Genomic DNA, 115343 nt, shown 5'->3' on the forward strand with positions numbered 1-115343 from the left:
GCCGCGACACGCTCGGCATTCCCGACGAGCGGCTGAACGTCGACGGCGGCGCGATCGCGCTCGGCCATCCGTTCGGGATGTCGGGCACGCGGATGACGATGCACGCGCTGCTCGAAGGCGCGCGCCGCGGCGTGCGGCACGCGGTCGTGACGATGTGCATCGGCGGCGGGATGGGCGCCGCCGCGCTGTTCGAAGTCGGCGCCTGACGACAGGCGCCAAGGCGGCGGGACCGGGTACCCGGATCGGCTGCCCCCGATTCGGGACCATTCGAGGCCGCGGCAACGACCGCCGGCCCGGAGACTTGCAGCGGCAGGGCGAGCGCGTCGGCGCGAGCCCCGCCGCCGCAAAGACAGGAGACAACCGATGAAACGTACTTTGCCAGGACTCGCGATGTCGGCACTCGTGCTCGGCACCGCGCTGTTCGCGTTCTCGCCGCGTCCGCTGCCGGCGTTCCCGGTCACCGCGATCCATGCGGACCGCCTGCAGATCAACGGGCTCGCCCGCGCCGGCACGCGCATCGTCGCGGTCGGCGAGCGCGGCGTGATCCTGTTGAGCGACGATGCGGGCGGCCGGTGGCGGCCGGCGTCGGTCACGCCCGACCAGGGTTCGACGCTCACGCAGGTGAGTTTCGTCACGCCGACGCTCGGCATCGCGGTCGGCCACGACGGCCGGATCCTGCGCAGCGACGACGCGGGCGCGCACTGGCGCGAGGTGCACATCGATCACGCGCATTCCGATCCGCTGTTGTCCGTATGGGGGACCGCGAACGGCCCGCTGTTCGCGGCCGGCAGTTTCGGCCAGCTGTTGCGCTCGGACGATGCGGGGCTCACGTGGCAGCCGCTGAAGACGCCGGCGGGCGATCGCCACATGAACGCGATCGTCGGCGACGGCCGCGGCAGCCTGCTGATCGCGGGCGAGAGCGGCACGCTGCTGCGCTCGACCGACAACGGCGCGACCTGGGACAAGCTGCCGTCGCCGTACCAAGGCTCGCTGTTCGGCGCGCTGATGCTCGCGAACGGCGACTGGATCGCTTACGGGATGCGCGGCAACGTGCTGCGCAGCACCGATCGCGGTGCGACCTGGACGCACGTCGACAGCCACGTGCCGGTGTCGTACTTCGGCGCGACCCAGCTCGCCGACGGCGAGCTCGTGCTGGTCGGACAGGGCGGCGCGATCGTCGCGTCGCGCGACGGCGGCCTGACCTTCGGCGTGCGCAAGCTCGGCGGCGTGCAGAGCCTCGCGGCCGTGCTCGACATGGGCAGCGGCGGGTTGCTGCTCGGCGGCGAGGCTGGTGTCGCGCCGCTTGCCGTGTCGCCGTCGTGATGCATGGCGGCGCTCTGCCGCCGCCAGCATCGTCCGCATCGCCCGTTCCGTCCGTTCCGACCCGAGAAATCCATGAACGACCTGTCACGCCCCACTGAAGCCGCTTCCGCGTCGCGCCTCGCCGCGTTCGTCGAGCGCTGCGCCGACACGATCATCCGGCAGCGCCGGCTGCTGATGCTGCTGTGCGTTGCGGTGACGCTCGCACTCGGCCTGTCCGCGACGCGCCTGAAGCTCGATCCGGGCTTCAACAAGATGATCCCGATGCAGCATCCGTACATGCAGGTGTTCGAGCGCTACGCGGGCGCGTTCCCCGGCGCGAACACGATCCTCGTCAGCCTGCGCTGGAAGGGCGACGGCGACATCTACAACCAGCGGTTCATGGACGCGCTGCGCCATGCGACCGACGACGTGTTCTTCATCCCCGGCGTGAACCGCTCGCGCGTGTTCTCGCTGTTCACGCCGAACGTCCACTACACCGAGGTGACCGAAGCCGGCTTTCGCGGCGACGTGGTCGTGCCCGGCCAGTTCTCGAGCGCGAACCCCGACGATCTCGCGAAGGTGCGCCGCAACGTCGCGCGCTCCGGGCAGATCGGCCGGCTGGTCGGCAACGATCTGAAGTCGGCGCTGATCCGCGCGGAGCTGCGCGAGACCGATCCGGCCACCGGCAAGCGGCTCGACTACAGCGCGGTCGCGCGCCAGCTCGAGGAAATCCGCGCGCGCTACGCGAAGCAGGGCATCGACGTGAACATCATCGGCTTCGCGAAGCTGGTGGGCGACGTCGAGGCGGGCATCGCCGGCGTGATGGCGTTCTTCGCGCTCGCGTTCCTCGTGACGGCAGCGCTGCTGTTCGCCTATACGCGCTCGCTGAAGACCACCGTGCTCGCGCTCGTCGTCGCGCTGCTGCCGGTCGTGTGGCTGCTCGGCGCGCTGCCGCTGCTCGGGCTCGGCATCGACCCGATGTCGATCCTCGTGCCCTTCCTGATCTTCTCGATCGGCGTGTCGCACGCGGTGCAGATGACCAATGCGTGGAAGCAGGCGCTGGTGCGCGGCGCGTCGTCGGTCGAGGCTGCGCGCGATGCGTTCCGCAAGCTGTTCGTGCCGGGCACGGTCGCGCTGCTGACCAACGCGCTCGGCTTCATGGTGATCATGCGGATCCAGATCGACATCGTGCGCGAACTCGGCATCACCGCGTGCCTCGGCGTGCTGCTGATGATCGTCACCAACAAGGTGTTCCTGCCGATCCTGCTGTCGTACACGCGCCTCGAACGCGGCACGCTCGCGCGCGCACAGCGCACCGCGGCGGCCGGCGGCAGCCCGATGTGGTCGCGCTTCGCGCTGTTCGCGCGGCCGGCACCGGCGCTCGGCGTGTTCGCGGTGGCGCTCGCGCTGCTCGCGTACGGCGTGCTCGAATCGCGCAAGCTGGAGATCGGCGACATCGGCACCGGTGCGCCGGAGTTGCGCACGAACTCGCGCTACAACCTCGACAACGCGGCGATCACGCACCAGTACAACATCGGCGTCGACGTGCTGTCGGTGATCGTCGAGACGACCGGCTTCGACGACGCGTGCCTGCATTACCCGGTAATGAGCGCGATCGAGAAGTTCGAGATGAACATGCGCGGCGTGGCCGGCGTGCAGTCGGTGACGAGCGTCGCGTCGCAGGGCAAGGTGTTCATCGCCGCGTTCAACGAAGGCAACCCGCGCTGGGCCGCGCTGCCGCGCTCCAGCGACGGGCTCACGCAGGGTTCCAACGCGTTCGACCCGGACAACGGGATGAACACCGCGAACTGCAAGGCGATCCAGGTGCTGATCTACACCAGGAACCACGAAGGCACGACCATCGCGCACATCGTCGACGAGATCAAGCGCTACGCGGCGCAGAACCCGACGCCGAATGTCGCGTTCCGGCTCGCGGGCGGCAACGTCGGCGTGATGGCGGCGACCAACGAGGCGGTCGGCGACGCGGAGATCGCGATGCTGCTGTCGATCTTCGGTGCGATCGCGCTGCTCTGCGCGGTCACGTTCAGGTCGTGGCGCGCGGTGCTGTGCATCATCGTGCCGCTCACGCTGGTGTCGATCCTGTGCAACGCGGTGATGGCGCGGCTCGGCATCGGGCTGAAGGTCGCGACGCTGCCGGTGATCACGCTCGGCGTCGGGGTCGGCGTTGACTACGGGATCTACCTGTATGAACGGCTGCAGCACGACCTCCGCCACGGCGCGACGCTGCCCGACGCGTTCGCCGACGCGATGCGCCAGCGCGGCACCGCGGCACTGTTCACGGCCGTCACGATGTTCATCGGCGTCGGCACATGGGCGTTCTCCGCGCTGAAGTTCCAGGTCGACATGGGCGTGCTGCTCGCGTTCATGTTCCTCGTGAACCTGTTCGGCGCGGTGTTCCTGCTGCCCGCGCTGGCCGCCTGGCTCGGCGTCGAGCGTGCCGAGCGTGGCGTGGCGCAGCTGCAGCCGCGGTCGCAGTCGGGACCGCAGCAGGCCGCGCCGACGTCCGCGCTCGAGCCGACGCGCGCGCTCGAATCCGGCAATCCGGTGCGCTGAGCGACGCAATCCCGAAAGCCCCAATTACCCCGGTGCGCGGCGGGCCGCCGCGCATTTCCCCAAGAGGAGTCAACCCCCATGTCCGCACGCCCCTACAAGATCGAAGCCCAGCCGCTCGCGCAGCGCTATGCACGCGGCTGGCACTGCCTCGGGCTCGCCCGCGACTACCAGGACGGCAAGCCGCACACGCTGAACATCTTCGGCCGCAAGCTCGCCGCATTCGCCGATTCGACCGGCAAGGTCAACATCGTCGACGCGTACTGCCCGCACATGGGCGCCGACCTGAGCCTCGGCACGGTCGAAGGCGACAACCTCGTGTGCCCGTTCCACGGCTGGGCGTGGAGCGGCGAAGGGCAGTGCGCGTCGATTCCGTACTGCAAGCGGATCCCGCCGAAGGCACGCATCGGCGCGTGGCCGACCTGCGAAGAGAACAACCTGCTGTTCGTGTGGAATGACCCGGAAGGCAATGCGCCGCCGCCGGAGGTCGCGATTCCGCGCCTCGACGTGTGCTTCTCCGACGAATGGTCGGACTGGGTCGTCGACAAGATGGTGATTCACGCGAACTGCCGCGAACTGGTCGACAACATCTCGGATGTCGCGCACTTCGCGACGGTCCATCACGCGCCGATCGACTATTTCGCGAACCTGTTCGAGGACCACAAGGCGACGCAGCTGATGGTCGGCCGCAGCGAGAAGCTCGGCGGCGACAGCCTGACCGCGCTGTCGACGTATTTCGGGCCGGCGGTGCACATCACGCAGATGACGGGGCAGAGCAACGGCCAGCCGATCCATTCGGTGCTGCTGAACTGCCACGTGCCGATCGACATGAACAGCTTCGAGCTGCGCTACGGCGTGATCGTGAAGAAGGTGGCCGGCCTCAGCGACGCGCAGAACCTGGAGATCGCGAACGCTTACGTGAAGGAAGCGCAGCGCGCGTTCTACGAGGATGTCGACATCTGGCACAGCAAGACGCGGATCGACAACCCGCTGCTGTGCGAAGGCGACGGCCCGCTGTACCAGATGCGCGACTGGTATTCGCAGTTCTATCTGGACGCGGCCGACGTGCGGCCGTCGAGCGTCGCGCGCAAGGCGTTCGAGATGAAGATCCGCGACGGCGCGGCGCCGCCGCCGCTGCATCACGTGTTCGAACCGCAGTAACGGCGGCGCACGGGGAGAAAAAGGGGGCGCATCGTTGCGTCCCCCGATTGCCGGGAAATCCCCGCCGGACAAGGCATTGCGCGATGCCCGGCGAATCCGTCGTCCTGAAAGGACTTGACGGATCGGCCGGCGTCGCGTAGTGTCCTAGACCGAAGTCTTCAAGAAGCTCGATTGCTCATCATTAGCCGCACGATGTGCGGCAGTCGTTGGTCTCTCCCTCTTTGATTCTTTCTGTGCCCGTCAGGGCGCATGTTCATTCATTCGTATTAAGGAAGTATTTGTGGATACCGGTACCGTCAAGTGGTTCAACGAAACCAAGGGCTTTGGTTTCATCTCCCCGGACAACGGCGGCGACGATCTGTTCGCCCATTTCTCGGAAATCCGTGGCACGGGTTTCAAGACCCTGGCTGAAGGCCAGAAGGTCAGCTACGAAGTGAAGCGTGGCCCGAAGGGCCTGCAAGCGTCGAACATCACGCCGCAGTAAGCCGTATCGGCATCGGCCGCTGAATGGCGGCCGCTGCCGGCCGGATGTCGCGCGGAGGTCGGCCCAGGCCGGCGTCCTGCGCGCTTCGACGCACACGACCGATGCATCGCGGTATTTGCGATGCATCCCACGATGCATCGGTCGTGTGCTTCCCTCATCCATCGCAGGTCCGTACGACGTGCGATTCACCGCCCTTGCGATGCGTTTGTCGTATCCCGTATCGCCAGCGGCCCATGCTGCAAGACCGTCGCCATGCCGCACGCGGCGCGGTCCCGACTTCGCGCGATGCCGATCGCATCGCCGCCACTGACCGCCCGACCGCCGCAATGCGCCGGGCTCCGATTGCAAGGCGGGCCTGTCGCCCGTCTGAACGAATTGATACCCGGCATTCCGCCGGCCGCCGTCCCGTTGCGGGACACGGCGCCGGTGAGTTCGCCGCGGCCGCGGTCATTCACCTTGTCTGGAGAAAATACTTTGGCAAAAGAAGAACTGTTGGAACTGGACGGAATCGTCGACGAAGTGCTGCCGGACAGCAAATACCGTGTCACGCTGGAAAACGGCGTCGTGGTCGGCGCGTATGCGTCGGGCCGCATGCGCAAGAACCACATCCGCATTCTCGCGGGTGACCGTGTGACGCTCGAGCTGTCGATGTACGACCTGACGAAGGGCCGCATCAACTTCCGTCACAAGGACGCGAACTCGCCGCGTCCGCAGCGCACCGGGCAACCGCGTCGCTAAGCTGTAGACGATCGGGCGCGCATCGCGGTTCCGATCGACACCGTCCCGGCCCGTCATGCGGCTGGGCACACCGGATGGACGGCGCGGTGCGCGCCGTTCGTCGGTCGCCGGCGGCTGTGCAATGCCGCGGCGGCCAGCATCATCTTCTCCGGTCGCTTTGCGCGTGAACGCTCAGGCGGCCGCGTCCCGCAGGAAACCTTCCACGATCGTCGCGACGCACACGCCGTGCGTCGCACACGGCTTTACGCACCGACCGGGGTAGCCGTACACTCGTCGGCAATTCGCGCCCCGCGCACGCGGCAGTGCTTTCCTTTCAGTCGCTTTCAGTTGCGTTTGCCGCCGCCGCGATCTTGCCAGCCGGACATTCGTCGCGCGACGCCAGGAGGCGCCATGAGTGCAGACGCAGCCCCCGCATCTTCTTCGGTTCCCGCAGCGCCGTCGGTTCAGGACCGCATCAAGCACGTGTTCGTGCTGATGCTCGAGAACCGTTCGTTCGATCATCTGTTCGCGCTGTCGGGCATCGCGAACATCACGGCAGCGTCGCCCGGCGACAGCAACGCGTACGGCGGCACCGTCTATCCGTTCGGCGGTGGCGCGCCCGACCGGATGCCGACCGATCCGTGCCACGAATTCACCGACGTGCTCGAACAGCTGTGCGGCGCCGGTGTGCCGTTCGTGAAAGGGCGGCCCTATCCGAGCGTCGACAACTCGGGATTCGTGTCGAACTACGCGACGTCGCATTGCGAAGGCACGCCGCCGCAGCCGGGTGCAGTCGGCACGATCATGCAGGGCGTCGATATCCGCACGCAGGCGCCGTCGCTGTATGCGCTCGCGAACGCGTTCGTGCTGTGCGACCGCTGGCATGCATCGATGCCGGGGCCGACCTGGCCGAACCGCTTCTTCCTGCACGGTGCGTCGTCGGCCGGGCTCGACCATTCGCCGACCAAGGAGGAAATGGCCGGATGGGATGCGTTCGATGGCTTCCGCTATCCGAACGGCTCGATCTTCGCGGCGCTCGGCGACGACAACTGGCGCATCTACCAGGACCAGTCGGGCGACCCGCTCGGGCACGTGCCGCAGGTCGCGTCGCTGAAGGGCGTGAGCTTCTTCGACGTGGACGATCTCGCGCACTTCGAAGCCGATCTGGCGGCCGGCTATACGGCGCGCTACACGTTCATCGAACCCGGTTACGGCGACATCGTGCACGGCACCTACCGGAACGGCAGCTCGCAGCATCCGATGGACGGCCTCGCCGGCGGCGACCAGCTCGTCGCACGCGTGTACGACGCGATCCGCAATTCGCCGGTGTGGGACAGCAGCCTGCTCGTGATCATCTACGACGAGCACGGCGGCTTCTACGATTCGGTCCGGCCTGGGGCGGCGCCGCCGCCGAACGATGGCGCAGCCGCGACACTGAATGCGAGCGGCTTCGGGTTCGACGTGTACGGCGTGCGCGTGCCGGCGATCGTCGTGTCGCCGTGGGTTGCCGCGGCGCACGTCGATCACACGCCGTACGATCACAGCTCGGTGGTCGCGACGCTCGGGCGGCTGTTCGGTTTCGCGCCGCTGACGGATCGCGATCGCGCGGCGCACGACCTGCTGTCGCTCGTCACCGCCACCTGCCGCACCGACTGTCCCGCGAGGATCGGATCATGACGACGCCCCCGGTTATGGACCCACGCGATGCGCTGCCCGTGCACGACGGTACGAGCCTGATCGCGTATCTGCACATTCTGAAGAAGGCGCATGCGGCGCTGGTGGGCCACGACAAGGCCCATCAGCGCTTCAGCGAGATCGTCACGCGCGGACAAGCGCGGCAGTACATCGAGGAACTGATGCCGGCGCTGCAGCAGGCACGCGACGCGCATCGGCGGCGCAGGCATGGCGGGAAGCATCGGTGAAGCGGTGCGCGGGTGATTGGTGGTGCTGATCGTTGCACCGCTCATCCAAGACGCGCCGACGGCGACGGTGATCAGCAGTGCGCCCGCGCCCGAGCCATCGTCAGCGCCGCATCCTCGATCATGTCCTCCTGCCCGCCGACGAGCCGCTGCCGGCCCAGTTCGACGAGGATGTCGCGCGCCGGAATCCCGTACTTCGCTTCCGCGCGCTTCGCGAACAGCAGGAACGACGAGTAGACGCCCGCATAGCCGAGCGTCAGCGCGTCGCGATCGAGGCGGATCGGCGCGTCCATGATCGGCACGACGAGATCCTCGGCCACGTCGGAAATCGCGAACACGTCCACGCCGGTCTCGATGCCCATTCGGTCGCACACCGCGACGAACACCTCCATCGGCGTATTGCCCGCGCCCGCGCCGAGGCCGGCGGCGGCCGCGTCGATCCGGTTCGCGCCGGCGGCGACGGCCGCGACCGAGTTCGCGACGCCCATCGCGAGGTTGTGGTGGCCGTGGAAGCCGAGCTCCGTCTCCGGCTTCAGCGCGGCGCGCACCTGAGCGATCCGCGCGGTCACGTCGTCAGGCAGCATATGGCCGGCCGAATCGGTGATGTAGATGCAGTTCGCGCCGTACGACTCCATCAGCTTCGCCTGCACGACGAGCTGCTCGGGCGACGACATGTGCGCCATCATCAGGAACCCGACCGTATCGAGCCCGAGCGTGCGCGCGAGGCCGATATGCTGTTCCGACACGTCGGCTTCGGTGCAGTGCGTCGCGACGCGGATCGTGCCGACGCCGAGTTCATGCGCCATGCGCAGATGCTCGACGGTGCCGATGCCGGGCAGCAGCAGCGCGGACACCTTCGCGTGCTTCAGTTCCGGGATCACGGCGCTCAGGTACGCCTCGTCCGTATGCGCGGGGAAACCGTAGTTGACCGAAGCGCCGCCGAGCCCGTCGCCGTGCGTGACCTCGATCAGCGGCACGCCGGCCGCATCGAGCCCGCGCGCGATGTCGCGCATCTGGTCGAGCGTGATCTGGTGACGCTTCGGGTGCATGCCGTCGCGCAACGACATGTCGTGGACGGTGATCTTCTTGCCTGCAAGTGACATCGTGTGACTCCTCGACTCAAGCGGTGGCGGCCGTCGCGGCCAGCATCTGTTCGGCGAAACGCTCGGCCGTGGCGGCCGCGGCGGCGGTCATGATGTCGAGGTTGCCTGCGTATTTCGGCAGGTAGTCGCCGAGCCCTTCGACCTCCATGAACACCGACACGCGGTTGCCGTCGAACACCGGGCCGTTCTTCAGCGTGTAGCCGGGCACGTAGCGCTGCACTTCCTTGACCATCGCATGCACCGACGCCGTGATCGCGTCGACGTCGGGCGGGCCGTCGGTCAGGCAGTGGATCGTGTCGCGCATGATCAGCGGCGGCTCGGCCGGGTTGATCACGATGATCGCCTTGCCCTTGCGCGCGCCGCCGACTTGCTCGATCGCACCGGACGTCGTGCGCGTGAATTCGTCGATGTTCTTGCGCGTGCCGGGGCCGACCGAGCGTGACGATACCGTCGCGACGATCTCGCCGTATGCAACCGGCTGCACGCGCGACACCGCATACACCATCGGGATCGTCGCCTGGCCGCCGCAGGTCACCATGTTCACGTTCATCTGCGCGCTGCCGAGGTGCGCGTCGAGGTTCACCGGCGGCACGCAGTACGGCCCGATCGCGGCCGGCGTCAGGTCGATCATCTTCACGCCGAGCGCGGTGAGCTTGTCGGAGTTGTCGCGATGCACGTAGGCCGACGTCGCGTCGAACGCGATGCGGATGTCGTCGTCGGCAACGTGCGGCAGCAGCCCGTCGACACCCTTGTCGGTGGTCTTCAGGCCGAATTCGCGCGCGCGCGCGAGGCCGTCGGACGCCGGATCGACGCCGACCATCCACACGGGTTCGAGCACCGGCGAGCGGCGCAGCTTGTACAACAGGTCGGTGCCGATGTTGCCCGGCCCGATCAGTGCGCATTTGATTTTCTTCATCAGCGTGGTTCCTTTAGATAAAGCGGACGTCGCAACTGCCGATGCCGGAGATGTGCATCGACAGCGCGTCGCCGGCCGTGACCGGAATCAGTTTCGCGAGCGACCCCGACAGCACGATCTCGCCGGCGAGCAGCGGCACGTCGTATTCGGCGAGCGTGTTCGCGAGCCATGCGACGGCGTCGGCGGGGTGGCCGAGCGCCGCATCGCCGCGGCCTTGGGCGACGGGTTCGCCGTTCTTCTCGATCGTCATCTCGCACGCGGCGAGATCGAGCGTGCGCGGATCGATGCGCGCGTCACCCAGCACGTAGACGCCGCACGACGCGTTGTCGGCGACGGTGTCCTCGATGCGGATCGCCCAGTCGCGAATGCGCGAATCGACGATCTCGAAGCAGGGCGCGACGGCGGCCGTCGCGGCGATCACGTCGGTGCGGTCGATGCCGGGGCCGCGCAGGTCGCGCGACAGGATGAACGCGATCTCGCCTTCGGCGCGCGGCGCGATCAGCGACTCGGAGGCGATCGCCTCGCCGGCCGCATAGTGCATGCCGGACAGCAGGATGCCGAAGTCGGGCTGGCGCACGTTCAGCATGTCCTGCACGGCCTGGCTCGTCACGCCGATCTTCTTGCCGACCACCGACTCGCCTCGCTCGATGCGGCGTTCGATGAAGCGTTGCTGGATCCGGTACGCATCGTCGACGGACAGCCGGCGCGGCCGCCCCGACAGCGGCGCGATCGGCGCGCGGGAGTGCCACGCGGCGTACAGCTCGTCGCCGAGTGTCGCGTGCAAGCGGTTGGACATGGTAGGGCCCTCGAATGGAACAGGCCGCCGTCTCGGGGCGGTGCGGCGTCGTGCACCGGAGCGACGCTCCGGCGCACGGGTCGCGGCTTTCCGCTTCGGTCGGCCGTCTGGAAAGTTAGTTACCCGAACTGCGGATCGCATCCGGCGAGAAATACGCTTCGCTGAACTGCGGGCTGCTGTCGAGCTTCGGCATCGGCCCTTCGTTGGTCAGGCGGTCGGCCATGTACGCGCCGGAGATCAAATCGTGGAAGAACACGACTCCCGGGTAGAACGTCTTCGCGTCATACGCGTACAGCGTCGTCGCGACGTTGGTGCGCCACAGCTGGCCGCGCGCATCGTAGTTGTCGGCGAGCAGCGTCATCCACGAATCCTCGTCGATGTACAGCACGCGCTTCGCGTACTGATGGCGATAGCCGCTCTTCAGCGTCGCCTGCAGCACCCACACGCGATGCAGCTCGTAGCGGATGTACGACGGGTTTTCATGACCCTTGGTCAGCAGGTCCGCATACTTGACCGAGCTGTCCATCGCCTTGTAGTTGTCGTACGGCACGTACACTTCGCGCTTGCCGACGATCTTCCAGTCGTAGCGGTCGCCGGGGCCGTTGTACAGGCGGTCGTCGTCGACGGTGCGGAAGCCGCCCGGGCCCTGCGGCTGGTCATAGCCGTATTCCGGCGCCTGGCGCACGCGCCGCGTGCCGGGGTTGTACATCCACGTGCGCGACGAGTTGTCCGCGCCGGCCTTGTCCCAGTTCGTGAAGCCGACGATCAGCGAGCCGCGTTCCGACAGCGGCAGCTCCGTCGCGTTGCGATAGAACGTGCGGTTGTTCAGGTCGCTCTTCACGTCGTACTTGCCGACGTTGCGCGGCGAGTAGATGTCGTAGCGCACCTTGCCCCACGCGATGTTGCCGTCGGAGTACACGACCGCCTGGTCGTAGGTCGCCTGCTCGGTGCCGATCGCCGACGAGAAGCGCTGGTTCCACAGCAGCTCGGCGGCCGTCTTCGGAATCGGGTAGGGCACCTGCGGCGGCGCGTTGGTCAGCCCGTTCGCGTCGGACGTCATCGTCGAATCGGGTGCGTACGTGCGGATGTCCTTGTAGACCGAATCCGCGTAGCGGAAGTCGCGATGGGTCGGGTAGACGTTGATCTTGAACGTGGCCGGGTAGCGCTTGAACATCGCTTTCTGGCCGTCGGTCAGGTGCTCCGCATACTGCGCCATGTTCTCGGCGGTGATCGTCGCGACCGGCTTCTCGTTCGCGAACGGATCGGGGTAGCGTCCGCCGCGCTTGTACTGCACGTCGGGCGGCGTGCCGAGCCACTTGCCCGACCACTCCGGCACGGCGTTGTCCTTGCTCGCGGCACGCACCGCGCCCATCGGCGTGAGCGGGCCGTCGAGCGCCTTCAGGTCGTCCGGCGTGACCTTCGCGAACGACGCCGTCGCGACGAGCGCGCACGCGGCCATCACCGACGCGCGCGGGAGGGGGAGACGAGTTCGTTTCATGACAAATCCTCTTCTTGCTGAGTGACGAGCGGCTGGGCCGCTCAGAAGTGGTAGGTCGCCGTGGCGAGCACGTAGTCGCGATCCGACAGCGGACGCGTGACCGGGTTGGGCGAACCGAGGAACTTGGCGTAGACGAGCGACAGCTGCAGGTTGCTCAGGCGCGTGAACGTCACGCCGGCCGTCACGCGGTGATCGCCCTGGCCCGTCAGCGAGCCGAGCGCGCCCGCGAGCGGCGACGTGCCGGTCAGGTCGTGCGTGTAGGTCAGCGGCACGTCGAGATCCCAGCCGTTGAACACGTTCTTGTAGCTGAGCGTCCACGCGATCTCCATCGCGAGCGCGTTGCGCGAGTTGGCGAGCGTCGTCGAGCCGTCGAGCTCGGAGATGCTGCCCGCATGCACGTACGTCAGTTCCCCGATCAGCGACTGCGAGTTCGCGAGGAAGCTCGGCCCGATCGAGTAGATGCCCGACAGGTTGGTCTGCAGCACGTTCGCGCGCGTCGATTGCGGGCCGGTCGGCGTGTTGACGAGCACGGCCGCGCCCTGGCGGTACGACACTTCGCCCGCGACGTTCACCGGGCCGACCTGCGTCGAGAAGCTCGCGCCGGTCAGCTTGATGTTGCTGAAATACTTTTGCTGGTACTGGAGCGTCGGAAAGAACGTCGTGACGACGCTCGGGTTCATGTCGTTGTAGTGCAGGTGGTACAGGCCGATCTCGGTGTCCCCCAGCACGCGCAAGCGTGCGCCGACGCCCCACTGGTTGCGGGCGCTCGGCTTGTCGTCGGCGCCGCGCGGAATGATCATCCCGCCCGGGCCGACGATGAACTGCGCGCCCGGGCCGACCACGTCCGAATAGCTCCAGTACGTGCCGGGCGCGGTCAGGCGGTTCTGCTGGAACGAGAATTGGTAGTAGCCGAGCAGGCTGAAGTTCGGCGTGATCTGCCATTGCGTCGAGATCTGCGGCACCGGCAGCAGGATGTCCTTCACCTGAGCGCCGGCGACATAGGACTTGGTGGCATCGGCCGGGCCTTGCGCGCCCGCGATGTTCGGGAAGAACAGGCTTTCGCCCCAGGCGACCACCTGGTCGCCGACCTTCACGTTCAGGCTCGTCGCGCCGAGCTTGAAGGTGTTGTAGGCATAGGCGGCGAGCAGCGTCGTGTGGCCGCCCGACCAGTAGCGTGCGTCGCTCGTGAAATTGTTGTACTGGCCCGACTGGTTCACGGTGCCCGGCGCGTCGTTGTAGTTCGGGCGGTGATAGGCCTGATCGTAGAACGTGCTCGCGCGGACGAACACGCCCCAGTCGTCGTGCTTCAGGTTCACTTCGCCGAGCAGGCTGACCTGGTTCTCGATCAGCTTGTTCTTCGCGAAGTTGCGATCGCCGTCGTCGCCGTTGATGTTCGCGGGCGTCAGCAGATTGCCGCTCGGCGCACGCGTGCGCATGCCGAGCCCGTAACTGAGCGTGAACGTGTAGTCCAGCGTCGTGTCGGCGCCAAGCTCGATCGTGCTGCCGGCGTGCGCGTTCGGAACGGCGCACGTCAGCAGCGCGGCGGCCAGCGTCGACAGCGTGGCGGTGGCCCGCTTGTCGGTACGGCGCGAAATCCGTTGATGCATGGTGTCTCCTCTGGGGTATCGACGACGGTCGACTGTGGTTGTCGTGAGAGGCAGAGTAGGGAGATCGCGGTAGCAGGGAATCGTCAAAATGAACTAGATGACTTCCCTAGGACTGGAAACTATCGATCGACGCAGCACGTGCCACGTATGTCATCGCGCGTCCACCTGTGCCGCCGACAGGAACGCCGGTCGTTCGCCACCGCCGTCGAGCCGCAGGTTCGCGCCGGACGTGTACGACGCATCGGGCGACGCGAGGAACAGGCACGCCGACGCGACGTCGTCGGGCGTCGCGAGCCGGCCGGCAGGAATCGTCGCGCGGATCGCGTCGAGCGCGGCATCGTCGCCGTAGTGGCCGTCGGTGGCGGATTCCGTCTGCACGAGGCTCGGGCTGATCGCGCACACGCGCACGCGCGGCGCCCACTCGACGGCCAGCGACGTGACTGCGTTGACGAGGCCCGCCTTCGCGGCCCCATACGCGGCGGTGCCGGGCGACGGCCGCGATGCGCTGACGCTCGCGATGAACAGCATCACACCGCCGTGCGGCTGCGGCTGCATGATCGCGTTCACGCGCTGCGCGAGTTGCAGCGGCGCGATCAGGTTCAGCCGCACGATCGATTCGGTGAAGCGCGGCGACGCGTCGGCCGCGAGCACGAACGGCGAGCCGCCCGCGTTGTTGACGAGCACGTCCAGCACACCCGTCGCCGCGCGGATCGTCGCGAGCATCGCGTCGACCTGCTCGACGTCGCGCAGGTCGGCCGCGATGAAGGTGGCCGTGCGGCCGCCGGCCGAAGGCGGCGTGTCGGGCGCGCTGCGCCCGCACACGAACACGCGCGCGCCCGCCGCGAGAAACCGCTCGGCGATGCGCCGCCCGATGCCCTTGGTGCCGCCCGTCACGAGCACCGTCTTGCCGCTGTAGTCGAATCCGTTCATCGTCTGCCTCCGTTTCGGTGGCCCGATGATAGAAACAAGCGCGCGCGGCTTCGTAGTCTGAAAGGATGATGCCGGCCGGCGCCGGCGGCGCAATCATCGTGGCAGGCATCCAGCGACCGACGAAGGAGACAACCCGCGATGACGACCCCCACGACGCCGCCGGCCGGCATCTTCACCGACGTACCGGGCGGCCTGCGCCTGCATCATTTCGAGGCGGGCGAAGGCCGGCCGGTGGTGTTCATCCACGGCAGCGGCCCGGGCGCCAGCGGTTTCAGCAACTTCAAGCACAACTACCCGGCGTTCGCCGCTGCAGGCCATCGCGCGATCGTCGTCGACCTGCCGGGCTACGGGCAATCGTCGAAGCCGTCCGACGTCGCCTACACGCTCGATTTCTTCGTCGGCGCGCTGCACGGGCAGTTGTCCGCGCTCGGCATCGGGCCGGCCGTGCTGCTCGGCAACTCGCTCGGCGGCGCGATCGCGCTGAAATACGCGCTCGATTACCCCGACGAAGTCGGCGGGCTGATCATGATGGCGCCGGGCGGCGTCGAGGATCGCGATACCTATTTCCGGATGGAAGGCATCCAGCGGATGGTGAAGCTGTTCACCAATCGCCAGATGAATGACGACACCATGCGCGAGCTGCTGACGCTGCTGGTGCATGATTCTTCGATCGTCACCGACGCGCTCGTCGCCGAGCGGATGAAGGTGTGCGTCGAGCAGCCGACTGAAGTGCTGTCGACGATGAGCGTGCCGAACCTCACGGGCGCGCTCGGCGACCTGCGCTGCCCGGTGCTCGGCTTCTGGGGCACGGACGACCGCTTCAATCCGGTCGGCGGCGCGCTGACGTTCCTCGAACGCTGCCGCGACGCGCGCTTCGTGCTGCTGAACCGCTGCGGCCACTGGGTGATGGTGGAGCACGCGGCGTATTTCAATCGGGAATGCCTCGATTTCCTCGCCGCGCCGGATGCGCGATAACGCTGGATGTTCTTGATGGCCGGCCGCGTTCGCGGCCGGTCCGCCTGATTACATGGAGACGTGATGAAACTCATCGAAGACCTGTTCGACCTGCGCGGCAAGGTGGCCGCGATCACCGGCGGCGCGCGCGGCATCGGCGCGGAAACGGCCCGCACGCTGGCCGCGGCCGGCGCGAGCGTCGCGATCCTCGACGTGCTGTCGCAACCGGCGCAAGCGCTCGTCGAAGAGATTCGCACGCAGGGCGGCCAGGCCGCGTTCTGGTCGCTCGATGTCACGCACGAGGACGACGTCGCGCGCGTGTTCGCCGAGATCGTCGCGCGCTTCGGGCGGCTCGACGTGCTTGTGAACAACGCGGGCATCGAAGGGCACAACGTGCCGACGCACGAGCTCACGCTCGCGCAGTGGCAGCGCGTGCAGGACGTGAACGTCAACGGCGTGTTCCTGTGCACGCGCGCCGCGATTCCGCACATCGAAGCGGCCGGCGGCGGCTCGATCGTGAACCTGTCGTCGATGTACGGGATCGTCGGCGGCCCGGACGTGCCCGCGTATCACGCGTCGAAGGCGGCGGTGCGGATGATGGCGAAGGTCGACGCGATGCTGTATGCGACGAAGAACATTCGCGCGAACTCGGTGCATCCGGGCTATATCCGCACGCCGATGCTCGAGGACGCGTTCCGCCAGATGGGCCAGGATCCGGACCGCGTGTTCGAATACATGCAGGCGAACGTGCCGATGGCGAAAATCGGCAGCCCGCGCGACATCGCCGCGGGCATCCTGTATCTCGTGTCGCCGGCCGGACGCTACGTGACGGGCGCGGAGCTCGTGATCGACGGCGGATACACCGCGCGTTGACGCGTGGCGACGGTCGTAACGAAACAGGAGACAGGCAGTTGAAAGTGCTCGTGGCAGTGAAGCGCGTGGTCGACGCGAACGTGAAGGTCGGCGTGAAGTCCGACCGCACCGGCGTCGACATCGCGAACGTGAAGATGTCGATGAACCCGTTCGACGAAATCGCGGTGGAAGAGGCCGTGCGGCTGAAGGAAGCGGGCGTCGTGACGGAGGTGGTGGCCGTGTCGGTCGGCGTTGCGCAGGCGCAGGAAACGCTGCGCACGGCGCTCGCGATCGGCGCGGATCGCGCGATCCTCGTCGAAACGAACGACGCTGTCGAGCCGCTCGGTGTCGCGAAGGTGCTGAAAGCGCTGTTCGACAACGAGCAGCCGCAGCTCGTGATCCTCGGCAAGCAGGCGATCGACGACGACTCGAACCAGACGGGGCAGATGCTGGCTGCGCTGGCTGGCCTGCCGCAAGCGACGTTCGCGTCGAAGGTGATGGTAGCCGATGGCCGCGTGACGGTCGCCCGTGAAGTCGACGGCGGCGCGGAAACGCTGTCGCTTCAACTGCCCGCAGTTGTGACGACCGACCTGCGCTTGAACGAGCCGCGCTACGTGACGCTGCCGAACATCATGAAAGCGAAGAAGAAGCCGCTGGAAACCGTCAGGCCCGCTGAACTCGGCGTGGACGTGGCACCGCGCCTGAAGGTGCTCAAGGTGAACGAGCCGCCGAAGCGCGCAGCCGGCGTGAAGGTGCCGGACGTGAAGACGCTGGTCGAGAAGCTGAAGACCGAAGCCAAGGTGCTCTAACAGGGAGCTGACGGACATGACGATTCTGGTAATTGCAGAACACGACAACGCGTCGATCAAGGCCGCGACGCTGAATGCGGCGGCGGCGGCGGCCGAAGTCGGCAAATTCGTCGGCGGTGACATCCACGTGCTGGTCGCAGGGCACAACGCGCAGCGCGCGGCCGATGCGGCAGCGAAGATCGCAGGTGTTTCGAAGGTGCTGCTGGCCGACGCGCCGCAGCTTGCCGACGGTCTCGCCGAAAACGTCGAGGCGACCGTGTTGGCCCTCGCGTCGAACTACTCGCACATCCTCGCGCCGGCCACGGCGTACGGAAAGAACGTTGCACCGCGTATCGCCGCGAAGCTGGACGTCGCGCAGATTTCGGAGATCACGGCGGTGGTATCGGCCGATACGTTCGAGCGGCCGATCTACGCAGGCAACGCGATCGCGACGGTGCAGTCGAGCGATCCGATCAAGGTGGTCACGGTGCGTGCAACGGGTTTCGATCCGGTTGCAGCGGAAGGCGGTAGCGCATCGGTCGACAAGATCGATGCCGCGGCGGACGCGGGTGTCTCGCGGTTCATCAGCCGCGAGGTGACGAAACTCGATCGCCCCGAACTCACCAGCGCCAACATCATCGTGTCGGGCGGCCGCGGTCTGGGCAGCGGCGAGAACTACACGAAGGTGCTGGAGCCGCTGGCCGACAAGCTGTCGGCAGCACTGGGCGCGTCACGCGCTGCAGTGGACGCAGGCTACGTGCCGAACGACTACCAGGTCGGCCAGACCGGCAAGATCGTCGCGCCGCAGCTGTACATCGCGGTGGGCATCTCGGGTGCGATCCAGCATCTGGCCGGCATGAAGGATTCGAAGGTGATCGTCGCGATCAACAAGGATCCGGAAGCGCCGATCTTCAGCGTGGCCGACTACGGTGTGGTCGGCGACCTGTTCACGCTCGTGCCCGAAGCGGCCGCGGCGCTCTGAGCGATGCCGCTGTTCGAATTCAACGGCATGCGCCCGCGCGTCGACCCGTCCGCGTACGTGCATCCGAGCGCGGTCGTGATCGGCGATGTGACGATCGGCGCGGGCTGCTATATCGGCCCGCATGCGAGCTTGCGCGGTGACTTCGGTGCGATCGTCGTCGAACAGGGCAGCAACGTGCAGGACGGCTGCGTGCTGCATGTCGGGATTGGAGAAACGTGCAGGCTCGGCGTGAACAGCCACGTCGGACACGGCGCGATCGTGCATGGCGCGACGCTCGAACCGGACACGATGATCGGGATGAATGCGGTCGTGATGGACGGCGCGACGATCGGCGCGACTACCATCGTCGCCGCGTGCGCGTTCGTGAAGGCCGGCTACGACGTGCCGCGCGGCGTGCTGCTCGCGGGCGTGCCGGGGCGCGTGGTGAGGCGCCTGAGCGACGCGGAGATCGCCGCGAAGGCGAACGGCACGCGGATCTATCAGCAGCTCGCGGTCGATTGCCTGAAGACGCTGAGGCTGATCGACGACGCGTAAGCGGCACGCGTCATCGGTCAGTCGATGGAGGCATGCAGGCGAGGAAGCCGTCGTTCGTCGGCGTGAATGCCGCAAACCCGCGCGCGACGAGCGCTGAACGAAGCCGGGCCGAAAGCGCGACGCCATGTACGTCGAGCGCCGTGTAACCGTGACGATGCGCAGGCCTGCCGTGATGATCGTCTATTCCATCGAGGATTCGTTCGCACACGCTTTCCCGGTCGTCGCCGCTGCGATCGAACTTCGTGACGCTGCGGTCATCGCCGGACGTGCGCTCGGTGCGTGCTTGGCGCCAAATCCGCTCGACGACCGCATCGTTCGCATCGCTCGCCACGACCCAGGTGTGCCGAACGCCGGCGGCGACGTCGCGAATCCGCTCGCCGTATTCAGGGTCGACAATCAGCGCGATGGTGTGAGGGGTGGTCATGGCTGTTTCTCCGGGTTTATGCGGATGGCGATTCGCGGGTGCGCATGCCGGCGATGCCGTTCGCGCGGGATCGATTGCCTGATGCGGCGTCGTTGTCTTAAGATCGGCGTCAGATCAGCCTACCGCCTCAGGCGCCGAATGAAACCGACTACACGCCTGCGCGTCGCCATCATCGCTTCGGCTTTTGCCGTCTATCACGTATTCATGCACATCCAGTGGGTCGCCAGCGGTTGCATCGAATTCCTCGGTGGCCGGCATTGCAGTTTCGAAAACAGCGCGAATTTCGAAGGGATGATGGACGTGGACCTGCTGCTGACCTGCGCGTGGGTCGCCGGCGCGATGATGGCATGGTTCTCCGTCGCCCGCGCGCCAAAAAAGGCCGGCTGACCGCGCAGACGTCGCGCGGCACGCTCACTGCGTGCGCGCCGGCGCCGGCCGGTCGTGCAGGATCGCGAGCGACAGCGCCGCGAGCCCGCAACTGGCGATCAACATCAGCAACGCGCCCTTGCCGGCGTGCACCATCACCCAGCCGCCGACCGACGGAAAGCCGAACGTGCCGATGAAATACGACGCGACGAACCAGGTCAGCACGCCGTGCTGTTGCGTATCCGCGCAATTGTTCAGCGCTTGTGCCTGGATGACCGGGTACATGAGCCCGTAGCCGGCGCCGAGCAGCACGGCAGCGATCGACTGGAACGACACGTTCACGGACGCGCCGAACATCGCGAGCGCGCCGAGCAGCATCATCACGAGCAGACCCTTCGTCGCGGTTTCGGGGCGCGCCATCCGGACCCATCGCCCGAGCAGCCAGCGCGCGCTGACCACCGTCACCGTGTAAAGACTGAAGAATGTGCCGGCACGCGCTTGCGTGCCTTGCACGAACGACATCTGGAACGTCATCAACCCGGAAAACACGCAGGTGCCGAGCGCAATCATCGCGATCGGCACAGCCGCGCGCGTGCGCGAGATGGCGGGGAGCTCGCGTACCCAGCGGCCGCCGGCGGGGGCGGCGGGCGGCCGCGGATACTGGCGGCCGAACGCTTCCAGCATCAGCGACGCGAGCACGCACAGCGCGCCGACCGCGTAAAGCGTGTCGTCGATCGACCAGTGGAGCAGCCGCATCGCATACGCGGCAAACGCGGGGGATGCGCCGATCCCGGTCATCTGAAAGGTCGCCGACCGGAAGAACCACACGTTGCGCGCGGCGCCGCTGATGCGCTCGGCGAGCGACATCGGCGCAGCCAGGTGAAACGCGCCCCAGCCGAAGCCGACGAGGAAGCCCGACGGCAAGTCGGCGGACGGCGCGCGCCCGACAAGGGCGAAACCGGCGATGCCGGCGCCGATGCACAGCGACGACAGCGCGGCGATGCGCGCGGCGCCGATCTGCTGCGAGAACCAGCCGACCACCGACAGGCCGACGAAGGTACCGGCCGTCGCCGCGGCCAGTGCCGCACTGGTATCGAGATCGCTGCCGCCGATCATGCGAAACCGCATCGACAGCAGGAAGGTCGCACCGTAGCCGCCCGCGGTGAGCAGGGTGCCGACGAGAAAGAGCAACGCACTTTGAACGCGCATGACGGCCATCCGGGGCGGCGGCGATGTTCCGGAGTCTTCGATTGCGTGACAGTATGTACCAGGACCGATGCGGGATGCCCGCATTTGACGTGACGCGCCAGTCACTGCGACCTCTCGCTCGCCGGGTCTGAATGCGATCGATCGACCGCTCCGTTTCCTGCCGTTCGACTCGCATCGATACGGCTGCGCGACGACGCCAGCCATTCGTCGGTGCACGGCCGTTGCATGCGACGCGGGCGAGGTCGTGGTGCATGCCGACGCGCATCCCGCGTACTTTGCTTTCCCCTGTACGGTGCACTAGATTCCAAGCGTTACGTGTCACCGACCGCGCGAGGTGAAGCCATGACGCCGTGGGAGATTCAGGGAACCGAGCTGATGAACTGCAATTGTTCATACGGTTGTCCCTGCCAGTTCAATTCACTGCCGACGCATGGCAGTTGCGAAGCGATGGGTGCGATTTCGATCGACAGCGGCCACTACGGCGACGTGGTGCTCGACGGCGTGCGGATCGCGGTCGTGTTCCAGTGGCCTGGGCCGATTCACGAAGGGCATGGACGGTGCCAGCCGATCGTCGACGAGCGCGCGAGCCCCGCGCAGTGCGAGGCCGTGCTGAAGATCATGACCGGTCAGGATACCGATCCATTCGCGACGATGTTCGCCGTGTTCGCATCGACGCTCGAACAGGCCTACGAACCCATCTTCGCGAAGATCGAGTTCGACGTCGATGTCGACGCGCGGCGCGGCCGGATCAGCGTCGATGGCGTGTTCGACGTCGTCGGCGAACCGATCGTCAATCCGGTGTCAGGCGCAGAACATCGCGTGCGGATCGACCTGCCGCACGGCTTCGAATACGAGCTCGCCGAGATCGGTTCCGGCACCGGCCGTTCGCGTGGGCACATCGAGCTGAACCTCGAGCGGACCTATGCGCAGTTCGCACGGCTGCATCTGAACAATCACGGGCTGATCCGGCATCGCGTCGCCGCATGATCCGGGTCGACGAGTTTCTCGGGCGCGAGCGCGTCGTCACGCTGCTCGGCATGGCCGTGCTCGTCGGCGCGTGCTGGGCCTACCTGTGGGCGGGGGCAGGAACCGGCATGTCGGCGCTGGACATGACGGCGCTCGCGTTGTTCCCGCATCGGCTCGCCGACGACATGGGTGCGATGGACCCGTCGCTGGCCACCGTGATCCTGATGTGGTGGGTGATGATGATCGCGATGATGACGCCGGGTGCGGCACCGCTCGTGCTGCTGTACCGGCGCGTGCTGCGGCATCACGATCCGGACGGTGCGGCCGCGGCATTCACGTCGGCGTGCCTGCTGGCCGGCTATCTGGCTGCCTGGTTCGCGTTCTCGGTCGCCGCCGCCGTTCTGCAGATGCTGCTGCAGCCTGTCGGCCTGATCTCCGGGATGATGCTGTGGTCGAAGAGCGCCGTGCTCTCCGCAATCGTCCTCGCGCTGGCAGGCCTCTATCAGTTCTCGCCGCTTAAGCAGGCGTGTCTGCGGCAATGCCGGTCGCCGGTACGGTTTCTCACGACGTACTGGCGTCCGGGCGTGACGGGCAGTTTCCTGCTCGGCGTGCGTCACGGCGCGTATTGCGTCGGCTGTTGCTGGCTGCTGATGGCGCTGCTGTTCGTCGGCGGCGTGATGAACGTCGTGTGGATCGTCGCGTTGTCGTTGTTCGTGCTGGTCGAGAAGGTGTTGCCCGGCGGCGAGCGGGTCGGCCGCGCGCTGGGTGCCGTGCTGATCGTGTGGGCGGTCGCGACGTTGCTGGTTTGACGCGCGCGTCAGTCATCCTCCCGCGGGGAGTGTCTCCATGAAGATTCGATGCATTGCCGTCGCCGCGTTCGGCGTGATGGCCGTCGCCCTGGCAATGCCGGTGCGCGCGGCCGGAAGCATGTCAGACATGAATATGGGCGGCGACATGAAGATGTCGAAGCCGGATGCCGCGCTGACCGGTGCCGAAGTGAAACGGATCGATGCCGAGCATGGCATGGTGACGCTAAAGCACGGCGCGCTTGAGAACGTCGGGATGGGGGCGATGACGATGGCGTTCAAGGCCGGCGATCCGGCGATGCTCGAGTCGCTGCACGTGGATGACAAGGTCAAGGTCCGGGTTGAACGCGTGAACGGTGTGCTGACGATCGTGAAGCTCCAGAAGCAGAGGTAAGGCCCGTCGCGCGTGATGGCGGGCATGACTCGCCGATGCCAAACGTTTAGGTCCGCATGCGGCACATCGTGCCCGGGAACGATCGCAGGCACTGTGCGGGAGGCGAGGGATTGCGCGTCCGGCGAGTATTCCGGGGAACGGTGACTTTGTCACGCTCTGTGGTGCCCTTCATTCGACCGTATCGCCTTGGTGTCCGCCACGGCATACCCGTCCGGAATGAATTCCCGGCCTTGTAGCGCCGCACTCTTTTGCGGGTTCGGGGGCGGTGTCACGGCCTTTGCGCCGTCGATCAGCGTCTGTGCTTTACCATCCCATTTCGGCAACGGGGCGGGTGGCAGGGGGAGTACCTTGTCAAGATTCGGCAGCTTCAAGCGACCCTGATAGAACTCGAGCGCATCCCCTAGCTTGCTGTAGCGTTCAGCACGTGCTTTGTCGATATGCCCGACCAGGTTGGTTCCATCAGTAAGGTCCATCCCATCGAACTCAGTAAACAGCTTATTGGCACATTCAGCGGAGCCTAGCTTGACCCCCTGATGAAGAACATGAAGCGCGCGCAGCTTCGCTTCAGCGGTTTGCGGTCTGGTGTAGACGTGTCCTAACTCTTTCGCAGCAGATCCATATCCTTGTGCGAAGGCACATTCCAGCATTTGTGTCGCGATGGGCAAATTCCCCCAAAATTCACCACCCGGATCGTCGTATGCAGCATCCGTCTTTGTTCCGATGAATGTTTGTGCGGACGGGCTGCCCATATCAGCCGCACGCTGGAAGAATGCATAGGCACTGGTGGCATCGCCACCCTTAACCAGCCCATTCTGATGGTAGATTCCCATCATGTCGTAGGCGTCAGGCACACCCAGTTTCATCGCTTTTTCTACCCAGCGAATAGCGGTTTCGGGATCGTGGGTTGGTACGCCGTGACGATCGCTCAATATCAGCGAGGCGATATTGAGCATGGCCTTCCAGTGATTGCGCTCGGCGGCCTGCGAGTAGAGTTGGTAAATCTTCGCGTAATCGCGCTTCTCGTAGTCAATGTTCGGGTTATCAAGCGCAAGTGCCTGCTGAAACCACAATTCAGCCTGGGGATCGACAGGCGGGACGTGCTGGTCCTGATACACGCACGCGAAGGATTTACGATGCGGGCTGAATAACGGCAGTTTTTCGTAACGTGGCAGATCAGACATGGACGCATTCAGCTTGCTGGTCTGAGCTGTAAAAGGGCTGGCTGGCGAACTGGTGGCCAGCCAGCAAAGGCTGGCGAATAGAAGTCGCAGAACGAGGGTGATCAGTTTCGCGTTGGATCGATTCATCTTAGGCAATGGCCGAAGTGTCTGGCGGCGATGGAACGGTTACTTGAGCGTGCATTGATCGATGTGCCGTACGCTAATTCCGTTCGTCGCCGCAATTTCTGTCGCTTTCAGCGAAATTCAACTCGACACCATTCCCGGCCGGATCGGTAAAAAAGATCTGAAGCTGCCGCGTGAGCGGCACGTAGGTGCGCGAGTACCGGACCTGCGCTTCGGCCAGGCGCCGTTCCATTTCCGAGGCGTTCTCGCATGCAAACGCCATATGGTCGAACGTATTGACGACGTGCGACGGCCGCACCTCGCCCGGCCGCGCTTCCGACAGGTGGAGAATCGCTCGCGCCCCCGCGTACAGCCAATAGCCGGCACTCTGGAACGGCGGCCGATAGCCGGGTGCGAGTCCGACGACGTTCACGTAGAAATCGCGCAGCGTCTCGAGCGTCGCCCGATCCGCGCGCAGGTTGTAATGATCAAGTCCGATAACCGACATGGCAGATTGTCCCCTTCGTGCAAGGTGCGCAGTGCACAGCATCGCGCAGCGCGGCGCATTCCGTCACCCCCGCATGCCCTTGGTCTCCGCAGCCGGGCGCGCCAGCCCGCGCGCCGGCAGCGGCGTCGACATCACGATCGACGTACGCGTTTCGCCATACAGGTTGATGCGTTCGATCAGCTGCTCGAGGTGCGCCATGCTCACGGCGACGAACCGCATCACGTAGGAATCCGCGCCGGTCACGTGGTGGCACTCGACCACTTCGGGAATCGATTCCAACAGCTTCAGGAACTTCGCCTTGGCCGGCTGCGGCACCGTGATGCCGATCAGCGCGCTTACCGGATAGCCGGCCGCGGCCGGATTGACGCGTGCCGTATAACCGTCGATCACACCGGCCGATTCGAGGCGCTTCACGCGCTCCGTCACCGCCGGCACCGACAGGTGAACCTGGCGCGCCAGTTCCGTGTAGCTGATGCGGCCGCTGGCCTGCAGCAGCGCGATTACCTTCCAGTCGAGTTCATCCATCGCGGCGGAGTTTTTAAGGTGAAGCGCCCATTTTTCCTTAAAAACCGCCTTCAGCGGTGATCGGACTTTCCCTACGATGACAGTTCAAGTCATTGCGTGTCGCGAGGAGCCCGCCATGCTGTTCATCAAGTCGGTGGTGATGGGATTGTCGATCGCGGTGCCGGTCGGCCCGATCGGCATGCTGTGCATCCAGCGCAGCCTGAGCCGCGGTTTTCATGCGGGCTTTGCCACCGGCATCGGGGCCGCATGCGCCGATGCGCTTTATGGCCTGCTGGGTGCGCTGGGCGTCGCCGGCATCGTCACCGCGTTTCCGATGCTGACCGTCGCGCTGAAAATCGGCGGTGGCGCGTTCCTCGTGTGGCTGGCCTGGTCCATCGCGCGGCAGGCACCTGCGGGGGCGGCGCTGCAAGGCGACGTGGCGCGCACGACCGTGTTGCGCGATTTCCTGACGACGTTCGGCCTCACGCTGTCCAACCCGATGACGATCCTGTCGTTCGTCGGGATTTTCGCTGCGCTCGGGCCGCTGGCCGGCCCGCAGGAAGGTGCGATGGGGACGACCGTGGCGCTGATGGTAGCCGGCGTATTCGTCGGTTCCGCGACGTGGTGGCTGTGCCTGAGCGGCGCGACCGCCGCATTGCGCACGAAGATGTCGCCGACGTTCATGCACGGGCTGTCGCGCGTGTCGGCCGTCGTGATCGCCGTGTTCGGCGCGATCCAGCTGGTTGCGGGCGTACGGGGCGTCGTGTGGTCGTGACCCTCATCTTGGCGTGATCGAACGCATTGGTTCGGCGGTGGCGACACTCGACACCGGCCACCACCCCATGCGCATCGACACCCGCGACGAGGTGCAGATAGCGGCCGATGCACCGGCCACCGCCCCGGTCAGAACGTGTAGCTGACCTTGCCGAACGCGGTGCGGCCGAGCGTGTTGTACCCGTACGCGGTCATGTATTGCCGGTCGAACAGGTTCGACAGCGTCGCCGACACCGTCAGGTGCGAGTTGATCTTGTACGACGCACGCAGGTTCACGGTCAGGTACGACGGCAGGTAGGTGGCGTTGGCCGGGTCATCGAACGTCGTGCCGCCGTAGTTCAGCGACGCGCCCGTGCTCAGCGCGTGCAGGCGGAATTCGTCCCACGTGTGGTCGATGCTCGCGCTGACGGTCTGACGCGGCCGGCGGCTCAGCCAGCTGTCGTTGGTTTCGTCCTGCGGGTTCAGGAACCCGATCGCGACGCTCACCGGGGTATAGCGGCCGATCGTGCCCTTGTACGACAGGTCGATCCCGCGAATATGCGCGCGGCCGATATTGATCGGCGAGAAGGTCGCGGGGTTGTACGCGATCAGGTTGCTGACGCGCGTGTCGTAGATCGCGGCGCTGAACGTGCCGTACGCGGTGTTCGCGTCGAGCGCGGCCTCGACCGAATCGCTGCGTTCGGGGTTGAGGTTCGGATTGCCGTAGCCGGGGTAGTACAGGTCGTTGAACGACGGCAGGCGGAACGCATTGCCGTACGACACGCGCGCCGTATAGACCGGCGTGATCGCCCACGCGAGCGCCGCGTTACCGGTGTTCACGGCTTTCCCCGCGATGATCTCGTGCCGGCCCGCGACGAACATCGTCACGCTGCCGAGCGTCGCCGACTGATGCAGCGAGAACGCGGAATCGTTGCGCGTCGGCACACCGTCCGGCGCGTCCACCGGCAGGAACGCCTGCTCGCGCGTGAAGTCGTACGCGATCTTCGTCTCGCCCGACAGCGGCAGGCCGAACAGGTGAAAGCCGTGCTGCTGGTGCGTCAGCGACGTCGACGACGTGATGCGTTGCGAATTGATCTGGTCGGTCGAAACGGTCGGGTCGCTCGCATACAGGAACTGCCGGTCGTTCGCATAACCGAACGACTGGTCGAACTGCATGTCGGGCGTGATGTCGAGATGGAACGCGACGCCGGTCGTCAGCTGATGATCGAGTTCGCGGTTCGAGAAGCCGGCGTTGTCGAACGACAGGTCGGAACGGTGATACAGCGCGAACGTCGAGATCGACCAGTTGTCGCGCGCATAGCCGAGGCGCGCATCGAGATCCTGCGCGTGATATGGATTGCGGCCGTCCTCGTGGTACGGCAACACGGGCCGCGTCGCATCGATGCCGGCCGTGTTGTAGTCGTGCAGCCCGAGGGCGTACGTGATGCCGCCGAGCGCGGCGAGCGGGCCGGTCGACGGCACGGTGCCCGACGTGCGCAGCTGCGTGTCGAAGGTCTTGTTCGAGCCGCCGCCGAACGACACGGTGGTCTGGTTCGGCTGGTTGGCCGCGCGGCGCGTGAACAATTGCACGACGCCGCCCATCGCATTCGCGCCGAACGACGCGGCAGCCGGCCCCGAAATCACCTCGACGCGTTCGAACGCTTCGGTCGGCAGGTCGGCCCACGGTGCGATGCCGGTGGTCGGCGAGCCGATCCGGATCCCGTCGATGAACACCGCGACCTGGCTGGCCGACGAGCCGCGAATGCTGACCGACGCGGACGAGCCCGGGCCGCCGGTTTGCGACACGGTCACGCCCGGCAGCGTCGCGAGCGCCTGCGTGATGCTGGGGTCGCTCGGCGACAAGCGGTCGAGATCGGCGCGCGTGAGCACCTGCGTCGTCGCATAGCGCTGGTCGAACGACTCGGGCAGGTGGCGCGTGTCGGTCACGGTGATCGTCGGCAGGTCGGTGCTGTCGGCCGATCGGGGCGGCTGCGTGAGCGTCGTGTCACCGGCAGCATGGGCGATCGGGGAGAGCAGCGCCGTGGCGGCGGACGTGGCGAGAAGGTGGCGAAGGTTCATGAGGCAGCGAAGCGTGATCGTGTTGCGGGTACGGCGAGCGTAAGCGGGGCAAGCGGAGGCGATGCGGTCCGCCCGGGTTGTCGGGTTATGAAGAGACCGGGCAGCATGTGCGGTTGTCGCGCGAGTCGACATCACACGTATCGAACATGACGGACGAGACGAGCGACGACACGCCGCGCGTGACGGCGGTGGTGCGACGGCGCGATGCCTCCGGTGTGGAGGCGAGTTCGGCAAGAATGGACATCTGAAGGGTCCTGAGGTCGGGCCGTCCATGCAACGGGGCGACCGCCAAATGCGGTGCCTGGCGCATCGGGACACCCCGCCCGGTGCGGCTGCTTGGACCTCGGGTCGATGGCAGGTCTCCTGGCTCGCGGGTCGTCATTCGCGCCGGCCTTCCCGGTTTCCCAGTGGCGTGCGGTGGCGCGGATTCGCCGCTTACAGTTGCGGGGGCAGCCGCAGATTCGAGGCGTGGCCTCCCTGCGTTCCCTTTTGATCCCGTCTCCGGGAACCATCAGCGCGCAAGCGTAATGGCGAGCGCTCCGGCGCGTCAATCGGCGATGTGCGAAGGGGTGCGAAAAAACGTCAGTCAGTGTCCGGCGAATGCTTTCGAGTTGATTTCGATCCGTGCGTTCGACGCGCATTTCACGTCTGATGAAACGGAGCATCGTCCGCGACGCAATCGCGCCGGAACCGGCTCGGCGCGACGCCCGTCCATCGCACGCATGCACGCCGAAACGCTTCCTCGCCGCCGAACCCCAGATGCGCGGCGATCCGCGTGACCGGCCAGTCCGACTCGTGCAGGCAGCGCCGCGCGACATCGGCGAGACACTGCTCGCGCAACGCGTGATAGCCGCTGCCTTCGGCCGCGAGTCGCCGCCGCAACGTCGCCTCGCTGACGCCGAGCCACGCGGCCAGTTCGGCCAGCGAAGGCAGCGCCTGCTCGCGCGCGAGCGCCGCATCGAGAAAGCCGCGCACCTGCTGCGTCCATGACACGACGGCCGGCGCCGCATCGATCAGACGAAACGGAAAATCGACGAGGAACGCGGCCAGCTCGGCCGGCTGGCGGATCACGCGCGCATCGAGCCGCGCGGCGTCGAACGCGAAGCCGTAGGTCTTGCGCCCGACGTCGACCGGCGCATTGAACAGCCCGAGCAGCGGCATCGCGTCGTCGCGGCGCGGATGGCCGAGCCAGACCTCGTTCGGCCGCAGCGGCTGCCCGATCAGCCAGCCGAACAGTTGCAGATAGCAGAACAACCCCGTCAGGTCGACGAGGCACGCAGCCGGGCTGCGGGTGCGGCGCAGTGAATCCATCCGGAACGTCGCGCGCGCGTCGCGCACGCCAAGCGACAGCACGCCGGCGCGCGGCGTCAGCATCTCGCAGAACTCGGCCGCGCAGCGGATCGCGTCGGCGAGCGTCGCGCAACTGAGCAGGCAGCGGCACATCAGGTCGACTTCCTGCTTGCGCATCGGCGGATGGCCGTTGCCGCGCGCGACCTGCGCTTCGAGCCGCTCGATTGCGTCGCGATACAGCGCGACGAAGTTGCCTGGCGGCGTCCACGCGGCGGCGACCGCGGGCGTCGCGGGCTGTTCCACCGGCGGCGCGCCGCTGCGCGTCAGTTCGTCGAGCAGGCGGGCACCGAGGCCCGGCAGCACGCGGCCGCGTGCGGGCAATGCGCGGTGTGTCATATGTCTCCTGATCTGATCGCCAAGACAGGGGCCGGTGAGCGGCACGGTAGGGGTTCGCGGATCGTCGCCACGCAAGAATGCTATCGGCGCCGGCCGCTTCCGGCCTCGCCGGAACGGCGTAGGCGGCCGGCATCGCGTTCCGCCACGAACGACCCTGAACCACCCTGAACCACCCTGAACGACCCGCACATGATCCAGATCGTAGACGAAATCACCGTCGCGCCCGAGCGCATTCCCGACGTGCTCGCGCTGCTGCGCGACCGCTATCTGCCGGGCCACGCGGCGCGCGGACTGACGGCGGCCGGCCGCTGGGTGTCCCCGCCCGTCGCGGTGCCCGGACAGCCGAGCACGCTGTGGCTGACCTGGCAGGTCGCCGATGCGCCGTCGTACTACCGGATGCGCGCGCTGACCGATGGCGATGTTGTTGCGTTCTGGACGGCCGTCGACGCGCTGTGCGACGCCCGCCGCCGCCATGTGATGACCGACGCGGACGCGCCGCTGCCGGCCCTGACGGAGGTCGACCATGCGGCATGACACGGCCCAGGTATTCGTTTCCGCGACCGGCGATGCAGGCGCCTTCGAACGTGCATTGCGCGACGCCGCGCAGGCGCTGCCCGGCGCGACCCGCGTGGCGCTCGCGCGCAATCTCGACGGCTGCTGGGGCGCCGGCGCTTACACGCTCGACGTGCTGCGCGACGAAGCGGCGACCGAGCGCGCGACGGATTTCAACGCGCTGGCTGGCGTGCCGGGTGTCGTACGAATCGACGGCGCCGCGTGCCACTCGATCGGCGGCGGCCTGCGCGAGCCGGCGCTGCGCGATGGCATCTGGCGCACGCTGATGCTGCGGGTGCGGCCAACGGCCGACGCAGCGCAGGTGCACGATCTCGAGCGCGAACTGCTGAGCATGCCCGCGTTCATGCCGGGTATCCGCAACTGGCGGCTGAGCCGGATCGTGGCGCCGGGCGCATGGACGCACGCATGGACGCACGTATGGCAACAGGAATTCGCACAGGTCGGCGATCTGCTCGGCGAATACCTGCTGCATCCCTATCACTGGGGCTGGGTCGACCGCCGGTTCGATGCCGAAAGCCCCGACTGGACGGTCGATGCGATTTCGCACGCGTTCTGCCCGCTCGCGGCGAGCCTGCTGGCCGACACGGCGGCATGACGCGCGGCGCGCATGCAATCCGTCGCAATCCGTCGCAACCCGTCGCAATACGAACGACAACACTGGAGACACCATCATGCGAGCCATGCTGATCGACCGCGTCGGCCATTCCGACGTGCTGCGACTGGCCGACGTTCCCGTCCCGAAGCCGGGCCGCGGCGACGTGCTGATCCGCGTAGCGTACGCGGGCGTCAATCCCGCCGACTGGAAATGTCGCGAAGGCTATCTCGGCGCGTTCATGCAGATCACGTTTCCATTCGTGATTGGTTTCGACGCGGCAGGGATAGTCGAAGCAGTGGGTGACGGCGTGGAAGGTTTCGCGCCCGGAATGCGCGTGTTCGCGCAGACCGACGTCGGTGCAGGGCGCTGGGGCGCCTATGCGGAATATGTCGCGGTGCGCCACGACTCGGTCGTGCGGCTGCCCGACGCGGTCAGCTTCGCGGAAGCGGCCGCCACGCCGACGCCCGCGCTCGCCGCGTGGGCCGGCCTGCTCGACGATGGCGCGCTGCGTGCCGGCCAGAGCGTGCTCGTACATGGCGGCGCGGGCGCGGTCGGCACGTTCGCGATCCAGCTTGCCGCGCAGGCTGGCGCACGCGTCGCGGCCACGTGCTCGGCGCGCAACCGAGCGAGCGTCGAAGCGCTCGGTGCGGCGGCGAGCATCGACTATCGCGCGCACGACATCGCGGCGGCCATCCGCGCATGGGCGCCCGACGGTGTCGATCTCGTGCTCGACGCGGTCGGCGGCGACACGCTGCCCGCCGCGCTCGATCTGCTGGCGCCGGGCGGCACGCTGGTGAACATCATGACACTTGCGGCCGGCGATGCGGAACGACTGGCCGCGACGGGCGACGAAGCCGCGCGGCGCGGGCTGCGCACCGCGATGACCTACAGCCGGATGCCGAGCGGCGCCACGCTTTCGGCGATCGCGGAACGGCTCGGCAGGCGCGCGCTGCGCGTGCCGCGCTTCGACAGCTTCCCGCTCGAACAGGCGGCGCGGGCGCTGGACCTCGTTCAAACGGGCGACGCGAAAACCAAGTTCGTGCTGCACGTTGCGGATATCGCGGGCTGAAACGGAACGAACCGAAGCGCACCGCACCGCACGAAAACCCTCTACTACCGGAGACATCATGACCGACCCCCGAACCGCGACGCTCGCGGGCAAATGCGCGCTCGTGACCGGCGCGAGCCGCGGCATCGGCCGCGCGATCGCGCAGCGCCTGGCCGCCGAAGGCGCGAACGTCGTCGTGACGGCGCGCAGCCTCACGCAATCGGCGACGACCGCCGGCACGCTTGCCGAAACGGTCGCGCTGATCGAACAGGCCGGCGGCCGCGCGATCGCACTCGCGGCCGACCTGTCGAACCCGGCCGAGCGCGACGCGCTGGTCGCACGCGCGGCCCAGGCGGCCGGAGGCCTCGACATCCTCGTGAACAACGCGGGCGTGGCCGATTACGCGTGCGTCGACGCGATGCCGATGACGATGTTCGACACGACGATCGAGCACTATCTGCGGATTCCGTTCGCGCTGAGCCAGGCCGCGATTCCGCTGATGCGCGCGCGCGGCGCCGGCTGGATCGTGAACGTCGGTTCGGTCACCGCGCTCGCGCCGCTGCGGCCGTTCGACGATTTCTCGCGCCTGGGCGGCGCGACCGTCTACGCGGCGGTCAAGGCCGCGCTGTCGCGCTTCACGCAAGGGCTCGCGGCCGAGCTGGAAGCCGACGGCATCGCCGTGAACCTGGTCGCGCCGAGCACCGCGATCCGCACGCCGGGCGCGGCCCGCTATATCCCTGAAGGTTATCCGACCGAGGACGTCGCGTATCTCGCCGAAACCGCGCTCGCGCTGTGCAGCCTGCCGGCCCGCGAGCGCACGGGCCTCGTCACGCACAGCCTGCATTTCCCGCTGTCGCAGCGGCTCGCGGTGCGCTCGCTCGACGGCCGCACGCCGTTGCCGCCGCCCGTGATTCCCGCGTATGCGCATCCGCACATCGACCCGACAGGACTTTGACATGACGAATTCGATTCGCTTCGACGGCGGCACCGCCGTGATCACGGGCGCGGCCAGCGGCATCGGCAGCGGGCTCGCACGACACGCCGCCGCGCTCGGGATGCGCGTGGTGCTGGCCGACCTCGATCCGGCGAAGCTCGACGCGTTCGCCGCGACGCTCGACACCGACGTGCTGTGCGTGCCGACCGACGTGAGCCGGGCGGAAGCCGTCGACGCACTCGCCGACGCCGCGTGGCGGCGCTTCGGCGGCGTCGACCTGTTGTTCAACAACGCAGGCGTGATGGCGACCGGTTTCAGCTGGGAAATCACGCCGGAACGGTTCGAGCGCAGCGTCGCGATCAACGTGCACGGTGTGATGAACGGGATCCGCAGCTTCGTGCCGCGGATGCTGGCGCGCAACGTGCCGGCGCGCATCGTGAATACGGCGTCGGTCGGCGGGCTCCTGCCGAGCCCGCTGATGTCGCCTTACTCGGCGACGAAGTTCGCGGTGGTCGCGCTGACCGAATCGCTGTACGGCGAGCTGAAGATGCTCGGCGCGCCGGTCGGCGTGTCGCTGCTTGCGCCGGGCCCGGTGCAGACGGGCATCTTCAACGACCCGTTCGGTGCCGCGCACGATCGCCCGGAGGTACAGGGTTTCGTCGACACGATGCGCGCGATGCTGAACGCGCACGGCATTACGCCGGACGCGTTCGCCGCGCGGGTGTTCGACGGCATTCGGGAAGGACGCTACTGGCTGATTCCGCAGCCGGAGACGATCGACGGCGCGCTGCAACGGCGCACCGCGGACATCCTCGCCGCGCGCGATCCGTCGCTGCCGTCGCTGTGATGACGTGATGCGATGAAGCGATGAAGAGGGCCGGCCGACCGACGCGACCGGCCCGCGCGGGCATTACATATGCGTGCCGCCATGCGTGCGGCCGCTCGGATCGCCGCCGCGATCGGGCGGCGTATTGTTCTGATCGATCTTCGCGAGCACGAAGCCCGCGGACGAGTGACGGGCGGCCTGCGCGACGTGGCCGCGCGGCGCCGAGGCAGGAAATCCGGATGACGTGACGTTCGGTTGAGCGAACGCCGACAGGGAGGCGGCCGCGAGGGCGGCGGCGACGATCGCATGCGCGTTCATGGTGACTCCTTCTTCACGACTGGCTACGGGCCAACGTAATCAGTCTAGGGCGCCAAACTTAACGCGACGTGAAGGAGTAGCCGCGCGCGGATGACAGGATGTTCATCGCATCCTCCGCGCGCCGCGACGCATCATGCGGATGCGGACACGAGCGCGCAGAAGTTCTCCAGATCGACGTTGCCGCCGCTGATCACGATGCCGACGCGCTTGCCTTTCAGTTCGTCCTTCATCCGGCGCGCGGCCGCGAGCGACAGGCAGCCGGTCGGCTCCACGACAATCTTCATACGGGTCGCGAAGAAGCGCATGCAGTCGACGAGTTCCGCGTCCGTCGCGGTCAGGATGTCGTCGACGTCGCGCCGCAGGATCGGGAACGTCAGGTTGCCGAGGTGCTGGGTCTGCGCGCCGTCGGCGATCGTGCGCGGCGTATCGATATGCACGATCGACCCGGAGCGGAACGATTGCTGGCCGTCGTTGCCGGCTTCCGGCTCGACGCCGTACAGCTTCGCATGCGGCGACAGTGCGCGCGTCGACAGCGCCGTGCCCGACAGCAGGCCGCCGCCGCCGAGCGGCGTGAACACCGCGTCGAGCGGCCCGACTTCGTCGAACAGTTCCTTCGCCGCCGTGCCCTGGCCGGCGATCACGTCCGCGTGGTCGTACGGCGGGATCAGCGTGAGCCCGTGCTTTTCCGCGAGTTCACGGCCGATTTGCTCGCGGTCCTCCGTGTAGCGGTCGTAGGTCACGACGTTGCCGCCGTAGCCGCGCGTCGCGGCCATCTTCGCGGCCGGTGCGTCCTGCGGCATCACGATCGTTGCTGGAATGCCGAGGATGCGTGCCGACAGCGCGATCGCCTGCGCATGGTTGCCGGACGAGAACGCGACGACGCCGTTGCGGCGCTGCGTCGCGTCGAAGCGCGACAGCGCGTTGAACGCGCCGCGGAACTTGAACGCGCCCATGCGCTGCAGGTTCTCGCATTTGAAGAACACCTGCGCGCCCAGCGCTTCGTCGATGGTTCGCGACGTCATCACGGGCGTGCGGTGCGCGTGGCCTTCAAGCCGTGCCGCGGCGGCCGCGACGTCGTCGTAGGTGGGGAGGGTCGGAGTGTTCATGAGTCGCTGGTCGGAAGAATCAGTCAACAGGAGGTACGCGGGGCGTGCGACGGGCACGCGCGCGCATCACGCTTCATTTGGCATCGTTGTAAACGGTGGCGCGCGACACGCCGAGGTGCTGCGACACGATCTCCATCGCGCGGCGCACTTCGAGGAAGCCGTCCGTCTTCAGCGTCTGCATCAGCTCGCGGCGCTGGTCGGTCTTCAACTCGCGCGGCGTGGTCGCGAGGCGCGTCGCGAACGCATCGATGCGCTGCCGGATCGCGTCCGCGCCGGCCGGGTCGAGCGTCTCGGCCACGGGTTCGCCTTCGGTGCTGCAGAACTGGTTCAGCATCCCCTGGAAGCCGCGGAACAGCGTGACGTCGGCGTTCAGGCACAGCGCGGCCACATAGTGGCCGCTCGAATCCTTGATGCCGACCGACGTGCTTTTCGCGGTGCGGCCGTCGGCGAAACGGTTCGCGTAGTTCGCGAGCACCTGCGGGAAGTCGTCGTCCGCGATGCGCGCGAGCCCGAGCTCGGTCGCGGGATCGCCGATCGCGCGGCCCGACAGGTTGTTGTGGATCGCGAGGATCGCGTGTTCCGGCGTGCGCAGGTCGTGCACGACCACCTCGGTGAACGGCGCGAACATCGCGCCGAGCCCTTCGGCGACGCGCAGTACCTGTTCGATCAGCGACGCCTGCTCGGATGAATGTGTGGGGCGCGGTGCGGTCATGCGTCGGCCTGAAGAATGGGGGTGACGGTCGCGGCGACAGCATCGGCGGCGCCGGTCGTGTCGTTCGCTTCCGGCCGCGTGATGTCGGCCAGCAGCGGGCGGGCGATCCGCACGTAGTCGGATGCGTCGAGCACGATCGAGCGGTCGAGGCGGCCGGCATTGAACGCGATTTCATCGTTGAGTTCGATCAACGCCGGATCGACGACTAGCGTCACGTTCGCGTCGAACACGAACGGCGGCACGGCGCCCATCACGCAGCGCGTGACCGTGGCCGCGAGTTCGGGCGGCGCGAGCGTCGCCTTGCGGCGGCCGACCGCGTCGGAGACCTTGCGGAAATCGATCTTCAGATGACCGGGGATCACGGCGAGCGCGGTGGTGTCGCCGCCGTCCTTGAACGTGCAGAGCATTGCCTTCGCGCCTTGCTCGGGCCGCGTGCCGCGAAGCGCGGCGATCACGTCGGATTTGCCTTCGGCCGGATGATCGAGCACGCGGAACCGCGCGCCGGAAGTGGTCAGCAGATCGCACAGTGCGTCGAAAACGGGGTAGTCGCTCATGTCGTTCCGGGGAGGAGGGGCGCATCGCGATGGGCGGGGCGGCCCCGCATCGGCTCGCCGTCGATGGATCGTCCAAGTATAGACGTTTTGTCATACGCGTGGCAAAGGGCCGGGCTGAGGGCCGCCGAGTGCGCTTTCCCCACCAAGTGCCGAAAGAGCATTTCATATCGCGGAATGCCCGCCGAATTCCTTCCGTTGCGCCGTCCCGTGGCTTGAAAACCTGTTTTGCATCGCAAAACGGTTCGCCTATCTCATTGAAAAACAACAAGAATTTATATCTTATGTCTTATATAAGAGTTGATAGACGGCGCGCCGCGCGGCGTTACTATTGAGTCCATGCAGTTCGCTTCGTCACACCGAGCGGGCACGCTGAACCCTTTACTCAAATGCGCTTCGTTCCCAGGAGATAGACATGTCCCAATATCAAGACGACATCAAGGCAGTGGCTGGTTTGAAGGAGAAGCAAGGCAGCGCGTGGAATGCCATCAATCCGGAATCCGCTGCGCGCATGCGTGCCCAGAACAAGTTCAAGACGGGCCTGGACATCGCCCGGTACACCGCGAAGATCATGCGCGCCGACATGGCCGCGTACGATGCCGACCCGGCCAAGTACACGCAGTCGCTCGGTTGCTGGCACGGCTTCATCGGCCAGCAGAAGATGATCTCCATCAAGAAGCACTTCAACAGCACCGAACGCCGCTACCTGTACCTGTCGGGCTGGATGGTCGCCGCGCTGCGCTCGGAGTTCGGCCCGCTGCCGGACCAGTCGATGCACGAAAAGACCTCGGTCAGCGCGCTGATCCGCGAGCTGTACACGTTCCTGCGCCAGGCCGATGCGCGTGAGCTCGGCGGCCTGTTCCGCGAACTCGATGCCGCGAAGGATGCCGCCGCGAAGGCCGCGATCCAGGAAAAGATCGACAACCACGTGACGCACGTCGTGCCGATCATCGCCGACATCGACGCCGGTTTCGGCAACGCCGAAGCGACCTACCTGCTGGCCAAGCAGTTCATCGAAGCGGGCGCATGCTGCATCCAGATCGAGAACCAGGTGTCCGACGAGAAGCAGTGCGGCCACCAGGACGGCAAGGTCACGGTGCCGCATGAAGACTTCCTCGCGAAGATCCGCGCGATCCGCTACGCGTTCCTGGAACTGGGCGTGGACGACGGCATCATCGTCGCGCGTACCGACTCGCTCGGCGCCGGCCTGACCAAGCAGATCGCCGTGACGCACACGCCGGGCGACCTGGGCGATCAATACAACGCGTTCCTCGATTGCGAAGAACTGTCGGCCGACCAGCTGGGCAACGGCGACGTCGTGATCAAGCGCGACGGCAAGCTGCTGCGCCCGAAGCGCCTGCCGAGCAACCTGTTCCAGTTCCGCCCGGGCACGGGTGAGGCGCGTTGCGTGCTGGATTGCATCACGTCGCTGCAGAACGGTGCCGACCTGCTGTGGATCGAAACCGAAAAGCCGCACATCGCGCAGATCGGCGGCATGGTCAGCGAAATCCGCAAGGTGATCCCGAACGCGAAGCTGGTGTACAACAACAGCCCGTCGTTCAACTGGACGCTGAACTTCCGTCAGCAGGCATACGACGCGCTGAAGGCAGAAGGCAAGGACGTGTCGGCATACGACCGCGCTCGCCTGATGAGCGTCGAATACGACGAGACGGAACTGGCGAAGATCGCCGACGAGAAGATCCGCACGTTCCAGGCCGATGCATCGCGTGAAGCCGGCATCTTCCATCACTTGATCACGCTGCCGACGTATCACACGGCCGCACTGTCGACCGACAACCTCGCGAAGGAATACTTCGGCGACCAGGGCATGCTCGGTTACGTGGCCGGCGTGCAGCGCAAGGAAATCCGTCAGGGCATCGCGTGCGTCAAGCACCAGAACATGTCCGGTTCGGATATCGGCGACGATCACAAGGAATACTTCAGCGGCGAAGCAGCGCTGAAGGCCGCGGGCAAGGACAACACGATGAACCAGTTCTGATCATCGTCAGGCCCGAAGCACGACGCCAATCCCTCGGGATTGGCGTTTTTTCATGCGCGCGACCTTCGCGTGTTATCCGCGCACCGCTTTCACGACGTACTGGCTCGTCGGCACCACGTCGATCTTGTCGAAATCGATGAAGCGTGCGCAGCTGTCCATCATCTCCGCCACGTTACGCTGGAATTTCTCGTCGTCGCCGACCGCATCGAAGAACGCGTGCGGATCGGTCATCGCTGCGGCCGGGAAGCATTCCTCGACGATCGCGTCGTAGCCGGGCGCCGCATGCGTGAGCGCACGCACGACCACGTTCTGAACGTACAGGAAATTGTCCTGCGTATCGATCGCGACACGCGTGTGATGACTGTGCCATACGTCGAGCCACGCTTCGTGCGTGAGGCGCGGCGGGCGTTTCAGGAACGCAAGCTGCGAGAAGCCGCTGGTGCGTTCGCCCGGCCGCGCGGGAAAGCGCGTGTTGGGAATCGGCTGCGATTCGGTGACGAGATACGCGGCCATGTGCGGCGCCACCGCGCGCACCGCGTCGTCGAACGGCTGGCGAAACATCGGGTTCGCGCTGTCGATCCACACCGCGACGATCCCGTCGATGCCCGGGTGCGTGTTGGTCTGTTTCAGGCCGGCCGCCGGCGCGACGTCGGCGTCGGCGACGTTCACCTGCACGCCGTGCGCGCCGAGCGACAGCAGCTTGTCGGCGAGCTGCGCGCGCACGGTGCGGCTCCATTGATCGGGTGCGGCCTGTGCATCGCGCCACAACACGTAAATGACTTTCTCCATTGCTCCGGCTCCAGGGATATGACGGGATCGGCGGCGCCGCCGCCGGGTTTCAGGAAATGTCGAATGTCGATTCGGCCGCGTCATGCGCGCGCGGCGCGAAGCGGTTCGCGGTCAGCGTGAACGACGGCGGAATCGGCGAGGTGACGGTTTCGAACAGCCGCTCGTGACGCGTCGCGTGAATGCGCCACACGCCGTCGCGCTTCACGTACTGGTCGTCGTAGAACGCGGTGCCGTGCACCAGGTAGTCATCTTCGAGATTGATCGCGTGATCCTCGAGAAACCACACGCCGCACGCGTGATCGGCGGACACCAGCGTGAGCTCGGGATGATGGCCGTGATGCATCGTCAGGAAGGTCGGCTTGCCGATCAGTGCGCGCAGGCTCGACACGAACGCGTCGCGGCCGTCGTACGCGTAGCGGCCGCCTTGCAGTCGCACTTCGCAATCCTCGGTCACGCATTGTTCGAGCAGCGACCAGTCGTGCGTGTCGATCGCGCGGAAATACCGGTACTTCAGCTGGCGGATCTGCTCGTATTCGTAGAGCGTGCGCGTCGTGTCGTCCATCGCCGTATCTCGTGGTGGTGTCGTTCGATGGTAGGAACGAAGCCGCCTGCGTCACATCGTCTGTTCGGACGAACGCCGGTATCGACCTGCCGGTTCATCCAAACAGGTGATGGCTGTCTTCCCGTGCGCCGGTAACGTGGCGTCGACGCGGCTTCGATCCGCGCACACGAGACCAAGGAGACGGCATGACCCCGATCGAACGAATGGAAGCGCGCGTGCGCCGGCTCGAGGACACCGACGCGATCCGCCAGCTGAAGGCCCGCTACTTCACGTGCTGCGACCGGAAGGATCCGCAAGGGATGCGCGACTGCTTCGCGCCCGGCACCGTGCACATCGACTATGGCCGGATCGGCACGTTCGACCATCGCGATGCGCTCGTCGACGTGTTCGAGCGGCTCGGCTGCCACCCGCACGTCGTCGAGATGCACCACGGCGTGAATCCCGACATCACCGTGCTCGACGACACGCATGCGCGCGGCACGTGGGGCCTGCATTACCAGATGCTCGACACCAACGCGCGCACGCTCACGCAGCTCGGCGCGACCTACGACGACGAATACCGGAAAGTCGACGGCGAATGGAAGATCGCGGCCACGCGCTGCATCGTCACGTCGACGCTGTCCGCCCGCTATGACGGCGCTGCGCCGGCCGTGCTGTTCGCCGGCGCGCAGCCGCCGGCCATGTGACGACGCGCACGGCCCGCGTCGGTTGAGAACCATCCCCAGGAGACATCGAACATGACACAGAACCACGAGGCGCCGGTCGCCGTCGTGACGGGCGCGTCGCGCGGCGCGGGCAAGGGCATCGCGCGCGCGCTCGGTGCGGCCGGCGTGACCGTCTACGTGACGGGCCGCTCGCAGCACGAAGGCGACGCGCCGCTGCCCGGCACGATTCACGAGACCGCGCGCGAGATCGACGCGCTCGGCGGCCGCGGGATCGCGGTGGCGTGCGACCACGCGGACGACGCCCAGGTGAAGGCGCTGTTCGAGCGCGTCGAGCGTGAAAGCGGGCGGCTCGACATCCTCGTCAACAACGCGACCTACCTGCACGACCAGCTGATCCTGCCGGGCCCGTTTTGGGAGAAGTCGCTCGATCTCGTGAACATCCTCGACGTCGGGCTGCGCTCGGCGTACGTCGCGAGCTGGCACGCCGCTCAGCTGATGGCGAAGCGCCGCAGCGGGCTGATCGCGTTCACGTCGTCGTTCGGCGCGAGCTGCTACATGCACGGTGCCGCGTACGGCGCGCAGAAGTCCGGCGTCGACAAGTTCGCGAAGGACATGGCGGTCGACCTGAAGCCGTTCGACGTCGCGGCCGTGTCGATCTGGATGGGCCCGCTGCGCACCGAGCGCACGACGCGCGTGTGGGACGAGCATCCGGACCTGTACAAGGAATTCTCGCTCGTCGCCGAAAGCCCGGAATTCACCGGCCGCGTGATTCACGCGATCCACGCCGATCCGCAGCGCATGGCGCTGTCGGGGCAGGTGCTGGTCGGTGCGGAAGCCGCGCTGCAGTACGGCATCGCGGATCTCGACGGCAAGCAGCCGCCGTCGTATCGCGAACTGCTCGGCGGCCCCGTGCAGGCTCATCCGGCAATCGTCGCGTAAGGAGTGCGCATGGGCATCCTCAACGGCAAGGTCGCGCTCGTGACGGGCGCGGGACAGGGCGTCGGGCAAGGCGTCGCGCACGCGCTCGCGGCGGAAGGCGCGCAGGTGGCCGTGGTCGGCCGCACGCGCGACAAGCTGGTCGCGACGTGCGATGCGATCCATGCGCGCGGCGGTATCGCGGAGCCGTTCGTGTGCGACGTGATGGACGCCGAACAGATCGCGCTATGCGTCGATGCGGTGGTCGAGCGTTTTCGCGGCGTGCAGATCCTCATCAACAACGCGCAGGTCGTGCCGCTCGGCCGCCTGCTCGACGTGACCGACAAGGATTTTCTCGCCGGCCTCGAGTCCGGGCCGATCGCGACGCTGCGCATGATGCGCGCGTGCCATCCGCATCTGAAGGGTGACGGCGTGATCGTGAACTTCGCGTCGTCGGCGGCGGTGCGCTGGGACACGTCGGGCTACGGCGCGTACGCGGCGACCAAGGAGGCGATTCGTGCGCTCACGCGGGCGGCGGCCTGCGAATGGGGCGCCGACGGCATTCGCGTGAACGCGGTCGCGCCGCACGCGCTGTCGCCGGGGCTGAAGGGCTGGGTCGATGCGAACCCGGACGAAGCCGCGGCGTTCTTCCGCACGATCCCGCTCGGCCGCGTCGGCGATTGCGAGCAGGACATCGGGCGCGCGATCGTGTTTCTCGCGAGCCGCGATGCCGCGTACCTGACCGGCGCGACGCTGCCGCTCGATGGCGGGCAGGCGTACTGGGGCTGACGGCGCGCGCGCGATAGCGGCGTCGCTGCATCCCCGTCATGGGCCGGCACGGCGCTGCTCAGCCGCGCGCCGTGGCCGGCAAACTGAACCTGAACCGGCACCGGAATCGAAACCGGAATCGGCAAGCATCGAAGAGAGAACGACATGGGACGACTGGAAGGAAAGGTAGCGATCGTCACGGGCGGTGCGCGCGGGATGGGCGCGGCGACGTGCAGGCTGTTCGTCGAGGAGGGCGCGCGCGTGGTGATCGGGGACGTGCTCGATGCGGAAGGCGAAGCGCTCGCACGCGAGCTCGGCGACGCCGCGCGCTTCATGCGGCTCGACGTGGCCGACGAAGCGAACTGGCAACGGGTGGCCGATGCGACCGTCGAGCAGTTCGGCCGCATCGACGTGCTCGTCAACAACGCGGCGGTGCTGATGTTCGGCGCGATCACCGAGCTGTCGAAACGCGACTTCGAGCGGGCGGTGTCGATCAACCTGGTCGGCACGTTCGCCGGCATCCGCACGATCGCGCCGCGCATGATCGCGCAGAAGCGCGGTTCGATCGTCAACATCTCGTCGGTCGACGGGCTGCGCGGCGTGAATGCGCTCGCCGCGTATGTATCGAGCAAATGGGGTGTGCGCGGACTGACCAAAGTGGCGGCGCTCGAACTCGGCCATCAGGGCGTGCGGGTAAACTCGATCCACCCGGGCGGCGTGAACACCGCGATGTCGAACCCGACCGGCGCGCCGCTGGATGAAGTCAACCAGCACTACACGCACGTGCCGCTGCAGCGCGTCGGCTTGCCTGACGAAATCGCGCGTGCGACGCTGTTCCTCGCGAGCGACGAAGCGTCGTACTGCAACGGCGCCGAGCTGTCCGTCGACGGCGGCATGGCGGCAGGCGCGTATTACCCCGGATTGCCCGGCGCACCGTTTTGAGCGGTGGCGTACACAACGCCTGCGCGACCGATGTTTGTGTACGCAACCTAATTCAGGGTTTGCCTGAGTAGCGAAAACGCGAATGCGCGCCGAGCGCGTTCGCGTGTGTCTCGCCCGCATGTATCGCGCCAATTTTTCCGTATGCGCGAAACCCCTTGCCGGGCGGACGTTCCGGCGGTTTCGTCCCCACAGCGTGCGCGTTGACGCGGTAAAAAAGGACGTGTCTGCAACGCGCGTGCCGGCGCGTCGTCACAGTTGTTTCTTGTTGCAACGCAATGCCCACCCAATATCGGCGATGGTATGCTGGCCGACATGGAGTTGTACGGCAGGTTGCTTGCATGGCGAAACTCGCGTTCGCACCCTCATACGAGACATCACATCCTCTCGCCCGCATCGCGGCATCGACACGCGCTCCGCTCGCGTGTCCCGCCTTGCGCGTCGCCGCACCCTGCGCTCCGATCGCATTCCCCATCTCGCGGGCTCGCCCCGCATCCGCCATCCCCGCCCAATAATCTGGAGACATTCCCATGTTGCAAAACACCATGGCCGAAGCGACACACGGCCCGCTGATTGCTCCCCCGGCGTTCGTCAAACATCGCAAGCTGATCGATTGGGTGTCGCGCATCGCCGCGCTCACGGAACCCGAGCGCGTCGTATGGTGCGACGGCTCGCAGGAAGAGAACGACGCGCTTTGCCAGGCGATGGTCGAGCAGGGCACGCTGATCCAGCTGAACCCGGCGAAGCGCCCGAACTCGTATCTCGCGCAATCCGATCCGTCGGACGTCGCGCGCGTCGAGGATCGCACCTTCATCTGCACGCCTTCGGCGGACGACGTCGGCCCGACCAACAACTGGATCGCGCCGGAAGAAATGCGCGAGACGCTGAACGGCCTGTTCCGCGGCTCGATGCGCGGCCGCACGCTGTACGTCGTGCCGTTCTCGATGGGCCCGCTCGGCTCGCCGATCGCGCACGTCGGCGTGGAGCTGTCCGACAGCCCGTACGTCGCGGTGAACATGCGGATCATGACGCGCATGGGCCGCGACGTGTATGACGTGCTCGGCGAGGATGGCGAATTCGTGCCGTGCGTGCACAGCGTCGGCTATCCGCTCGAAGCCGGCCAGAAGGACGTGCCGTGGCCGTGCAACCCGGTCAAGTACATCGTGCATTTCCCCGAGACGCGCGAAATCTGGAGCTTCGGCTCCGGCTACGGCGGCAACGCGCTGCTCGGCAAGAAGTGCTTCGCGCTGCGCATCGCGTCGACGATGGGCCGCGACCAGGGCTGGCTTGCCGAACACATGCTGATCCTCGGCGTGACGTCGCCGGCCGGCAAGAAGTATCACGTCGCGGCGGCGTTCCCGTCCGCGTGCGGCAAGACCAACTTCGCGATGCTGATCCCGCCGCAGGGTTTCGACGGCTGGAAGGTCACGACGATCGGCGACGACATCGCGTGGCTGAAGCCCGGCCGCGACGGCCGCCTGTATGCGATCAACCCGGAAGCGGGCTTCTTCGGCGTCGCGCCGGGCACCGGCGTGAAGACCAACCCGAACGCGATCGCGACGCTGAAGGAAAACGTGATCTTCACGAACGTCGCGCTGACGGAAGACGGCGACGTATGGTGGGAAGGGCTGACCGACACGCCGCCCGCGAAGCTGACCGACTGGCAGGGCAACCCGTGGACGCCCGAGATCGGCAAGGAAACGGGCCGCAAGGCCGCGCATCCGAACTCGCGCTTCACCGCACCGGCATCGCAGTGCCCGTCGATCGACGCGGACTGGGAGAACCCGGCCGGCGTGCCGATCGATGCGTTCATTTTCGGCGGCCGCCGCTCGACGACCGTGCCGCTCGTGACCGAAGCGCGCGACTGGGTCGAAGGCGTGTACATGGCTGCGACGATGGGCTCGGAGACGACCGCCGCGGCCGCCGGCCAGCAGGGCATCGTGCGTCGCGACCCGTTCGCGATGCTGCCGTTCTGCGGCTACAACATGAGCGATTATTTCGCGCACTGGCTGACGCTCGGCAAGCAGCTCGAAGCGTCGGGCGCGAAGCTGCCGAAGATCTACTGCGTGAACTGGTTCCGCAAGGACGCGAACGGCAAGTTCGTCTGGCCGGGTTTCGGCGAGAACATGCGCGTGCTGAAGTGGATGCTCGATCGCCTCGAAGGCAACGGCGGCGGCGGCGAACATGCGTTCGGCGTGTCGCCGGCGTATGAAGACCTGCATTGGGACGGGCTCGACTTCACGCGCGAGCAGTTCGACGCGGTCACGTCGATGAACGCGGACGAATGGCGCGACGAGCTGAAGCTGCATGCGGAGCTGTTCGATACGCTGAAGCTGCGCCTGCCGACCGAGCTGACCGATACGATGAAGAAGATCGAACAGCGGATCGGCTGACGCACCGTATCGATTCGGTGTCGAAAACGCCCCGCGGCCGGCCGCGGGGCGTTTTCGTTTCCTGCTTCGCGCCTATGCGCTTATGCGCTTACGCGCTGCAATGCGCGACCACTTCATCGACCGCGCGCTGCACGTCGCCGCGCCGATAGCGCAGCAGCGCGATTTCGGCCGGATCGGGTTCATACGCTACGACGTTGCCGCGCCCCGTATAGATCGCGATGTCCGGCAGCAGCGGATGCTCCTGGTCGAGCGCCGGCACCGTTTGCGGATTGCCGGCCGCGCGGAAGAACGCGGCGAAGTAGTCGGCGAAGCTCAGGTTCTCGTCGCCGACCAGATATGCGTTGCCCGGTTCGCCGCGCTGCAGCGCACCCCAGATCGCTTCCGACAGCGATTGCGTCGAGATGAAGTTGCTGCCGCCGGCCGGCCCGTACACCGGCAGTCCGGTGAGCTTGCCCTGCGCATAGTGGGTGTAAGCAGCGAACATCTCGTTGCGCAGCCCCGGTACCGATCCGACGACGAACGGCGCATTGACGCTGCACACCGCGAACGTCGGCGACGCGAGCGCGCGCACGCGTTGGTCGGCGAGATGGCGCGAACGCACGTACGGCACGGTGTCGACGAGCGCCGGCGCGACCTGCGGATAAAAGCTGCCGACCAGCACCGCGCGCTTCACGCCCGCGTCGCGCGCGAGCGCGAAGAAGCGCGGCACCGCGTCGACGTTCGCGCGTTCCCAGTGCGCGGCTTCGTCGGTGCCGGGCGGCAGATGGCGAATGTCGTTGCCGGCCGCGAACACAACCGCGTCGAACGGCACGAGATCGTCGCGCGTGAAGTTGCCGGCCACGTAGTCGCGCAGCAGCACGTCGAACTGCGCGAGCGCGCTGTCCGGCGCAGGCGGCTTGCGTGCGGCGAGCGTCACGTCGTTGCCTTGCGCGCGCAGGTGCAGCGCGGCGTGGCCGCCGATGAGGCCCGTACCGCCGATGATCAGGATTTTCATGGTGTCTCCGGTGGCGGCGCAGGGGCGCCGCGTGCTGTCAGAAATTGAAGCCGTTGCCGGTGACGACCGGCATGTTGGTCCAGAAGCCGTTCGGATCGCGATACCAGCCGGCCGCCGCGAGCGCACCGCCGTCGACGTGCAGCGTCGTGCCGGTGACCCATGCGGCGAGCGGGCTCGCGAGGAACAGCGCGGCGCCGGCGATGTCACCGGCCGCGCCGAAGCGTCCGAGCGGAATCCAGCGCGAAATGTGGTCGCGATGTTCGGCCGCGACCATCGCGCTCACCGGTACCTGCGGCGTCTCGGTGGTCTCGGGCGCGATCTGGTTCACGCGGATGCCGGCCGGCCCGAGTTCGAGCGCGAGGCTTTTCGTGAAGCCGGTCAGCGCGGCCTTGAACGATGCATAGACGGTGCAGTTCGGGATCGCGCGGAAGCCTTCGATCGACGACACGCCGACGATGCTGCCGCCCGCGCCGCGCTTGCGCAGCAACGGCAGCATCGCGCGCGTGACGACGAACACCTGGCGCAGGTTCACGTCGAACAGCCGCGCGATGTCGTCGTCCGTGTAGTCGTCGAACGGTTTCGCGATCTGCAGGAAATCGCCGACATTGTTGACGAGCACGTCGAGCCCGCCGAAGCGCGCGTCGACCGTCCGCGCGAACGCGTTGACCTCGTCGCGCTGCGTGACGTCCACGGTGCCGACCAGCGCGTCGACGCCCGCGGCTTCGAGCGCCTGCCGCACATCCTGCGCGCGAGCGGGGTCGTGCTCGGCCACGGCGACGCGCGCGCCTGCCGCACCGAACGCTTCCGCGCACGCGCGGCCGATGCCTGCGCCGCCGCCGGTGACCAGCACGGTCTTGCCGGTAAATGAAATCATCTGGAGACTCCTTCGAACGGAAATGCCGCGCGCCGCATCACAGCGACGCAACCAGTTGCGCGTTGTCGATCCGCAGCTCCGCGCCGTTCACGAAGCGCGATTCGTCGGACGCAAGGAACAGCACGAGATTCGCGACGTCCTGCGGATCGCACATGCGCGCCATCGGATCGTTGCCGATGCCGAGTTCCGCCGGATCGAGGCCGGGCATCAGCGCCTGCGTCATCGGCGTCCAGATGCCGTCCGGATGGATCGAGTTGCAGCGGATCCGGTAGCCGCTGCGCTTGCAGTGCACGGCGACGCTGCGCGCGAGCGCCGTCACCGCGCCTTTCGAGCCGGTATACGCGCACATCATCGGCAGGCCGCCGAGCGCGGCGACCGACGACATCATCACGATCGAACCCGGCGTGTCGTTGTTTTTCATCGCGCCGATCGCGTACTTGCAGCCGAGAAAGTAGCCGTCCGCGTTGACGCGCAGCACGCGTCGCCAGGTGTCGAGGCTCGTGTCCTCGATCGAGCCGACCGGGCAGATCGCCGCGTTGTTGACCAGCACGTCGAGCCGGCCGAAATGCTCGAGCGTCGACCCGATCGCGTGCCGCCAGCCGTCTTCGTCGGCGATGTCCTGATGCACGAACAGCGCGGTGTCGCCGATCTCGCGCGCCAATGCGCGGCCTGCGTCCTCGTCGATGTCGGTGAGCACCACGCGCGCGCCTTCGGCGGCGAGCAGCAGCGCATCCGCGCGGCCGACGCCGCTCGCCGCGCCGGTGATCAGCGCAACCTTGTTTGCGACTCGATTCATGTTCGGTCGTGTTCCGTTGTGGGTGAAAGAAGGCGGGCGCTCACGCGGCGCCCGGCGCACGGCCGGCCTTGACCGCATCGAGCGCGGCCGCGCCGTAGAGCTGCGCGATGGTGTCGTCGACGCGCGGGTTGGTGCGCAACTCGTGCCCGCCGTCGACCGCGAAACTCTGGCCGGTGACCCAGCCCGACTCGGGGCCCGCGAGATAGCGCACCGCATGCGCGATCGCTTCCGGTTCGCCGAGCGTGCCGAGCGGAATCTGTTCGAGGAAGTTGTCGACCAGCGCCCGGTTGTCGAACATCGGCGCGGTGGCCTCCGAGCGCGTGAGGCCCGGTCGCACCGCGTTCACGCGGATCTTCGCGCCGGCCAGTTCCTCGGCCGCGCCGCGCACCAGCGCTTCGAGCGCGGCTTTCGCGGTGCAGTACGCGGTCAGCCAGCGGAAATTGATCCGCGCGGCCGTCGACGAGATGCAGACGATCGTGCCGCCGCCGCTGTCGGCGAGCCGCGGCGCGGCGTGACGGATCGCGGCGAACGCGCTGTGCAGGTTCAGGTCGAGTTCCGCGCGGAAGCTGCCGGCGTCGTGCATCAGCAGCGGCCGGAACCCGGCGCCGCCGACTGTCGGCACAACGATGTCGAGACGGCCGTCGAGCGCCCACGCCGTGTCCAATGCGGCTTGCAGGTCGCCGTCGTCGCACGCGTCGCCCGCGTGGATCGCGATGCGGCTGCCGGGCACCGCATCGGTCAGCTGCTGCCGCGCGCGTTCGAGTGCATCGCGGCGGCGGCCCATCAGCACGACGGCCGCGCCATCGACAGCGAGCGCATGCGCGCAGGCCGCGCCGATGCCGCCGGCGCCGCCGGTGACGAGTGCGGTGCGACCGGCGAGGGGAAGCGTCGTGCGCATCGTTCAGCCCTCCAGCGGCAGGTCTTGCGACCAGTCGACATGCAGCGTGCGCGCGGCGAAGCGCCACGTGCCGCCATCGAACACGCAGCGGTCGCGATAGCGCAGCCCCCAGTCGAGCTTGCGCTTCACGCCGTCGCGCACGTACACGTGGCACGCGACGCAGTAGGTCTCGACCTCGGCCTCGCCGCCGTCGAGCGTGACGAGCTGGTTGTGCACGTGATGCTGGGTCGTCTCGTAGCGCTCGATCGCGCTCATGCCAGCGACGATCGCGTCGCGGTCGTCGAAGCGGAAACCGGGGCCGTCGAGTTGCGCGTCGGCGGTGAAGAGGGTGGCAAGGCGCGGCCAGTCGCGCCGGTCGACGGCCTGCGCGTAGCGGCACGCGAGTTCGTACAGCGCGTGGCGGGGATGCGAATCGGTCATGCGTACTCCCGTGAATGAACGGAAAGACCCGGCCGGCCCGCGAGCGCGGACACGGCGGCATTGCGACGTCGATGCGCAGGTTCGCATCGGACCGGGCGATCCTCATCACCCATACGGAGCAGGGCAAGGATCGGGGAAAACACCGGGACCGACGGCCGCGCATCGTCCGATGGTGCGATGCAGCGGTTCATGCGCGGCATTCGTCCGACGATGACGCGGCCGGTCACTGCTGGCTGAGACGGGCGGTTTCCGAGTCTCGGCGACCACGCGGCCGCGCGGCGATGCTGCAACGCCGCACGTCACATTCGACCGGCTTCGCGTTTGCCCCTAGTCGAAATGGACGATGGCCGGCGGCCCGGGGCTGGCTACCGTGCAGTCATCCGATGCGGTTGCCTGTTTGCCTGAGGCCAGTGCGTCGGACACGAACCGCGACAGCGGCCAACCGGAGGGGACGACGATCATGAGACTGACGACTCGCAAGCTGTGCGTACTGGCGATGGGCACCTTCGCGGCGATGGCGATGGCGCGCTACGGTGCCGAGCAGGTTCCGTCGCCGCCATATGCGGCCGGCATCCTGCAATGCCGCTCGGTCGACACGAACGGCCTGCCGAGCGGTTGTGTGCCGATCGATCCTTCGCACTTCGGTTTCGCCGCGTTGCGCGGCATGTGACGCGGGCGCGGCTGCGTGCCGCGCCTGTTCGATGGCAGCTCGACGCCGTCGCGATGTGGTGGCGTCCGGCCGATGGATTGCGGTGCTTCGCGAGGCGCCGCGGCGCAATTGCTGCATCTCGTCCGGCGAGTGGTGCCCAAGCGGGTTTCCTGCGGTCGTTCGACTTACCGGCCCTCGGCCCCGGCGCATGGGTTACGGCTCACGGCTCATGGCTCATGGCTCATGGCTCATGGCTCATGGGTTGCGGCTTACGGCTTAAGGCTTATGGCCCGCGGGCCACGGCCCACGGCCCACGGCCCAGACGCCGCAACTCGTTTGCGCGCCTTCGGGCGCTCGCATCGGCGCCCCGGCCGATCCCAGCCGGACTGCCTCCCCGGCGGCGCTGCACCGCGACCTCCGCCTTTCACCGAATCCCGAACTCGATTCCCTTCAAGCAGACCCATTGCCCCCATGTCATCCGAATACTCCCTGACTCGCCCGCTCAACCTCCGCGACGTCCCTCGCTGGGACGCCAAACACGACGTCGTGATCGTCGGCTTCGGCGCGGCCGGCGCGTGTGCGGCGATCGAAGCCGCGAGCGCCGGCGCCGACACGCTGATCGTCGAGCGCGCGTCGAACTACGGCGGCACGAGCGCGCTGTCCGGCGGCGAGATCTACCTCGGCGGCAGCGGCGGCACGCCCGCGCAGCGGCAGGCCGGCTTCAGCGACGACACCGAGGACCTGTACCGCTACCTGATGCTCGCAGGCGGCCGCGATGCCGACGAGGCGAAAGTGCGCGTCTATGCGAACGAGAGCCTCGCGCATCACGACTGGCTCGTCGCGCAGGGCCTCACGTACAAGAACACGTTCATCAGCGAGCGGATCGTCGAACCTGAAACCGACGACTGCCTGATCTGGTCCGGCAGCGAGGAGGCCTGGCCGTTCAGCGCGGCGGCGAAGCCGTGCCCGCGTGGCCACACGCCGCAATGGCCGGGCTGGGGTGGCGGCCAGATGCTGATGCGCGTGCTGGCGGAGCGCGCGCTGGCACTCGGCGTATCGACGCGCTACGACACGCGCGCCCAGGCGCTGATCGTGGACGATGCCGGCGCGGTGCGCGGCGTCGTGCTGCGCGCATATGGCGAGACGGTGTTCGTGCGGGCCCGCCGCGCGGTGATCCTGTGCGCGGGCGGCTTCGCGATGAACCGCGACATGGTGCGCCGGCATGCGCCGCAGTTCCTGCGCTCGAACGAACCGATCGGCAGCCCCGGCGACGACGGTTCGGGCATCCTGCTCGGCCAGAGCGCCGGCGGCGCCGCGATCCACATGGATCAGGGGTTCGTCAGCCTGCCGTTCTATGCGCCCGAATCGCTGATTTACGGGATTTTCGTGAACGCGCGCGGCCAGCGCTTCATCAACGAGGACGGCTATCACGGCCGTACGGGTCACCACGCGTTTCATCAGGCCGACGACCGGATCTACCTGCTGGTCGACCACGCGACGTACCAGGAGCCGCCTGACATCGCACGGATCGGCATCGCGGCGGCGGGCGAGACCTGGGAGGAAGTCGAGCGCGACCTGCAGATGCCGGCCGGCACGCTGACCGCGACCGTCGACGTCTACAACCGCCACGCGGCCGAGGGCGTCGATCCGCTGTTCCACAAGGCGAAGAAGTGGCTCAAGCCGCTGATCGAGCCGCCGTTCGTCGCGCTCGATTGCCGGATCGACTACGCGTTCTATCCGCATTTCACGCTGGGCGGGCTCGATACGCTGCCGACCGGGCAGGTGCTCGATGCGGCGCGCGTGCCGGTCGCGGGGCTGTATGCGGCCGGCCGCACGACGTGCGGGCTGCCGCGCTGGGGCGCCGGGTACAGTTCGGGCTTGTCGCTGGCCGACGCGACGTTCTTCGGCCGGCAGGCCGGCCGTCACGCCGCGCACGCGGCGAGCGACGCGTTGCGCAGCGCCGCGTAACGTCGCCGGCGCGGCACGCTGAACACGAAGCGCAACACGAAGCGCAACACGAAGCGCAACACGAAGCGGATGGCGACGACGCCCCGGGCAACCGCGTTGCACCGGGGCGTCGTCGTTTCAGCGAGACGTCGGACGATCGTCAGCCGAACTCGAGCGCGTTCGTCAGGTCGCCCGGCGGCGTCGCGCCGCGCGACGCGAACGCCTTGTCGCGCGCGGCGACGCCGTCGAGCGGCGCGAGCCCGTGCACGCGGCTGATGAAGCGCAGGATCGAGTTCGTGTCGTACATCGTGTGGTCGACGTAACCTTTCTTCGCGAACGGCGAGATCACGAGCGCCGGAATCCGCGAACCCGGGCCCCAGCGATCGCCGACCGGCGGCGCGACGTGGTCCCACCAGCCGCCGTTCTCGTCGTGCGTCATCACGATCACGGTGTTCGCCCACTGCGGGCCGCGCCGGATGCGTTCGATCACGTGCGCGATGTGGCGATCGCCCGATTCGACGTCCGCATAGCCCGCGTGCATGTTCAGGTTGCCCTGCGGCTTGTAGAACGTGACGGCCGGCAGGCGGCCCGCGTCGATGTCGGCGATGAAGTGGTTGGTCGTCGGCTCGTCGCCGAGGCCCGCGTCGCGCAAGTGCTTGCGGCGCGCTTCGGTGCCCGGCGCGTAGTTCACGAAGTAGTTGAACGGCTGATGGTGGTACTGGAAATCCGGCACCATGCCGGTGTCGCGGTGCTCGAGCGCGTACTGCCACGCGCCGCTGTACCACGCCCAGTCGACGTTCTTCTCCGACAAACGATCGCCGATCGTCGCATGGCCTTGCGGCGGGATCACGCGATGGTCGGCCGGATCCGCATACGCGGCGTTGCCCGGATCGGCCGGCGGCACGTAGCTCGGCTGGTACGGCGGCGCCATCGTGTTGACGCCGTAGCCGTCGGGCGTCAGCGGGCCGTCGACCGCGAACTTCGGCGGGCCCTCGAGCGCGGACGCGGGCGAATCGGCGGCGAGCGTCAGGCGCGTGCCGGCCGGGTCGTTGCCGTCGACTTTCGACAGCAGCTTCGCGGCATGCGGATGCTTGTGCGCGTCCGGATACCGCGGCGGCTGCGCGGAAATCAGGAACATGTGATTCAGCCACGATCCGCCGAAGGCCGCCATGAAGAAGTTGTCGCACAGCGTGTATTGCCGCGCGAGATTCCACAGCCGCAGCGTGTCGGCGGAATTGCGGTAATGGCCCATCACGAGGCCGCCCGAATCGGCCCACGCGGCGAACTGGTTGTTGCGGCCCGCGGCGATCTGCATCTGGTTCTGGTAGAAGCGATGCCACAGGTCGCGCGTGATCACGCCGTTCGGCAGCGGCTGGCCCTGCGCGTCGGCGATCCGGAACGGTGCGTTCGGCAGCTTGTCGATGTCGCGCTCGGCGACCGCGTAGCGCTTGCCGTCCACTTCCTGCGCCTGCGGCACGAGCCCGCCCCAGATCTTCGGCAGCGTCGGCAGCGGCGTCTTGCCGTCGCGGTCGAGCTGCTGCGCGTGCTCGGGCTTCACGTCGCTCAGCGGATACTGGACGCCGGGGAAATCGCCGTACAGGTTCGTGAAGCTGCGGTTTTCCGCGTAGATCACGACGATGTGGCGCACCTGCCGGCGCAGCGCTTCGTCGAGCCGCAGGTCGGCGGCGGAGCGCGGCGCGCCGCCCGGCGTGGTCTCGCAGCCGCCGAGCGCGACGCCCGCGCCAAGCGCGGCGAGGCCGCCGAGCATGCGGCGGCGGTCGGGATCAACGGGCAGGTCGTCGGGGCGATCGGGGGTGTCGTTCACGTCGTGTGCTCCTCGAATGGGCGGTTGTCGTTCGATGCGCGGCAGCGTCGCACAGCCTGCCGCGACGCGGGACGGCACGCAACAGCCGGCGTTGCGCGCAGCGCGCGATGGCCGCCGATACCGGCTGTCACAAAAGTGTCACGAATGCGACTATAACGCGGCCGACAGCCTCGTTGAAAGGTGTTTGTCGGAGACGATGCGCGACTCCCGCGCGCGAACTAGACTGGAATCACGGGCGGCACGTTGCGGCGTGCCGTCTGCCGCGAACGGCGCCGCGCGGCGTATTCGCGGTGTCATTCATGCGATGAAACGAGGCGACGATGGCACGGATGCGTTGCGTGCGCGCGTGGCTGCGGATGCCGTACGCCGGCCAGGCGCGCGGGCAGGCGTAAGCGCGCGGCACGGCACGCACGGCACGGCCGCCGGCCCGATGGCATGTCATGGACAGGAAATTCGATTACGCAGGATTGCTGATCGCAGCGGGCTTCTTCGTGCTGTTCGCCGCGCAGCTGGTGATGCTGCGCCCGGCGTCGACGGTGATCGCGTACAGCGATTTCCATCGGCTCGTCGCCGCACGGCTCGTCGACGATCTCGAGATCGGCGCGACGTCGATCGCCGGCACGCTGAAGATGCCGCAGGCCGGCGCGATGCTGCCGGCGTCCGACGTCGCGGCCGTGAAGTCGGAGGGCACGCCGCCACGCTTCATCACCAATCGCGTGACCGACCCGCAGCTGATCGACACGCTGAGCGCGGGCGGCATCCGCTTTCACGGTACGTCCGACACGGGATGGATCACGTCCCTCGCGTCGTGGCTGGTGCCGCTCGTCGCGTTCGTGTTCATCTGGAACCTGATGCTGCGCAAGCGCGGCGGACTGCAGGATTTCACCGGGATGGGCAAGAGCCGCGCACGCGTGTACGTGCAGCAGGAAACCGGCATCACGTTCGACGACATCGCGGGCATCGACGAAGCGAAGGCCGAGCTGCAGCAACTCGTCGCGTTCCTGCGCAATCCCGATCGCTACCAGCGGCTTGGCGGCAAGATTCCGAAGGGCGTACTCGTCGTCGGCGCGCCAGGTACAGGCAAGACCCTGCTCGCGCGTGCGGTCGCCGGCGAGGCGGCCGTGCCGTTCTTCTCGATCAGCGGCTCGGCGTTCGTCGAGATGTTCGTCGGCGTCGGCGCGGCGCGCGTGCGCGACCTGTTCGAACAGGCGCAGCAAAAGGCGCCATGCATCGTGTTCGTCGACGAGCTCGATGCGCTCGGCAAGGTACGCGGCGTCGGCCCGATGTCGGGCAACGACGAGCGCGAGCAGACGCTCAACCAGTTGCTCGTCGAGATGGACGGCTTCCAGGCCGGCTCCGGCGTCATCATCATGGCCGCGACCAACCGGCCGGAGATTCTCGATCCCGCACTGCTGCGCCCGGGCCGCTTCGATCGCCATATTGCGATCGACCGGCCCGATGTCAACGGTCGCCGCCAGATCCTCGGCGTGCATGTGAAGCGCGTGAAGCTCGCGGACGACGTCGATCTCGGCGAACTCGCGTCGCGCACGCCGGGCTTCGTCGGCGCCGATCTCGCGAACGTCGTCAACGAGGCTGCGCTGCATGCGGCCGAACTCGGCAAGCCGGCAATCGGGATGGACGACTTCGACGAGGCGATCGACCGCGCGCTGACGGGCCTCGAACGCAAGAGCCGCGTGATGAATGCGCAGGAGAAGCTGACGATCGCATATCACGAAGCCGGCCACGCGCTCGTCGCGGAAAGCCGCGCGTACTGCGATCCGGTGAAGAAGGTGTCGATCATTCCGCGCGGCGTGGCCGCGCTCGGCTACACGCAGCAGGTGCCGACCGAGGATCGTTACGTCCTGCGCCGCAGCGAACTGCTCGACCGGATCGATGCGCTGCTCGGCGGGCGCGTCGCGGAAGAACTCGTGTTCGGCGACGTGTCGACGGGCGCGCAGAACGATCTCGAGCGCGCGACCGCGATGGCGCGCCACATGGTCATGCAGTACGGGATGAGCGAGAAGATCGGGCTGGTGAGCTTCGACGACGATGCGCGCGGCGGCATGCCGGGCGCGTGGCATGCGAACGAAGGCCGCTGCAGCGAGCACACCGCGCGCGTGATCGACGACGAGGTGCATACGCTGCTGACCGATGCGCATGCGCGGGTCGCGGCGACGCTCGGCGAACGTCGCGACGTGCTCGAACGGATCGCACAGCGGCTGCTCGCGTGCGAAGTGCTCGAGCGCGATACGTTGCAGGCGCTGATCGACGGGCGCGCCGTGCCTGACGCCGTGCCGCCGATGACCGATCGCGGGCCGGACACGAGCGTGCATGCGAATGCGCCGGAGCAGGCGTCGGCGGTCGAGCGGGATTTCGTCGCGTACGGGCCGCCGCGCGAGCCCGAGCGCTGAAGTCCGTAGCGTGCGCAGCCAGCGGCCGACCACGACCACGACCACGACAACGAACGCGTCGCGCCGCTGCCGTTGCCGTTGCCGCGATTCATCCTTGTCGGCGCGGCATTGCGCCGGCCGTTCTTTCCTTCTTTCCAGTCACGGAGTCGCCATGAGCGAGGCGCACGTATCGGTCGATGTCGCGCAGCATGCGCGTTTCAGTTTCGAAGTCACGTTTGCCGGCACCGAGCTTGCGCCGGTGCTCACCGACGAACCGCCGCCGCTCGGCGCCGGCCGAGGCCCGAACCCGGTGCGGTTGCTGGCCGCGTCGGTCGCGAGCTGCCTCGCGGCGAGCCTGTTGTTCGCGCTGGAAAAACAGCGCGTCGATCCGCAGCCAATCGCCGCGCACATCGACGTCGACATGGTGCAGAACGACGCGGGCAGGGTGCGCGTGGGCTCGATGGCCGTGGCGCTGTCGGTCGGCAAGGCGTGGGCCGATCTCGCGGCGGCGACGCGCATGCTCGACCGGTTCGACGCGTATTGCGTGGTGACCGAGAGCATGCGCGAGGGCATTCCGATTTCAGTGGCGGTGCAGGACGTGAACGGCGTGGTGCTCGATCGCGAGACGACCGGCGTGTGAGTGTGTGAGCGCGCGTGGCACGCGCGTCAGGATTCGGTCGCGGCAGCGACTTCCGCCGCTTCGGCGAGCGCATCGAGAAAGCGCGTGCGCCACCAGTGCACGTCGGTCTTGCGCACGATCGCCATCAGCGCGTCGTGACGCCGGCGGCGTTCCTCGAGCGGCATCGAGAGCGCGCGCTGGATCGCCTGCGCGGTGCCTTGCGTGTCGTACGGATTCACGAGCAGCGCGGGTTTCAACTGCTCGGCCGCACCCGCGAAGCGCGACAGCACGAGCACGCCCGGATCGGCTTCATCCTGCGCGGCGAGGAACTCCTTCGCGACCAGGTTCATCCCGTCGCGCAGCGGCGTGACGAGCGCGACGCGGCTTGCGCGATAGAGGCCCGGCAAGCGCTTGCGTGCGACGGTGCGGTGAATGTAGCGCATCGGCATCCATTCGAGTTCGCCGTAGTCGCCGTTGATCGCACCGCACAGACTGTCCATCTCGCGCCGCAGATCGTCGTATGCGCCGAGGTCCTCGCGGCTCGGCGCGGCGATCTGGATCAGCGTCGCGCGGTCGCGGTTCTCCGGATACTGTTCGAGCAACTCGCGGAACGCATGCACGCGCTGCGGCAGCCCCTTCGTGTAGTCGAGCCGGTCGACACCGACGAGCAACTGGCGGCGCGAATACTCGTCGCGCATCCGCTCGAACATGTCGATCCCGTCGCGATTCTCCGCAAGCGCAGTGAATTCGTCGACGTTGATGCCGATCGGGAACGCGCCGGCCGACAACGTGCGGCCGAACGCGCGCAGGCGACCGTCCGGCAGCCGCGCGGCGCCGGCTTCCGCTTCGACGTAGTGCTCGAAGTGCAGCAGGTCGGATTCGGTCTGGAAGCCGACGAGGTCGTACGCGAACAGCGAGCGCATCAGCCACTCGTGCTCAGGAATCGCGGCCATGATCGGCGGCGGCGGCATCGGAATGTGCAGGAAGAATCCGATCGGATTCGTGCAGCCCATCGCGCGCAGTTCGGCGGCAAGCGGAATCAGCTGGTAGTCGTGGACCCACACGGTGTCGTCGGGGCGCAGCAGCGTGCTGAGCTTGCGCGCGAACAACTGGTTCACGCGGCGGTAGCCGTCCGCGAAACGCCGGTCGAACTGCGCGAGATCGAGCCGGTAGTGGAACACCGGCCACAGCACGTTGTTCGAGTAGCCGAGGTAGTACGCGTCGTAGTCCTGCGGATCGAGATCGATCGTCGCGAGGTGGATGCCGCCGACGTTCTGGATCTGTACGTCGTCGCTCTGCGCGGGACGTTCGCCTTCACCGCGCAGCCTGCCGCTCCACCCGAACCAGACGCCGCCGGTTTCCTGCAGGCTGTCTTTCACGGCCACGGCGAGCCCGCCGGCGGCGGCTTTACGGGGATCTGCAATGCGATTGGATACGACGACGAGTCGGCTCACCAGCTCTCCTGCGAATGGTTGGGGACGGTTCGTGCGGCCAGGGCGCGAGGCGGACGCCGCCATCGACGCGAGGCGCGATGGGGCCGCGATACGAGCGGACGGGAATCAGGGCATGCGATTCGCCGTTCGATCGTGGAGTGCTTTTTAAGCATACTCGTCATTCGGCTGATTTAAAAGTGCATGACCCGCATCAACGGATCGGCGGATGCGGTGCGATGCGCGTGAATGCGGACGTATGGCGGGGCGGGATCGGAAATTGCGCGGCGCTTTAAAGGCAGGTTGTGCAACGCGGATCGGAGTGCACGAGAAGTGCGGGGCAGGTGGCGGCGATCGATTTGTTTGGCTGCGCCGGCATGGACCATCGCGATGGTTTCGATCAATGCAGATGCGTTGAGCAGATCGATCGAAGCGCGCGTTGGCGAAGCACGAGGATGCGCCGCGCGAACGTAGCAAACGCATGCAGCGCGTTGCGCGATGCGTGGCGTTTCAGGCCCGTACGCAAGTCCGTACGCGCGCCGTGATCGCTACATGCAGACGGTGTCGATGCGCAGCGGGCGGCGTATTGCACGATCGCGCGTCGTGGTATGTAACGTTCTCCCATTCGAGGTATTTGCGATTTTCGATTCGCCGATGAATGCCGGAATACGTTTGCGAAATATTGAGTGTGAACCGGTGCGCGCCAGCGGAATGAGCGGTACCGGTGAAGTGAAACCGGCACCGGCCGTTGCCGGCGCCGGATCATCCCCGCCGCGAGCGCGGCGGGTGGCGGGAAGGTCAGAACGTCGTGCGCAGACCGGCCATCACACTTCGGCCGCCTTGCGGTGCAAAGCCGCGCACGACCGAGGTGGCATAACGGATCTCCTGGTTCGTGAGGTTGTCGCCGCGCAGGTATGCGAGCCAATTCGTGACGCCGACGCGGAACTTGTACGTCAGCGTCACGCCGAGCGACGTATAGCCGTCGGTCGGGAAGTCGTTGTCGGGTACACGGTGCTGCGACCACGCATGCGTGACCTGTGCGCGCGCACCGAACGGGCCGTACCCGTAGTCCGCCGCGAGCGTCGCGCGCAGCGGCGCGATGCGCGGCAGCGGCTGGCCGGTGTCGACGTTGCGCGCATGCGTGTAGTCGGCGGTCAGCTCCAGGTCGACCGTGTGACCGCGCCGCGAGAACGCACGCCATTTGCCGTCCAGCTCGACGCCGTAGAACTCGGCGCGCACGCCGCGATAGATCGCTTCGTCGAGCGCATCGCCGGTGCCGGGCGCGACGGGCTCGCCGTCGGCGTTCACGCTGCGGCCGGTGTTGTACTCGGTCAGATAGTTCGAGAAGCGGTTGTAAAACACGCCGACGCTGCCGCGGTTCGGGCCGCTCGCATAGCGCAGCGACAGGTCGGTCGACACGGCCTTTTCCTTCGACGCGTTCGGGTTGCCGATCAGGAACTGGCCGGTCGCGTCGTGCGGGCCGTTCGAGTACAGCTCGTAGAAGGTCGGCGCGCGTTCCGTGTACGCGACGTTCGCCGCGACCGACCAGACAGGCGTGAGCGAGAACAGTGCGCCGGCCGACACGCTGCCGGCATTGAAGTCGCGCGGTTGCGCGCCCGCGAATTTCTCGACGCCGGCCGGATCGGGATCGACCTTCACGTGCTCGAGGCGCCCGCCGAGGCTCAGCTTCAGCGCCGGGTCGACCTGCCATTCCTCGAGGCCGAACAGTGCGACGCTGTTGGTGCGCGTGGACGGCACGAGCAATTCGTCGCCCAGCGCCGAGAACGTGTTCTGCCCGAACTGCACGCCGATCGCGCCTTCGAACGGGCCGATCCTGCGATGCCGCGCTTCGACGCGCGCTTCGTAGCCGCGATTGCGGAAGGTGGTCGCCGTCTCGCCGTTGTCGACTTCCTTGTGGCGATAGTCGGTGTACGCGAAGTCGAACTTCAGCTTCGTGAACGGGCCGTTCAGGTTGCGCACCTCGGACGCGAACGCGAGGCGTTCCTGGCGCATGCGCAGGCGCACGTCGTCCTCGGCGACGGAGCCGTAGTTCGACTCGTAGCCGTTGTACGACAGGCCCGCGAAGCCGTCGGCCCACGTGTACGACGCACCCACTGCGCCGCCGTGCACGCGGCCGTCGCTGTTCGGCACGTTGCCGATCGGCTGCGGCGTGTCGGGATCGTCGAGCGCGCGTTGCGCGCTGCTGCGCGCATAGCCGGGAATCCGCAGCTTGCTGGTTTCGCGATCGAATGCGTCGACATGGAACGCGAAGCGGCCGTTGCCGCCTTCGACCTGCGCGGCGCCTGCGCGCGTCGAATTCGCGCCGCCGTAGCGTGCGTCGAGCGCGCCCGTCACGCCTTCGATTGCTTCGCGCGGAATCCGGTTGTCGATCGTGTTGACGACACCGCCCACCGCATTGCCGCCATACAGCAGTGCGGCCGGCCCGCGCACGATCTCGACGCGCTCGATCGACAGCGGGTCCTCCGGCACCGCATGGTCATACGACAGCGACGATGCGTCGTACGCGGCGACGCCGTTCTGCAGCAGCCGGATCCGGTCGCCGTCCATCCCGCGGATGATCGGGCGGCCGACCATCGGCCCATAGGTGGTGGTCGACACGCCGGGCAGGCCGTTGAGCGTCTCGCCGAGCGAATCGGCCTGGCGGCGCGTCAGCGCGTCGCCGGACAGTTGCGCGGTCGGCGCGATCAAGTCGGTGTCGCCGAGGGGGTTCGCGGTCACGAAGATCGGCGCGAGCGGCGCGCCTTGCGCTGGCGTTGACGGCGCCGGTGTATCGGCCTGGGCGTGTGCGACGGCGGCGAACAGCATCAGCGGAACGGGCGAAAGCGGGCGAAGCGGTAGACGAGGAAGGTCGCGCATGGTCGGTGAATCGGTTGGAATCGGATCGGAAAGCGAGCCATGCGCATCGGAGTTCGATACGATATATTGTTGCATCCGTAGCGCGCTATGACACCGCAGCGACCCGTCTGGACATGACTCGGCGTAACCCGGCCACCGGGATGGAACGGTTTCAGGTGGGCGAGATCGCGAAATGATATGTTATATCATCTCAAATTCCAAGCGAATCGAAGCTGGTAGCAGGGTGTCTGTTGGACGGGGGCAATGGCGGCCAGAGCAGCAGGTGGACGCGGAAGCGCGGTGGTGGGCGGCTTTGGCAGGATTGCCGGAAGTTACGTGAAGCGGGGCGCCCGGCCGGGGCCGTACGACGCAAACTTCCAGCTGTTCCGATTGCGCGACCGGTAGCGACGGTCTTCCGCAGCGCAAATTCAAATTCGAACGCACGCGTCGGCCCGCACGACCCATCGCATCACGCATGAGGCCGCCGCGACGAATGACGCCGCGGCGGCGCGATACTCACGTGCGCGTCACGGCGCGAAGAACACGTCGGTGCGGTTCGTCAGGTTGCCCGCGTTGGTCTGGACGAACAGCGGATGGAACGACGACGACGGCAGCACGTCGAGCCCCTGGTAATCGCCGATGAAGAAGCCCTCGGCATTCGGCGCGAGCTTCATGTCGAACGGGCCGCCGACGCGCCGCTCGTCGGCGAACGTGGCGCCGCCGTCGTGCGAGATCTTGCGCCAGAACCCGGTCGGCAGCGTCGTCGTGTTGCCGGCCTGCAGATCGCGGAAGTCGTAGTGGGTGACCATCACCGCGCCCGCATTGTCGACGCGCACCGACGGATTGAACGCCGGCCGCCCGGTCGGCGTGTTGACCTGCAGCGGCGCGCTCCACGTCGCGCCGCCGTCCTTCGACGTCGAAAACGCGATCTCGTCGTAGTTGCCGCCGTTGAAGCGGCTGTCCTGCCACACGACGTAGAGCTGCCCCGATGCGGGATCGATCGCCGGTTCCGGAATGATGTCGCCGGTGCGTACCGGTTCGCCGGTGTTCGGGTCGGTCACGCCGGCGGTCTGCAAGCCGGCGATCACCTGAGGCTTCGTCCAGGTCGCGCCGTCATCGGTCGACTTGATGAACGCGACCTTGCCGGCCGCCTTGTTGAACGGCGGCTGGATCAGGTCGAAGAAGTTGTAGAGCGTGCCGGTCCTCGGGTCGACGACGATCTGGTTGCCGATCGTCTGCTGACGCGACGGCACATTGACGATGACCTTCGCCCGGCTCCATGTCTTGCCGCCGTCGACCGTCTTCGAGAAGAAGGTCGGCCCGCGATAGGCCTGCGTGTGCAGGTTCGCATACGGATTGCCGTTCGGCAGTTCTAGGCGGTCCCACACCGCATACGCCGTGCCGGCCTTCACCGGGTTCGCCGTGACTGATTCCTTGTCGTTGAAGAATTGCGTCGTCGGTTCGTCGTTCGCGATCAGCACGGCCGGGCTGCTCCATGTCTGTCCGCCGTCGGTCGATACCGACGCGGCGACCGCATTCGCGTTGTTCGACTGGTTGAACGAGATCGATACCGAATACGCGGTGCCGTCCGGCCCGAACGATACCCACGGATCGGACGCGCGCTCGTACTTGAGCCCCCCGGGCGCGCATGCGCTGAACGGCTGCGGCGTGCGTGCCCAGGTTGCGCCGCCGTCGAACGTGTAGCCGGCCACGAGCCCGTGGGCGCCGCCGTTCGACCAGCGGTCCTGCTGCCACACGCCGATCATGTTGGTCGGGTTCGCCGGGTTCACCGACAGCCACGGCTCGACTTCGGCGTTGACATAGTTCGTGCCGGGGCCGCCGATGGTGCAGGCGGCGAACGGACTCGGACCGGACACGGCCACGGGTTCGGCGTGCGCCGCCGCGGCGGCGACCATCGCCATCGCGGCGGACAGGCGGGTGAGGCGGATGACAACGGAGTGGGACACGATCGTGCGTCGCATGGACTGCTCCTCGTTGACGTGCGGCGGCGATGGCGCGGCGCGTCGACACGACGGCTCGAAGCGAACCGGCACGCGGCCATGCATGCCGTGCACCGTGTCGCGTCGGATCGTGTCGTTCAGGAGGCCGCTACGGTCATCGCAGACCGCGTATGCTGGATGCCGCCAGCACTTCGGTTAAGACTCCTCTTCATATTCATTGCTTGTCGGGTGCGTCTCTGGATGCGGACCCGACGGGAAGCCCAGTCCTTGCATACGACGAATGCGTCGAAGTGGATAGCAATGTAGGCGATTCGTCTGAGGCGCGGGAGGCAATTTTTTGTAACAGAGCGTAGCCGGAAAACGATGCCGGAGCGTCACGTCCGAAACGCAAAATTTTCCGACGCACAGGTGCGCTGAATCGAATCGAGAAGACGAATCGCAATCGCTTGCGATTGCAACATTCATGTCATCCGGTGTCGGTGGCGCACGGGGTGCGCGCCGCTCAGCGTTCGTCTGTGAAGCGGTCTTGCAACGCGTGTAGCCAGCGCGCGACGACGTCGAGTTCCGCGTCGGAAAAACCGTCGCACAGCTTGCCGTTCAGTTCGCGCAGCACCACGCGCGCGCGCTTGAGCGCCGCGTGACCTTCGTCGGTGAGGTACAGGCGCGTCGCGCGGCCGTCGTCCGAATCGGCGTGTCGCGCGAGCAGGCCGACCTTCGCCATCCGGTCGGCGAGCCCCGTCATTGCCGACGGCGCCAGTTGCAGCGCCGCACCGACTTCGCCGATCAGCGCGCCGTCCTGCTTCGCGAGACAGAACAGCACGCCGGCCTGCGCGGCGCTCGCGCGCGCCTCGGTTTCGGCCTTGCGGTCGACCCAGCGCTGAACGCGCCGCTGGCCGAGGTTCAACAGGAAAAACAGTCGTCGGTCTTCGCTCAAGCTCGGTTCCCGGCTGCAATGGAAAGGGACGGGCGACTGGCATCGCGCGGCGCGTCGAGCGCCTGCGCGAGCCAGTCGGCGACCGCGGGCCACAGCACGGCGCCGGGCCGGCTGCGGAAGAAGCCCATGTGCCCGACCGGTCCGCTGCCGGCGGCGCGCGGATCGATCTGGCGGCGCTCGACGGCCGCGCGGGTCAGGTAGCTTACCAGCAGGTCGATCGCGGGCCGGTTCGCCCACGGGTCGTCGTCGAAGCCGAGCGCGAGAATCGGCAACTGCTGTTTCGAGAAGCGCTCGGCCGCGCCGAGCGTCGGATCGTCGAAGAAGTAGCGCGGCAGCGTGGTCCACAGGCTCCATTCGCGGAACACGCCGGCAGGCAGATCCTCGCCGAGCCCGAGCCGCTTGCCGGGCACGTAGCCGAGCAGCGCGGACGCGAGCGGGCCGAGCACGCGCAGGATCAGCCGCACCTTCAGCCGCTCCGCCGCGCGGTCGATCAGCCGCGTGGTGCCCGCGTGCGCGGCGACCATCACGGCCGCGCGCAGGTGCGTGGTGGCGGCCGACAGCCCGATCGCGTGCCCGCCGACGCTGTGCCCGACCGCCAGCAGCGGAAGGCCGTCGTACGCGCCGCATGCCCATGCGACCGCGGCGCCGACGTCGAGCTCGACCCAGTCGCGCATGCGTGCCTGCAGCGCGCTCAGCCGCGCGGGCCGCGACGCGCCGATGCCGCGATAGTTGTAGGTCAGCGCCGCGAAGCCGCGCTCGGTCAGGAAGCGCGCGAAGCCGGCATACAGCCGCTCCGGCACGGCGGTGGCCGGATGGATCAACACCAGCGCGCGCGGCGCCGCATCCGGCGACCACAGCGTGCCGCGCAGCGTGTAGCCGTCGGCCGCGGAAAACTCGATGGGTTCTGACGTCATGGGCGTCCTCGTTCCGGGGAGTTATTTCGTATGCGAAATATAGTTCGTGAAGTATTTCGCGTGCGAAATATCTATCGAGGAACCATTCGAATGACCTCCTGCCGGAGGGAGCCGGCTGACGGCGTCGCGCCGTGGTGGTAGCTTCCACTTCATAAAAGTTTTGCATCTTTCGATAGAAGAATATTGCGTTTGTCTCATGACGCCGATCAACGTATCGTCACCGGTTCCATCCCGTCCGCCGGCCATCGCGTCGCGCGGGCCACAGGGCGCCGCCATCGCGCGGCCGCCCGCCAACCTCCGGGGAGATCACGTTGTTGAGCCGAATCGTCACCGCGCTGCTGCTCGCGCTCGCCGCGCAGCCGGGCATCGCGAAAGACACCGTCACGCTGCGTGTCGGTGAACAGAACTACTTCAACATCCAGGCGTCGATGGAGGCGTCCGGCGTGTTGAAGGACCTCCCTTACACGATCGAGTGGAAGCACTTCCAGGCCGCCGCGCCCGTCGCCGAGAGCCTGAACGGCAATGCGATCGACGTCGGCTTTCTCGGCGATTCCGCGCTGCTCACGCTGGCCGCGCGCGGCGCGCCGGTGAAAGTGGTCGCGGTGTCGAGGCAGAGCCTCGACGGCGTCGCGATCCTCGTGCCGAAGGACTCGCCGGTTCGCACCGTCGCCGACCTGCAGGGCAAGACCATCGCGGTCTGGCGCGGCGCGTGGAGCCAGCAGCTCGTGCTGCGCGCGCTCGAACATGCGGGCTTGCGCGCCGATTCCGTCAAGTACGCGTACCTGATGCCGATCGATGCGACCAACGCGCTCGCGAACGGCTCGGTCGACGCCGTGTCGTTGTGGGAGCCGTTCGTCAGCACGCTGGCGCTGCGCCAGGGCGCGCGGCCGGTCACGACCGCGCAGGGGCTGATGCCCGCGCTCAGCTTCGTCGCCGCGAACGAGCAGGCGGCGACGGGCCGGCGCGCGGAGATCACCGACTTCCTGAAGCGCGTGGTGGCGGCACGCCAGTGGGTCGACAGTCATCCGCGCGAATACGCGGACCTGTGGGCGAAGCGCGCGAAGCTCGAGCCGGACGTCGCGTACCGCTGGCTCAACAACGCGCACCAGCGCGTCGGCCCGGTCGACGACACGGCCGCGAAGGATGCGCAGAACACGGCCGATTTCCTGCACAAGGCCGGCGTGATTCCGGTCGCGTACGACACGACGAAGCTGCTCGACCGGTCGTATGCGGGCGCGTTCGCGATGCCCGCGCAAAAGACGGCCGCCGCGCAGTGAGCGTTCGGCCGAACCTGCGAATGCTGATCGACAACCAGAAGGACAGCCCGACATGCCAGTCGACATCATCGGCATGATCACCGCGACGCCCGGCGCGGAGGTCGACGTACCGGGCGGTGCCGCCGTCCAGCCCGACTACGTGCGGCGTTTCGCGCAGGCGCACGAGGCCGCCGGCTTCGACCAGATCCTGGTCGGCCATTTCAGCAATGCGGCGGACGGCTTCATCGTCGCGTCGTTCGCGGCGGCCGCGACCGAACGCATCCGCCTGCTGCTTGCGCACCGGCCCGGCGTGATCGTGCCGTCGGCCGCCGCGCGTCAGATCGCGACGCTCGACGTGTTCAGCGGCGGACGGCTCGCGCTGAACGTGGTGTCGGGCGGCGACGATACCGACCTGCAGCGCGACGGCGATTTCGTGCCGCACGACGCGCGATATCGCCGCACCGGCGAGTATCTCGACGTGCTGAAACGCATCTGGCTCGCCGGCGCGCCGGTCGATCACGACGGCGACTTCTACCGGCTGCGCGGTGCGTCGCCGGTCGTGAAGGGCGCGCAGCGGCCGCACGTGCCGATCTACTTCGGCGGCTCGTCGCCGGCTGCGCTCGCCGTAGCCGGTGAGCACGCAGACGTCTACATGACGTGGGGCGAACCGCTCGCATCGGTGCGCGAACAGATCGCGCGCGTGCGGGCCGCTGCCGCGCCGTTCGGACGCGCGCCGCGCATCAGCGTGTCGTTCCGGCCGATCGTCGCGGATACGGAAGCCGCCGCGTGGGAGAAGGCCGAAGCGATTCGCGAGCGCGTGCGCGCGGCGCGGCTCGCGAACGGGCAGCCGATCGACGGTCATGCGCCGCAGAATGCAGGTTCGCAACGGCTGCTGGCCGCGGCCGCGCAGGGCGACGTGCTGGACGAACGGCTGTGGATGGGTGTCGCGAACCTGACCGGCGCGCGCTGGAATTCGACGGCGCTCGTCGGCACGCCCGAACAGGTCGCGCGCGCTCTCGGTGCGTATTACCGGCTCGGCGTGTCGACGTTCCTGATTCGCGGGTTCGATCCGCTCGACGATGCGCTGGATTACGGACGCGAGCTGATTCCGGCGATACACGCGCATGTCGCGGAACTCGATCGGGAGCGTGCGGCGGTGACGGTGTAGGCGAAGAAGGCCCGAAACGCGGTTCGCCCCGGTATGTCCATCACGGCATGCCGGGGCGATTTCGTTTGATGCACCGCCGTGCGCGACGGTGCGTCGGTCCATCGAGTCGGTCCATCGAATCAGAACGACGGCAACCCCGGCGGATTCGTCTCCGCACGCGCGACCGCCTCGCTCTGCAACCCCCAGCGCGCGAGCGCCTGCTGGTAGCGACCGTTGCCGATCAGCCCGTTCGTCGCGAGCGTCAGCGCCGGCGCGAGCCCGCTGCCGCGGCGCGTCGCGATCGCGACGTCCGCATTCGCCGGCCAGCCCGCGTTGACGACACCCACCCGCCGGATCTTGCCGTCGCGGGCGGCCTGGTACGCGAGCGACGCGTTCGGATTCAGCTCGGCATCGGCGCGCCCCGACAGCAGCGCGATACGCGACGCCGCATCGTCGTCGAAGTACAGCAGCTCGGTCGCCTTCAGCCCCTGCGCGACATTGCGCCGGCTCCATTCGAGCAGGATGCGCTCCTGGCTCGTGCCCGCGCCGGTGATGATGCGCAGGCCCGCGACGTCCTTCGGCTCGGCGATCTTCTCGATCGGGCTCGCGGTGCGCACGTAGAAGCCGTGCAACCCGAGCCGGTAGGTCGTGAAGTCGTATTTCTCCTTGCGTTTCTCGGTCACGCCGACGTTCGAGATCACCGCGTCGTACTTGCCGGACGTGAGCCCGAGCGGCCAGTCGGCCCACGCGATCGGCAGCAGGACCAGCGTGCGGCCCAACGCGTCGGCGACGAGTTGCGCATAGTCGGGATCGGCGCCGACCACGGTGCGTGCGTCCGTCGCGAAGGTCGACACGGGCGGCGCGTGCGGCGCGATCGCGACCGTGAACGCGCCATCGCGCACCCAGCGGTAGTTGCTGGCCGCGCGAATCGCCGCATCGTCGCGCGATGCGCGAATGCGGCCGGCCTGGCGCGGATCGAGGTCCGCCGTCGCGGCGGCGGCCTCGGCCGCATTCCACCGCAGCGCGGCGGCTGCCGCGAGCGCGGCGGTCATGAACTGGCGTCGGTCGATCATCGGAGATTGCCTCGCAGGAAATAAGCGGCACGCATCACAGCACCCGCGACAGGAAGGCGCGCGTGCGCGGATGGGCCGGCGCATCGAGCACGACCGACGGCGGCCCCGATTCGACGACGCGGCCGCGCTCCATGAACAGCACGTTGTCGGCGACTTCGCGCGCGAAGCCGATCTCGTGCGTGACGATCACGAGCGTGGTGCCCGAGCGCGCGAGTTCCTTGATCACGTCGAGCACTTCGTTGACCAGTTCGGGATCGAGCGCCGACGTCGGCTCGTCGAACAGCAGCACCTTCGGCCGCAACGCGAGCGCCCGCGCGATCGCGACGCGCTGCTGCTGGCCGCCGGACAGCTGGCGCGGGTACGCATCGGCTTTATCGGCGAGGCCCACGCGCGCGAGCAGCGTGCGTGCGGTGCGCTCGGCGGCCTCGCGCGTGGCGCCGGCCACCGCGACCGGCGCCTCGACCAGGTTCTCGAGCACCGTCAGGTGCGGAAACAGGTTGAAGTTCTGGAACACCATGCCGACCGCGGTGCGCCGCTTCAGCACGTCGCGCTCCTTCAGCTCGTGCAGCACGTCGCCGTCGCGCCGATAGCCGATCAGTTCGCCGTCGATGTCGATGAAGCCGTCGTCGACGCGTTCCAGATGGTTGATCGTGCGCAGCAGCGTCGACTTGCCGGAGCCGGACGGCCCGACGATCACCGTCACGCTGCCGCGCGGCGCGACGAACGACACGTTGTCGAGCACGCGCTGCATGCCGAACTGCTTCGAGACGTTGTGCACGGCGACTTCGCCGCCGCTGCGCAGCTCGGGAGCGGCCGCGGCCGCGGTTGCGGTTGCGCCGTCGCCCGTTGCGGCGGCGGCCGCTGCGTTGCGTGCCGCCGCACGCCGCCACAGCGCACTGACGCACGCCAGCACGAACGTCAGCGCCGACGGCGGCGGGTTGCGCAGCGCGCCGCGCGCGTAGTGGCGCTCGATCTGCACCTGGATCGCGGACAGCACGGTCAGGATGATCAGATACCAGACGGTCGCGACCATCAGCAGCGGAATCACTTCGAGATTGCGCCGATAGATCACCTGCACCGTGTAGAACAGCTCTGGCATCGCAAGCACGTACACCATCGACGTGCCTTTCGCGAGCGAGATCAGGTCGTTGAACGCGGTCGGCAGGATCGCGCGCATCGCCTGCGGCAACACGATCCGCGTGGTCTGGCGGCCGCGCGGCAGGCCGAGCGCGGCGGCCGCTTCGAGCTGCCCCTGATCGACCGCGAGAATGCCGCCGCGAATCACTTCCGCGGAAAACGCCGCGTGGTTCAGCGTGAGGCCGAGCACGGCCGCGAGGAACGGGCTGATCAGGTCGGTGGTCGGCGTGTCGAACCACACGATGTCGGTAAGCGGCACGCCGAGCCGCACGTGTTCGTATAGATAGCCGAGGTTGTTGAGGATCAGCAGCAGCACGATCAGCGGGATCGACCGGAACAGCCACACGAAGGTCCACGCGCTCGCCGCGAGCACGCGCGAGCGCGACAGCCGCGCCAGCGCGACGAATCCGCCGAGCACGAAGCCGAACACCGCGCCGAGCAGCGTCAGCAGCAGCGTGCGTGCGAGCCCGGACAGCACCGGCGGCGACAGGAACCATTCGGCGAACACCGGCCAGCCCCACTGCGGGTTGCCGAGGATCGAATACAGCGCGAGCGCGATCAGCACGAGCGCGAGCACGGTGCCGGCCGTGCGCGCGCGGTGCCGGGCCGGCACGATCCGCAGGTGCGTGGCCGCGTTGCGTGCGCCGGGCGAAGAGAGCGGCGGCAGCGCGCCGCCGAGATGGGTCGTGTCGCTCATGTCGGTGAAGGTCCTCGATCGAATCGGTCGGACGCGCCGCGCGCGGGCGGCGCGGCGGCGTTACGCGTGCGCTTCGGCCGCGTCGTCCTGTTGCCGCACCGCGGCGGGCGTCGCATGGCGGCTCGCCTTGCGCGGCAGGCCGAGGTGGTCGCGCAACGTGCTGCCCGGCAGCTCGCGGCTGTAGCGCCCGCGCGCCTCGAGTACTGGGATCACCAGGTTGACGAAGTCGTCGACGCCCTGCGCCTGCACCGGGAAGCCGAGGATGAAACCGTCGCCGGCGCCGGCGTCGTGCCAGCGGATCAGTTCGTCGGCCACATGCTCGGCCGTGCCGATGAAGTTCGGGCGCGGCGTCGCGACGGCGAGCGCCGTCTCGCGCAGTGTGAGCTGCTTGCGCTGCGCGTCGGCCTTGATCCGATCGGTGGTCGAGCGGAAGCTGTTGCGGCCGAGGTCGCCGAGCTCGGGGAACGGCGCATCCAGCGCGTACTGCGTGAAATCGTGATGATCGAAGTAGCGGCCGAGATACGCGAGCGCCTCGTCGATCGTCAGCAGGTCGCGGATCGCCTGGTATTTGTCTTCGGCCTCGGCGGCCGTGCGCCCGACGATCGGGCCGATGCCGGGGAAGATCTTCACGTCGCCGGGCTGCCGCCCGTGCTCGACCGCGCTCTGCTTCACGCGCCGCGTGAACGCGGCCGTTTCGTCGAGCGACGGCGAATGCGTGAACACGGCGTCCGCATACTTGCCCGCGAGTCCGATGCCCGTGTCGGACGAGCCGGCCTGGAAAATCACCGGCTGCCCTTGCGGCGAGCGCTGGATGTTCAGCGGGCCCGCGACGTTGAAGAAGCGGCCGTGATGGTCGAGCGTGTGGAGCTTCGCGCGATCGAAGAAGCGGCCGGTCGCGCGATCGCGCACGAACGCGTCGTCGTCCCAGCTGTCCCACAGTCCCTGTACGACTTCGAGATATTCGTTGGCGATCTCGTAGCGCAGTGCGTGATCGGGATGCGTCTTGCCGAAATTCTTCGCGGTGCCTTCGAGCGGCGTCGTCACCACGTTCCAGCCCGCGCGCCCGCCGCTGATCGTATCGAGCGATGCGAGCTGGCGTGCGACCGTGAACGGCTCGCTGTACGACGTCGAGATCGTGCCCGCGAGGCCGATCTTCTTCGTCGCGACCGCGAGCGCCGACAGTACGGTCAGCGGTTCGAAACGGTTCAGGAAGTGCGGGATCGACTTCTCGTTGATGTAGAGGCCGTCCGCGACGAACGCGAACGCGATGCCGGCGGCTTCCGCCTTGCGCGCGATGTCGATCGCGAAGTCGAGGTTGATGCTCGCGTCCGGCGGGTTGCTCGGGTGCCGCCACGCGTTCATGTGGCTGCCTGCGCCTTGCAGCATCAGGCCGAAGGGAATCGATCGTCGGGTCGTCATGGGAGCGTCACGGGTTCTGGTCGGGGGAATGGGAACGAAGGGCGCGGTCGGCCGAGAAAGCCGCCTGCGCGTCGGCGGCCGTCGTGCCATCGGCGATCGGGCTCTTGTCCGGCAATGAAAGCGAATAAGGCATGGTGGTCGGCGTTCGTCTGCGCAACGCGTGGAAGGGTCGGCGCTCAGCTCTTCGGCAAGCCCGGCGGGTTCGTGCGCGACTGGTCGATCGCTTCGGACGCGAGGTTCCAGCGGTCGAGCACCTGCTGGTAGCGGCCGTTCTTGATCTGTGCGTTCAGCGCGACGGTCAGCGGATCGGCGAGCCCGCTGCCGCGGCGCGTCGCGATCGCGATGTCGGCCGTGCGCGGCCAGCCGCCGCTGATCGCGCCGACGAGCCGCGTCTTGCCTTGCTGCGCGCTCTGGTACGCGAGCACCGAGTTCACACTGAACACCGCGTCCGCACGGCCTGACTGCACCGCGACGATCCGCATCGCCTGGTCGTCGTAGTACTGGATCTGCACGGGTTTCAGCCCGTGCGCGATGTTCTCGCGGTCCCACGCGAGCAGGATCTTTTCCTGGTTGGTGCCGGCGTCGGTCACGATGCGCAGCCCCGCGACATCCTTCGGCTCGCGGATCGACTGGATCTTGCTGTCGTTGCGCACGTAGAACCCGACCTGATCCTTGCGGTAAGTCGAGAAATCGAACTTCTGCTTGCGTTCCTCGGTGACGGTGACGTTCGAGATCACCGCGTCGACTTTCCCCGATTCGAGCGCGAGCGGCCAGTCGGCCCAGGCGAGCGGGACGATCTTCAGCTTGCGGCCGAGGCTGTCGGACACGAGCTGGCCGACGTCCGCGTCGAAGCCGATCACCGTGCGCGCGTCGGTCGCATAAGTGCTGATCGGCGGCAGGCTCGGCGCGACGCCGATCGTCAGCGTGCCGGCTTCGGTGAATTTGAACGATTCGGGCACCGCGCGCTCGACCGCCGCATCGGCGGTGCCGCGCGGCCGGCCGCGTTGCTCGGGGCTCAGGTCGAACGTCGCGGCGGCCGCTGCGATCGCGGTCACGCCGATCAGCGCGGCGGCCAGCGTGCGGATCGCGCGCGGCGTGAAGGGTGCGGTTCGTTGCATGGATGTGTCCTGTTGTTGTCGTGTGGTTGCGTTGTTGCGTTGTCGTCGGGCGTGGAGGTGGCTGGCGCGTTCTGTTCAGCGCGGCAGCGCCGCTTCAGGCAGCGGTGCCCACAAGTCGGCGAGCGTCGACGTGCGCGACGGATCGGCGAGATCCTTGCCGAAGCGCAGGTGGAAATACGCTTCAGGGTCGATCGACGAATCGAACAGCCGCGTATAGCCGGTGCGGTCGTACAGCGCCCATGCTTCGGGCTGGCGAAAGCCGGTGGTCAGGTACACGCGCCGATAGCCCTGCTGCGCGGCACGCAGCTCGAGGGCGTCGACGATCACGCGCGCAAGGCCCTGGCGGCGCAGGTCCGCGCGGGTCCAGATGCGCTTGAGCTCGGCGGTCTGCGCGTCGTAGCGCTTGAACGCGCCGCCGCCGATCGTTTCGCCGTCGCGCAGCAGCAGCACGAATGCGCCGTCGGGCGGCGCGAACAGCTCGGCCGGGTAGCGCGCGAGCTCGTCGCGCGCGGACGCGCGGCTGTCGGGACGGTATGCGTTGTAGCGCGTCGCGTATTCGTCGATCAGCGCATCGATCAGCGGCTGGGCGCGGACGTCGAGCGGCGTCGTGTCGATGAGGCGGTCGTTCGTGGCCATGGGCATCGCGAAGGGCGCGCGATGCGGACGTTCATGGCGGGTTGCGGCCACGCGGCCCGTCCGGTCTGTTCCGTTATCGCGACGCGGTTGTCGTGATGACGGCGGCCGCTGTGCTTCGTGCGAGGCATCCGGCGTGCCGCCGCCGTTTCGAACACGTTAGCGGCGCGGCCGGGAAAGGCGAACGAAGCAATTTCGATAAGGATTTCGAGGAGGGTGGAAGAAGGCTTGCAGGGGGAGTGGGGTGGGGCGGCCGCGGAGGGAATCGCGGCCGTTTGGTGTGTGTGCTACGTAGATGAGCGGCGCGGGTGTTGTCGTTGCCATGCTCTGCCGGCCACGCCGGTTCGGGGCCCGGGAGCGCCGCGGTCGCGACCCGTCGCCACGGTGGCGACGGACCGCTTCGAATCGTCGCGTCGGCGCGAAGCCCCGCCGTCGCGGGGCAATGATCCTCGACGACGATGGCGTTCAGGCTGCTGCCGCCTGCTGAATCGAGTCGTGCTGTTCGCCACCGAGGATATCGACAAGACCGGTCAGCATCCGCGCCAATTCACCCGTCATCAGCGTGACATCCGAATCGAAGCGTTCATCGTCATTCTGCGCGGTAGGATCCGCCGCTTCCTTGATCACGTCGAGCGGCGTGACACGCTTGATCGTCAGCGACGGAGTCAGCACGAACGAGATACGGTCATCCCAGGTCATCGCGAGGCGCATGCATTGTTTGCCGGCTTCGATGTGCCGGCGCATGTCGTTCGCTTCCAGCGCGTGGCCGACGTATCGCACCGTGGCGCCGCCTTCGCCGCTCGAGCGCAACTCGGCGTCCTGATCCACGGTGAATCCGCCCGGCGCCTCGCCGGACAACAGCCAGTCCGTCATCGCGGCGACCGGCGAACGCGCCACATGAACGCCCGCGAGCGGCAATTGGTCGATCGATTTGACGAGCAGGCTGCGAACGTCGTCGGCAAGCGCCTGCGCCGCCGCATCGATGACGAGCCAGCCGTTCACCGTATCGATCCACACGCGGGTATCGCGGCGGATGCTGAACGCGCGCGGCAGCAGCTCGTCGGTCACCTGCTCCTTGAGTTCGCGCAGCTGTTTCCGGCCAGGCTTGAAGCCCTGCTGCTCCTCGACTTCAAGCGCACGCGCTTTGGTGACCTGATTGACGACCGACGCCGGGAGCAGCTTCTTTTCAGTACGAAACAGCAGCAGCATCTGCCGGTTGATCGAATACACGAGCGCGCCGTCGTCGCGCGGCGAAGCCCATCCGGCGCGCTGCATTTCGACGCTGCTGCCCGGCTGGAACGCGTGAGGCGCCAGCCATTTTTCCATCTGGTCGGGGGTGACGGCCCAAGGTGCGGGAAGACGATGAAGCTGAAGGTTCTTGAACCACATAGGCGTACGGGCAAAGCGCGTCATTCTATCTGACGGTGGGGCTTGGCGGTCACAAACGGACGTTCGACGTGATGACCTGAATCGTTGACAATTGTGGTCGAAATGACTCTCCGCAGCTTGGAAGGAAGACCATGGGATACGACGTCCGCGTCACTCTCAGGGAAAACTGGTTCGACGAACGCGGACCAAAAATTGATATCGACGAGTGGAAAGCACTTGTTCTGGCCGATCCAGATATGCGTCTCGATGGGTGCGCGAGTGCAGTTGTTGGCGACGGCAGTGTTCTCCGTGTGGATCAGAGCCCGCCAACCCGCCATGCGGGAAAATCCTATTTAGACTGCAGATAGACCGCCACGGCCTTGGCTTGTTCGTCATTCAAGGTATGAGCCACTGCGCTCATCACGGGCGCATTGGCACGCGTACCGTTTTTGAAAACCTCAATCTGATGCAATAGATACTCTTTATGTTGCCCGGCCAGCCGCGGGAATGTGCCGGCCCCCTGGGCCTCTGCGCCGTGACATGATGCGCAAGCTGGTACGCCCTTATCCGGCACGCCACGTTCGAAGATTTCCTGCCCTCTGGCCATCAAGGTGGCATCTCCAGTCGCGCCGCGCGTTGCCGGCTGGTGCGAGAAATAGTCGGCCAGCGATTTGACGGCGCCGGCATCCAGCAGCGCGGCCATACCCCACATGTAATCGCGGGCGGTATTTTCGCCGCGCTTGTGCTCGCGGAATCCCTTCAACTGCGCTTCGATGTATTCGGGTGTCTGCGCATTAAGCTTCGGAAACATCGGCGATTCGCTACGCCCGCCTACACCGTGGCAGCCGGAACAAATCTGCATGGATATGCGGGCGCCATCCTGGCTTTGTGCGAGGGCTGACGTCCAGGCGAGGCCAGCGGCGGCAAGCAACCCGATTAAGGGCGTTCGTAGACCGAGCATCATTTTTTATCAGCCTTGTCCGCAAGTCGGGCGGAGGGAAGAGATCGACCCGTCTAGTCAGCATATGATCTTTCCCAACTCAACGCATAGGGAAAATTGAAGGCGGACGTGTTCTGCCGCACAGGCGAACGGTACGCGGTTGTTGCTACGAGCAGCGGCGCTTGAGCAACGGACGTCCGTGAGCCCAGGCCGAGTCGCCCCTGTGGGTCCGCCCACTGGCATAGTGCTGGCAACGGCCAAGCAGTAGCCGGCTAGTTGACGGGAGCAAATGACCGTTGTTCCTTTGGAACCGGCCGGTGGAACTTCTCCTGGTAGAAGGGCGGCTTTGGGTCGGCACGCGTCATACCCAGTTACCATGCGAACGCAGCACGCGCCCATTCCTCGACGATTGAAACCCGATGGAGCAGGTAATGAAAACAAATAGGGTCGTATTGATTGTCGGGATTTGTGGGAGCCAAGCTTTCGGAATGGCGGGAACATTGGCATTCCTGTTGTTCAAAGAATTCGCACTCCTCCCCGTTTTTTGGACCTTCGGCCTCGCGGCAAGTTATATTGCAAATCGGATTTGCAGAACGGACGAAGCCGTTGCCATGTCATTCCGGCGTCTGCGCCCGTATCACTGGTCTTTAGTCATGGTCAGCGGGATACTCCTGCTGCTGGTGCTGCCACGTACTTTTCATTAGGAGAGGGGAATTTTCCAAAGAGATCGATTAAATAAAGGGGTGCCTGTGACACAAAAAAACGTCCCATGGGCATTGTCCATAATTTCGATCTTTATGATTTTCAATGCTGTTCTCATGGCATTTATCGTGCGCAGGTCCATCGAAACCGGTGTCGCCAGCGCTTTAGTTAAAGGTCGAATAATTCAATCCGTCCGCTCGGTCGATCCCGCTGGATTCGAACGAATTGTCCATGGGCTATCTATATTAGGCTGGGTCTCTGGAATTCTTGGTGCAATTGGGCTGATAGCAATAGGGAGGCTCGCGCTCCCGAGAGAACGAGACAATCGACGGTTGCATCAAGATTGACGAAAATGGAAACCCTTCCAGCAAAGGAAAAAAACAATGATGACTTCCGGCGACGGCCTGACCAGCCCAGCGCGGCTCCTGCGACTCGCCTCATGGGCGATCGCGATCGTCTTCGCCGTCTTTCTGAACATGCTCGGCAGTCTCGTGATCCGCGACATGGCGTTCGCCCCGAGGGGTGGTCCGCCGGCCATCGAGCAATTCGCCGATGCTCCGTTAAAAGCGCGACTGGACTCAGCGCGGCGCCAGCTGCATGCGCAGCGCGATGCGCTTGGCGAGAAGGTCGACACGATGGAAGTGGCGCGCGGCCGCGCCGCGAAGGAATACGCGGCCGAGAAGGAAAGTTTCCGCAACTGGCTGGCAACCCGCTCGGTGACAGGCGACAGTGCGAGGGACCCGGACATTCTGGCCAGAACGCGCAAGCTGGATGCGCTCCAGGCAGTCGTGGTCAACTGGCAGCATCAGATCGATGCGATCGGTGACCAGCAACGGGCACTGGCATCGCAGCAGAGTCAAGTGGACGCGCAAATCGCCGAAGTGGACGCAGCAGCGGAACGGCGCTTCGACGCGGCGACCCGACACTACGAGATGCAAGTATTCGGGCTGCGGCTTGCGCTGACGTTACCGATCCTGCTGGTTGCGACCTGGCTGTTCATCCGCTACCGCAAGGCGCGCTACTGGCCGTTCGTGTACGGTTTTGGCCTGTTTGCATTGAGTGCGTTTTTCATTGAACTGGTCCCGTACTTGCCGAATTTCGGCGGCTATGTCCGGGTGCTGGTCGGCATCGTGCTGACGGTATTCGCCGGTCTTTACATGATGAAGGCATTTCAGCGCTATGCCGAACGCAAACGGCTCGAGTTGCAGCAGGATCAGGGAGAACGCGCCCGCACGATCGGATACGAAAAAGCCGTTCGCTCGCTCGAAAAAAAGCGCTGCCCGTCATGCGACAAACAATGGAATCTCGGCGGCAACGACTCCACGTTCTGCGTACATTGCGGACTGAGGCTTTTCAATGTATGCGGATGCGGTGGCCGGAATTTCTTCTTCTTTCCGCATTGCCATCAATGCGGCGTTGCGCAGGGAAATGAGTCGCAGGCGTCATCCGACTGACGGTCAGCGTGCAGGCTCTGGCGGCGTACGACAGTCGTGAACACGTCAGCCGGGTTCCTCACCTGATGATCCGCGGAGGCGTCGATGCCTCCGCCAGCTGGAACAGGCAGTCTCCGCGCCGCACCTGCGCGGGCACGCGCTTGCACACCACTTCGCCGTCGCCCTTGAACCGATGCAGCACCGGCTCACGCAGCGGCGTATCGGGGAAATGCACCCAAGCGGCCGGCTGTCCGGCCTTCACTTGATCGCCGAGTTCGACGAGCGGTTCGTACAGCCCGCGTTCGTACGCGTAGACGAAGTGCCGATCGCCATCGACACGCAAGAACCGCGTAACAGTCGGCGGCGCATCGGGCACGAGCGCGCCGTGCAGCAGACCGATATAGCCGAGGTAATGCAGCAACCCATGACGCCCGAGCCGGATCAGCGACGGATCGGCCATTCCCGCACCGCCGAGTTCGGTCACGATCGAGATCGCGCCTTGCCGGCGCGCGGCCGATGCCGAATGCACGGGGTTCGGCGCATGCAGCAGCGCATTCGGCAGCCCGAACGCGACGAGCAGCCCATTCAGCTTCGCGGCTTCTTCTTCGTCGAGCGGATCGATCGCGAGCATGTTGCCGCCTTGATACAGCAGCGAACTGCCGCCCGAATGCAGGTCGACCAGATACTGCGCACGCGACAGCAGCGCATGCTCGATGTAGTGCGCGATCATCTGCGTCGGCGTGCCGGTCGGCTCGCCGGGGAAGCTGCGGTTCAGGTTGCCTTCGTCGAGCGGCGATACGCGCAGGCCCGCGTCGGCTGCGGGGAAGTTCGCCATCGGCAGCAGGATCAGTTGCCCTGTGACCATCTCCGGATCGATCTCGCGCATCAGTTGCGACACGATGATCTGGCCTTCGTATTCGTCGCCGTGGTTGCCGGCCATCACGAGCGCGACGGGGCCGTCGCCGTTGCGGATCGACGCGATCGGGATCGGCAGCCAGCCGTACGCGGAGCGATGAACGGAATGCGGCAGGCGGAGGTAGCCCGCATGCTTGCCTTGCGCATCGAGATCGATTTCGCAGTGAATGGGATTTCGGTGTGAGGAGGAAGCGGTCATGGTGGCATCGTTCAATGAACGGAATCTGCCATCTTATCGGGAAACGACTGCTGCGCGGCGTGCCAGCCGTCGGCCATGCCGAACACCGTCAACGCACCGGTGCGCGCACGCGCGACAGTTGCTACCGGAACAGACGCGCGCGATGTTGCAGCGCTGAAACGCACGCCGGCTTGCGGGCATGCCGTATCGCGCGTCAGCCCCTTGTCGCGGCGGGGCCGGCGCGCGCGATCGCGTCAGCGACCCGATGTTTCAGCCTCGATACGGCCTTCTTCCCACAGTGACCAGAAACGGCTGCCGGCGCGATACGGATTCGCGCGTCGCGCCGCATGATCGGCGACACCCTGGCGAAACGCGCCGTACAACGTCAGCGGCGGGTTGGCCACGCACGCGGCTTCACGGGCGGCGGGCATGCGGCGCTCGGAAACGAGCCGCCGGATCAGCGAGGCGCCGTCGATCACGTCGAGTTGATCGATGCTCTCTGCGTGGCTGAGGACTTCGACGGTATTCATGTGTGGGCTCCCTGACTTGCTGTTTCACAGTCAAAGAGCAATAAGGGTGCCAGCCACGAAATACCCCGCGCCGCCGCGATCGTGCGGGCTTCTGCGGCGAACGTGACGCGCGGCGCGGGCCGATGTTACGGAACACGTCACGTGACACGGGCGCGCACGGCGAAACACGAGCATCCAAGCGAACACTGCGCCGGAGCGCGCAAAGGGTTGCGGAATTGAATCGGGGGAAGCGTAGGGGAATGCGACGAATGCGGGGAAATCGACGAACTCGCGGCAACCGGTAGCGGCAACGCACGCGCTGTGACTCCGCGGCTTCGTGGCTTCGAGGTGCCGCGATCAACTCGCGGCCACGGGCGCCACGCGATTGCTGCCGGCCGAATAGAAGCGATAGATCCCCTTGCCGGCCGACTTCGCGTCGTACAGCGCGCTGTCGGCCTGGCGGATCAGTTCGTCGGGCGAGCCGTGCCCGTCGTCGAGCGCGATGCCGATACTGATCCCGAAGCTGACCGTTTCGCCGATCGACAGCGTGTACGGCGCCGAAACCTGCCGGATGATTCGAGCGGCGAGGAGCGAACACGCGTGCATCGTGGTGGCGTCGAGCACGACGACGAACTCGTCGCCGCCGACCCGCGCGGCCAGTTCGCCGGGCGACAGTGTCTTGCCGAGCCGCACTGCCACCTGCGCCAGCACTTCGTCGCCGGCCTGGTGGCCGAAGCGGTCGTTGATTGCCTTGAAGCCGTCGAGGTCGAGGTACATGACAGCCAGCGTCGGGCTAGGCAACCGCGGCCGATGCGCGAGCATCCGCTTAAGTTGCGCATGCAACTCGTGGCGGTTCGGCAAACCCGTCAGCGCATCGTGCCGCGCGAGGTGCCGGATGTGTTGCTCGGTACGGCGGCGCGCGGTGACGTCCTCGACGATGATCACCGCATTGCCGTCCGGTACGCGATGGCGCGTGAGTTCGAGCTGGCGGCCGTCGGCGAGCGCGATGTCGAACGGCATGGGTTCGTCGCGGGTCAGCCAGACCGCGCACTGTGCGGCGAGGCCGGCATTGTCCGGATCGGCGACCGCATTCCTGCCGAGCGCCGCGACGACGTCCGGCAGCGGCGTGTCGAGCATGATTTCGCGCGGCGAGCCGAACAGCTGCGCGGTGCGCCGGTTCGCGACGATCACGCGACTCTCGCCGTCGATCATGCACAGGCCGTGCGGCATGTAGGTGAGGGCGGCGTCGAAGCGCGCGACGAGTTCCGCGTTGCGCTGGCGCGCGGCGATCAGCGCCACCAGCACGCGGTAATGGCGCTGGACGACCGTGCGCATCGCGGCGAGATAGATCAGGAGCGGCGGCAGCAGCAGCCATGCGCCGGGCCGCTCGACCAGCAGCGCGCCGACGCCGATCGGCACGACGCCGAGCGTGACCTGCGTCATCGCAAGCCGCGGCAGCGCCGCATTGCGCGAGGCGATCCCGCCGAACACGCCGCCCGCGACCATCACCGCGAGCGTACCGAGCTCGACGTCGGGTGCATCGACGCAGCCCATCACGCCGAGACCGAGCACGAAGCACGCGGCGAGCGACACCGGCGCATAGTGGCGCGCCCAGTATTCGGCGCGATCGTCGCCGGCGGCGCGCCGTACCGCATAGGCACGGGCGATCGCGAGCCGCGTGGCGAGCAGGCCGACGTCGACGACGAGCCACACGAAACACCAGAGTTGTTGAAGGCGGATCAGCGCGATCGCCGCGACGAACGCGCTGGCGAGGCCGGACAGTGCCATCGGGCGCACGTCCTCGAACAGCGTGACGAGCATCGACGGGCGCAGCGCGGCCGTCACGCGGTGAGTGCCGCAGGGGGGAGTGGCGAGAACGGCGTTCAGCAGGCATGCCTTGACTGCCATGGCTTCTTTGACCTCGACACGATGCAATTCGTTGCCGGCGGTTGCGCTCGGCACGTGGCGGGATGACCGGTGCGCCGGATGCGCACGACATTACCATGAAACATCGGCCGAGCGGGCCGTGCGCGGCGCGTCGCCAGGCAGCCGCAAACCACCATTCGCGACCGCGCGCCGCAGCCCGTCCGAATCCCGTTATAAGAAATTCAATAAGTATTTCATGCGAGAAATACTATAGGCGATATATCTAAAACAATGCCAGAATGCGCGCCGCTCCGAACGCGCGACACCCGATCGCCGTCCGAGCCGCATCAGGAGGTTCCCCCCAATGAAAAACCACGGCCTGTCACGGCGGGGTTTTCTGAAAGCCAGCGTGCTGGCGGGCGTCGCGGTCTACGTCGCGCCCATCGGCAGCCGCGCGTTCGCGGCGCTCTTCGAAGAAAAACTCCTCACCCCGGTCAAATGGGATAGCGTCACCGGCATCCCCCAATTCCGCATCGACGGCATCGCGAAGGTCACGGGCTCGAAAGTGTTCGCCCGCGACGTGCGCGCAGCCGACATGCCGCACTGGCCGCAGCAGCAGTCGCACGCGCTGATCCTGCGCGTCGCGCAGGCCGATCGCATCTACGAAGGCTTCGACCTGTCGCTGCTCGGCGACGAACTGAAGCCGGACCGCGTGGTCACGGCGGACGATCTCGCACGCGACGGCGTCGCGTTCCCGACGTTCTACGGCGACGACATGCTGTTGCCCGCCGGCAAGACGCCCGCGTATCTCGGCCATGCGGTCGCGATTCTCATCTATCACGACTTCGCGCGCTTCCGCTTCGCGAAGAACGCGCTGAAGTTCCGCGACGACGTGATCCGCTACGGCGCGGTCACGGGCCCGCTCGAGCGCGATCCGTGGGGTACGTTCCGCTACGTGCGGGTAGGCGGCAAGACGGCCTACGACGACGATGTCTATTCGAGCCTGAAGGACGCGCCGATCTTCCCGAGCATGATGCGCAAGCATCTGCCGGTGTGGCCGGACGGCAAGGAGCACGGCAAGCTCGACGAACAGGGGATGTTCCTCGCCGGCCAGATCGCCGCCGAACTCGACCGCCCGTCGGCCGACTGGCTCGTGTTCGAGCGCGAGTACAACACGCAGTCGGTCGACACCGCCGCGCTCGAACCAGACAACGCGAACTGCTGGTACGACGCCGCGACGCAGTCGCTGCACCTCGTCGTGCCGACCCAGTCGCCGCTCGAAGTCGCGGAGAACGCGGCCGCGATGGTCGCGAAGTGCCGCTTCCCGGTGAAGAAGCTGTTCGTGCACCCGTGCTACACCGTCGGCTACGGCTCGAAGGATCACTGCAACGTGCCGTTCTACGGGCTCGTCTGCGCGCTGTACGCGGACGGTCGTCCGGTGCGGTTCGCGAACGACCGCTACGAGCAGTTCCAGACGTCGCTGAAGCGCCACGCGTTCAAGATGCGTTATCGGATCGCCGTCGACCGCAACACGGGCCTGCTGCAGTCGTTCAAGGGCGACTTCGAGGCGAACGGCGGCGGACGCTCGAACTTCTCGCCGTCGGTCGCGATGGTCGGCGCGACGGCCGCGCAATCGATCTACTACTTCCCGAAGAGCGATCTTGCGGCGGTCGCGATCGCGTCGCGCGCGATCGACGCAGGCTCGGCGCGCGGCTACGGCACGCTGCAGAGCATGGCCGCGACGGAGATGGCGGTCGACGAGATCGCCGCGCAACTGAACATCGATCCGATCGAGTTCCGGCTGCGCAACGCGCTGCGTTCGGGGATGAAGAACACGCAGGGCGCGATTCCGGCCGGCGCGCTTCGCGTCGACGAAGTGCTCGAGCGCGCGAAGCAGCACCCGCTGTGGACGCGTCGCGCGGCACGCAAAGCCGAATTCGAGGCGGCGAACCCGGGCAAGCGCTACGGCGTCGGCTTCGCGTGCGTGCAGAAGGACTTCGGCACGGGTGCCGAGGCCTCGTTCGCGAAGGTCGAGTTCGACGAGAACGGCAAGGTGTCGCTGCAGCACACGGCGGCCGAGATCGGCACCGGGATGTCGACGTCGCAGGCCGTCGCGGTCGCGAAGTGGCTCGGCCGTCCGGCGACCGACGTGCGCGTCGCGGTGACCGAATGGCCCGACCTGCCGGTCGAGACGAACGGCGATCCGTACCTGATGTCGCAGGCCGACCAGGATCGGCTGAGCGCGAACCCGCGCTGGTCGCCCGGCTATGCGTCGCCGTCGAGCGCGACGAACTCCGCGTACTACTTCACGCACAGCACGCGCGAAGCCGCACGTGCGGTGTTCCGCTACGGGCTGTGGCCGGCCGCGATGTCGATCTGGACGCGCGGCCTCGGCGGCGGCCAGGCCGCGCCGTACACGATCCGCATCGAGGACGCGCGCTGGGTCGACGGCAAGCTGACCGCCGACGGCCTCGAGCCGCTGACCTTCGAGCAGCTCGCGAAGCAGGCGCATGCGCTCGGCCTGCCGACGGGCGCCGTCGTGCACGTGTTCAATCGCTGGCAATGGACCGACGCCGAGTTCGACGTGGGCGGCGCGGTCGATCGTCTGCCGATCGACGGGTTGTCGCTGCGCGTCGGCGCGCCGAAGACGGGCGACGACGGCCCGATCCCCGGCACCGCCGCGCCGGCCGGCGCGACCGCGCTGCGCGGCACGCTGGCGCCGACCGTGAACGGCTATCGCGTGCTGGACCGCAAGCGCGTGTTCATCCCGCCGACGAGCCGCAACAACGCGGCCGTCACGTACTACACGGCGGTCGGCACGCTCGTCGAGCTGGCCGTGCATGAAGCGACCGGCAAGGTCGAGCTGCTCACGCACCACTCGATCATGGAGTGCGGCAACCAGATCTCGCCGCGGCTCGTGTCGGGCCAGCTGCAGGGCGGCCTCGCGATGGGCATCGGCCATGCGCTGCACGAGTATCTGCCGCTTTACGAAGACGGCCCCGGCAACGGCACGTGGAACTTCAACCGTTATCAGCTGCCGCGCGCGACCGACGTCGCCGTGTGGTCGCAGACGGGCGACATCCTGCCGCCGCTGTCCGAGACGGATCCGCCGAAGGGCGTCGCCGAAGTGGTGATGATCCCCGTCGTCGGCGCGATCGTGAACGGCATCGCGCACGCGATCGGCCATGGTTTCACCGATTTGCCGGTGACCCCGCAAAAGATTCAGGAGGTGCTCGCATGACGACCGCCCAAACCGCCGCGTCGGCCGCGAGCGCCAGCGCGGCTGCGACCGCCGCATCCGCGCCGGATGCGGCTTCCGCATCCACGGTGCCCGCTGCTTCCGCTGCACCCGCTGCGGCTTCGGCCGCCGTCGAGCGTCCGCTCGTGCGCTTTCAGCAGAAGCCGCTGTCGGTGCACATCAACGGCAAGTCCGTCGGCCCGATGCAGGTGCCGGAAGGGCTGATGATGATCGAGTTCCTGCACGAGTACGCGGGCCTCACCGGTTCGCGGCTCGGTTGCGGGCAGGGCATCTGCCACGCGTGCGTCGTGATCGTCGACAAGCCGGACGGCACGAGCGAGGAGATGCGCACCTGCATCACCGGCGCGCACTTCTTCCACGGCCGGTCGATCCGCACGATCGAAGGCCACGCGAAGCGCAACGAAGCCGGCGAAGTGGTCGAGCTGTCGCCGATCCAGCAGAAGTTTCTCGAGCACTTCAGCTTCCAGTGCGGCTACTGCACGCCGGGCTTCGTCAACGCGGCGACCGTGCTGATCGAGCGCCTGAAGCGCGAGCCGATCGCGAAGGCCGACGTCGAGCGCACGATCACCGACGCGCTGAACGCGCACATCTGCCGCTGCACGGGTTACGTCCGTTACTACGAAGCCGTGAAGGACGTGATCTTGACGACGCCGGGACTCGTGAAGGAAGCCGCATGAAACGCACATTCGCCCATCGTGCCGCGCGGGCCGCAGGCCTGCCCGCACTCGCGGCCGCCTGCGCGCTGCTGCTCGCTGCCTGCGGCGGCCACGACGCGTCGGTGTCGAGCGCGGCATCCGGCGCACCCGGTGCCGACCAGGTTGCGCGCGGCCGCTATCTCGTGAAGGCTGCCGACTGTGCGGCGTGCCACACCGCGAAGGACGGCGCGCCGTTCGCCGGCGGGGCACCGCTCGAATCGCCGTTCGGCACGTTCTACGGCTCGAACATCACGCCCGACAAGGATCACGGGATCGGCAACTGGAGCGCGGACGACTTCTACGCCGCGCTGCACGACGGCAAGGCGCCGGGCAAGCGGCTGTATCCGTCGATGCCGTACACGTCCTACCGGCAGCTCACGCGCGCCGATTCCGACGCGATGTTCGCGTACCTGAAGACGGTGAAGCCGGTCGCGCAGGAAAATCGCGCGCATGAACTCAAGTTCCCGTACAACCTGCGCTTCGGCATGGTGTTCTGGGACATGGTGTTCCTGAAGGACAGCCTGCCCGACGCGTCGAGCGGCCAGTCCGCCGACTGGCAGCGCGGCCGCTATCTGGCGGGCGCGCTCGGCCACTGCGCGGAATGCCATACGCCGCGTGCGTTCACGGGCCAGCTCGACGGCGCGAAGCCGTTCGCGGGTGCCGCGCTCGGCCGCGTGGCCGCGCCGGACATCACGCCGGCCGGTCTCGCCGCGCGCGGCTGGACGGGCACCGACCTGCAGACGTTCTTCGGTGTCGGCATCGCGCCGCAAGGCTCGGCGTTCGGCGAAATGTATCCGGTCGTGCACCTGAGCACGCAATACATGACGAAGGAAGACCTGCGCGCGCTGTCCGTGTACCTGCTCGGCGATACGCCGCCGGCGCCGCAGCCGGTGAAGCCGGTGTCGGCCGACGCCGCGCAGCTCGCGGCCGGCCGTTCGGTGTATGTCGCGGTGTGTGCGGGCTGTCACGGCTTGAACGGCGAAGGCAAGCCGCACGTCGCGGTGCCGATGAACGGCAATTCGACGCTGCGTCAGGCCGACTCGCGCAACCTGCTGGTCGCGATGCTCGACGGCATCGACGAGCAGAAGTTTGCCGGCTTCGAAAACCTGCAGCCGATGCCGGGTTTCGCGCACACGCTGAGCGACGACGAACTCGCGCAGCTCGCGAACTACCTGCGCGCGACGTGGGGCGGCCAGCCCGCGAGCGTCACGCCGGCCGACGTGAAGGCCATGCGTTAAGCCGTCGAGCGGCAGGGCGGGGCGTCGCGCGCAATGCTGCCGGTTGCCGGTTGCGTTGGCACGCGATGCCTCGCCCGATCGCGAGAGGTGGCGCTTCAGTAGCCGCCGCCTCCGCCACCACCACTACCGCCTCCGCTGCCGCCCGCACCGCCATACCGGCTCATGCCCGGTCCTTGCGATGCGCCGCGGTCCGACGACATACATCCGGCCGACAGCACCAGCATCATCGCCGCGAGCAGCGCCGCGACCAATCTCGCCGATTTCATTTCATTCTCCTTACGCCGCGCGGGCCGCGCGGCAGGGCGGCTCGCATGAACCGGCGACCGCGCGATGACGAAACGTTTCGCGTGGGCGGTTTATTCCATGCTGTTTGCGGATCGGCTGCCCGGCGCGGAGGCTTGGTACGGTCCGGCTCGCCGTTGAACGCGACGCGGGGCGTACGGTGCACCCCGGCGATTCCCCGCGCGTCGCATGCGGATTGAAGTGTGCCCGGCATGCCGCCGTCGCGGCGGCATCCGGTCGACGATCAACGATAGACGAGGTCGGCGCGACGATTCCGCGCCCACGATTCCTCGTCGTGGCCGAGCGCAACCGGCTTTTCCTTGCCGAGGCTGACCGCCTCGAGTTGCGACGCCTGCACGCCCAGTGTTTCGAGCGCGCTCGTCACCGCCTGCGACCGGCGTTGGCCGAGCGCGAGGTTGTATTCGGACGTGCCGCGTTCGTCGGTGTTGCCCTGGACCAGCACGTGGCGCAACGGATGGTTGCGCAGGTAGTCGGCGTGGGCCTGCAGCAGCGCCTGGAATTCCGGCTTCACCGAGTACTGGTCGAAATCGAAATAGATGCTGCGTTTCGCGAGCGGGCTGTTCGGATTGTCGAGATCGTCGGCCGCGACCGTGGCAACGGCTTCGCTCGACGGCTCCGGCGCCGTGCCCGCATTTTCGGGTGTTTTCGCCGCGTGGTGGCAACCTGCCAGTAGCGCGAAAACGGCCAGGACCGCCAATCGGTTCGTTTTGCTCATTGTGCGTCTCCTGCGGTTGACTGCAAAGGAAGCGTCGCGGGTGCGAGTCGGCACGTCGCGAATCCGGCCAGGACGACACGAAAGTGCCGGCTTCGCGTGCGCAATGCGATGCGCTTTCGTAAGCCGGCGAGGTGCCATATGAAAGGTTGTCGTGACCGGAACGCCGACATCACGGCGCCGCTGCAATCAGATTAGGAAAAATGTCACAACGCGCCCAGTTTCTTCGTCAATTTCGCGGAAAAACGACACAGGATGCGTTCGTGCTCGCGCAGCGCGGCGCACCGCACGCCACGATGCGCGGGGCCACCGCGGAGGCGTCACATGCCGCAGGCGCCCGGGGCGTCAGAACTTATGCCGCAACCCCAGCGCGACGACGACCTGGTTGCTGTTCGCAGACGGCGTCATCGTCCACACGGTCGCATTGAACGCCGGATTGCCGTTGCCGCCGCTCACGCTTTGATAGACGGTTTCGAGATACGCGTCCGTGCGTTTCGAGAACGCGTAATCGGCCTGCGCGACCACGTGATTCCATTTCGGACGCGTCTGGCCGGTGCGCGTGTCGAAGCGCCCCATCGTGTACGTGTACGCGGCAGACAGGCTGAACGCCGGCGTGACGAAGAAGCGGCCGTCGACCGTGAAGTTGTCGAACACGAGCGACTCGCCCTTCAGCGGCGTGATGCCGCCACCCTGCAGCACGCCGCTCACGCCGTCGGTGGCCGAGTGCGACCACGCGGCGCCGACCGAGTGCGGGCCGAACGCGTAGCGGCCGGCCATTGCCCAGATCTGCTGGTTGCCACCGGTGATCGTCGCCGAGCCGTCGACCGTGCTCAGCGCGCCGTCCGGGTTCGGCGCGTTGCGGTCGCGGCTGATCTTCAGGTAGCCGGCGCCGAGCTTCAGCGGCCCGTTCGCATAGCCGAGCCCCGCGCTCCACACCGCATTGTTCGAGAACGCGCCGGCCGTGTTCGAGAATCCGTAGAGCGCGCCGAACGTCAGGCCGCGGTAGGTCGGGCTCGTGTATTTCACCGCGTGGTTGATGCGCAGGTTGCGGTTCGAGTCGTCGTTGTCGTACGGGTGCACGGCAAGATTGCCGCCCCAGCCCGGGCCCGACGCGCCGAGCGGCGTCACGAAGTCGAGGATCAGGTCGTACTGGCGGCCGAACGTGAGCGTGCCCGCCGTGCGCGAGCTTACGCCGACCCACGCCTGACGGCCGAACAGGTCGACGCCTTTCTGCGACAGGTTGCCGGTCGTGCCCGAGAAGCCGTTTTCGAGCGTGAAGACCGCCGCCATCCCGCCGCCGAGATCCTCGCGGCCGCGCAACCCCCAACGCGACGCGTTCAACGCGCCGCTCGTCAGCGCGACACTGCCGCTGCCCGGCGAATTGGCGCCGTGCGTGCGCTGGTTGGTCGCGTAGGTGATCGACGTGTCGATCAGGCCGTACAGCGTCACGCTGCTTTGCGCCTGCGCGGCACATGGGAGGAAGCCGGCCACGCAGGCGGCGATCACGGCGCCCGGAAGCGCGACGCGTCGGCGGCCGCGACGGATGGCACGCGGCACGCCGGCACGTTGGCTGTTTTGACAGGAATGCATAGGAGTTTTTATCGTTGGTCTCCGGCGCGAGCGCCGATGGGTCGCGCCGGCGCGCGGGCCGGCGGATCGAGCGGCCATTATTGGAGATCGCGCGACCGTCGATTAAGGCGCTGCACAGGAAAGGTCCTCTGCGAAATCGCGTGGAATCAGGTGGGCGAGTTCAGCACCGGTCTCGGCCACCTTCCGCAGGAACGAGTCGGCCGGGCCAGGGCGTTTAAGCGTGAGCGTCGGCACGCTCAGGAGCAGACCGCCGATGTCGTCAGGGCGGTAACGCATCGCGAAGCGATCGTATGTGGGCCGATGATCGACAACCGGTATTTGTGACCCGACGCATACCAATCCGCAATATTTTCCGGCCGAAGCACAGGAGCCGAATCGCCGCGTCGGACGCACGGCCTTCGTAGCGTGCATCTTCCCGCACCGCCGCAACCGGCCCGGTGACTACGTAACACGCGAATTTTTCATGCTTGCCCGTTCGGCACAATGGATCATTGCGCGTGGCCCGCCTGCCGCTGTGCCGGCACGTCACGCATGCCGCGGGAGAACCGACATGGTGTTGATGGCTGTGGGCGGCGGCGGAGCGGTGAGCGTGCCGCAGCCGCAAAGTGACAACGATCCGGCGCCGAAGAACGGATCCGGCAGCGCGCCGCCGGCCCAGACGCCGGAACAGCAGGCGCTCGCGGCCGCGCAGGCGGAGACGCAGCGCCTGCTCCAGCTCGCGCAGGCCGAAATGGCAACGCTCAAGCGCCTGCACGACCAGGGCGCGTCGCAGGCCGATCTCGACAATCAGGTGAAGAAGGCCGAAGCCGCATGGGGCTCGGTGCAGGCGGCCGTCGAGAACCAGATGCGTTTCGCGGCCGACAGCGGCGGCGACGCGAAAACGGCAATCGCGGGCGTGGCCTCGGATCTGCGCAACGCGTCACCGAACGACCCCGTGCTCGGCTCGGTCCTCGACGATGCGCAAAAGGCCGTGTCGGCCGAATCGGCGCCCGAGCGGGCGACCAGCGAGAAGGCGTTCCAGTTCGCGATGGCGATGCAGAAGGACCAGGCCGCGAACGCCGACGTGCAGCAGTACAACGCGTTGCCAGGCGGCATCCGGCGCGCCGATCCCGAAGCGGGCGCACAAGTGCGCCAGGCGGCCGCCACCGCAGACACGAACGCGAACAACGCGTACACGGCGCTCACCACCGCGCTGCGTCACGAATACAGCACGTCGGCCGCGACGCTGCGCCTGAACGATGCGAAGGCCGATTACGCGGCGTGGCAGAAGGAGCCGGGTGGCGCGCGCCGCGCGGACGAGGCCGACATCACGCAGGCACTGTCGCAGGCGCAGAGCCAGTACGACAAGGTCGTGACGGGCGGCGACGACACCGCGCTGACCTATGTGACGGCCGACGAGCAGAAGCAGGTCGTCGCGTCGGTGAAGCAGAATCACGACGGCATGTGGTACACGGACCTCGTCGACGCGCTGGGCGAGGAAAGCCAGCTCAAGCGCACGATCGCGACGATCAATCCCGACGATCCGTCGCTGTCGCCGCAGATGAAGCAGCTCGCGAAGTCCGATCCCGTCACGTTCGCGCTGCTGCAGGACACGGGTGTGACCGTCGATCCGAACGACCCGAAGCTGTCGACGCAGGAGAAGGCGCTCGCGCAGCAGAATCCGCTTGCCGAAGCGTTCGTGAAGATGACGGGCATCAAGGTCGGCACGGACGATCTGAGCGATGCGGACGCGAAGGCGTTGAACGCGAAGATCGACCAGGCGGGCGGCGTGTTCGCGTATGCGATGGCGCAGGCTCAGGCGCAGAAGAACAACCCCGGGTATCAGCAGATCCAGACGCTGCTCGCGGCGGCACCCGAGGTGCGGCTGCAGTACACGAAGCAGCAGGTCGCGCAGCTGATGCAGGGCCCCGGCAGCGATCCGGGCGCGGCGCTGCAGGTGCTGAAGACCAACATGGACGCGTCGTTCTCGCTGGACGAACGCCAGGCGCTGTGGACGCAGGCCGGCCAGCCGCATTTCGATGCGAAGTTCATCCATTCGCAGATCGATCCGCTGATGCAGAAGCCCGATTCGCAGGCGACGGATCAGGCCAGCATGCAGGCGCGTAGCGACGGCCGGATGAATGCCGACAAGGCCGGCAAATGGATGCAGGAGATCCTCGCGAATGCGCCGCCCGAATTCGCGGGTGTCGTGCTCGACACCGTCGAGAAGGACTTCGGCAACAAGTGGACGCAGTCGAACACGGGCACGCCGCAGCCGTACGGCGACGGCATCGAGCTCTACAAGGGCCTCAGCACGGCGGTCGGCCTCGCCGACCAGCAGCCGACCGCGAGCGGCGTGCCCGTGCATCGCGAGGACGACGTCGCGAACTGGCTGCTCGACGACAAAGGCAACGCGAAGACGCTCATCTACACGCTGCGCGGCAGCGACGCCGGCTATGGATTCGACAGCGTGCGCCAGGCGCTGTCGTCGGGTGTCGATCCGACGTTGTCGAAGGCGCTGTTGTCGAAGATGCAGAACGACGACCGGTTCCGCGCGGGCTTCGCGAACGACTTCCAGCTGCGCTACGACCAGGGCACCAAGAGTGCGCAGAACAAGCAGAACAAGGACGCCGCCAGCGCCAGCTACAAGCTCTTCCAGACCAATCCGGACAAGCAGCTGAAGGCGTATTTCGACGACTTCCAGAAGAACCTCGGCGACAAGTCCTACACGTTCACGACTGATTCCAACCAGCTCAAGAACTTCGTCGGCGCGGGGCTCGGCATCCAGCCGGACGACCCCGCCGCGGTGCCGACCGACCGGAACGACGTGCCGTCGATGGCAATGCTCGAGCAGTTGATCGTGAGCAACGGCAACGGTACGGGAGTGAACAGCCGCTCGCTGTACGCGCAGAATTCGGCCGCGACGCAGATGATCCAGGCCGTCGTCGACCAGATCCGCAAGGTCGGCGGCGATCATGCGGTGGTGTCGCTGGTGCCGATCTACTACGTGTCGAAGCAATCGGGCATCGCGCCGAGCGCGTTGTTCAAGGTGCAGGTCGAGGGCCATCCTGACCAGTACAAGCTGATCGACGATCGCGGCTGGCAGTACGACAGCGTCGACAACTACCAGCACAATAACGCGCTGTCCGACGACGGCAAGCTGTACGTGCCGAAGAGCCTGACGAGCGCCGCGGCGTCCGGCGACCTGTCGCAATACCAGCCGATCGACGCGCACAAGACGGAGTGGTACCAGCACGTCGAACACGTTCTCGAGATCGGCACTGGCATTCTCGCCGCGGCCGGCGGTGTCGTGCTGGTCGCGAGCGGTATCGGCGCACCGGTCGGCGGCGCGTTGCTCGGCGCCGCGTGGATGACGGTCGGCGTGGGCATGGCCGTCGGCACGACGGCCGCGATCGGCGACCTGAAGAACCTGAGCGACCACGGGCAGTCGATCGGCTTCGGCAACGCGCAGGCGCGCGGCGACTGGATCAGCCTGATCGGCAGCGGCGCGGGTTTCGCGGGCGGCGGCCTCGGCGTGGCGGCGAAGTCGCTTGCGGAAGCGTCGTCGCTGCTGCGCACGACGGGGCAGGTCTCGGACCTGCTGACGGTGGCAGCGCGCGGCGACGGCGCCGCGGCCGACATCGCCGGTCTCGGCCGCTTCACGCAGGAAGCCGACGCATTCCAGTCGGTTGCGCAGACGACGGGCCGCGCGGCGGGCGTGTTCAACGTCACGGGCGGCGTGATCGGCGGCTACCAGATGGCCGACCAGGGCGTGTCGCTGGTCAAGAACTGGGATGCGATGTCCGATTCCGACCGCGCGCAGCAGCTGCTGAACCTCGGCATCGGCGTCGCGCAGATGGGGCTCGGTTCGCACACGCTGATGGAGCGGCCGATCCGCGCGATCACGAAGACGCCCGCACCGTCGACGATGCCGAGGCCGGTCGCGATCAACGTGGTGGAAACGCTGTACGGCAGCGGACTGGCGAACCAACGGCTCGCGGTCGGCGAGATCGGCAATCCGTGGCAGCACGCGGAGGAGCAGGCCAACAGTTTCGGCGAGCCGGCGGACGATGGCGGCGCGGTCGCGCCGGCCGACAGGGGGCTGCGTGCACGCGTCGCCGCATGGCTGCGGGCGCACCGCATGCAGGGCACGCCAGATGGCGATGCGATTGCGCTACGGCTCGCGCCCGACGGCGAACCGGTCGATGGCAACGCGACGCCGGCCATTGCCGACGCGCTGGCAGGCGACGCTGCATCGCCGGCCGAAACCGGTGTGCCGGGCAATGGCGCGCACCCTGCGTCGTGGGAGATCCCCGCGCGTATCGCGGCCGATCCGGCCATGCTGAGCGAGGTGGTCGGGCGAATCATCGAAAGCGGCAACCGGCTCGAGGATGTCGAGTACTACATTTACGCGCTGGAGGACGCCGAAGGCAACGTGCGCAATCCGGAGGAAGACGGGCTGCCCGCGACGGAGAAGGGCAACCTGCTCGACGACATGAACGCGGCGAAGGCGGACGAGCGGCGCGCGAACGCGGTCGACGAAGCGCCTGCGCACGCGGCGGCCGTGCCGGACGAGGACGGCACCATCAGCGTGACGCGCTACGCGACGTACCACGACGCGCTGATGGTCGGCGCCGACGGCGTCGCGGGCGGCCGCTACCGGATCGCGCTGGTCGACCAGGGCGCGCTCGCCGCGGACGGCACGGTGCCGCCCGAAGCGGTCGTCGGCCACGTCGGGCTGACCGACGCGGGCGATGCGTTCATGCTGTCGATGAACGATGCATACGACCGCACGCTGCGCGTGGTATACCCGCGCGGCTTCGATCCGCAGAAGCCGCTGATCCGCAGCGAGGACGGCCGGCGCGTCGACGTGATCAACGCGCCGTTCGGCATGAGCGAAACGCAGTGGGCCGCGTATCCGCGCCGCGAGGCCGATCTCGCGATCTATTCGGACAACCCGATCCAGCCGGAGAACCAGCTGCCGCCGGGCGAGCGCCCGTTGATGCCGGTGCCGCCCGGTTATTTCGCGGTGTATGCGCATGCGTGGGCCGACGCCTTCGCGAGCGCGACCGGCAAGGCGATGAGCGCGGACGACATGGCCGAGATGATTCGCCAGAGCGGCTGGGACGGCAAATCGCCGGTGATTCTCTATGCGTGCGGCGCCGGCACGCGCGTGAGCCCGCTCGCGCAATTGCTCGCGAACGTGCTGGGCGTGGATGTGTACGGCGCAAGCGGCTTCGTCGCGTGGCGGTCGCCGCGCTATCGCACCGGCGGCCAGCCCGATTCCGGCTATACGAGCGGCATCCTGATCGAACCCGGCGCGCCCGACCAGGCCGGCGTGCCGGACCATTCGGTCACCAGCGGGCCGCGCACCTACCGGTTCTCGCCGGCGCTGGCGGTCATCGACCAGGGCGCGCATCCGGTCGACTGGAGCAGCGTCGCGCCGCGCCCGGTGTCGAATCAGTGGGGCGGCCGTGCGACCTCGGGCGACGCGCGCGTGCCGATCGGCGTGTACGTGTGGCGCATGCTGACGAGACGCGGGTCGATCATCAATCCGCGCAGCGACCGTCCGGCCAGCGCGCTCGAGATGACGCATGCGCTGGAAGAGCTCGCGTGGAAGGGCTATACGCCGGGCACGCCGATCGCGCTGGAAGGGCCGCGCAGCGGCGCCAATCCCGCGCTGCTGCAGGAATTCGCAGACCTGATCCAGGCGCCCGTATTCGGCCGGCTGGGCGACGACGACGCGGCCGGCTGGCACCGCGCGCTGCCCAATCCGAACCGCCGGCTCGCGCGCTTCGAGATCGAACCCGACGTGAACGGCAAGTTCTCGCCGGGCGGCGCGCAGCCCATCCGGATCAATCCGCTGGAGCTGCGGCCCGTGCCGGGTTCGAGCGTCGTGAACCTGCTCGGCCACGCGACCGCGCGCCAGTTCCTGAAGGTGTCGGGCTTCGACATTGCCGAATCGCATGGCACTCAGCCGCGCGACGTGAGCTTCGACAGCGCAAGCGCCATCACGCAAGGCGGCAAGACGATGTCGCCGCGGCAATTCACGCGCGCGCTGCTCGACGACCCGGCCTATACGGAAGGCAACGGCGTGCTGCTGACGGGCTGCTATCTCGGTGCCGGCGGCTATTCGTTCGCGCAGGAGCTCGCGTACGAGCTGCAGGTGCCGGTGATCGCGTCGATCGCATCCAACTCGGTACGCGGTACCGGTGCGCTGGAGCTGTATCCGCTCGACGAAAATATCGGCGTGCCGGCTCACGATCCCGAGGTCGGCACGCGGCTCTATCTGCACGTGCCCGAGGCACCGGATGCCAGCGACCCGCCGATGGTGTTCGCGCAGCGCGGCGAACCGTTGGTGCGTCCGCCCGCGCACGGCGATGCGCCGGTCGAACCGGTGCGCCCGATCGACGCGCAGATCGATCCGGAAGGAGACAGCGGCCGGCGCGGCGCAGGCGCTGCGCCCGACCATGCCGGGCGGCCGGGCGCGACGCCGGGCGGCCCCACGCATCCGCGGCTGGCGCCCGAACCGGATGCGGGCGAACCGCCGGTCTACGAGCCGACTCCGCTCGTCGAGGTCGCGCCGGACCGGATCTACACGGCGGACGAATGGGACGCGCGCGTCGAGCAGGCCGCCGAAGCCGAGGCCGACGACCATCTGTCGGGCAAGACCGAGAAAATCTATCCGAAGACGAGCCGCGTCTATACGGACCGCAGGGTCGCCGACGGCGGCGTCGTCACGACGACGATTCACGGCCAGTCGGTGCTGCAGCCCGGGTTCGGCGACGTGACCGGCATCGACGCGACGCAACATCCCGAATTCCTGCGACCGGCCGATACGCTGCTGATGCCGGCCGACGATCCGCTGCATCCGGTCGGCGCGCGCGGCCTGATGTCGCCGCCCGGGCACCACGTGGTGTTCGGCCACGGGATCTCGGCCGACGCGATGCTCGGCCCCGACGGCCGGCCGCTCACGCCGGACGAAGTTGCCGAGGGCGTCGCGCCGCATCTCGAACCGGGGCAGGACGTCACGCTGTATTCATGCTTCGGCGGATCGAACAAGCACGATCCGCTGCGCATCGCACCCGGCCAGGTGCGCGCGGCCAGCACCACCTTCGCCGCGGCGCTCGCGCAGCGCCTGTCCGAACTCACCGGGCGACCCACGACGGTGTGGGCGCCGCCGGACATCCTGCTCGTCGAGCGCGACGGTTCGGCGACCGTGCGCGGCACGCGGCTGACCGGTCAGGTCGACAAGGATCGTCTGCCGATGCAGAGCTTCCGCGGCGATCCGGCGCGCGTGGGCCGCCCGGCGCTTCCCGCCGGGCATGACACGGAAGCCACGCCGACCACCGCCAGCCACGCATCGCGCCCGATCGGCGAGCCGCCGCCGCGGCCCACGGTGCCGCGCGTGGCCGATCCGACGTTCGCCGATCCGAACTACGATTTCACGTCGATTCCCGACGACACGTTCGAATCCGTCACGCTCGACCATCCGTTCCGCACCGCGCTCGCCGACCGGCAGGGCGTGATCGGCGACGCCGCGCGCGTGACGCAACCGGGCGGCACGGTGAGCCAGCGCTGGCCGAGCGCTTTCCTGGACGATCGCGAACCGACCCGCGTGATCGACGACGTGATGCAGGCGTTCCATGCGGCGGGGCTGACCAACCTGCGCGTCGAGTTCGTGATGCAAGACGGCAGTGTCGTGCTCGGCAGCGGCACCGATTTCGGTGCGCTCGATCCCGAGGCGGGCTGGTTCCGGTTCAGCGGCACGGTGCCCGACGCACCGGCGGCCGCCGCCACGCACGCGCCGGGCCGCACGGCGGTCGATGCGCGGCTCGCGCTGCCGGAAGGTGCGCCCACGGTCACGCACGACGAGCTCGGCCAGGCGCTCGATACCGCGCATACCGGGCCGCGCAATCACGCCTACGTGCCGACCGACGCGTTGCCGGACGGCACCGCGTTCGCGCAACCCGATTTGACGCCGCAGGAACGTGTCGCGGCCGGCGCGAGGGCGAACCTCGCCGCCGTCGACGGCGCGGCACCGACCGACGTCGCGCTGCTATCGGCGCTCGGCCACGATCCGGCGCGCGCGCTGCGCATCGCCACGCCCGACGGCGGCGAGCTGTACAAGCCGGCCGGCGTCGACATGTATGTCGTGCGCACCCGCGACCCGGCGACCGGCGCCGTGTCGTACCGGCTCGTCGGCATCGATCGGTCGGGCTTGCCGGAAGGCTATGCGGCCGTGCATGCCGGCGGCGCGCGCGCGGTCGGCGCGAACGACGGCCGCCCGACCTGGCCGACGATCGGCCCGGCGGGGCCGGCGGCCGGCCGCCTCGCGAGTACGGCCGGCGAACCGTCCGGTGCGTCGACGCCTGCCGCCGTATCCGGTCATGCGAACCCGCCGGCCGTGCCGGCAGGCGCGACGGTGGCCGAAGCAGCCGATCCGCAGGCGGTTGCCGCGACGTGGCTCGACAGCCTCGGCCGGCGCACGCTCACGCGCGTCGACGGCCAGCATGCGCCGACGCTCGACGGCCTGGGGCGCAAGCTCGGCCCCAACGCGCACGTGCTGATCACCGCGCATACCGATGCGCCGGCCACCGGCGCCGAACACGCGGCGCCGGCGTTCGTCGCGGTGCTCGAGACCGACCAGCATGGCGTGCTCGGCCCGGTGCGGATGCTGGACGGCTCGCGCGTGCCGAAGGGCCTGCGCAAGGCGCTGGTGAAGACCGGCAGCAGCGGTCGCACGGCACGCCGGCAGTTCGATTTCTACGTGTCGCCGGTCGCGCACGACGAGCTGATGCAGTTCGGCGGCGCGTCGAAGATCGAGACGCAGGACGGCAAGTCGTCGTGGTCCGTGACCGCGTCGGGGCATCCGGTCGACACAGCGCTCGCCGCCGACGTCGTGAAACTGCAGGACGCGCCCGGGTTCAAGCGGCCGCGCCAGGCCGTGCGCGCGGTCGAGGGGGAGCGGCGCTGGATTCATGTGATCGAGGAGGAGACGGGCAAGGTGCTCGGCTACGCGGAGCGCAACACGAACCACGAATGGAAGTACTACGAGAAGGCGCCGCTCGGCGACACCGAGATTCCCGCGCAGGACCTGCGCACGGTGTTCCGGCGGCGCCGCCGCGGCGGCATTCCGGTGCTGCACTCGCCGCGCCGCGGCATCCGGTTCGTCGTCAGCGACGTGAAGCCCGAGACCGTCGAGCGGATCGGCGGCTTCCAGCCGGCGAAGGACGCGGACGCGGCGGAGAAGCCGCCGCGCCGTTCGCTCGGCGATTTCTTCCAGTCGAACGTGCCGCTGCGCCGGCCGCTGGCGCGCGCGGAGCAGGGCGGCGCGACCGGGTCGGCACAGCGGCCGCCGGTCGATCCGCATCTGTTGCCGTCGGACAAGTTCGCGTACAACGCGGTCGACTTCAGCGGCAACAGCGTGCCGCACCTGCTGACCGCGATCCGCAACGGGGCGGTCGACGGCAGCCAGCATGTGATCTACGTGTTCAAGACGGACGGCCCGGTGGCCGAGGCGCTCGGCAATCCGGCCGGCGTGATCGCCGCGCGCAATGGCGAGATGCGCTGGTTCGACGCGGTCGGGCATGCGAACAACCCGCACCATCAGGGCGTGCCGCTCGACGAAATGCCGATCGGCAACGACCGCTTCGGCACCGATGTGCATTTCCTGCTCACGCAACTGCGGCCGAGCGAGTTCCTGCGCAGCGCGCGGCCGACGCGGGTCGCGGCGTTGCAAGCGCGCGAGAAGGCGTTGCGCGCGCAGCTGACGGATGCGGAGGCGCGTGGCCAGCAGTCCGCGCCGTTCCGTGCACTCGCGGCGCGCACGCGGAGCCGCTACAACGAGGTGCTCGACGACCTGCATCGCTTGCGGCATGCCAATACCGCCCGCGAGCCGCTGTCGATCGAGCCGTACCAGCCGGGCCTGTCGTCGTCGACCGTCGTCGCGTTCAGCCTGCGCAACGGTGCGGCGAAGACCGAGCAGTATTTCCCGACGCACGATCAGATCGAGGCCTACAACAAGCAGGCGCAGCGCGCCGGCAAGGTCAAGCTCGTGCTGAAGGGCGAGCCGCAGGCCGTGATGGTCGACCCCGGCATGTGGCGCACGCTGCTCAACTACCTGTATGTCGCGCGCGACGTGTCGACGTCGGCGTCGCGCTTCCTGCCGGTGCCCGGCAAGCTGCGCGCGCACACGCGGAAGTTCGGCGCGGCGACCGTCGCGGACCACCGGATCCAGCAGATCTTCACGCGCTCGGACCCTGCGTTGCAGGATCGCATGGTGCCGATGGCGCGTTCGCTGTCGCTGAGCGACGATCCGGCGCTGATGCGCAAGATGGTCGAGCAATACGGCGGCGTGACGCCCGTCGTCACGCTCGTGGTCGATCCGAATCTGCTCGCGGCCGTGCTCGGCAAGGCGCACGATCCGGACTTCCTGCGTGCGGTGAAAGCGCTCGGCGACCAGAAGAACGCCGTGTTCGACGGCGAGAACGGGATCATCCATCCGGCACCCGGCACCGACGGGACGGCGCTCGCGCTCGATCATCTCGCACACCTGCATGCGTGGCTCGACGAGGCGGCGCGCACCGGCTTCGCGATCCGGCTCGAAACGGCGCCGTCGCGTGCGCTCGTGTCCGGCACCGACTACCGGTACCAGTCGGGCACCAACGACGCGTACCACGACTACGTGCGGGTCATGACGGCGCTCGAGAAATGGTCGAACGCGAATCCCGGCAAGACCGCGCCGAACGTGATGGTCACGTTCCACGGCTGGGATGCGGTGCCCGAGTCGGTGCCGGGCGCGGGGCACGAGAAGCTGCTGCGCGCGGTGCTCGAGCGCGACGGGCTCGAATGGGTGCACGTGGGGCTGTCGCTCGGCACGCACGGCGCCGACTTCATCGGCAACCAGGACCTGACCGGCGCGCTCGCGAAACTGATCGTCGAGCACCGCGAGAATCCCGCGATCATCAACCGCCTGCACGGTGCCGATGCGCTCACGCGCGTGTTCGAGCGCGTCGACCGGCAGACGCTCGCGAACCAGCATCAGCTGCTGTTCGCGGAAGTCGAGCGGATCGGCGCCGCGCACGGGATGACGCCCGCCGAGATCGCCGCGCTGCGCCAGAAGCTCTATGAAGGCAACACGACCGTGTGGCTGAACCAGGCGCGCAAGGCCACCATCGAGCATGCGACGGAACACTGGAAGGGCGACGATCACGAACCGCGCGGCAAGACGGAGAAGGGCGCGCGCACGTTCGCCGCGCGCTGGCTCGACCAGTACGGCGACGGCGTGCCCGATCGCGTGACCACACGCGCGCAGCCGTTGGCCACGAATCCGCTCGAGCACTGGAGCGCGGTCGTGCGCGATCCCGCGCTGCTCAACGACGGCACCAAGCCGATCGGCACGAGCCGCCGCGAGACCGCGCAGGTCGCCAACGTCGAGATTCCCGATGCGAAGCGCGCGCAGGCGGAACTGCATGCGCTGCGCGTGCACGACGAGCCGATCGGCCCGCACCGGCCGCCGCCGTCCGGAAAGCGGATCGCCGGCGAAATGGGCGGAGCCGCGGCGACCGGCGCGGGCGCCGGGGGCGTGGTCGTTGCGACCGGCAATGAGTTCGTCGGCACGGCGACGAATGGGCTGTACGCCGGCCTGCGGGTCGGCCGCGTGTTCCAGGCGCTGCATCACGGCGCGGTCGCCAGCCTGAAGAACGGCGATCCGCGCGTGTTCGATCGCGTCGTCGACCGGCTCGTGATCGGGCTGCAGAAGCAACTCAAGGCGAACGGGTTCGACGTCGACGGGCGCGGCACGCAACTCGAGCAGATCGCGCACGAAGGCAAGGCCGCCGCCGCGCAATTGCGCGCGCTGAACAAAGACGGCACGTTGACGTTCGACGAGACCGTCACGCATACGAAGGCGATCGCGGACGACATGCTCGGGCAGATGCAGGGCGTGGTCGGCGGCACGTCGCTGAAGCTGCTGCACCACGGCAGCCCGCGGCACGCGGTCGGCCGTCTCGGGCGCTTGTTCGCGCTGGGCGGCTACGGCGGGTCCATCACGATCAACGGCTTCAAGTACCTGCATGGCAACTCGCTGGCCGGCGGGCAGGCCGTGGGCGGGATCATCAGCGCCGTGTCCACCGCCATCGTCTACAAGGGCGGCGCGCGCGGCGTGAATGCGGAGAATCGCAGCCAGCTCGCGCGGATCGCGAGCGCGACCGGCGACTACGTGACGTCGGCCGTGGGCATGGCCACCGGCATTCACGGCGCGATGGCCGCGCATACGTTCGGCGAAGGAATGACCGGCGTGCTGGGTGCGATGTCCGGCGCGCTGCTGGGTGCGGGGCGCCTGCATTCGCAGTTCCCGAACGCCACGCCGTGGATGGCGCGCCTTCCGACCGGCATCGCGCTGCTGCCGGTGGCGATCTTCGGGGTCATGCAGGGGTACGGGTTGATCACGGCGTTCAGCGGGTCGGACGATAAAAGCAAGAAGCCAGGCTCTGGTTCGTCGCCGACGCCAACGCCAACGCCATCGCCATCGGGTTCGAGCAGCGCGACGCCGACGCCGGGGGCTTCGGTCTCGCCGACGACGCCCCCGGCGACGACGACGACCGCACCGGCACCGGCACCGGCGCAACCGAGCGCATCCGCATCACCGACGTCGAGTGCCCAGCCGTCGGGAGCGCCATCGCAACCGGCGCAGCCTGGGACGCGTTCGCCGAGCCCCGCGCCCACGCCGGTGACGGTGACCGTGGGGGCCGGCGATTCGCTGTGGACGATCGCCGAGAGTCACGAAGGATCGCTGCTGGATGCGGCGCAGGTGCCGCCCGACGAACAGCAGCGGATGTCGGAAGGCGAGCGGATCAACGTCGCGCTCAACGAGATCCTGCAACTCAACCGGAATCTCGCGAGCCATCCGGGCCAGATCGATCCGGGGCAGCAGGTCATCGTCGGGTGACGGGGTGCGGATTCGAAGGCAGGCCGGGGGCGACACGCTGGCCTGCAGTCGCTTGATCGTGTCCGGGATCCGAGGCGCGGCTTGGACAGATTCAGCTCGCGCGCCGCATCCGCTGTCACGTGTTCTGCCATCCTCGACGTTCAAGGCGGTTACGCAACAGGCCTGCGATCAACGCGCTGACGATCAGTGACAGGTAGAGGGTGACGAGATGGTGACGCCAGGCGTCCAGCTAGTGGTCACCCGGTTCGTGTTTTTTTGCAATACCGTGAGCACGCGATGGTTATTCCCGGATCCGACGAGACGCCGGGGAGGGCAACGCAGTGTGACGCGGCCCACGCTCGACACGCGCAAGCACGTTGCATTCAGCGCGGTGAAGGGGTGGCGATCCGTCGGTCACCAACTGCGAGATTCCCGACTGGGGAATAAAACGGACGACGCGGCAGTCTGGTGCTTGGAACCCGCCACAGAGGTCCATCGGATGATTCGTCAGTCTACCTCCCGAACCCCGGTCGAGAGGACATCATGTCGTCAGCTCCTTCCGCCGATCAGTCGCGTCGCAGCGCGTTGAATGCTCAGACAATGCCCATGCGAAGCGTCGCCATCGACCATTCAGCCGTAGCCTGCTGGCCATTCGAGCGGCTGGCTGCATTACAGCAAGTACAGAAAGGCAAGCGTGCGTTTCGGCAGCACGAGCGCCAGAAGCGCAAGATCTGGTTGGTCGGGATGCGCGGGGAGTAGAGCATGTCGCACTCTTCCTGGCTTCAACGGATCCGGCCGGCGGGTGTGCGGTCCGTCCGGCTGACCACCGGACTGGTGTTGTTTACCTACGTGGGCACGCATCTCCTGAATCACTCGCCGGGGAATATCTCGCTTGCGTGGCTGGAGCGCGATCTGCTCGTGCAGAAGTTCATCTGGCAGGGATGGCTTGGAACAGCCGTGCTGTACAGCGCGTTGGCGACGCCGCCCGCCGCGCACACACAACGCGTGGTGTCGCTTGACACTCCCGAGCCGGTTGCATGCGTGTACGCATGTGTCGATGCAACGATATGCCAGATGGTTCATCGCTGGCACGCCCAAGGGTGCAGACGATCAACCTACAGGCCAAAACACGACATTTTTATTTAGCCAAAAGCGGACATTTCAATCTAGCTACTACAATCGCTCAGGTTGATAATTCACGTTATGTAAAATCAAAAACACACCAGAAACCCCACCAGCATCCACGCTTCTTCCATCGCCTCATCTCGCCACAGCCGAAAAAGGCGCGCCGCGTACCCCACGGCGCGCCCGCGCTCAACCTGCGCCCATCAAACCGCCATCACCGTCACCGACTTCGTGACGAGATAAGGCTCCAGCGCTTCCGGCCCGCCTTCCGACCCGTAGCCCGAATCCTTCACGCCGCCGAACGGCATCTCCGGCCACGGCGTCGCCGGCTGGTTGATCCACAGCATCCCGACCTCCAGGCGCTGCGTCAGCAGATGCACGTTCGCGAACGAACGCGTGAACGCATAACCGGCCAGCCCGAACGGCAGACGGTTCGCTTCGGCGATCGCGTCCTCGAGCTTGTCGAAGCCGCGGATCGCCGCGACCGGGCCGAACGGCTCGTTGTTGAACACATCGGCTTCGAGCGGCACGTTCGCGATCACGGTCGGCGCGAAGAAGTTGCCTTCCGAGCCGATCCGCTCGCCGCCGGTCTCGATGCTCGCGCCGACCTTGCGCGCGTTCTCGACGACCGACGCCATCGCGGTCAGCCGGCGCGGGTTGGCCAGCGCGCCGAGCGTCGTGCCTTCCTCGAGACCGTTGCCGATCTTCAGCCCCTGCGCATGGGCGACCAGAGCGCGCGTGAATTCGTCGCGGATGCTGTTGTGCACGAGGAAACGCGTGGGCGAAATGCACACCTGGCCCGCGTTGCGGAACTTCGCGCCACCGGCGGCCTTGACGGCCAGCGCGACGTCCGCGTCCTCGGCGACGATCACCGGCGCGTGGCCGCCCAGCTCCATCGTCGCACGCTTCATGTACTGGCCCGCGAGCGCGGCAAGCTGCTTGCCGACCGGCGTCGAGCCCGTGAAGGTCACCTTGCGGATCACCGGATGCGGAATCAGGTACGACGAGATTTCCGCCGGATCGCCGTACACGAGGCCGATTACGCCTGCCGGCACACCCGCGTCGACGAACGCACGCAGCAGCGCGGCCGGCGATGCCGGGGTTTCTTCCGGCGCCTTCACGAGGAACGAACAGCCGGTCGCGAGCGCGGCGCTGAGCTTGCGCACGACCTGGTTGACCGGGAAATTCCACGGCGTGAACGCGGCGACCGGGCCGACCGGCTCCTTCACGACCGTCTGCTGTGCACCGAGGTTGCGCGGCGGCACGATGCGGCCGTATACGCGGCGGCCTTCGTCCGCGAACCATTCGATGATGTCGGCGGCCGACAGCACTTCGGCGCGGGCTTCCGTCAGCGGCTTGCCCTGCTCCTGCGTCATCAGCTGCGCGATGGTGTCGGCACGCTCGCGCACCAGCGCGGCGGCCTTGCGCATCGTCGCCGCGCGCTCGTGCGCCGGCACCTTGCGCCATGCTTCGAAACCGCGCTGCGCCGCAGCCAGCGCGCGATCGAGATCGGCGATGCCCGCGTGGGCCACCTTGCCGATCGGCTTGCCCGTCGCCGGGTTCACGACGTCGATCGTCTTGCCGCTCGCGGCGTCGACCCACTCGCCGTCGATCAGCAGCTGCGTATCCGTATAAGTCACGTTAGCCATCCAGACACCCCTACTTTGCGTCGATAAAACGCGCGCTGCCGCGAACGGCTGCGCGCCGGTTGACAGAAAGAGCTGCGTGACCGGACGCGATGCACCCGGCCACATTCGACGACAGGCGCGCGGCACGCGTGCCCGCCGTCATCCGCCACAGTCAGCCGCGCTCAGCGCGCAGCCGCCGTCGCCGTCGCCTTGCGGAGTTTCGCGACGTCCCCCGCCTGCACGGCCGGCGCGCCGTTGTTCCAGCCGGCGCGCATGAAGGTCAGCACGTCGGCGATCTGCCGGTCGTTCAGCTCGTTCGCGAACGCCGGCATCGGATACGCGGACGGCACGCCGCCAATCACCAGCGTATCGCTGCCGTTCAGCGTCACGTTGATCAGCGACGACGCATCGGCCTCGAGCAGGTTCGGATTGCCGGCGAGCGGCGCGAGGAGCGGCGCGTAGCCGCGACCGTCCGCGCCATGGCAATGCAGGCAGTAAGCGTTATACACCTTTGCGCCCGGATCGTTCGCCGGCCGGCCCAACGCGACCTGCGTCGGCTTCGGATCGTAACGGTAAGGCGGCGCACCGGTGCCGCCCGCCGCCGGCAACGATTTCAGGTAGCGGGACATCGCCGTCAGATCGTCGTCGGTCAGCGCCTGCGTGCTGTGGTTGATCACGCTCACCATCGAGCCGAATGCGGTTGCATGCTGGTTCGCGCCGGTCTTCAGGAATTGCGCGACGTCGGCCTCGTTCCAGCGGCCGAGCCCCGTATTGGGCTCGCCGGTCAGGTTCGACGCGAACCAGTTGTCGATCGACGCACCCGACAGGAATGCCGCGCCGCTCTCGTCCAGCGCCTTCTCCTGGAAGCCGACGCCGCGCGGCGTATGGCATGACCCGCAATGCCCGAGCCCCTGCACGAGGTACGCGCCGCGGTTCCACATCGCGTCCTTCGACGGTTTGTCGGTATACGGTGTCGTGTCGAGGAACACCGCGTTCCACAGCGCCAACGGCCAGCGCATGTTGAGCGGCCACGGAATGTCGGACGCGCGGTTCGCCTGCTTCACCGGCTCGACGCCGTTCATGAAATACGCGTACAGCGCTTTCACGTCGTCGTCGCGCAGCTTCGCATACGACGGATACGGCATCGCCGGGTACAGGTGATGGCCGTCCTTCGCGACGCCCGAACGCAGTGCCTCTGCGAACTCGGCCTCCGTGTAGCCGCCGATGCCTGTGGCCGGGTCGGGCGTGATGTTGGTCGTGTAGATCGCGCCCATCGGCGTGACCATCTTCAGGCCGCCGGCGAACGGCGCGCCGCGCGGCGCGGTGTGACACGCGACGCAATCGCCCGCCTTCGCGAGATACGCGCCACGTGCGACGAGCGCGCTGTCGGCCGGCGCGCTCGGCGCGGCATGCGCGGCCGTGCCGCCGAGCAGCGTGGACAGCGCGAGCAGCGATGCGCCGAGCGTCTGAGCGACGCGATGGAGACGATTCGGACGATTCAAGGTGAGGTTTCGCATGGTTCCGTTCCCTCCCGTCAAGCCGTTTTCAGCTGGCTGCCGACCGGCAGCTTGCGCAGCCGCTTGCCGGTCGCCGCGAAGATCGCATTCGACAGCGCCGCGGCCGTCGCGGCGGTGCCCGGTTCGCCGATCCCGCCCGGCGCTTCGGCGCTTTTGACGAGGTGAACCTCGATCGGCGGCGTCTCGTTGATGCGCATCATCCGATAGTCGGTGAAGTTGCTCTGCACGACGCGGCCGTCCTCGATCGTGATCTCGCCATACAGCGCGCCGGTGATCCCGAAGATGATGCCGCCCTGCACCTGCGCCTCGATCGTGCTCGGGTTCACCACCATCCCGCAATCGACCGCGCACACGGCACGCTTGACCTGCACTTCGCCCTCCTCCACCGCGACGTCGATCACGATCGAGAAGAAGCTGCCGAACGCGTGCATCACCGATACGCCGCGCCCTTGCCCCTTCGGCAGCGGCGCGCCCCACCCGGCCGCCTTGGTCGCGACGTCGAGCGCGTTGCGTGCACGCGGCGTCTTGCCGAGCAGCGCACGGCGGTACTGAACGGGATCGGCCTTGGCCTGCGCGGCGAGCTCGTCGATGAAGCTCTCGACGACGAACGTGCCGCGCGTCGGCCCGACACCGCGCCAGAACGCGGTCGGCACCTGGCGCGGCTCCTGGCGCACATAGTCGACGAGCTGGTTCGGCAGATCGTACGGAAGATCGTTTGCAACCTCGACCGCGTCCGGATCGATGCCGTCCTTGAACGCGGGCGGCGCAAAGCGCGCGAGGATCGACGAGCCGACGATCCGGTGCTGCCACGCGATCGGCTTGCCATTCGCGTCGAGGCCGGCCGAGATCTTGTCGTAGTAGTACGGGCGATACATGTCGTGCTGGATGTCCTCCTCGCGCGTCCACACGACCTTCACCGGCGCACTCACCTGCCTGGCAACCTTCACGGCCTGCGCAACCATGTCCGTCTCGAGGCGCCGGCCGAAACCGCCGCCGAGCAGATGGTTATGCACGACGATCTTCTCGGGCGGGAAAGCCGTGATTCGTTGCACGGTGTCGCGCGCGCGCGTCGGCACCTGCGTGCCGACCCAGATTTCGCAGCCATCCGGACGCACATGCACGGTGCAGTTCACGGGCTCCATCGTTGCGTGCGCAAGGAACGGCTGTTCGTAGACGGCGTCGACGCGCGTCTTCGCGTTCTTGAACGCGGTGGCGACGTCGCCGTCCTTGCGCGCGACCGCGCCCTTGCCGTTCGCGGCGGCCTGCGCGAGATCGGCGACGATGTCCTTCGTCGACACCTTCGCATCCGCGCCTTCGTTCCATTTGACGACGAGCGCCGACGCGCCGCGCTTCGCGGCCCACGTGTGATCGCCGACCACCGCGACCGCGTTGTCGACGCGCACCACCTGACGCACGCCGGGAATCTTCTTCGTGGCCGTGTCGTCGACGCTCGCGACCGTGCCGCCGAACACCGGGCTGTTCACGATCACCGCGTACACCATGCCGGGCAGCCGCACGTCGAGCCCGAACTGCGCGGTGCCGTCGACTTTCTCCGGCGAATCGAGCCGCTTCACCGGCTTGCCGATCAGTTTGAAATCGGCCGGCTGCTTCAGCGCGACGTCCTTCGGCACCGGCAGCTTCGACGCGGCATCCGCGAGCTGGCCGTACGATGCGCGCCGGCCGCTCGGCGGGTGCTGTACTTCACCGTTTTCGGCGCGGCACGTGGCCGGATCGACGCTCCATTGCTTCGCGGCCGCCGCAACCAGCAGCGTGCGCGCGGTGGCGCCCGCACGGCGCAGCGGCTCCCACGCGTAGCGCACCGATGTCGAGCCGCCCGTCAGTTGCCCGCCGAGCAGCGGATCGAGGAACAGCTTCTCGTTCGGCGGCGCATGGTCGAGCGTCACGTTCGACAGCGGCACCTCGAGTTCCTCGGCGATCAGCATCGGCAGCGCCGTGTAGACGCCCTGCCCCATTTCGACCTTCGGCATCACCAGCGTGACCTTGCCGGTGCGATCGATCTGCACGAACGCGTTCGGCGCGAACACGCCGGCGCGCGCGCTTTCGTCCGCATCGCCGCCGATCACCGAGCGACGTGCGTCATCGCCGGCGGCCGGCATGCTGAAGCCGAGCAGCAAGCCGCCGCCCGCGGCAGCGCCGAGCGACATGCCGGCCTTGAGAAACGAACGGCGCGACACGCGGGCGCCGGCCCGACCGGCTTCGATCAGTCCTCGCGACATGTCAGCCTCCGCAGAGCCGCCTCAACGAGGCTGACCGCCCCCTTGGGGGGCAGAGAACACAGTGAACGTGCGGGCTGTTTCATCTCAGGCTCCCTTCGCGGCGTGCTTCACGGCCGCGCGAATCCGGTTGTACGTGCCGCAGCGGCAGATGTTGCCGGCCATCGCCGCGTCAATGTCGGCGTCGCTCGGGTTCGGGTTCGATGCGATCAGCGCGGTGGCGGTCATCACCTGCCCGGACTGGCAGTAGCCGCACTGGACGACGTCGAGCTCGCGCCACGCTTCCTGGACTTTCTGCCCGGCCGGTGTGGCGCCGACGGCTTCGATCGTCGTGATCTTGCGGCCCGCGACGGCCGCGACCGGCAGCACGCACGAGCGCGCGGCGACGCCGTCGAGATGCACGGTGCACGCGCCGCATTGCGCGATGCCGCAGCCGAATTTCGTGCCGGTCAGGCCGACGACGTCGCGCAGCACCCATAGCAGGGGCATGTCGCCGGGGGCGTCGACCGTGCGGTTCTCGCCGTTGATATTGAGGGTGACCATTCAGCCTCCGGGGGCCGGTGTATTGGGGAAGCGGCGCGACCGGCGCGCCGGATCGTTCATCGCCGTTGCGCAATGCAGCGGCTGCCGCGCGCCCTGGGTGGGAACGGGCCGCGGCGGATACTTCCGTGACTTCGGTGCGGGTTATTCGGCCGCGTCGATGCTCGACAGCACCTTGATGACGGGCGGTGCCGAGAACCAGTCGGCCGACTTGATGCGGAACGCGTTGAAGTACGGGCTTGCGAGGTGTGCGTCGAATGCGGCCTGGTCGTCGTAGATCTCGAACAGGTGCAGCGCCGACGAGCCGTCCTGTTCGCGGAACAGGTCATAGCGGCGGTTGCCGGGTTCCGCGCGGGACGCCGCGACCATGCTGCGCAATTCGGCTTCGACGGCCTGCGCGTGTTCGGGTTTCGGAAACACCGAGGCCATTACGTAAAGCGCCATGTGTTCACTCCTTGAGGAAACGGAATCGAGAATGCCACAAGCCGGCGTCGCGCGACGCCAGCGTGCAGATGAACGGAAAACGAACGAAAAACGAACGCAATCGCGTCAGGCCAGTTCGTCCGGCCCCACGCGCACGACGACCTTGCCGAAATTCTTGCCGGCGAGCAAGCCGATCAGCGCATTCGGCGCATCGGCAAGATCGGGGATCACATCCTCGCGCGTCTTTACCTTGCCCTGCGCGACCCACTCGCTCATCTCCTTCAGGAACGGCGCATAGCCGGTCGCATAGTGATCGAGAATGATGAAACCCTGCATCCGGATGCGCTTGCGCAGGATCGTGCCCATCAGCGCCGGCACGCGGTCACGGCCGGTCGACACAGCGGTGGCGTCGTAGGCCGCGTCGTTGTAATGCGCAATGATTCCGCACACCGGCACGCGCGCATGATCGTTGAGCAGCGGCCACACCGCGTCGAACACGGCGCCGCCGACGTTCTCGAAATAGACGTCGATGCCGTTCGGGCAGGCTTCCTTCAGCTTCGCCGCGAATTGCGGATCGCGGTGATCCACGGCATCGTCGAAGCCGAGCGTGTCCTTCACGTAGGCGACCTTGTCGGCACCGCCCGCGATGCCGATCACGCGGCAGCCTTTCAGCTTCGCGATCTGGCCGACCACCGCACCGACCGCCCCGCTCGCGGCGGCGACGACCACGGTTTCGCCGGCCTTCGGCTCGCCGATCTTCAGCAGCCCGGTGTACGCGGTGAACCCCGGCATGCCGAGCACGCCCAGCGCATACGACGGATGCGCGAAATCGCGGCCAAGCGGAATCAGGTCGCTGCCGTCGGACAGCGAATAGTCCTGCCAGCCGCCGCCCGCGACGACCAGGTCGCCTTCGCGAAACGCCGGCAGGTTCGACGCGACGACCTGGCTGACCGTGCCGCCGACCATCACGTCGCCGAGTTCGACCGGCGGCGCATACGACGGCGCATCGCTCATCCGGCCGCGCATGTACGGATCGAGCGACAGCCAGACCGTGCGCAGCAGCACCTGGCCGGCGCCCGGTACAGGCACGTCGCCTGTTTCGATACGGAAGTCGTTCGGGATGGGCGCGCCGACCGGGCGCGAGTTCAGGATGATTCTGCGGTTTGCGGCCTTGCTTTGCGGCATGGGAACCTCCGTCAACAGGTAGGGACGTGCAACGGGCACGATCGGATCAACGTGGGACAACCGTGACGTGCGTGGCTGCGGCCGTGCCGGCAGATCGACCGGGAGGCCGCGGGCCGCGACCACGCGCGTCATGCATTCGGACTTCAGCGTAAGTAGACCAGTCGTCTAGATCTCACGTAAAAACAAGGCGCGCCAATGCGCGCCCAGGGTTATGACTGCGCGCCGTCGGGTTCGACGGGCGGCAGGTTGAGCATCCGCCGCGTTTCGAGCATCGCGCGCTCGAGCGGCTTGCGGTTGCGGTGAATCTTCTCCAGAAGCGTGGCGCCGAGCCACAGCTCATAGAGGATCGCGGCTGCATGCGCGGGATCGTCGACACCGCTCAGCGAACCGTCGGCCAGCCCGGCCTCGATGCCGCCCGCGAGCCGCTCGATGATCTGGCCGGTGCCGCGCCGCAGGACCGCGCGCATCGCCTCCGACAAATCGGACACCTCCGCGCCGAGCTTCACCGCGAGGCACTTGCCTTCCGGATCGTCGGCGCACTGCGTGTGCAGCCAGTTGCCCCAGTACGTCATCAGGCGCTGCGCGCCCGTGCCGGCCTGATGCTTGAGCAGGTTGTCGAGATGCTCGAGATAGCCTTCGAAATACGACTCGAGCAGCGCCTCGCCGAACGCCTCCTTCGAGCCGAAGTAATGGTAGAACGAGCCCTTCGGGATGCCCGCCGCAGCGAGAATCTCGTTCAGACCGACCGCCGAAAACCCCTTGTGGAGCATGATCGGCTTCGCGATATTCAGGATGTGCTGGCGGACTTCGGCGCCTGAAGATGCATTCATGATGGCGTATCTTAGCAACGATTAGACCGGTCGTCTAGTAACGTCGACCCGGTGAGTTGAGCGGCACTTTACCCCAATCGCGCAGTGTCGCGGACGCGTTGTCGCCGCACCGTGGCGCCCATGTCACGCAGGCTTGGGCACGCGCTTGCGGGCAACCGGCTTCGCCGCACGCAGGCTGCCGCCGGCCGGTCGGCCAGGCGCCCTGCGCGCGGGCGCGCGCGATACGCGGTCGGCCCGGCCGGCACGTTCGGCACGCAATGCATCGAGTTCGCCGAGATAAGCGGCATTGGCTGCGCGCGCGCCGTCGAGCTGGCCTTCGAGCATGCCACAGCGATGCTGCGTGTCGGCGAGTTGGGTCTGCAGCGCCGCTAGATCCTTGCGATGCTGCGCATCGCGCTGTTCGGCGCGCGTCGTTGCCGCATCGAGTTCCTTTTGCAGCCGCGCGGCGGCGAGCCGTTCGCGGTCGATCTCCTGAAGCGCCCGTTTCTCCGATGCACGCAGGCGCTCCTCGGCACGGCCCGCATCGTCGCGCAGCCGGTCGAGCTGCAACGTGAAATCGGCGCGCGCCTGGGCCAGCGCGCGATCGGCATCCGCGTTGTCCGCCTTCAGTCGCTCGACTTCCGCTAGCAGCGCGCGGCGCGATGCTTCGTCGGCCGCCCTCGCCTGTTCGAGTTCCTGGATACGCACCTGGGCCGCCAGCAATGCGCTCGTCCGTTGTTCCAGCGCGGTTTCGGTGCGGGACAGCTCGGCTTGTGACGCGGCGACCTCTACCTTCGCCGCGGCCCGCTCGGCCTCGACTTCGGCGCGCAACGCATCGAGTGCGGCGGCGGCTTCCGTGCTCGATCGACTCCACAACGCGGCGACCAGCTCTCCCGCTGCGGCCTGCAAATCGGCCGGCAAGTCCGGATGCTCGATGCGCACGCGGCTCTTTTCCCGCAACTCGGCCCAGAACTCGCCGAGCACCGCGGTCGGCGTGCTCATGCTGCCCTTGCGCACAAGCTGGTACAGCCGGTTCGCGGTGGGCGTGATGCCGAAGCGGAAGAACATCAATGCGCAGACCTCGCGATAGAGCTCGCGGGTTTTCGGGAAATCGGCCTTCAGGCGATCGATTTCGGCGATCAGGCGGGATTCGTCGGCGGCGAGGTCGGACATGGCGGTTTGGTCGGAAATTTCGTAAATAATATAACGTAAACCGTTAAATATCCAACCGTGCGACACGAGTGATTTGACATTATTTCTATAATGTTGAGATGCGATGGGCGGGCTTCCCTATTTCCAAGCGCGACCGTCTGGTTGCACCATTTTGTAATCGCTTTGTGCACAAATTTGTAACTGCCCCTCTCTTGTCACTGAAGCGCGGCTAACCCTCGCCACGTCGCGGCTCCGGAGGAGCGGGTTGCCCCGCGCATGGCTGCGGGTCTAGATACCGAACTGGCCGAGGACTTGCGCTGCACGATGTGCGCGACTCTTCAGTGCGTTATTGCACACCGCTGTGGAATCTGCCGCACAACCGAGGTCGAGCATCAATCTCCAGGCTCAAGACGGGATACAGGCGCGCTGAATCTGTAGCGCTTGCTCAGCCCGGTTGGGGGCCGCTTGGTCGACCAAGTGCAATAGCGGATTCCGGTGCTCCATGAACCGACCAAGGTACCGCTCGCGCGCGAGCGGCTCAGTAGCCAGTATCCGGGCAGGCCGCTCACTCTGGGTCTCAACCGCACGTAAGGCAGTCTGCCGATCCTGATCGGCGATGCACAGGCCCTCCAGTGCCATTTGCTACGCATCGAGGCGATGCACCAGACTGATCACATCCTCAGCGCCAACTCCCAGCTCGTCGCTTAGCGAGATCACGACGCATCTGAGATCGGTGACTTCGTTCGGCTCTTTGCTCATTGGACTCTCCGTCCGCTGGAAAGGTACGCGGGCCGACAATCTTCTCATTGGCCGTCACAGGGGCCAACCTGGTTACTTCGGGGGCGAGTGCTGGAAACCCCCATGCCGGACGCGAACATGTTCGGTGCTAAAGCCGTAAACCCTGGCTTGTTCTCGAGTCCACGCCAAGGCGTACCCCTCTGGGATCGGTTCGTGCTCCTATAGAAATCCCATTGAGATGCCTGGCGGGGGTGGTGCAGGCGGGCTAACGGTAAGAACTTTGGGCACCATCATGAACCCGCACACTCAGCTACGACTTAACGACTTTCGCGTGATCCTTGCGGGCCTTCGGACGACAATTAGCGGTCCGGCCGGACGCAACAATGGGTTCGTCTTGAACGAGATTCGGCAATTCGTCGACTACATGGAAGCCTCTTCATCCGATGAAATTGGGGTGCAAGGCGAGTTCGAGGTGATTCGGACACTAGTCTTTTTAAGGCGGCCGACTGAGGCGCTTGAACGAATTGACAAGCTGTTGGCACCACGGCGAATTCGCGCCCGTAACTGTCTAGGGCGCCTTCGCGGTTATTGAAATGATCTGTGGATGTCCGACCAGATCAGCCAGTTGTCGGTGATCACGGCGGGCGGCTGTCGGCCACTATGCGCCCCCGCGCCGTCGATCGGACATCGGAGCGGGCGCTCATGGTCGGTACGAGGCCGCCTAAAGCAAAGACCGCGTTTGCCCATCTCAGACAAAAATACCTGCCGAATTGACCGGCTGGGCGACTCCGTACATGGGAATAGCATCATCCGATGCATTACTCTGGCCGCTTATGTTCCACCTGCCGTGTGCGCTTGTGATCGGTCGCTAAATCAAGACACTGCCGAGTCACGGACGCTACGCGCTGATGCTGTGCACTGTTCGATTCCGATCGTGTTGATGTCCTCAGCGGAGGCTCCTGCTGAGGAAGGGTTATGGGACGCGTTCTTCCGTAAGCCCGTATCTTGGCTAGCGGTCGCGCAAACGGTGCGCGATCTCGTTGAGGTGCCGCGCGTCCAGGCGGCCGCTACTCGTGGCAGCAGTCCGGCGCAAGCGACTGTCCCAACAAGTCAACGTGGTTCGATGCCGCTTGTTGCAATGGGTGATCAACCACGCAATGCCAATACCGAGGAAGACCCGCAAGATTCGCGTTTCACGCGAACTTCTACCCGTGAATCGAACTGAACCCGCTCAGGGAGCTGCCATTGCGAATGCAGGGACAATAGCAATCGCTATCACGACGTTACGGATAGCGAATTATGCCCTCACGATCGAGTGAACAGCGCCGGCATTCGAGAGCCCCTCTTCTGCCGCAACGGCCGCATGCTTGCCCAAGCTGAAGGCAGCGTTAACTTCGCCTCCCGGAACGCATCTGGCTTGAAGAATAGGCGCGGCCCCGGAATCGGCCGCGCCGGTCACGTCCGCAATGTCGCGCGCACGCCGAACCCAGTCCCGTTCAACCCGTCGATGTACGTAAAGCTCCCGCCCAGCTTGGCGACGATGCGCGCGACGATGGACAGTCCCAGGCCGCTGCCGCTTTCCTCATGATCCATGCTGCACTG

Annotated in this window: 96 protein-coding genes and 1 riboswitch (2 of these 97 running past the window's edge); of the genes, 43 read left to right on the top strand and 53 right to left on the bottom strand. The window is 67.2% G+C overall.

Features of this window, described 5'->3' with window-relative positions; genetic code table 11:
* The 8 genes from C7H84_RS03185 to C7H84_RS03220 all read left to right on the top strand — a co-directional run.
* On the top strand, positions 1-206 hold the 3' portion of the coding sequence (locus C7H84_RS03185; protein WP_121857375.1) for an acetyl-CoA C-acyltransferase. Its footprint begins 1000 nt before the window's first position; the window shows 206 of its 1206 coding nt (coding positions 1001-1206); its start codon lies off the left edge, out of view; it ends in the stop codon at positions 204-206.
* A gap of 157 nt (positions 207-363) precedes the next feature.
* Complete coding sequence (locus C7H84_RS03190) at positions 364-1323, top strand: sialidase (protein ID WP_121857376.1); 960 nt, start codon at positions 364-366, stop codon at positions 1321-1323.
* Between the two features lie 72 nt (positions 1324-1395).
* Positions 1396-3876: an MMPL family transporter gene (locus C7H84_RS03195; RefSeq protein ID WP_121857377.1), complete on the top strand. Its 2481-nt coding sequence runs from the start codon at positions 1396-1398 to the stop codon at positions 3874-3876.
* Positions 3877-3954: 78 nt separating this feature from the next.
* Positions 3955-5034, top strand: coding sequence for a Rieske 2Fe-2S domain-containing protein (locus C7H84_RS03200; protein ID WP_121857378.1), 1080 nt, complete (start codon positions 3955-3957; stop codon positions 5032-5034).
* A 280-nt stretch (positions 5035-5314) separates the two neighbouring features.
* Positions 5315-5518 carry a cold-shock protein gene (locus C7H84_RS03205; protein WP_006751843.1) on the top strand — a complete coding sequence of 68 codons (204 nt, stop codon included), beginning with the start codon at positions 5315-5317 and terminating at the stop codon, positions 5516-5518.
* Between the two features lie 474 nt (positions 5519-5992).
* Positions 5993-6256, top strand: coding sequence for a translation initiation factor IF-1 (gene infA, locus C7H84_RS03210; RefSeq protein WP_121857379.1), 264 nt, complete (start codon positions 5993-5995; stop codon positions 6254-6256).
* Between the two features lie 390 nt (positions 6257-6646).
* A complete protein-coding gene (locus C7H84_RS03215; RefSeq protein WP_121857380.1) occupies positions 6647-7912 on the top strand; it encodes an alkaline phosphatase family protein in 1266 nt (421 codons plus the stop codon).
* Positions 7909-8157 carry a hypothetical protein gene (locus C7H84_RS03220; RefSeq protein WP_121857381.1) on the top strand — a complete coding sequence of 83 codons (249 nt, stop codon included), beginning with the start codon at positions 7909-7911 and terminating at the stop codon, positions 8155-8157. Before C7H84_RS03215 ends, C7H84_RS03220 begins: the two co-directional genes overlap by 4 nt.
* Before the next feature lie 71 nt (positions 8158-8228).
* Here C7H84_RS03220 and dmpG read toward each other — a convergent pair whose 3' ends face one another.
* From dmpG to C7H84_RS03250, 6 genes are all read right to left on the bottom strand, one after another.
* Entirely contained in the window at positions 8229-9257 is a 1029-nt protein-coding gene (gene dmpG, locus C7H84_RS03225; protein WP_121857382.1) for a 4-hydroxy-2-oxovalerate aldolase, read from the bottom strand.
* 16 nt (positions 9258-9273) lie between these two features.
* Positions 9274-10173: an acetaldehyde dehydrogenase (acetylating) gene (locus C7H84_RS03230; RefSeq protein WP_121857383.1), complete on the bottom strand. Its 900-nt coding sequence runs from the start codon at positions 10171-10173 to the stop codon at positions 9274-9276.
* 13 nt (positions 10174-10186) lie between these two features.
* Complete coding sequence (gene dmpE, locus C7H84_RS03235; protein ID WP_121857384.1) at positions 10187-10969, bottom strand: 2-oxopent-4-enoate hydratase; 783 nt, start codon at positions 10967-10969, stop codon at positions 10187-10189.
* 115 nt (positions 10970-11084) lie between these two features.
* The gene (locus C7H84_RS03240; RefSeq protein WP_121857385.1) at positions 11085-12467 is read right to left on the bottom strand and encodes a DUF1329 domain-containing protein; all 1383 of its coding nucleotides are present in this window, start codon (positions 12465-12467) and stop codon (positions 11085-11087) included.
* 41 nt (positions 12468-12508) lie between these two features.
* Positions 12509-14074, bottom strand: a complete 1566-nt coding sequence (locus C7H84_RS03245) for a DUF1302 family protein (RefSeq protein WP_121857386.1) — start codon at positions 14072-14074, stop codon at positions 12509-12511.
* 150 nt (positions 14075-14224) lie between these two features.
* Positions 14225-15004: an SDR family oxidoreductase gene (locus C7H84_RS03250; protein ID WP_121857387.1), complete on the bottom strand. Its 780-nt coding sequence runs from the start codon at positions 15002-15004 to the stop codon at positions 14225-14227.
* 138 nt (positions 15005-15142) lie between these two features.
* On the opposite strand from C7H84_RS03250, the gene C7H84_RS03255 reads away from it, so the two are divergent.
* From C7H84_RS03255 to C7H84_RS03285, 6 genes are all read left to right on the top strand, one after another.
* Positions 15143-15979, top strand: a complete 837-nt coding sequence (locus C7H84_RS03255) for an alpha/beta fold hydrolase (RefSeq protein WP_121857388.1) — start codon at positions 15143-15145, stop codon at positions 15977-15979.
* Positions 15980-16042: 63 nt separating this feature from the next.
* A complete protein-coding gene (locus C7H84_RS03260; RefSeq protein WP_121857389.1) occupies positions 16043-16831 on the top strand; it encodes a glucose 1-dehydrogenase in 789 nt (262 codons plus the stop codon).
* Positions 16832-16869: 38 nt separating this feature from the next.
* On the top strand, positions 16870-17619 hold the full coding sequence (locus C7H84_RS03265) for an electron transfer flavoprotein subunit beta/FixA family protein (RefSeq protein ID WP_121857390.1): 750 nt from the start codon (positions 16870-16872) through the stop codon (positions 17617-17619).
* A gap of 16 nt (positions 17620-17635) precedes the next feature.
* On the top strand, positions 17636-18580 hold the full coding sequence (locus tag C7H84_RS03270) for an FAD-binding protein (RefSeq protein ID WP_121857391.1): 945 nt from the start codon (positions 17636-17638) through the stop codon (positions 18578-18580).
* 3 nt (positions 18581-18583) lie between these two features.
* Positions 18584-19114, top strand: a complete 531-nt coding sequence (locus tag C7H84_RS03275) for a transferase hexapeptide repeat family protein (RefSeq protein WP_121857392.1) — start codon at positions 18584-18586, stop codon at positions 19112-19114.
* A 562-nt stretch (positions 19115-19676) separates the two neighbouring features.
* Complete coding sequence (locus C7H84_RS03285) at positions 19677-19925, top strand: hypothetical protein (RefSeq protein ID WP_121857394.1); 249 nt, start codon at positions 19677-19679, stop codon at positions 19923-19925.
* A 24-nt stretch (positions 19926-19949) separates the two neighbouring features.
* On the opposite strand, the gene C7H84_RS03290 is transcribed toward C7H84_RS03285, so the two are convergent.
* Positions 19950-21113 carry an MFS transporter gene (locus C7H84_RS03290; RefSeq protein ID WP_121857895.1) on the bottom strand — a complete coding sequence of 388 codons (1164 nt, stop codon included), beginning with the start codon at positions 21111-21113 and terminating at the stop codon, positions 19950-19952.
* A 342-nt stretch (positions 21114-21455) separates the two neighbouring features.
* Here C7H84_RS03290 and C7H84_RS03295 point away from each other — a divergent pair, with 342 nt between their 5' ends.
* Genes C7H84_RS03295 through C7H84_RS03305 form a run of 3 tightly spaced genes read left to right on the top strand, consistent with a single transcriptional unit; the run spans position 21456 to position 23279 of the window.
* Positions 21456-22100: a DUF1326 domain-containing protein gene (locus C7H84_RS03295; RefSeq protein WP_121857395.1), complete on the top strand. Its 645-nt coding sequence runs from the start codon at positions 21456-21458 to the stop codon at positions 22098-22100.
* Positions 22097-22888, top strand: coding sequence for a DUF2182 domain-containing protein (locus tag C7H84_RS03300; RefSeq protein ID WP_121857396.1), 792 nt, complete (start codon positions 22097-22099; stop codon positions 22886-22888). The genes C7H84_RS03295 and C7H84_RS03300 overlap by 4 nt, the downstream gene beginning before the upstream one ends.
* Positions 22889-22925: 37 nt before the next feature.
* A complete protein-coding gene (locus C7H84_RS03305; protein ID WP_121857397.1) occupies positions 22926-23279 on the top strand; it encodes a copper-binding protein in 354 nt (117 codons plus the stop codon).
* 149 nt (positions 23280-23428) lie between these two features.
* On the opposite strand, the gene C7H84_RS03310 is transcribed toward C7H84_RS03305, so the two are convergent.
* The 3 genes from C7H84_RS03310 to C7H84_RS03320 all read right to left on the bottom strand — a co-directional run bounded on the left by C7H84_RS03310 (position 23429) and on the right by C7H84_RS03320 (position 25595).
* Positions 23429-24586, bottom strand: a complete 1158-nt coding sequence (locus C7H84_RS03310) for a DUF6396 domain-containing protein (RefSeq protein WP_240461951.1) — start codon at positions 24584-24586, stop codon at positions 23429-23431.
* A 73-nt stretch (positions 24587-24659) separates the two neighbouring features.
* Positions 24660-25070: a VOC family protein gene (locus tag C7H84_RS03315; protein ID WP_121857398.1), complete on the bottom strand. Its 411-nt coding sequence runs from the start codon at positions 25068-25070 to the stop codon at positions 24660-24662.
* A 63-nt stretch (positions 25071-25133) separates the two neighbouring features.
* Positions 25134-25595 carry an Lrp/AsnC family transcriptional regulator gene (locus tag C7H84_RS03320; protein WP_121857399.1) on the bottom strand — a complete coding sequence of 154 codons (462 nt, stop codon included), beginning with the start codon at positions 25593-25595 and terminating at the stop codon, positions 25134-25136.
* Between the two features lie 115 nt (positions 25596-25710).
* On the opposite strand from C7H84_RS03320, the gene C7H84_RS03325 reads away from it, so the two are divergent.
* The gene (locus tag C7H84_RS03325; RefSeq protein WP_121857400.1) at positions 25711-26349 is read left to right on the top strand and encodes a LysE family transporter; all 639 of its coding nucleotides are present in this window, start codon (positions 25711-25713) and stop codon (positions 26347-26349) included.
* Between the two features lie 128 nt (positions 26350-26477).
* On the opposite strand, the gene C7H84_RS03330 is transcribed toward C7H84_RS03325, so the two are convergent.
* The 3 genes from C7H84_RS03330 to C7H84_RS03335 all read right to left on the bottom strand — a co-directional run bounded on the left by C7H84_RS03330 (position 26478) and on the right by C7H84_RS03335 (position 30092).
* Positions 26478-28406, bottom strand: coding sequence for a TonB-dependent receptor (locus C7H84_RS03330; protein ID WP_121857401.1), 1929 nt, complete (start codon positions 28404-28406; stop codon positions 26478-26480).
* An 85-nt stretch (positions 28407-28491) separates the two neighbouring features.
* The gene (locus C7H84_RS36175; protein ID WP_162999192.1) at positions 28492-28650 is read right to left on the bottom strand and encodes a hypothetical protein; all 159 of its coding nucleotides are present in this window, start codon (positions 28648-28650) and stop codon (positions 28492-28494) included.
* Positions 28651-28741: 91 nt separating this feature from the next.
* A riboswitch (cobalamin riboswitch) is annotated at positions 28742-28934 on the bottom strand.
* Positions 28935-29048: 114 nt separating this feature from the next.
* Entirely contained in the window at positions 29049-30092 is a 1044-nt protein-coding gene (locus tag C7H84_RS03335) for an AraC family transcriptional regulator (RefSeq protein WP_121857402.1), read from the bottom strand.
* Positions 30093-30281: 189 nt separating this feature from the next.
* Here C7H84_RS03335 and C7H84_RS03340 point away from each other — a divergent pair, with 189 nt between their 5' ends.
* The 5 genes from C7H84_RS03340 (at position 30282) to C7H84_RS03360 (ending at position 34089) form a co-directional block, all read left to right on the top strand.
* Positions 30282-30626, top strand: a complete 345-nt coding sequence (locus C7H84_RS03340) for a hypothetical protein (RefSeq protein ID WP_121857403.1) — start codon at positions 30282-30284, stop codon at positions 30624-30626.
* Entirely contained in the window at positions 30616-31260 is a 645-nt protein-coding gene (locus C7H84_RS03345) for a Dabb family protein (RefSeq protein ID WP_121857404.1), read from the top strand. Before C7H84_RS03340 ends, C7H84_RS03345 begins: the two co-directional genes overlap by 11 nt.
* 76 nt (positions 31261-31336) lie before the next feature.
* The gene (locus C7H84_RS03350; RefSeq protein WP_121857405.1) at positions 31337-32329 is read left to right on the top strand and encodes an NADP-dependent oxidoreductase; all 993 of its coding nucleotides are present in this window, start codon (positions 31337-31339) and stop codon (positions 32327-32329) included.
* A gap of 58 nt (positions 32330-32387) precedes the next feature.
* Positions 32388-33263: an SDR family NAD(P)-dependent oxidoreductase gene (locus C7H84_RS03355; protein WP_121857406.1), complete on the top strand. Its 876-nt coding sequence runs from the start codon at positions 32388-32390 to the stop codon at positions 33261-33263.
* Position 33264: 1 nt separating this feature from the next.
* Positions 33265-34089, top strand: coding sequence for an SDR family NAD(P)-dependent oxidoreductase (locus tag C7H84_RS03360; protein ID WP_121857407.1), 825 nt, complete (start codon positions 33265-33267; stop codon positions 34087-34089).
* Between the two features lie 63 nt (positions 34090-34152).
* Here the strand turns inward: C7H84_RS03360 and C7H84_RS03365 are convergent, their stop codons facing one another.
* From C7H84_RS03365 to C7H84_RS03380, 4 genes are all read right to left on the bottom strand, one after another.
* A complete protein-coding gene (locus C7H84_RS03365) occupies positions 34153-34386 on the bottom strand; it encodes a hypothetical protein (RefSeq protein WP_121857408.1) in 234 nt (77 codons plus the stop codon).
* Between the two features lie 131 nt (positions 34387-34517).
* Entirely contained in the window at positions 34518-35492 is a 975-nt protein-coding gene (locus C7H84_RS03370) for a threo-3-hydroxy-L-aspartate ammonia-lyase (protein WP_121857409.1), read from the bottom strand.
* 73 nt (positions 35493-35565) lie between these two features.
* Positions 35566-36204: a PAS domain-containing protein gene (locus C7H84_RS03375; RefSeq protein ID WP_121857410.1), complete on the bottom strand. Its 639-nt coding sequence runs from the start codon at positions 36202-36204 to the stop codon at positions 35566-35568.
* Positions 36201-36758 carry a YbaK/prolyl-tRNA synthetase associated domain-containing protein gene (locus C7H84_RS03380; protein WP_240461952.1) on the bottom strand — a complete coding sequence of 186 codons (558 nt, stop codon included), beginning with the start codon at positions 36756-36758 and terminating at the stop codon, positions 36201-36203. Before C7H84_RS03380 ends, C7H84_RS03375 begins: the two co-directional genes overlap by 4 nt.
* Positions 36759-37170: 412 nt before the next feature.
* On the opposite strand from C7H84_RS03380, the gene C7H84_RS03385 reads away from it, so the two are divergent.
* Complete coding sequence (locus C7H84_RS03385; protein ID WP_121857411.1) at positions 37171-38754, top strand: isocitrate lyase; 1584 nt, start codon at positions 37171-37173, stop codon at positions 38752-38754.
* A gap of 72 nt (positions 38755-38826) precedes the next feature.
* Here the strand turns inward: C7H84_RS03385 and C7H84_RS03390 are convergent, their stop codons facing one another.
* On the bottom strand, positions 38827-39543 hold the full coding sequence (locus tag C7H84_RS03390) for an EthD domain-containing protein (protein WP_121857412.1): 717 nt from the start codon (positions 39541-39543) through the stop codon (positions 38827-38829).
* A gap of 49 nt (positions 39544-39592) precedes the next feature.
* A complete protein-coding gene (locus tag C7H84_RS03395; RefSeq protein WP_121857413.1) occupies positions 39593-40105 on the bottom strand; it encodes a nuclear transport factor 2 family protein in 513 nt (170 codons plus the stop codon).
* A 185-nt stretch (positions 40106-40290) separates the two neighbouring features.
* On the opposite strand from C7H84_RS03395, the gene C7H84_RS03400 reads away from it, so the two are divergent.
* The 5 genes from C7H84_RS03400 to C7H84_RS03425 all read left to right on the top strand — a co-directional run bounded on the left by C7H84_RS03400 (position 40291) and on the right by C7H84_RS03425 (position 45785).
* Positions 40291-40791, top strand: coding sequence for a nuclear transport factor 2 family protein (locus tag C7H84_RS03400; RefSeq protein ID WP_121857414.1), 501 nt, complete (start codon positions 40291-40293; stop codon positions 40789-40791).
* Positions 40792-40842: 51 nt separating this feature from the next.
* Positions 40843-41709, top strand: coding sequence for an SDR family NAD(P)-dependent oxidoreductase (locus C7H84_RS03405; protein ID WP_121857415.1), 867 nt, complete (start codon positions 40843-40845; stop codon positions 41707-41709).
* A 9-nt stretch (positions 41710-41718) separates the two neighbouring features.
* Positions 41719-42474 carry an SDR family oxidoreductase gene (locus C7H84_RS03410; RefSeq protein ID WP_121857416.1) on the top strand — a complete coding sequence of 252 codons (756 nt, stop codon included), beginning with the start codon at positions 41719-41721 and terminating at the stop codon, positions 42472-42474.
* Between the two features lie 144 nt (positions 42475-42618).
* Positions 42619-43395: a glucose 1-dehydrogenase gene (locus tag C7H84_RS03415; protein WP_121857417.1), complete on the top strand. Its 777-nt coding sequence runs from the start codon at positions 42619-42621 to the stop codon at positions 43393-43395.
* Between the two features lie 527 nt (positions 43396-43922).
* A complete protein-coding gene (locus C7H84_RS03425; protein WP_121857418.1) occupies positions 43923-45785 on the top strand; it encodes a phosphoenolpyruvate carboxykinase (GTP) in 1863 nt (620 codons plus the stop codon).
* Between the two features lie 88 nt (positions 45786-45873).
* Here the strand turns inward: C7H84_RS03425 and C7H84_RS03430 are convergent, their stop codons facing one another.
* The 5 genes from C7H84_RS03430 to C7H84_RS03450 are packed head-to-tail and all read right to left on the bottom strand — an operon-like array spanning position 45874 to position 49767.
* Positions 45874-46779: an NAD-dependent epimerase/dehydratase family protein gene (locus C7H84_RS03430; RefSeq protein WP_121857419.1), complete on the bottom strand. Its 906-nt coding sequence runs from the start codon at positions 46777-46779 to the stop codon at positions 45874-45876.
* A gap of 37 nt (positions 46780-46816) precedes the next feature.
* A complete protein-coding gene (locus tag C7H84_RS03435) occupies positions 46817-47650 on the bottom strand; it encodes an SDR family NAD(P)-dependent oxidoreductase (protein ID WP_205611397.1) in 834 nt (277 codons plus the stop codon).
* A gap of 40 nt (positions 47651-47690) precedes the next feature.
* Positions 47691-48449: an SDR family oxidoreductase gene (locus C7H84_RS03440; protein WP_121857421.1), complete on the bottom strand. Its 759-nt coding sequence runs from the start codon at positions 48447-48449 to the stop codon at positions 47691-47693.
* Positions 48450-48489: 40 nt separating this feature from the next.
* On the bottom strand, positions 48490-49347 hold the full coding sequence (locus C7H84_RS03445) for an SDR family oxidoreductase (protein ID WP_121857422.1): 858 nt from the start codon (positions 49345-49347) through the stop codon (positions 48490-48492).
* Between the two features lie 3 nt (positions 49348-49350).
* Entirely contained in the window at positions 49351-49767 is a 417-nt protein-coding gene (locus C7H84_RS03450; RefSeq protein ID WP_121857423.1) for a nuclear transport factor 2 family protein, read from the bottom strand.
* Between the two features lie 460 nt (positions 49768-50227).
* Here C7H84_RS03450 and C7H84_RS03455 point away from each other — a divergent pair, with 460 nt between their 5' ends.
* Both C7H84_RS03455 and C7H84_RS03460 read left to right on the top strand, forming a co-directional pair.
* Complete coding sequence (locus C7H84_RS03455; RefSeq protein ID WP_121857424.1) at positions 50228-50437, top strand: hypothetical protein; 210 nt, start codon at positions 50228-50230, stop codon at positions 50435-50437.
* A gap of 450 nt (positions 50438-50887) precedes the next feature.
* Entirely contained in the window at positions 50888-52384 is a 1497-nt protein-coding gene (locus C7H84_RS03460) for an FAD-dependent oxidoreductase (RefSeq protein ID WP_121857425.1), read from the top strand.
* A gap of 139 nt (positions 52385-52523) precedes the next feature.
* Here C7H84_RS03460 and C7H84_RS03465 read toward each other — a convergent pair whose 3' ends face one another.
* Complete coding sequence (locus tag C7H84_RS03465) at positions 52524-54188, bottom strand: acid phosphatase (RefSeq protein ID WP_121857426.1); 1665 nt, start codon at positions 54186-54188, stop codon at positions 52524-52526.
* A 440-nt stretch (positions 54189-54628) separates the two neighbouring features.
* Between C7H84_RS03465 and ftsH the strand changes: the two genes are divergently transcribed.
* Positions 54629-56599 (top strand): ATP-dependent zinc metalloprotease FtsH, encoded by a 1971-nt coding sequence (gene ftsH, locus C7H84_RS03475; protein WP_121857428.1) that lies wholly within the window; start codon positions 54629-54631, stop codon positions 56597-56599.
* 151 nt (positions 56600-56750) lie between these two features.
* On the top strand, positions 56751-57218 hold the full coding sequence (locus C7H84_RS03480) for an OsmC family protein (protein WP_121857429.1): 468 nt from the start codon (positions 56751-56753) through the stop codon (positions 57216-57218).
* A 26-nt stretch (positions 57219-57244) separates the two neighbouring features.
* On the opposite strand, the gene otsA is transcribed toward C7H84_RS03480, so the two are convergent.
* From otsA to C7H84_RS03505, 6 genes are all read right to left on the bottom strand, one after another.
* Positions 57245-58651, bottom strand: coding sequence for an alpha,alpha-trehalose-phosphate synthase (UDP-forming) (gene otsA / locus C7H84_RS03485; protein WP_121857430.1), 1407 nt, complete (start codon positions 58649-58651; stop codon positions 57245-57247).
* Positions 58652-58821: 170 nt separating this feature from the next.
* A complete protein-coding gene (locus C7H84_RS36180) occupies positions 58822-59031 on the bottom strand; it encodes a hypothetical protein (RefSeq protein ID WP_162999193.1) in 210 nt (69 codons plus the stop codon).
* Between the two features lie 394 nt (positions 59032-59425).
* Complete coding sequence (locus C7H84_RS03490; protein ID WP_121857431.1) at positions 59426-61453, bottom strand: TonB-dependent receptor; 2028 nt, start codon at positions 61451-61453, stop codon at positions 59426-59428.
* A 557-nt stretch (positions 61454-62010) separates the two neighbouring features.
* Positions 62011-63465 (bottom strand): sialidase family protein, encoded by a 1455-nt coding sequence (locus tag C7H84_RS03495; protein ID WP_121857897.1) that lies wholly within the window; start codon positions 63463-63465, stop codon positions 62011-62013.
* Positions 63466-63946: 481 nt separating this feature from the next.
* On the bottom strand, positions 63947-64378 hold the full coding sequence (locus C7H84_RS03500) for a MarR family transcriptional regulator (RefSeq protein WP_121857432.1): 432 nt from the start codon (positions 64376-64378) through the stop codon (positions 63947-63949).
* Positions 64375-65292, bottom strand: a complete 918-nt coding sequence (locus C7H84_RS03505; protein ID WP_121857433.1) for an alpha/beta hydrolase — start codon at positions 65290-65292, stop codon at positions 64375-64377. Before C7H84_RS03505 ends, C7H84_RS03500 begins: the two co-directional genes overlap by 4 nt.
* Before the next feature lie 311 nt (positions 65293-65603).
* On the opposite strand from C7H84_RS03505, the gene C7H84_RS03510 reads away from it, so the two are divergent.
* Complete coding sequence (locus C7H84_RS03510; RefSeq protein ID WP_121857434.1) at positions 65604-66569, top strand: ABC transporter substrate-binding protein; 966 nt, start codon at positions 65604-65606, stop codon at positions 66567-66569.
* A 52-nt stretch (positions 66570-66621) separates the two neighbouring features.
* The gene (locus C7H84_RS03515; RefSeq protein WP_121857435.1) at positions 66622-67716 is read left to right on the top strand and encodes an LLM class flavin-dependent oxidoreductase; all 1095 of its coding nucleotides are present in this window, start codon (positions 66622-66624) and stop codon (positions 67714-67716) included.
* Between the two features lie 119 nt (positions 67717-67835).
* Here the strand turns inward: C7H84_RS03515 and C7H84_RS03520 are convergent, their stop codons facing one another.
* From C7H84_RS03520 to C7H84_RS03555, 7 genes are all read right to left on the bottom strand, one after another.
* Positions 67836-68768: an ABC transporter substrate-binding protein gene (locus C7H84_RS03520; RefSeq protein WP_121857436.1), complete on the bottom strand. Its 933-nt coding sequence runs from the start codon at positions 68766-68768 to the stop codon at positions 67836-67838.
* Positions 68769-68802: 34 nt separating this feature from the next.
* Positions 68803-70602, bottom strand: coding sequence for an amino acid ABC transporter permease/ATP-binding protein (locus C7H84_RS37535; protein ID WP_121857437.1), 1800 nt, complete (start codon positions 70600-70602; stop codon positions 68803-68805).
* Between the two features lie 60 nt (positions 70603-70662).
* Positions 70663-72021 carry an LLM class flavin-dependent oxidoreductase gene (locus C7H84_RS03530; protein WP_121857438.1) on the bottom strand — a complete coding sequence of 453 codons (1359 nt, stop codon included), beginning with the start codon at positions 72019-72021 and terminating at the stop codon, positions 70663-70665.
* A gap of 176 nt (positions 72022-72197) precedes the next feature.
* Positions 72198-73139, bottom strand: a complete 942-nt coding sequence (locus C7H84_RS03535) for an ABC transporter substrate-binding protein (protein WP_121857439.1) — start codon at positions 73137-73139, stop codon at positions 72198-72200.
* A 75-nt stretch (positions 73140-73214) separates the two neighbouring features.
* Positions 73215-73775, bottom strand: coding sequence for a GNAT family N-acetyltransferase (locus tag C7H84_RS03540; protein WP_121857440.1), 561 nt, complete (start codon positions 73773-73775; stop codon positions 73215-73217).
* A 462-nt stretch (positions 73776-74237) separates the two neighbouring features.
* Positions 74238-75161 carry a recombination-associated protein RdgC gene (locus C7H84_RS03545; RefSeq protein WP_121857441.1) on the bottom strand — a complete coding sequence of 308 codons (924 nt, stop codon included), beginning with the start codon at positions 75159-75161 and terminating at the stop codon, positions 74238-74240.
* 328 nt (positions 75162-75489) lie between these two features.
* On the bottom strand, positions 75490-76104 hold the full coding sequence (locus C7H84_RS03555) for a c-type cytochrome (protein WP_121857443.1): 615 nt from the start codon (positions 76102-76104) through the stop codon (positions 75490-75492).
* Positions 76105-76499: 395 nt separating this feature from the next.
* Between C7H84_RS03555 and C7H84_RS03560 the strand changes: the two genes are divergently transcribed.
* Both C7H84_RS03560 and C7H84_RS03565 read left to right on the top strand, forming a co-directional pair.
* Entirely contained in the window at positions 76500-76784 is a 285-nt protein-coding gene (locus tag C7H84_RS03560) for a hypothetical protein (protein ID WP_121857444.1), read from the top strand.
* Between the two features lie 381 nt (positions 76785-77165).
* The gene (locus C7H84_RS03565) at positions 77166-78236 is read left to right on the top strand and encodes a zinc ribbon domain-containing protein (RefSeq protein ID WP_121857445.1); all 1071 of its coding nucleotides are present in this window, start codon (positions 77166-77168) and stop codon (positions 78234-78236) included.
* Between the two features lie 58 nt (positions 78237-78294).
* Here C7H84_RS03565 and C7H84_RS03570 read toward each other — a convergent pair whose 3' ends face one another.
* From C7H84_RS03570 to C7H84_RS03580, 3 genes are all read right to left on the bottom strand, one after another.
* Entirely contained in the window at positions 78295-79329 is a 1035-nt protein-coding gene (locus C7H84_RS03570) for a succinylglutamate desuccinylase/aspartoacylase family protein (RefSeq protein ID WP_121857446.1), read from the bottom strand.
* 233 nt (positions 79330-79562) lie between these two features.
* Positions 79563-79838: a hypothetical protein gene (locus tag C7H84_RS03575; RefSeq protein ID WP_121857447.1), complete on the bottom strand. Its 276-nt coding sequence runs from the start codon at positions 79836-79838 to the stop codon at positions 79563-79565.
* A 336-nt stretch (positions 79839-80174) separates the two neighbouring features.
* Positions 80175-81725, bottom strand: a complete 1551-nt coding sequence (locus C7H84_RS03580; RefSeq protein ID WP_121857448.1) for a sensor domain-containing diguanylate cyclase — start codon at positions 81723-81725, stop codon at positions 80175-80177.
* Positions 81726-82047: 322 nt separating this feature from the next.
* Here C7H84_RS03580 and C7H84_RS03585 point away from each other — a divergent pair, with 322 nt between their 5' ends.
* The 3 genes from C7H84_RS03585 to C7H84_RS03595 are packed head-to-tail and all read left to right on the top strand — an operon-like array spanning position 82048 to position 86875.
* Positions 82048-84924: a molybdopterin cofactor-binding domain-containing protein gene (locus C7H84_RS03585; protein WP_121857449.1), complete on the top strand. Its 2877-nt coding sequence runs from the start codon at positions 82048-82050 to the stop codon at positions 84922-84924.
* Complete coding sequence (locus C7H84_RS03590; protein WP_121857450.1) at positions 84921-85619, top strand: (2Fe-2S)-binding protein; 699 nt, start codon at positions 84921-84923, stop codon at positions 85617-85619. The genes C7H84_RS03585 and C7H84_RS03590 overlap by 4 nt, the downstream gene beginning before the upstream one ends.
* The gene (locus C7H84_RS03595; RefSeq protein WP_121857451.1) at positions 85616-86875 is read left to right on the top strand and encodes a cytochrome c; all 1260 of its coding nucleotides are present in this window, start codon (positions 85616-85618) and stop codon (positions 86873-86875) included. The genes C7H84_RS03590 and C7H84_RS03595 overlap by 4 nt, the downstream gene beginning before the upstream one ends.
* 95 nt (positions 86876-86970) lie before the next feature.
* Here C7H84_RS03595 and C7H84_RS36185 read toward each other — a convergent pair whose 3' ends face one another.
* The 3 genes from C7H84_RS36185 to C7H84_RS03605 form a co-directional block, all read right to left on the bottom strand.
* Positions 86971-87141, bottom strand: coding sequence for a hypothetical protein (locus tag C7H84_RS36185; protein WP_162999194.1), 171 nt, complete (start codon positions 87139-87141; stop codon positions 86971-86973).
* Between the two features lie 260 nt (positions 87142-87401).
* Positions 87402-87893, bottom strand: coding sequence for a peptidoglycan-associated lipoprotein Pal (pal, locus tag C7H84_RS03600; protein ID WP_121857452.1), 492 nt, complete (start codon positions 87891-87893; stop codon positions 87402-87404).
* A 342-nt stretch (positions 87894-88235) separates the two neighbouring features.
* Positions 88236-89480 carry a porin gene (locus C7H84_RS03605; RefSeq protein WP_121857453.1) on the bottom strand — a complete coding sequence of 415 codons (1245 nt, stop codon included), beginning with the start codon at positions 89478-89480 and terminating at the stop codon, positions 88236-88238.
* A 550-nt stretch (positions 89481-90030) separates the two neighbouring features.
* Between C7H84_RS03605 and C7H84_RS03610 the strand changes: the two genes are divergently transcribed.
* Both C7H84_RS03610 and C7H84_RS37055 read left to right on the top strand, forming a co-directional pair.
* Complete coding sequence (locus C7H84_RS03610) at positions 90031-102411, top strand: LWXIA domain-containing protein (protein ID WP_121857454.1); 12381 nt, start codon at positions 90031-90033, stop codon at positions 102409-102411.
* 741 nt (positions 102412-103152) lie between these two features.
* Positions 103153-103536 (top strand): hypothetical protein, encoded by a 384-nt coding sequence (locus C7H84_RS37055; protein WP_240461954.1) that lies wholly within the window; start codon positions 103153-103155, stop codon positions 103534-103536.
* A gap of 182 nt (positions 103537-103718) precedes the next feature.
* Here the strand turns inward: C7H84_RS37055 and C7H84_RS03620 are convergent, their stop codons facing one another.
* The 9 genes from C7H84_RS03620 to C7H84_RS36190 all read right to left on the bottom strand — a co-directional run bounded on the left by C7H84_RS03620 (position 103719) and on the right by C7H84_RS36190 (position 115334).
* Positions 103719-105164, bottom strand: a complete 1446-nt coding sequence (locus C7H84_RS03620; RefSeq protein WP_121857455.1) for an NAD-dependent succinate-semialdehyde dehydrogenase — start codon at positions 105162-105164, stop codon at positions 103719-103721.
* A gap of 161 nt (positions 105165-105325) precedes the next feature.
* Positions 105326-106660: a cytochrome c gene (locus C7H84_RS03625; RefSeq protein WP_121857456.1), complete on the bottom strand. Its 1335-nt coding sequence runs from the start codon at positions 106658-106660 to the stop codon at positions 105326-105328.
* A gap of 17 nt (positions 106661-106677) precedes the next feature.
* Positions 106678-108897 (bottom strand): xanthine dehydrogenase family protein molybdopterin-binding subunit, encoded by a 2220-nt coding sequence (locus C7H84_RS03630; RefSeq protein ID WP_121857457.1) that lies wholly within the window; start codon positions 108895-108897, stop codon positions 106678-106680.
* Positions 108898-108981: 84 nt separating this feature from the next.
* Positions 108982-109437: a (2Fe-2S)-binding protein gene (locus C7H84_RS03635; RefSeq protein WP_121857458.1), complete on the bottom strand. Its 456-nt coding sequence runs from the start codon at positions 109435-109437 to the stop codon at positions 108982-108984.
* A gap of 141 nt (positions 109438-109578) precedes the next feature.
* The gene (locus C7H84_RS03640; RefSeq protein ID WP_121857459.1) at positions 109579-109878 is read right to left on the bottom strand and encodes a putative quinol monooxygenase; all 300 of its coding nucleotides are present in this window, start codon (positions 109876-109878) and stop codon (positions 109579-109581) included.
* A 105-nt stretch (positions 109879-109983) separates the two neighbouring features.
* The gene (locus tag C7H84_RS03645) at positions 109984-111042 is read right to left on the bottom strand and encodes an NADP-dependent oxidoreductase (protein WP_121857460.1); all 1059 of its coding nucleotides are present in this window, start codon (positions 111040-111042) and stop codon (positions 109984-109986) included.
* 209 nt (positions 111043-111251) lie between these two features.
* Positions 111252-111872 carry a TetR/AcrR family transcriptional regulator gene (locus C7H84_RS03650; RefSeq protein ID WP_121857461.1) on the bottom strand — a complete coding sequence of 207 codons (621 nt, stop codon included), beginning with the start codon at positions 111870-111872 and terminating at the stop codon, positions 111252-111254.
* A 123-nt stretch (positions 111873-111995) separates the two neighbouring features.
* Positions 111996-113024, bottom strand: a complete 1029-nt coding sequence (locus tag C7H84_RS03655) for a DNA-binding protein (protein WP_121857462.1) — start codon at positions 113022-113024, stop codon at positions 111996-111998.
* A gap of 2172 nt (positions 113025-115196) precedes the next feature.
* Complete coding sequence (locus tag C7H84_RS36190) at positions 115197-115334, bottom strand: hypothetical protein (protein ID WP_162999170.1); 138 nt, start codon at positions 115332-115334, stop codon at positions 115197-115199.
* Between C7H84_RS36190 and C7H84_RS03665 the strand changes: the two genes are divergently transcribed.
* On the top strand, positions 115333-115343 hold the beginning of the coding sequence (locus tag C7H84_RS03665; protein WP_121857464.1) for a cytochrome b/b6 domain-containing protein. 520 nt of this gene lie beyond the right edge of the window; only the first 11 of its 531 coding nucleotides appear in the window; the start codon lies at positions 115333-115335; the stop codon falls past the right edge of the window. The two genes, C7H84_RS36190 and C7H84_RS03665, sit on opposite strands and share 2 nt — an antisense overlap.

It is taken from the genome of Burkholderia sp. Nafp2/4-1b, from assembly GCF_003635165.1.
Classification (GTDB): Bacteria; Pseudomonadota; Gammaproteobacteria; order Burkholderiales; family Burkholderiaceae; genus Burkholderia.

Bases quoted from the DNA above. Each gene is read 5' to 3' on its own strand.
- C7H84_RS03620 (WP_121857455.1), bottom strand. From the start codon at position 105,164: ATGGCTAACGTGACTTATACGGATACGCAGCTGCTGATCGACGGCGAG.
- C7H84_RS37055 (WP_240461954.1), top strand. From the start codon at position 103,153: ATGTCGCACTCTTCCTGGCTTCAACGGATCCGGCCGGCGGGTGTGCGG.
- C7H84_RS03355 (WP_121857406.1), top strand. From the start codon at position 32,388: ATGACCGACCCCCGAACCGCGACGCTCGCGGGCAAATGCGCGCTCGTG.
- C7H84_RS03285 (WP_121857394.1), top strand. From the start codon at position 19,677: ATGAAACCGACTACACGCCTGCGCGTCGCCATCATCGCTTCGGCTTTT.
- C7H84_RS03290 (WP_121857895.1), bottom strand. From the start codon at position 21,113: ATGCGCGTTCAAAGTGCGTTGCTCTTTCTCGTCGGCACCCTGCTCACC.
- C7H84_RS36185 (WP_162999194.1), bottom strand. From the start codon at position 87,141: ATGAAATCGGCGAGATTGGTCGCGGCGCTGCTCGCGGCGATGATGCTG.
- C7H84_RS37535 (WP_121857437.1), bottom strand. From the start codon at position 70,602: ATGAGCGACACGACCCATCTCGGCGGCGCGCTGCCGCCGCTCTCTTCG.
- C7H84_RS03570 (WP_121857446.1), bottom strand. From the start codon at position 79,329: ATGACCGCTTCCTCCTCACACCGAAATCCCATTCACTGCGAAATCGAT.
- ftsH (WP_121857428.1), top strand. From the start codon at position 54,629: ATGGACAGGAAATTCGATTACGCAGGATTGCTGATCGCAGCGGGCTTC.
- C7H84_RS03595 (WP_121857451.1), top strand. From the start codon at position 85,616: ATGAAACGCACATTCGCCCATCGTGCCGCGCGGGCCGCAGGCCTGCCC.
- C7H84_RS03605 (WP_121857453.1), bottom strand. From the start codon at position 89,480: ATGCATTCCTGTCAAAACAGCCAACGTGCCGGCGTGCCGCGTGCCATC.
- C7H84_RS03365 (WP_121857408.1), bottom strand. From the start codon at position 34,386: ATGAACGCGCATGCGATCGTCGCCGCCGCCCTCGCGGCCGCCTCCCTG.
- C7H84_RS03250 (WP_121857387.1), bottom strand. From the start codon at position 15,004: ATGAACGGATTCGACTACAGCGGCAAGACGGTGCTCGTGACGGGCGGC.
- C7H84_RS03255 (WP_121857388.1), top strand. From the start codon at position 15,143: ATGACGACCCCCACGACGCCGCCGGCCGGCATCTTCACCGACGTACCG.
- C7H84_RS03375 (WP_121857410.1), bottom strand. From the start codon at position 36,204: ATGACCGCACCGCGCCCCACACATTCATCCGAGCAGGCGTCGCTGATC.
- C7H84_RS03215 (WP_121857380.1), top strand. From the start codon at position 6,647: ATGAGTGCAGACGCAGCCCCCGCATCTTCTTCGGTTCCCGCAGCGCCG.
- C7H84_RS03560 (WP_121857444.1), top strand. From the start codon at position 76,500: ATGGAGCAGGTAATGAAAACAAATAGGGTCGTATTGATTGTCGGGATT.
- C7H84_RS36190 (WP_162999170.1), bottom strand. From the start codon at position 115,334: ATGGATCATGAGGAAAGCGGCAGCGGCCTGGGACTGTCCATCGTCGCG.
- C7H84_RS03640 (WP_121857459.1), bottom strand. From the start codon at position 109,878: ATGGCGCTTTACGTAATGGCCTCGGTGTTTCCGAAACCCGAACACGCG.
- C7H84_RS03330 (WP_121857401.1), bottom strand. From the start codon at position 28,406: ATGAACCTTCGCCACCTTCTCGCCACGTCCGCCGCCACGGCGCTGCTC.
- C7H84_RS03345 (WP_121857404.1), top strand. From the start codon at position 30,616: ATGCGGCATGACACGGCCCAGGTATTCGTTTCCGCGACCGGCGATGCA.
- C7H84_RS03655 (WP_121857462.1), bottom strand. From the start codon at position 113,024: ATGTCCGACCTCGCCGCCGACGAATCCCGCCTGATCGCCGAAATCGAT.
- dmpE (WP_121857384.1), bottom strand. From the start codon at position 10,969: ATGTCCAACCGCTTGCACGCGACACTCGGCGACGAGCTGTACGCCGCG.
- C7H84_RS03305 (WP_121857397.1), top strand. From the start codon at position 22,926: ATGAAGATTCGATGCATTGCCGTCGCCGCGTTCGGCGTGATGGCCGTC.
- C7H84_RS03350 (WP_121857405.1), top strand. From the start codon at position 31,337: ATGCGAGCCATGCTGATCGACCGCGTCGGCCATTCCGACGTGCTGCGA.
- C7H84_RS03480 (WP_121857429.1), top strand. From the start codon at position 56,751: ATGAGCGAGGCGCACGTATCGGTCGATGTCGCGCAGCATGCGCGTTTC.
- C7H84_RS03245 (WP_121857386.1), bottom strand. From the start codon at position 14,074: ATGCATCAACGGATTTCGCGCCGTACCGACAAGCGGGCCACCGCCACG.
- C7H84_RS03340 (WP_121857403.1), top strand. From the start codon at position 30,282: ATGATCCAGATCGTAGACGAAATCACCGTCGCGCCCGAGCGCATTCCC.
- C7H84_RS03360 (WP_121857407.1), top strand. From the start codon at position 33,265: ATGACGAATTCGATTCGCTTCGACGGCGGCACCGCCGTGATCACGGGC.
- C7H84_RS03240 (WP_121857385.1), bottom strand. From the start codon at position 12,467: ATGAAACGAACTCGTCTCCCCCTCCCGCGCGCGTCGGTGATGGCCGCG.
- C7H84_RS03200 (WP_121857378.1), top strand. From the start codon at position 3,955: ATGTCCGCACGCCCCTACAAGATCGAAGCCCAGCCGCTCGCGCAGCGC.
- dmpG (WP_121857382.1), bottom strand. From the start codon at position 9,257: ATGTCACTTGCAGGCAAGAAGATCACCGTCCACGACATGTCGTTGCGC.
- C7H84_RS03425 (WP_121857418.1), top strand. From the start codon at position 43,923: ATGTTGCAAAACACCATGGCCGAAGCGACACACGGCCCGCTGATTGCT.
- C7H84_RS03575 (WP_121857447.1), bottom strand. From the start codon at position 79,838: ATGAATACCGTCGAAGTCCTCAGCCACGCAGAGAGCATCGATCAACTC.
- C7H84_RS03300 (WP_121857396.1), top strand. From the start codon at position 22,097: ATGATCCGGGTCGACGAGTTTCTCGGGCGCGAGCGCGTCGTCACGCTG.
- C7H84_RS03440 (WP_121857421.1), bottom strand. From the start codon at position 48,449: ATGAATCGAGTCGCAAACAAGGTTGCGCTGATCACCGGCGCGGCGAGC.
- C7H84_RS03230 (WP_121857383.1), bottom strand. From the start codon at position 10,173: ATGAAGAAAATCAAATGCGCACTGATCGGGCCGGGCAACATCGGCACC.
- C7H84_RS03565 (WP_121857445.1), top strand. From the start codon at position 77,166: ATGATGACTTCCGGCGACGGCCTGACCAGCCCAGCGCGGCTCCTGCGA.
- C7H84_RS03310 (WP_240461951.1), bottom strand. From the start codon at position 24,586: ATGAATCGATCCAACGCGAAACTGATCACCCTCGTTCTGCGACTTCTA.
- C7H84_RS03515 (WP_121857435.1), top strand. From the start codon at position 66,622: ATGCCAGTCGACATCATCGGCATGATCACCGCGACGCCCGGCGCGGAG.
- C7H84_RS03325 (WP_121857400.1), top strand. From the start codon at position 25,711: ATGCTGTTCATCAAGTCGGTGGTGATGGGATTGTCGATCGCGGTGCCG.
- C7H84_RS03275 (WP_121857392.1), top strand. From the start codon at position 18,584: ATGCCGCTGTTCGAATTCAACGGCATGCGCCCGCGCGTCGACCCGTCC.
- C7H84_RS03545 (WP_121857441.1), bottom strand. From the start codon at position 75,161: ATGTGGTTCAAGAACCTTCAGCTTCATCGTCTTCCCGCACCTTGGGCC.
- C7H84_RS36175 (WP_162999192.1), bottom strand. From the start codon at position 28,650: ATGTCCATTCTTGCCGAACTCGCCTCCACACCGGAGGCATCGCGCCGT.
- C7H84_RS03430 (WP_121857419.1), bottom strand. From the start codon at position 46,779: ATGAAAATCCTGATCATCGGCGGTACGGGCCTCATCGGCGGCCACGCC.
- C7H84_RS03385 (WP_121857411.1), top strand. From the start codon at position 37,171: ATGTCCCAATATCAAGACGACATCAAGGCAGTGGCTGGTTTGAAGGAG.
- C7H84_RS03295 (WP_121857395.1), top strand. From the start codon at position 21,456: ATGACGCCGTGGGAGATTCAGGGAACCGAGCTGATGAACTGCAATTGT.
- C7H84_RS03650 (WP_121857461.1), bottom strand. From the start codon at position 111,872: ATGAATGCATCTTCAGGCGCCGAAGTCCGCCAGCACATCCTGAATATC.
- C7H84_RS03540 (WP_121857440.1), bottom strand. From the start codon at position 73,775: ATGGCCACGAACGACCGCCTCATCGACACGACGCCGCTCGACGTCCGC.
- C7H84_RS03495 (WP_121857897.1), bottom strand. From the start codon at position 63,465: ATGCGACGCACGATCGTGTCCCACTCCGTTGTCATCCGCCTCACCCGC.
- C7H84_RS03580 (WP_121857448.1), bottom strand. From the start codon at position 81,725: ATGGCAGTCAAGGCATGCCTGCTGAACGCCGTTCTCGCCACTCCCCCC.
- C7H84_RS03555 (WP_121857443.1), bottom strand. From the start codon at position 76,104: ATGATGCTCGGTCTACGAACGCCCTTAATCGGGTTGCTTGCCGCCGCT.
- C7H84_RS03445 (WP_121857422.1), bottom strand. From the start codon at position 49,347: ATGCGCACGACGCTTCCCCTCGCCGGTCGCACCGCACTCGTCACCGGC.
- C7H84_RS03585 (WP_121857449.1), top strand. From the start codon at position 82,048: ATGAAAAACCACGGCCTGTCACGGCGGGGTTTTCTGAAAGCCAGCGTG.
- C7H84_RS03460 (WP_121857425.1), top strand. From the start codon at position 50,888: ATGTCATCCGAATACTCCCTGACTCGCCCGCTCAACCTCCGCGACGTC.
- C7H84_RS03610 (WP_121857454.1), top strand. From the start codon at position 90,031: ATGGTGTTGATGGCTGTGGGCGGCGGCGGAGCGGTGAGCGTGCCGCAG.
- C7H84_RS03395 (WP_121857413.1), bottom strand. From the start codon at position 40,105: ATGGACGACACGACGCGCACGCTCTACGAATACGAGCAGATCCGCCAG.
- C7H84_RS03190 (WP_121857376.1), top strand. From the start codon at position 364: ATGAAACGTACTTTGCCAGGACTCGCGATGTCGGCACTCGTGCTCGGC.
- C7H84_RS03400 (WP_121857414.1), top strand. From the start codon at position 40,291: ATGACCCCGATCGAACGAATGGAAGCGCGCGTGCGCCGGCTCGAGGAC.
- C7H84_RS03335 (WP_121857402.1), bottom strand. From the start codon at position 30,092: ATGACACACCGCGCATTGCCCGCACGCGGCCGCGTGCTGCCGGGCCTC.
- C7H84_RS03645 (WP_121857460.1), bottom strand. From the start codon at position 111,042: ATGCCGCAAAGCAAGGCCGCAAACCGCAGAATCATCCTGAACTCGCGC.
- C7H84_RS03315 (WP_121857398.1), bottom strand. From the start codon at position 25,070: ATGTCGGTTATCGGACTTGATCATTACAACCTGCGCGCGGATCGGGCG.
- C7H84_RS03405 (WP_121857415.1), top strand. From the start codon at position 40,843: ATGACACAGAACCACGAGGCGCCGGTCGCCGTCGTGACGGGCGCGTCG.
- C7H84_RS03630 (WP_121857457.1), bottom strand. From the start codon at position 108,897: ATGTCGCGAGGACTGATCGAAGCCGGTCGGGCCGGCGCCCGCGTGTCG.
- C7H84_RS03530 (WP_121857438.1), bottom strand. From the start codon at position 72,021: ATGACGACCCGACGATCGATTCCCTTCGGCCTGATGCTGCAAGGCGCA.
- C7H84_RS03590 (WP_121857450.1), top strand. From the start codon at position 84,921: ATGACGACCGCCCAAACCGCCGCGTCGGCCGCGAGCGCCAGCGCGGCT.
- C7H84_RS03505 (WP_121857433.1), bottom strand. From the start codon at position 65,292: ATGACGTCAGAACCCATCGAGTTTTCCGCGGCCGACGGCTACACGCTG.
- C7H84_RS03270 (WP_121857391.1), top strand. From the start codon at position 17,636: ATGACGATTCTGGTAATTGCAGAACACGACAACGCGTCGATCAAGGCC.
- C7H84_RS03415 (WP_121857417.1), top strand. From the start codon at position 42,619: ATGGGACGACTGGAAGGAAAGGTAGCGATCGTCACGGGCGGTGCGCGC.
- C7H84_RS03410 (WP_121857416.1), top strand. From the start codon at position 41,719: ATGGGCATCCTCAACGGCAAGGTCGCGCTCGTGACGGGCGCGGGACAG.
- C7H84_RS03535 (WP_121857439.1), bottom strand. From the start codon at position 73,139: ATGCAACGAACCGCACCCTTCACGCCGCGCGCGATCCGCACGCTGGCC.
- C7H84_RS03370 (WP_121857409.1), bottom strand. From the start codon at position 35,492: ATGAACACTCCGACCCTCCCCACCTACGACGACGTCGCGGCCGCCGCG.
- C7H84_RS03450 (WP_121857423.1), bottom strand. From the start codon at position 49,767: ATGACCGATTCGCATCCCCGCCACGCGCTGTACGAACTCGCGTGCCGC.
- C7H84_RS03320 (WP_121857399.1), bottom strand. From the start codon at position 25,595: ATGGATGAACTCGACTGGAAGGTAATCGCGCTGCTGCAGGCCAGCGGC.
- C7H84_RS03625 (WP_121857456.1), bottom strand. From the start codon at position 106,660: ATGCGAAACCTCACCTTGAATCGTCCGAATCGTCTCCATCGCGTCGCT.
- C7H84_RS03260 (WP_121857389.1), top strand. From the start codon at position 16,043: ATGAAACTCATCGAAGACCTGTTCGACCTGCGCGGCAAGGTGGCCGCG.
- C7H84_RS03220 (WP_121857381.1), top strand. From the start codon at position 7,909: ATGACGACGCCCCCGGTTATGGACCCACGCGATGCGCTGCCCGTGCAC.
- C7H84_RS03490 (WP_121857431.1), bottom strand. From the start codon at position 61,453: ATGCTGTTCGCCGCCGTCGCACACGCCCAGGCCGATACACCGGCGCCG.
- pal (WP_121857452.1), bottom strand. From the start codon at position 87,893: ATGAGCAAAACGAACCGATTGGCGGTCCTGGCCGTTTTCGCGCTACTG.
- C7H84_RS03520 (WP_121857436.1), bottom strand. From the start codon at position 68,768: ATGATCGACCGACGCCAGTTCATGACCGCCGCGCTCGCGGCAGCCGCC.
- C7H84_RS03195 (WP_121857377.1), top strand. From the start codon at position 1,396: ATGAACGACCTGTCACGCCCCACTGAAGCCGCTTCCGCGTCGCGCCTC.
- C7H84_RS03455 (WP_121857424.1), top strand. From the start codon at position 50,228: ATGAGACTGACGACTCGCAAGCTGTGCGTACTGGCGATGGGCACCTTC.
- C7H84_RS03380 (WP_240461952.1), bottom strand. From the start codon at position 36,758: ATGAGCGACTACCCCGTTTTCGACGCACTGTGCGATCTGCTGACCACT.
- C7H84_RS03390 (WP_121857412.1), bottom strand. From the start codon at position 39,543: ATGGAGAAAGTCATTTACGTGTTGTGGCGCGATGCACAGGCCGCACCC.
- C7H84_RS03635 (WP_121857458.1), bottom strand. From the start codon at position 109,437: ATGGTCACCCTCAATATCAACGGCGAGAACCGCACGGTCGACGCCCCC.